At 35.5% G+C, this 115,343-nt stretch carries 104 protein-coding genes, 1 tRNA gene, 2 pseudogenes and 1 CRISPR repeat array (1 of these 108 running past the window's edge); of the genes and pseudogenes, 52 read left to right on the plus strand and 55 right to left on the minus strand.

The genetic code is table 11. The features are described from left to right. Positions 1-158 precede the first annotated feature (158 nt). Complete coding sequence (locus tag J2T59_RS03210) at positions 159-566, plus strand: DUF8426 domain-containing protein (protein ID WP_259133887.1); 408 nt, start codon at positions 159-161, stop codon at positions 564-566. A 73-nt stretch (positions 567-639) separates the two neighbouring features. Here J2T59_RS03210 and J2T59_RS03215 read toward each other — a convergent pair whose 3' ends face one another. Further along, complete coding sequence (locus J2T59_RS03215; RefSeq protein ID WP_259133890.1) at positions 640-1,380, minus strand: phospholipase D family protein; 741 nt, start codon at positions 1,378-1,380, stop codon at positions 640-642. 191 nt (positions 1,381-1,571) lie between these two features. On the opposite strand from J2T59_RS03215, the gene J2T59_RS03220 reads away from it, so the two are divergent. Beyond that, on the plus strand, positions 1,572-2,156 hold the full coding sequence (locus J2T59_RS03220) for a flavodoxin family protein (protein ID WP_259133893.1): 585 nt from the start codon (positions 1,572-1,574) through the stop codon (positions 2,154-2,156). Between the two features lie 18 nt (positions 2,157-2,174). Then, on the plus strand, positions 2,175-2,300 hold the full coding sequence (locus J2T59_RS03225; RefSeq protein WP_259133895.1) for a hypothetical protein: 126 nt from the start codon (positions 2,175-2,177) through the stop codon (positions 2,298-2,300). Between the two features lie 988 nt (positions 2,301-3,288). Continuing rightward, a CRISPR array of direct repeats spans positions 3,289-6,308; the repeat unit is 29 nt; unit sequence CGGTTCATCCCCACGTGTGTGGGGAACTC. A 90-nt stretch (positions 6,309-6,398) separates the two neighbouring features. Here J2T59_RS03225 and cas2e read toward each other — a convergent pair. From cas2e to cas3, 8 genes are read right to left on the minus strand one after another with little or no spacing between them, the layout of a single operon-like run. Next, entirely contained in the window at positions 6,399-6,713 is a 315-nt protein-coding gene (gene cas2e / locus J2T59_RS03230; RefSeq protein ID WP_259133898.1) for a type I-E CRISPR-associated endoribonuclease Cas2e, read from the minus strand. After that, positions 6,694-7,605, minus strand: a complete 912-nt coding sequence (gene cas1e / locus J2T59_RS03235; protein WP_259133901.1) for a type I-E CRISPR-associated endonuclease Cas1e — start codon at positions 7,603-7,605, stop codon at positions 6,694-6,696. Before cas1e ends, cas2e begins: the two co-directional genes overlap by 20 nt. Positions 7,606-7,615: 10 nt before the next feature. Beyond that, positions 7,616-8,302, minus strand: coding sequence for a type I-E CRISPR-associated protein Cas6/Cse3/CasE (cas6e, locus tag J2T59_RS03240; protein WP_259133904.1), 687 nt, complete (start codon positions 8,300-8,302; stop codon positions 7,616-7,618). Between the two features lie 2 nt (positions 8,303-8,304). Then, positions 8,305-9,027, minus strand: coding sequence for a type I-E CRISPR-associated protein Cas5/CasD (gene cas5e / locus J2T59_RS03245; RefSeq protein ID WP_259133905.1), 723 nt, complete (start codon positions 9,025-9,027; stop codon positions 8,305-8,307). Between the two features lie 21 nt (positions 9,028-9,048). Continuing rightward, the gene (cas7e, locus tag J2T59_RS03250) at positions 9,049-10,167 is read right to left on the minus strand and encodes a type I-E CRISPR-associated protein Cas7/Cse4/CasC (RefSeq protein ID WP_259133906.1); all 1,119 of its coding nucleotides are present in this window, start codon (positions 10,165-10,167) and stop codon (positions 9,049-9,051) included. Between the two features lie 22 nt (positions 10,168-10,189). Beyond that, positions 10,190-10,681: a type I-E CRISPR-associated protein Cse2/CasB gene (gene casB, locus J2T59_RS03255; RefSeq protein ID WP_259133908.1), complete on the minus strand. Its 492-nt coding sequence runs from the start codon at positions 10,679-10,681 to the stop codon at positions 10,190-10,192. Positions 10,682-10,712: 31 nt separating this feature from the next. Beyond that, positions 10,713-12,290 carry a type I-E CRISPR-associated protein Cse1/CasA gene (gene casA, locus J2T59_RS03260; protein WP_259133909.1) on the minus strand — a complete coding sequence of 526 codons (1,578 nt, stop codon included), beginning with the start codon at positions 12,288-12,290 and terminating at the stop codon, positions 10,713-10,715. A 14-nt stretch (positions 12,291-12,304) separates the two neighbouring features. Then, positions 12,305-15,064 (minus strand): CRISPR-associated helicase Cas3', encoded by a 2,760-nt coding sequence (cas3, locus tag J2T59_RS03265; RefSeq protein WP_259133910.1) that lies wholly within the window; start codon positions 15,062-15,064, stop codon positions 12,305-12,307. A gap of 196 nt (positions 15,065-15,260) precedes the next feature. Between cas3 and J2T59_RS03270 the strand changes: the two genes are divergently transcribed. From J2T59_RS03270 to J2T59_RS03285, 4 genes are read left to right on the plus strand one after another with little or no spacing between them, the layout of a single operon-like run. Continuing rightward, positions 15,261-15,434 (plus strand): carbamoyltransferase C-terminal domain-containing protein, encoded by a 174-nt coding sequence (locus tag J2T59_RS03270; RefSeq protein ID WP_259133911.1) that lies wholly within the window; start codon positions 15,261-15,263, stop codon positions 15,432-15,434. Next, positions 15,412-15,915, plus strand: a complete 504-nt coding sequence (locus tag J2T59_RS03275) for a hypothetical protein (protein WP_259133913.1) — start codon at positions 15,412-15,414, stop codon at positions 15,913-15,915. The genes J2T59_RS03270 and J2T59_RS03275 overlap by 23 nt, the downstream gene beginning before the upstream one ends. Beyond that, a complete protein-coding gene (locus J2T59_RS03280; RefSeq protein ID WP_259133916.1) occupies positions 15,912-16,175 on the plus strand; it encodes a hypothetical protein in 264 nt (87 codons plus the stop codon). The genes J2T59_RS03275 and J2T59_RS03280 overlap by 4 nt, the downstream gene beginning before the upstream one ends. Beyond that, positions 16,172-16,816, plus strand: a complete 645-nt coding sequence (locus J2T59_RS03285) for a radical SAM/SPASM domain-containing protein (protein WP_259133920.1) — start codon at positions 16,172-16,174, stop codon at positions 16,814-16,816. Before J2T59_RS03280 ends, J2T59_RS03285 begins: the two co-directional genes overlap by 4 nt. Before the next feature lie 169 nt (positions 16,817-16,985). Here the strand turns inward: J2T59_RS03285 and J2T59_RS03290 are convergent, their stop codons facing one another. From J2T59_RS03290 to J2T59_RS03300, 3 genes are all read right to left on the minus strand, one after another. Beyond that, on the minus strand, positions 16,986-18,860 hold the full coding sequence (locus J2T59_RS03290) for a DUF2075 domain-containing protein (RefSeq protein ID WP_259133922.1): 1,875 nt from the start codon (positions 18,858-18,860) through the stop codon (positions 16,986-16,988). 171 nt (positions 18,861-19,031) lie between these two features. Next, positions 19,032-19,247, minus strand: coding sequence for a plasmid pRiA4b ORF-3 family protein (locus tag J2T59_RS03295; RefSeq protein ID WP_259133923.1), 216 nt, complete (start codon positions 19,245-19,247; stop codon positions 19,032-19,034). 422 nt (positions 19,248-19,669) lie between these two features. Then, a complete protein-coding gene (locus tag J2T59_RS03300) occupies positions 19,670-20,176 on the minus strand; it encodes a PGF-CTERM sorting domain-containing protein (RefSeq protein ID WP_259133924.1) in 507 nt (168 codons plus the stop codon). A 487-nt stretch (positions 20,177-20,663) separates the two neighbouring features. Between J2T59_RS03300 and J2T59_RS03305 the strand changes: the two genes are divergently transcribed. Together J2T59_RS03305 and J2T59_RS03310 are read left to right on the plus strand one after the other, a co-directional pair. After that, positions 20,664-21,680: a ComEC/Rec2 family competence protein gene (locus J2T59_RS03305; RefSeq protein WP_259133925.1), complete on the plus strand. Its 1,017-nt coding sequence runs from the start codon at positions 20,664-20,666 to the stop codon at positions 21,678-21,680. Positions 21,681-21,688: 8 nt separating this feature from the next. Continuing rightward, positions 21,689-21,910, plus strand: coding sequence for a DUF3006 domain-containing protein (locus J2T59_RS03310; protein ID WP_259133926.1), 222 nt, complete (start codon positions 21,689-21,691; stop codon positions 21,908-21,910). Between the two features lie 305 nt (positions 21,911-22,215). On the opposite strand, the gene J2T59_RS03315 is transcribed toward J2T59_RS03310, so the two are convergent. From J2T59_RS03315 to J2T59_RS03340, 7 genes are all read right to left on the minus strand, one after another. After that, positions 22,216-24,336 carry a DUF790 family protein gene (locus J2T59_RS03315; protein ID WP_259133927.1) on the minus strand — a complete coding sequence of 707 codons (2,121 nt, stop codon included), beginning with the start codon at positions 24,334-24,336 and terminating at the stop codon, positions 22,216-22,218. Continuing rightward, entirely contained in the window at positions 24,337-25,677 is a 1,341-nt protein-coding gene (locus J2T59_RS03320; RefSeq protein WP_259133929.1) for a DEAD/DEAH box helicase family protein, read from the minus strand. Positions 25,678-25,870: 193 nt separating this feature from the next. Continuing rightward, positions 25,871-25,945 carry a Fic family protein gene (locus J2T59_RS10215; RefSeq protein ID WP_374761071.1) on the minus strand — a complete coding sequence of 25 codons (75 nt, stop codon included), beginning with the start codon at positions 25,943-25,945 and terminating at the stop codon, positions 25,871-25,873. 10 nt (positions 25,946-25,955) lie between these two features. Further along, positions 25,956-26,132 carry a hypothetical protein gene (locus J2T59_RS03325; RefSeq protein WP_259133931.1) on the minus strand — a complete coding sequence of 59 codons (177 nt, stop codon included), beginning with the start codon at positions 26,130-26,132 and terminating at the stop codon, positions 25,956-25,958. A gap of 178 nt (positions 26,133-26,310) precedes the next feature. Then, positions 26,311-27,156, minus strand: coding sequence for a LamG-like jellyroll fold domain-containing protein (locus J2T59_RS03330; protein ID WP_259133933.1), 846 nt, complete (start codon positions 27,154-27,156; stop codon positions 26,311-26,313). Between the two features lie 714 nt (positions 27,157-27,870). Next, positions 27,871-28,077: a helix-turn-helix transcriptional regulator gene (locus J2T59_RS03335; RefSeq protein ID WP_259133935.1), complete on the minus strand. Its 207-nt coding sequence runs from the start codon at positions 28,075-28,077 to the stop codon at positions 27,871-27,873. 3 nt (positions 28,078-28,080) lie between these two features. Continuing rightward, on the minus strand, positions 28,081-28,428 hold the full coding sequence (locus tag J2T59_RS03340) for a DUF3796 domain-containing protein (RefSeq protein WP_259133936.1): 348 nt from the start codon (positions 28,426-28,428) through the stop codon (positions 28,081-28,083). Positions 28,429-28,617: 189 nt separating this feature from the next. Here J2T59_RS03340 and J2T59_RS03345 point away from each other — a divergent pair, with 189 nt between their 5' ends. Beyond that, on the plus strand, positions 28,618-28,827 hold the full coding sequence (locus J2T59_RS03345; RefSeq protein ID WP_259133937.1) for a hypothetical protein: 210 nt from the start codon (positions 28,618-28,620) through the stop codon (positions 28,825-28,827). Positions 28,828-29,291: 464 nt separating this feature from the next. Next, positions 29,292-32,300, plus strand: a complete 3,009-nt coding sequence (locus J2T59_RS03350) for a DEAD/DEAH box helicase family protein (protein WP_259133938.1) — start codon at positions 29,292-29,294, stop codon at positions 32,298-32,300. Positions 32,301-32,392: 92 nt separating this feature from the next. Here the strand turns inward: J2T59_RS03350 and mcrC are convergent, their stop codons facing one another. After that, positions 32,393-33,445 carry a 5-methylcytosine-specific restriction endonuclease system specificity protein McrC gene (gene mcrC / locus J2T59_RS03355; RefSeq protein WP_259133939.1) on the minus strand — a complete coding sequence of 351 codons (1,053 nt, stop codon included), beginning with the start codon at positions 33,443-33,445 and terminating at the stop codon, positions 32,393-32,395. Continuing rightward, positions 33,442-35,553: an AAA family ATPase gene (locus J2T59_RS03360; protein ID WP_259133940.1), complete on the minus strand. Its 2,112-nt coding sequence runs from the start codon at positions 35,551-35,553 to the stop codon at positions 33,442-33,444. The genes mcrC and J2T59_RS03360 overlap by 4 nt, the downstream gene beginning before the upstream one ends. 308 nt (positions 35,554-35,861) lie before the next feature. Between J2T59_RS03360 and J2T59_RS03365 the strand changes: the two genes are divergently transcribed. After that, positions 35,862-36,503 carry a hypothetical protein gene (locus tag J2T59_RS03365; RefSeq protein WP_259133942.1) on the plus strand — a complete coding sequence of 214 codons (642 nt, stop codon included), beginning with the start codon at positions 35,862-35,864 and terminating at the stop codon, positions 36,501-36,503. Positions 36,504-36,634: 131 nt separating this feature from the next. On the opposite strand, the gene hgcB is transcribed toward J2T59_RS03365, so the two are convergent. Together hgcB and hgcA are read right to left on the minus strand one after the other, a co-directional pair. Beyond that, positions 36,635-36,934 (minus strand): mercury methylation ferredoxin HgcB, encoded by a 300-nt coding sequence (gene hgcB, locus J2T59_RS03370; RefSeq protein WP_259133944.1) that lies wholly within the window; start codon positions 36,932-36,934, stop codon positions 36,635-36,637. Beyond that, positions 36,934-38,004, minus strand: a complete 1,071-nt coding sequence (gene hgcA / locus J2T59_RS03375; RefSeq protein WP_259133946.1) for a mercury methylation corrinoid protein HgcA — start codon at positions 38,002-38,004, stop codon at positions 36,934-36,936. The genes hgcB and hgcA overlap by 1 nt, the downstream gene beginning before the upstream one ends. Positions 38,005-38,323: 319 nt before the next feature. Here hgcA and J2T59_RS03380 point away from each other — a divergent pair, with 319 nt between their 5' ends. Continuing rightward, positions 38,324-42,313, plus strand: a complete 3,990-nt coding sequence (locus J2T59_RS03380) for a PGF-pre-PGF domain-containing protein (RefSeq protein ID WP_259133948.1) — start codon at positions 38,324-38,326, stop codon at positions 42,311-42,313. Between the two features lie 93 nt (positions 42,314-42,406). Here J2T59_RS03380 and J2T59_RS03385 read toward each other — a convergent pair whose 3' ends face one another. Beyond that, entirely contained in the window at positions 42,407-44,383 is a 1,977-nt protein-coding gene (locus tag J2T59_RS03385) for a PAS domain-containing sensor histidine kinase (protein ID WP_259133949.1), read from the minus strand. A 113-nt stretch (positions 44,384-44,496) separates the two neighbouring features. Between J2T59_RS03385 and J2T59_RS03390 the strand changes: the two genes are divergently transcribed. The 8 genes from J2T59_RS03390 (at position 44,497) to comE (ending at position 52,818) form a co-directional block, all read left to right on the plus strand. Continuing rightward, entirely contained in the window at positions 44,497-45,030 is a 534-nt protein-coding gene (locus tag J2T59_RS03390; RefSeq protein ID WP_259133950.1) for a hypothetical protein, read from the plus strand. A gap of 346 nt (positions 45,031-45,376) precedes the next feature. Beyond that, a complete protein-coding gene (locus J2T59_RS03395; protein WP_259133951.1) occupies positions 45,377-47,992 on the plus strand; it encodes an MA0829/MM1976 family S-layer protein in 2,616 nt (871 codons plus the stop codon). 329 nt (positions 47,993-48,321) lie between these two features. Next, on the plus strand, positions 48,322-49,593 hold the full coding sequence (locus tag J2T59_RS03400; protein ID WP_259133952.1) for a cysteate synthase: 1,272 nt from the start codon (positions 48,322-48,324) through the stop codon (positions 49,591-49,593). Then, on the plus strand, positions 49,593-50,363 hold the full coding sequence (locus J2T59_RS03405) for an ATP-binding cassette domain-containing protein (protein ID WP_259133953.1): 771 nt from the start codon (positions 49,593-49,595) through the stop codon (positions 50,361-50,363). Before J2T59_RS03400 ends, J2T59_RS03405 begins: the two co-directional genes overlap by 1 nt. Then, on the plus strand, positions 50,360-51,058 hold the full coding sequence (locus J2T59_RS03410; RefSeq protein ID WP_259133954.1) for a GTP-binding protein: 699 nt from the start codon (positions 50,360-50,362) through the stop codon (positions 51,056-51,058). Before J2T59_RS03405 ends, J2T59_RS03410 begins: the two co-directional genes overlap by 4 nt. 23 nt (positions 51,059-51,081) lie before the next feature. Then, positions 51,082-51,717: a (Fe-S)-binding protein gene (locus J2T59_RS03415; RefSeq protein ID WP_259133956.1), complete on the plus strand. Its 636-nt coding sequence runs from the start codon at positions 51,082-51,084 to the stop codon at positions 51,715-51,717. Positions 51,718-51,721: 4 nt separating this feature from the next. Then, positions 51,722-52,246 (plus strand): sulfopyruvate decarboxylase subunit alpha, encoded by a 525-nt coding sequence (gene comD, locus J2T59_RS03420; RefSeq protein WP_259133957.1) that lies wholly within the window; start codon positions 51,722-51,724, stop codon positions 52,244-52,246. Beyond that, positions 52,246-52,818, plus strand: a complete 573-nt coding sequence (gene comE / locus J2T59_RS03425; RefSeq protein ID WP_259133959.1) for a sulfopyruvate decarboxylase subunit beta — start codon at positions 52,246-52,248, stop codon at positions 52,816-52,818. The genes comD and comE overlap by 1 nt, the downstream gene beginning before the upstream one ends. Here the strand turns inward: comE and J2T59_RS03430 are convergent. Both J2T59_RS03430 and J2T59_RS03435 read right to left on the minus strand, forming a co-directional pair. Then, a complete protein-coding gene (locus J2T59_RS03430; protein WP_259133961.1) occupies positions 52,778-54,064 on the minus strand; it encodes a methanogenesis marker 16 metalloprotein in 1,287 nt (428 codons plus the stop codon). The genes comE and J2T59_RS03430 overlap by 41 nt on opposite strands. Positions 54,065-54,182: 118 nt before the next feature. Beyond that, positions 54,183-54,593 carry a threonyl-tRNA synthetase editing domain-containing protein gene (locus tag J2T59_RS03435; protein ID WP_259133962.1) on the minus strand — a complete coding sequence of 137 codons (411 nt, stop codon included), beginning with the start codon at positions 54,591-54,593 and terminating at the stop codon, positions 54,183-54,185. 356 nt (positions 54,594-54,949) lie between these two features. Here J2T59_RS03435 and J2T59_RS03440 point away from each other — a divergent pair, with 356 nt between their 5' ends. Both J2T59_RS03440 and J2T59_RS03445 read left to right on the plus strand, forming a co-directional pair. After that, the gene (locus tag J2T59_RS03440; RefSeq protein WP_259133963.1) at positions 54,950-56,107 is read left to right on the plus strand and encodes a double-cubane-cluster-containing anaerobic reductase; all 1,158 of its coding nucleotides are present in this window, start codon (positions 54,950-54,952) and stop codon (positions 56,105-56,107) included. After that, positions 56,104-56,871, plus strand: a complete 768-nt coding sequence (locus J2T59_RS03445; RefSeq protein ID WP_259133965.1) for an acyl-CoA dehydratase activase — start codon at positions 56,104-56,106, stop codon at positions 56,869-56,871. Before J2T59_RS03440 ends, J2T59_RS03445 begins: the two co-directional genes overlap by 4 nt. A gap of 62 nt (positions 56,872-56,933) precedes the next feature. Here J2T59_RS03445 and J2T59_RS03450 read toward each other — a convergent pair. The 4 genes and pseudogenes from J2T59_RS03450 to J2T59_RS03465 all read right to left on the minus strand — a co-directional run. After that, positions 56,934-57,074, minus strand: a pseudogene (locus J2T59_RS03450) (DUF427 domain-containing protein); the annotation flags it as partial. Positions 57,075-57,098: 24 nt separating this feature from the next. Then, positions 57,099-57,230: a hypothetical protein gene (locus J2T59_RS03455; RefSeq protein ID WP_259133967.1), complete on the minus strand. Its 132-nt coding sequence runs from the start codon at positions 57,228-57,230 to the stop codon at positions 57,099-57,101. A gap of 270 nt (positions 57,231-57,500) precedes the next feature. Continuing rightward, positions 57,501-60,125, minus strand: coding sequence for a PAS domain S-box protein (locus J2T59_RS03460; RefSeq protein WP_259133969.1), 2,625 nt, complete (start codon positions 60,123-60,125; stop codon positions 57,501-57,503). A 251-nt stretch (positions 60,126-60,376) separates the two neighbouring features. Then, entirely contained in the window at positions 60,377-61,570 is a 1,194-nt protein-coding gene (locus J2T59_RS03465; protein ID WP_259133973.1) for an FprA family A-type flavoprotein, read from the minus strand. Between the two features lie 335 nt (positions 61,571-61,905). Between J2T59_RS03465 and J2T59_RS03470 the strand changes: the two genes are divergently transcribed. Then, the gene (locus J2T59_RS03470) at positions 61,906-62,427 is read left to right on the plus strand and encodes a hypothetical protein (protein ID WP_259133975.1); all 522 of its coding nucleotides are present in this window, start codon (positions 61,906-61,908) and stop codon (positions 62,425-62,427) included. Next, positions 62,375-62,704, plus strand: a complete 330-nt coding sequence (locus tag J2T59_RS03475) for a hypothetical protein (RefSeq protein ID WP_259133978.1) — start codon at positions 62,375-62,377, stop codon at positions 62,702-62,704. Before J2T59_RS03470 ends, J2T59_RS03475 begins: the two co-directional genes overlap by 53 nt. Before the next feature lie 112 nt (positions 62,705-62,816). On the opposite strand, the gene tes is transcribed toward J2T59_RS03475, so the two are convergent. Next, positions 62,817-64,406: a tetraether lipid synthase Tes gene (tes, locus tag J2T59_RS03480; protein WP_310572650.1), complete on the minus strand. Its 1,590-nt coding sequence runs from the start codon at positions 64,404-64,406 to the stop codon at positions 62,817-62,819. A 464-nt stretch (positions 64,407-64,870) separates the two neighbouring features. On the opposite strand from tes, the gene J2T59_RS03485 reads away from it, so the two are divergent. Continuing rightward, complete coding sequence (locus J2T59_RS03485) at positions 64,871-65,941, plus strand: (Fe-S)-binding protein (protein WP_259134089.1); 1,071 nt, start codon at positions 64,871-64,873, stop codon at positions 65,939-65,941. A 122-nt stretch (positions 65,942-66,063) separates the two neighbouring features. Here J2T59_RS03485 and cbiM read toward each other — a convergent pair whose 3' ends face one another. Continuing rightward, positions 66,064-66,690: a cobalt transporter CbiM gene (cbiM, locus tag J2T59_RS03490; protein ID WP_259133980.1), complete on the minus strand. Its 627-nt coding sequence runs from the start codon at positions 66,688-66,690 to the stop codon at positions 66,064-66,066. Between the two features lie 408 nt (positions 66,691-67,098). On the opposite strand from cbiM, the gene J2T59_RS03495 reads away from it, so the two are divergent. The 7 genes from J2T59_RS03495 (at position 67,099) to purE (ending at position 74,018) form a co-directional block, all read left to right on the plus strand. After that, positions 67,099-67,599, plus strand: coding sequence for a small multi-drug export protein (locus J2T59_RS03495; protein ID WP_259133983.1), 501 nt, complete (start codon positions 67,099-67,101; stop codon positions 67,597-67,599). A 99-nt stretch (positions 67,600-67,698) separates the two neighbouring features. After that, entirely contained in the window at positions 67,699-69,132 is a 1,434-nt protein-coding gene (locus tag J2T59_RS03500) for a potassium/proton antiporter (RefSeq protein ID WP_259133985.1), read from the plus strand. A gap of 132 nt (positions 69,133-69,264) precedes the next feature. Continuing rightward, complete coding sequence (locus J2T59_RS03505; protein WP_259133987.1) at positions 69,265-69,672, plus strand: hypothetical protein; 408 nt, start codon at positions 69,265-69,267, stop codon at positions 69,670-69,672. A 285-nt stretch (positions 69,673-69,957) separates the two neighbouring features. Beyond that, complete coding sequence (locus J2T59_RS03510; protein ID WP_259133989.1) at positions 69,958-70,875, plus strand: helix-turn-helix transcriptional regulator; 918 nt, start codon at positions 69,958-69,960, stop codon at positions 70,873-70,875. A 127-nt stretch (positions 70,876-71,002) separates the two neighbouring features. Then, complete coding sequence (locus tag J2T59_RS03515; RefSeq protein ID WP_259133990.1) at positions 71,003-72,244, plus strand: cation:proton antiporter; 1,242 nt, start codon at positions 71,003-71,005, stop codon at positions 72,242-72,244. Between the two features lie 141 nt (positions 72,245-72,385). Then, positions 72,386-73,132, plus strand: coding sequence for a DUF166 domain-containing protein (locus tag J2T59_RS03520; RefSeq protein WP_259134090.1), 747 nt, complete (start codon positions 72,386-72,388; stop codon positions 73,130-73,132). A gap of 406 nt (positions 73,133-73,538) precedes the next feature. Further along, positions 73,539-74,018: a 5-(carboxyamino)imidazole ribonucleotide mutase gene (gene purE, locus J2T59_RS03525; protein WP_259133992.1), complete on the plus strand. Its 480-nt coding sequence runs from the start codon at positions 73,539-73,541 to the stop codon at positions 74,016-74,018. A 55-nt stretch (positions 74,019-74,073) separates the two neighbouring features. On the opposite strand, the gene J2T59_RS03530 is transcribed toward purE, so the two are convergent. Beyond that, a complete protein-coding gene (locus tag J2T59_RS03530; RefSeq protein ID WP_310572651.1) occupies positions 74,074-74,364 on the minus strand; it encodes a winged helix-turn-helix transcriptional regulator in 291 nt (96 codons plus the stop codon). Between the two features lie 38 nt (positions 74,365-74,402). After that, entirely contained in the window at positions 74,403-75,170 is a 768-nt protein-coding gene (purC, locus tag J2T59_RS03535; protein ID WP_259133993.1) for a phosphoribosylaminoimidazolesuccinocarboxamide synthase, read from the minus strand. Positions 75,171-75,602: 432 nt separating this feature from the next. Here purC and J2T59_RS03540 point away from each other — a divergent pair, with 432 nt between their 5' ends. The 5 genes from J2T59_RS03540 to J2T59_RS03560 all read left to right on the plus strand — a co-directional run bounded on the left by J2T59_RS03540 (position 75,603) and on the right by J2T59_RS03560 (position 81,010). Next, complete coding sequence (locus tag J2T59_RS03540) at positions 75,603-77,738, plus strand: type 1 glutamine amidotransferase family protein (RefSeq protein WP_259133995.1); 2,136 nt, start codon at positions 75,603-75,605, stop codon at positions 77,736-77,738. Between the two features lie 528 nt (positions 77,739-78,266). Then, positions 78,267-79,958: a hydroxylamine reductase gene (gene hcp / locus J2T59_RS03545; RefSeq protein WP_259133997.1), complete on the plus strand. Its 1,692-nt coding sequence runs from the start codon at positions 78,267-78,269 to the stop codon at positions 79,956-79,958. A gap of 109 nt (positions 79,959-80,067) precedes the next feature. Further along, positions 80,068-80,391, plus strand: a complete 324-nt coding sequence (locus J2T59_RS03550) for a CGGC domain-containing protein (RefSeq protein WP_259134093.1) — start codon at positions 80,068-80,070, stop codon at positions 80,389-80,391. Positions 80,392-80,413: 22 nt separating this feature from the next. Continuing rightward, on the plus strand, positions 80,414-80,779 hold the full coding sequence (locus J2T59_RS03555; protein ID WP_259133999.1) for an ATP-binding protein: 366 nt from the start codon (positions 80,414-80,416) through the stop codon (positions 80,777-80,779). 39 nt (positions 80,780-80,818) lie between these two features. Continuing rightward, positions 80,819-81,010, plus strand: a complete 192-nt coding sequence (locus J2T59_RS03560; RefSeq protein WP_259134095.1) for a dodecin family protein — start codon at positions 80,819-80,821, stop codon at positions 81,008-81,010. Positions 81,011-81,052: 42 nt separating this feature from the next. Here the strand turns inward: J2T59_RS03560 and J2T59_RS03565 are convergent, their stop codons facing one another. From J2T59_RS03565 to J2T59_RS03575, 3 genes are all read right to left on the minus strand, one after another. Further along, the gene (locus J2T59_RS03565; RefSeq protein WP_259134002.1) at positions 81,053-81,370 is read right to left on the minus strand and encodes a cupin domain-containing protein; all 318 of its coding nucleotides are present in this window, start codon (positions 81,368-81,370) and stop codon (positions 81,053-81,055) included. 84 nt (positions 81,371-81,454) lie between these two features. After that, positions 81,455-84,217, minus strand: coding sequence for a PAS domain S-box protein (locus tag J2T59_RS03570; RefSeq protein ID WP_259134004.1), 2,763 nt, complete (start codon positions 84,215-84,217; stop codon positions 81,455-81,457). Between the two features lie 142 nt (positions 84,218-84,359). After that, on the minus strand, positions 84,360-85,418 hold the full coding sequence (locus tag J2T59_RS03575) for a GTP-binding protein (RefSeq protein WP_259134006.1): 1,059 nt from the start codon (positions 85,416-85,418) through the stop codon (positions 84,360-84,362). Between the two features lie 800 nt (positions 85,419-86,218). Here J2T59_RS03575 and J2T59_RS03580 point away from each other — a divergent pair. Next, complete coding sequence (locus J2T59_RS03580; protein ID WP_259134008.1) at positions 86,219-87,241, plus strand: PGF-CTERM sorting domain-containing protein; 1,023 nt, start codon at positions 86,219-86,221, stop codon at positions 87,239-87,241. Positions 87,242-87,447: 206 nt separating this feature from the next. Here the strand turns inward: J2T59_RS03580 and J2T59_RS03585 are convergent, their stop codons facing one another. Both J2T59_RS03585 and J2T59_RS03590 read right to left on the minus strand, forming a co-directional pair. Then, positions 87,448-87,813, minus strand: a complete 366-nt coding sequence (locus tag J2T59_RS03585) for a sensor histidine kinase (protein ID WP_259134010.1) — start codon at positions 87,811-87,813, stop codon at positions 87,448-87,450. Between the two features lie 6 nt (positions 87,814-87,819). Beyond that, complete coding sequence (locus J2T59_RS03590; RefSeq protein WP_259134013.1) at positions 87,820-89,295, minus strand: sensor histidine kinase; 1,476 nt, start codon at positions 89,293-89,295, stop codon at positions 87,820-87,822. A gap of 520 nt (positions 89,296-89,815) precedes the next feature. On the opposite strand from J2T59_RS03590, the gene J2T59_RS03595 reads away from it, so the two are divergent. Beyond that, positions 89,816-90,538: an AIM24 family protein gene (locus J2T59_RS03595; protein ID WP_259134015.1), complete on the plus strand. Its 723-nt coding sequence runs from the start codon at positions 89,816-89,818 to the stop codon at positions 90,536-90,538. A 64-nt stretch (positions 90,539-90,602) separates the two neighbouring features. On the opposite strand, the gene J2T59_RS03600 is transcribed toward J2T59_RS03595, so the two are convergent. Further along, complete coding sequence (locus tag J2T59_RS03600; RefSeq protein WP_259134018.1) at positions 90,603-90,953, minus strand: transcriptional regulator; 351 nt, start codon at positions 90,951-90,953, stop codon at positions 90,603-90,605. A 228-nt stretch (positions 90,954-91,181) separates the two neighbouring features. On the opposite strand from J2T59_RS03600, the gene J2T59_RS03605 reads away from it, so the two are divergent. The 5 genes from J2T59_RS03605 (at position 91,182) to J2T59_RS03625 (ending at position 95,560) form a co-directional block, all read left to right on the plus strand. Next, positions 91,182-91,254: transfer RNA gene (locus J2T59_RS03605), tRNA-Cys, on the plus strand. 30 nt (positions 91,255-91,284) lie between these two features. Continuing rightward, the gene (gene cysS / locus J2T59_RS03610; RefSeq protein WP_259134021.1) at positions 91,285-92,712 is read left to right on the plus strand and encodes a cysteine--tRNA ligase; all 1,428 of its coding nucleotides are present in this window, start codon (positions 91,285-91,287) and stop codon (positions 92,710-92,712) included. A 143-nt stretch (positions 92,713-92,855) separates the two neighbouring features. Continuing rightward, positions 92,856-93,785, plus strand: a complete 930-nt coding sequence (gene cysK / locus J2T59_RS03615; RefSeq protein WP_259134023.1) for a cysteine synthase A — start codon at positions 92,856-92,858, stop codon at positions 93,783-93,785. A 119-nt stretch (positions 93,786-93,904) separates the two neighbouring features. Further along, positions 93,905-94,612: a flavodoxin family protein gene (locus J2T59_RS03620; protein WP_259134025.1), complete on the plus strand. Its 708-nt coding sequence runs from the start codon at positions 93,905-93,907 to the stop codon at positions 94,610-94,612. Positions 94,613-94,636: 24 nt separating this feature from the next. Beyond that, the gene (locus J2T59_RS03625) at positions 94,637-95,560 is read left to right on the plus strand and encodes an ADP-ribosylglycohydrolase family protein (RefSeq protein WP_259134027.1); all 924 of its coding nucleotides are present in this window, start codon (positions 94,637-94,639) and stop codon (positions 95,558-95,560) included. A gap of 32 nt (positions 95,561-95,592) precedes the next feature. On the opposite strand, the gene J2T59_RS03630 is transcribed toward J2T59_RS03625, so the two are convergent. The 3 genes from J2T59_RS03630 to J2T59_RS03640 form a co-directional block, all read right to left on the minus strand. Then, positions 95,593-95,997, minus strand: coding sequence for a pyridoxamine 5'-phosphate oxidase family protein (locus J2T59_RS03630; RefSeq protein ID WP_259134030.1), 405 nt, complete (start codon positions 95,995-95,997; stop codon positions 95,593-95,595). 46 nt (positions 95,998-96,043) lie between these two features. Continuing rightward, positions 96,044-96,478 carry a flavodoxin domain-containing protein gene (locus J2T59_RS03635; protein ID WP_259134032.1) on the minus strand — a complete coding sequence of 145 codons (435 nt, stop codon included), beginning with the start codon at positions 96,476-96,478 and terminating at the stop codon, positions 96,044-96,046. Positions 96,479-96,557: 79 nt separating this feature from the next. Beyond that, entirely contained in the window at positions 96,558-96,944 is a 387-nt protein-coding gene (locus J2T59_RS03640; RefSeq protein ID WP_259134033.1) for a winged helix-turn-helix transcriptional regulator, read from the minus strand. Between the two features lie 84 nt (positions 96,945-97,028). Here J2T59_RS03640 and hcp (J2T59_RS03645) point away from each other — a divergent pair. After that, positions 97,029-98,665: pseudogene (gene hcp, locus J2T59_RS03645) on the plus strand (hydroxylamine reductase). A 29-nt stretch (positions 98,666-98,694) separates the two neighbouring features. Here the strand turns inward: hcp (J2T59_RS03645) and J2T59_RS03650 are convergent. The 5 genes from J2T59_RS03650 to J2T59_RS03670 form a co-directional block, all read right to left on the minus strand. After that, entirely contained in the window at positions 98,695-99,456 is a 762-nt protein-coding gene (locus tag J2T59_RS03650; RefSeq protein WP_259134035.1) for a succinate dehydrogenase/fumarate reductase iron-sulfur subunit, read from the minus strand. Then, a complete protein-coding gene (locus tag J2T59_RS03655; protein ID WP_259134036.1) occupies positions 99,456-101,180 on the minus strand; it encodes an FAD-dependent oxidoreductase in 1,725 nt (574 codons plus the stop codon). Before J2T59_RS03655 ends, J2T59_RS03650 begins: the two co-directional genes overlap by 1 nt. Continuing rightward, positions 101,167-102,567, minus strand: a complete 1,401-nt coding sequence (locus J2T59_RS03660; protein ID WP_259134038.1) for a class II fumarate hydratase — start codon at positions 102,565-102,567, stop codon at positions 101,167-101,169. Before J2T59_RS03660 ends, J2T59_RS03655 begins: the two co-directional genes overlap by 14 nt. A gap of 463 nt (positions 102,568-103,030) precedes the next feature. After that, complete coding sequence (locus J2T59_RS03665; protein ID WP_259134039.1) at positions 103,031-103,378, minus strand: hypothetical protein; 348 nt, start codon at positions 103,376-103,378, stop codon at positions 103,031-103,033. 31 nt (positions 103,379-103,409) lie between these two features. Beyond that, positions 103,410-103,913, minus strand: coding sequence for a type 1 glutamine amidotransferase domain-containing protein (locus J2T59_RS03670; protein WP_259134040.1), 504 nt, complete (start codon positions 103,911-103,913; stop codon positions 103,410-103,412). Positions 103,914-104,031: 118 nt separating this feature from the next. Between J2T59_RS03670 and J2T59_RS03675 the strand changes: the two genes are divergently transcribed. The 4 genes from J2T59_RS03675 (at position 104,032) to J2T59_RS03690 (ending at position 108,148) form a co-directional block, all read left to right on the plus strand. Continuing rightward, a complete protein-coding gene (locus J2T59_RS03675; RefSeq protein WP_259134096.1) occupies positions 104,032-105,309 on the plus strand; it encodes an anhydromevalonate phosphate decarboxylase in 1,278 nt (425 codons plus the stop codon). Between the two features lie 60 nt (positions 105,310-105,369). After that, the gene (locus J2T59_RS03680; protein ID WP_259134041.1) at positions 105,370-106,551 is read left to right on the plus strand and encodes a phosphomevalonate dehydratase large subunit; all 1,182 of its coding nucleotides are present in this window, start codon (positions 105,370-105,372) and stop codon (positions 106,549-106,551) included. Beyond that, positions 106,538-106,954, plus strand: coding sequence for a DUF126 domain-containing protein (locus J2T59_RS03685; RefSeq protein ID WP_259134098.1), 417 nt, complete (start codon positions 106,538-106,540; stop codon positions 106,952-106,954). The genes J2T59_RS03680 and J2T59_RS03685 overlap by 14 nt, the downstream gene beginning before the upstream one ends. Positions 106,955-107,020: 66 nt before the next feature. Further along, positions 107,021-108,148, plus strand: a complete 1,128-nt coding sequence (locus tag J2T59_RS03690; protein ID WP_259134042.1) for a TIGR04013 family B12-binding domain/radical SAM domain-containing protein — start codon at positions 107,021-107,023, stop codon at positions 108,146-108,148. A 28-nt stretch (positions 108,149-108,176) separates the two neighbouring features. On the opposite strand, the gene J2T59_RS03695 is transcribed toward J2T59_RS03690, so the two are convergent. Continuing rightward, the gene (locus J2T59_RS03695; protein ID WP_259134043.1) at positions 108,177-108,863 is read right to left on the minus strand and encodes a YkgJ family cysteine cluster protein; all 687 of its coding nucleotides are present in this window, start codon (positions 108,861-108,863) and stop codon (positions 108,177-108,179) included. Positions 108,864-109,097: 234 nt separating this feature from the next. Here J2T59_RS03695 and J2T59_RS03700 point away from each other — a divergent pair, with 234 nt between their 5' ends. Next, complete coding sequence (locus tag J2T59_RS03700) at positions 109,098-109,271, plus strand: DUF5350 domain-containing protein (RefSeq protein WP_259134045.1); 174 nt, start codon at positions 109,098-109,100, stop codon at positions 109,269-109,271. A gap of 318 nt (positions 109,272-109,589) precedes the next feature. Further along, positions 109,590-111,257, plus strand: a complete 1,668-nt coding sequence (gene thsA, locus J2T59_RS03705; RefSeq protein ID WP_259134047.1) for a thermosome subunit alpha — start codon at positions 109,590-109,592, stop codon at positions 111,255-111,257. A 154-nt stretch (positions 111,258-111,411) separates the two neighbouring features. Here the strand turns inward: thsA and J2T59_RS03710 are convergent, their stop codons facing one another. From J2T59_RS03710 to J2T59_RS03735, 6 genes are all read right to left on the minus strand, one after another. Beyond that, positions 111,412-112,533, minus strand: a complete 1,122-nt coding sequence (locus J2T59_RS03710; protein WP_259134049.1) for an ORC1-type DNA replication protein — start codon at positions 112,531-112,533, stop codon at positions 111,412-111,414. A 103-nt stretch (positions 112,534-112,636) separates the two neighbouring features. Further along, on the minus strand, positions 112,637-113,230 hold the full coding sequence (locus J2T59_RS03715) for an RNA-guided endonuclease TnpB family protein (RefSeq protein ID WP_259134052.1): 594 nt from the start codon (positions 113,228-113,230) through the stop codon (positions 112,637-112,639). A gap of 187 nt (positions 113,231-113,417) precedes the next feature. Beyond that, positions 113,418-113,591, minus strand: a complete 174-nt coding sequence (locus J2T59_RS03720; protein WP_259134055.1) for a hypothetical protein — start codon at positions 113,589-113,591, stop codon at positions 113,418-113,420. Beyond that, positions 113,588-113,989 (minus strand): IS200/IS605 family transposase, encoded by a 402-nt coding sequence (gene tnpA / locus J2T59_RS03725; protein ID WP_259134057.1) that lies wholly within the window; start codon positions 113,987-113,989, stop codon positions 113,588-113,590. Before tnpA ends, J2T59_RS03720 begins: the two co-directional genes overlap by 4 nt. Positions 113,990-114,089: 100 nt before the next feature. Beyond that, complete coding sequence (gene fdhD / locus J2T59_RS03730; RefSeq protein ID WP_259134060.1) at positions 114,090-114,872, minus strand: formate dehydrogenase accessory sulfurtransferase FdhD; 783 nt, start codon at positions 114,870-114,872, stop codon at positions 114,090-114,092. Positions 114,873-114,904: 32 nt separating this feature from the next. Beyond that, positions 114,905-115,343, minus strand: partial view of a cysteine desulfurase gene (locus J2T59_RS03735; RefSeq protein ID WP_259134062.1) — the 3' end only. Its footprint extends 743 nt past the window's final position; only the last 439 of its 1,182 coding nucleotides appear in the window; its start codon lies beyond the right edge, outside the window; its stop codon occupies positions 114,905-114,907.

Here is a 115,343-nt window from a genome sequence, read left to right on the forward strand (position 1 = left end):
TGTTCATGTCCTGTACCTTCCTTTTGAGGTTTTTCATCGAACTCTAATAAGGTACAGGACTAATTATAATTTTACAGCAATTTAGTGACGCTATCTTAATTTCAGCTAAAAATGGTGAAAATAGAGATTATTTAGAAGTAAATGGTGATATTATTCATTTGAATTGTTTGGGACAACTTCCTACTAACTTGTCTACTATCAAGAACAAGGACGAGCTGTATCATTTTTATAAAGAGAAAAATCCACACTTATCTGAAACAAGTTTGAAGGATAATACTGATCAGATATGGACATTCATTCGAGAAATGATCGTTGGGGATATGTTCTTGATTTCAATGGATCAAGGGTCTAGAATTGGGGTAGGTTGTATTGTAAGTAATTATATCTATAAAGATATGGCAGAAGAAAGTGAACAGCACATTAGGTATGTTAGATGGTTAAATACCATATCTAAATCGATGTTCGAACAGAGTTTTCCATCTAAACTAGATTGTTTAGAGAATATAAATAAAATATGCAGAATCCCATTAAATACGGGTGCAGAGAATATACTTAAATCTGCATGAATGTTAAGTTGTCAGTCTAACATTTTGCTAACAACTGATTATTCTCAGCATCTACCATAATTTTTTAGTAAAGTCAAATTGGGAAATCTAAACCTTTTTTGTGCTTCTTATAACAGCTGTAACAGCTTGGTTTCATTTTACTTGACTTAGCTTCATTTCCACATATATGGCAAACAACCTCTTGATATTCTTCATTACCATACTTGTTCCATGAGTTAAAGCATTCTTTGCAATATGGATATAATGGATCTAAAGTTACCGATTTTTTACAACGTATACAATATCCGGTATCCGAAGATTTTTCAGTATTCACTGATTTATCTTTATTGTTTTTCTTTTGTTTGTTCTGTTTGTTCTGTTTGTTTGTTACTTTTTCAACAGTTACTTTTACTTCTTCACTGATTCTAAATAGCCTTTTAGCTTCTTCATTTATGTTGCTATATAGTTCAGGATCTTTTTCTCTGGAGATGTATATGCCCATTTCATTATTGTTTTGTTGAGAAAATTCATAGAGGTTCATTGAAGTAACAAGGGCTTCTTTTTCGTTTAGGTAGCATTTAGCATGTAGGTTCTTGCAAAAACCGGTTCTAACATAACTTAAATTTCTGAGCCAATTGTTTTCATCTGGTTGGAGTTCATTTTTCCCATATATTATTTCAGTATTGATCTTAATTCGATTCTTATCTTCAATAAGTTCTCTTATACGATCATTTATCTTTAAAAAAGGGCTAATTAAAATTAATTTTTCATCTGCATTCTTGATGATCTCTTCTAGTTTGAAAGAAACTCCAGTAGTCGTTAAAAATTTAGCCATAATTAGAATTTAGATTACTAATATATAAAATATATGAAGGAGTGATATAAATAAATAGTAATTGTTCAGGTTGACTAGTGGATTAACTAACACACCTTTATTATCTATAAATTGCTTAACTTGAAATTGCTCGTAGATTAAAATATTGTTTAGATCTGAATAAGGGTAAACAATAAAAAAGGAGTGGAATCATGAAAGTAACTATTTTTAATGGGAGTCCTCGGGGTAGGAAAAGTAATAGTAATATCATTGCAGAATCCATACTTGAAGGTGCAAGGATGGCAGGGGCTGATACTGAACAGATATTCCTTGTTGAGAAGGATGTTAAACAATGTCGTGGTTGTTTTGACTGTTGGGAGAAAACACCGGGTACTTGTGTTATTGAAGATGATATGAAAGAGTTGATCGATATTTACCTGGATTCGGACTATATTGGGTTAGCAACACCTGTCTATAATATGTACATGACCGGTTTATTAAAGAATTTTACAGATAGGTTCTTGTCATTAGTAACTCCACATCTTAGAGTACAAGAAGATGGTAGTTTTTACCATGAAGGAAGAGTAAAAAAGTTTCCTCAGCAATTTTTTATAGCAAATTCAGGATTTCCGGGAGAAGCTAATTTTGATGTACTTAAGAACTTCTTTGAAAAACAGGACCTTGTGTTTGAGTTATATCGTGATTGTGGGGAAGCACTACAAGGTGGTACTGAGGATCCTGAAATTACTAAAAACATCAATGAGTTTCGTGAAAGTCTAAAAAGAGCGGGTTCATAGCTGGTAGAGTATGGGGAAGTGTGTGATGAGATTAAAGCTCAGATGCATAAAGCATTGATTGATCCTGATGAATATATGAAGGGAGCTAATATGGAATGGGATGAAATGCTTGAGAACATTGATACGAGTGATAATACTAAATAAAAGCGATTTTTTACAGAATCTGCAACATACACTACTTTTTTAATAACATTAAACTTTGCACACTTATTAAAAAGCAATAAGTGTGCATAATTAATACTTATTGCTTCTCTTCAAATTAGCTTATTATTTTATAATTTGTTTTATAATTTTGAATATCTTTTCTAGCAATTTCTCTATCAATAACAGCTTTAGATAAACAAGCTTGAACATGTTGAAAATTTTTAGCAGTTAAGATTTATTGAGGGATTTTACCTGTAATTATATTAATATAAATTGAATATACGACAATATAGTTTAAATCATTGTTTTTGAGATTCTCTTAATACTTATTTATATCTGGTTGTACAGTCGAAGCAACTTCTTGCAATAACTTATTAACCCTAACAAATTGCGCATTTTTTCCTAACCTAATTTTACCACTCATAAGAGATAAAAGTGTTCTTATCTCTGTAATATTTGATAAAAATCCAACACAGAATAAGAACAAATACAATAACACAAAAGAATAAAATGTACAATTTACGATTGGAACCAATCTAGCTGTTTTAGTTGTATTTGATAGGGAGGTAACATCTTTAATAATACTCAATTGATCATAGCTGACCATTTTCAGTATCTAACCGGAAAGCAACTAACAAAAGTGATGATTAGATCACAGTAATTTTCTGGAACCGGACAATTGAACTAGTAAATTCATTTTCCAACAAAAATTAGTAAAATTTAATCAAAAATAGTTCAAACTGGCAAACTTAGGTTAAAATAAATATGTGAGCCACTATTGTAAAATACAAATTTTTAATATCACTTCCAAAAAAATGAAGGTTACAGGGTGGTTAAAAAGTTGGGCTTTTATGGTCTTTTGTAAAAAATGCATTTTCTACAACATTAGGATAAACAATAGGTACTTTGTTAACTTTAAGATATCATATAATAGGTGAAGATTATCTGTATAAGTATTGATGCAAAAAATTTCAGTTAATTTTAATATATGTTCATCCCCACGTGTGTGGGGAACTCCCAAGTCTGGAAGGAAGTGCATTCAATGAAACCGGTTCATCCCCACGTGTGTGGGGAACTCCAACCATATAATAGAGCTACTGATCCGTATGACGGTTCATCCCCACGTGTGTGGGGAACTCTAGTTAACCTCCTCCTTGTGTTTTATTTGTGACGGTTCATCCCCACGTGTGTGGGGAACTCATTAAATAAACACATGTATCCGTAACCTGAACCGGTTCATCCCCACGTGTGTGGGGAACTCTACCCGATAGTATTCTCGTTGTCGACCCATTCCGGTTCATCCCCACGTGTGTGGGGAACTCAACAGCAAAAAAGGGCGAAATAATAAGCAAACCGGTTCATCCCCACGTGTGTGGGGAACTCAGCCCAGGGTTCATTTTAGATAGAACATTACACGGTTCATCCCCACGTGTGTGGGGAACTCGATTGCCATTTATAAACAAATTGTTCTTGTTCCGGTTCATCCCCACGTGTGTGGGGAACTCATTGTGGATAGGATAGACGATTGGGCAGAAGGCGGTTCATCCCCACGTGTGTGGGGAACTCTTATCAACAGGAGATCGAAGGAGATTTTGTTGCGGTTCATCCCCACGTGTGTGGGGAACTCTCGATATTGAAGTGATCGTTCTCTCGAACTACCGGTTCATCCCCACGTGTGTGGGGAACTCTACAACGTGATACTGAGATATTACACGAACAGCGGTTCATCCCCACGTGTGTGGGGAACTCCCTATCTCGACAGTACACTCGAACCACGTGAACGGTTCATCCCCACGTGTGTGGGGAACTCGTCTGGATAGAATAGATAGAATTGTGCTTAGACGGTTCATCCCCACGTGTGTGGGGAACTCATTTACAAGCAGGAACAAGGAGAGAGGACGTGCGGTTCATCCCCACGTGTGTGGGGAACTCTTTCGGCTCTGAATAGGAGACTCGACATTTTTCGGTTCATCCCCACGTGTGTGGGGAACTCGTCAGTTTATGACATTGTTATCCGCACGGGTCAGGTTCATCCCCACGTGTGTGGGGAACTCCGGTTACGTGCATAGTCATGGCTCGACCTCTCCGGTTCATCCCCACGTGTGTGGGGAACTCTGCAACGAGAGGTTAAACGGTGAGAACCATACCGGTTCATCCCCACGTGTGTGGGGAACTCGCCATGTTGTAACATAGCTAATGCTTCGTCTCCGGTTCATCCCCACGTGTGTGGGGAACTCGTTAGTAATGGTTGAAGGTGATTATTAATTTCCGGTTCATCCCCACGTGTGTGGGGAACTCGCAAATACGTAATCTTTCAGGTAATAAATTAGCGGTTCATCCCCACGTGTGTGGGGAACTCCTGAAGTTTGGAAATATAAAGGTTGAAACACCCGGTTCATCCCCACGTGTGTGGGGAACTCTGCAGGAATCGGAGCAATATTTAGTAGAAACACGGTTCATCCCCACGTGTGTGGGGAACTCCACAAGGCACTTCATACTCAGCCTTGACATCACGGTTCATCCCCACGTGTGTGGGGAACTCGATAATTTGTAAATCATTTTTATTTGTATTTTCGGTTCATCCCCACGTGTGTGGGGAACTCTTAGTTCGTACCGTACCCAGAGATGCCTGTCTCGGTTCATCCCCACGTGTGTGGGGAACTCTATCTTCATCTTTCGTTTTATTGGTGTTAAAACGGTTCATCCCCACGTGTGTGGGGAACTCTTCATTTATTAAATCCTGATACGAATTAATTACGGTTCATCCCCACGTGTGTGGGGAACTCCCGGCTACAGTCATTAGGTCGCCTAACGCTGTCGGTTCATCCCCACGTGTGTGGGGAACTCATCTTAAATACTCCTTAAGTCCGCCTGTTGCCCGGTTCATCCCCACGTGTGTGGGGAACTCTTAATTTCCTTATAGCCCTGTTTAATAATTTCCGGTTCATCCCCACGTGTGTGGGGAACTCATGATATTTTAAAGCTCTATAACTCCTTCTAGCGGTTCATCCCCACGTGTGTGGGGAACTCACTTTATCGATGTTTTTAGGTTCTGTTTTTCCCGGTTCATCCCCACGTGTGTGGGGAACTCAAGTATAAATTCTAATAAATTAACAAAAATGGCGGTTCATCCCCACGTGTGTGGGGAACTCGGACTTAGCCTGCTTCTAATACCTGAAGCCATAGGTTCATCCCCACGTGTGTGGGGAACTCAACAGCACCCACCACTAACCTACCTGCTAATCCGGTTCATCCCCACGTGTGTGGGGAACTCTATCCTAATGTTCAATGGATAGAAAACAAAAAAGGTTCATCCCCACGTGTGTGGGGAACTCTGTAAATAATCTTTCTTGTGTGCTGGTGTTCTCGGTTCATCCCCACGTGTGTGGGGAACTCTTTTCACTACCTGATGATACTATTGCTATAGTCGGTTCATCCCCACGTGTGTGGGGAACTCGTATCACAATAATAAACTTCAGCACCAATTTCGGTTCATCCCCACGTGTGTGGGGAACTCAACAGCACCCACCACTAACCTACCTGCTAATCCGGTTCATCCCCACGTGTGTGGGGAACTCTTTCTTGTTTGAAGTTTGAAGCAACCTCTTTTGCGGTTCATCCCCACGTGTGTGGGGAACTCTATCGAAGTTTATTATTTGAAGTTTCTGACCTACGGTTCATCCCCACGTGTGTGGGGAACTCAACAGCCAATCTGAAGGTAATAAAGGCACTAGACGGTTCATCCCCACGTGTGTGGGGAACTCACTCTTCCCTGTACTGCGACATATTCACCAGTCGGTTCATCCCCACGTGTGTGGGGAACTCTGAATGGTTGAGTGATTGCATCGAACCACTCTCGGTTCATCCCCACGTGTGTGGGGAACTCGCAGAAAAAGCCGAGCCAGCAATAATTGAGTTCGGTTCATCCCCACGTGTGTGGGGAACTCTGTTTCATATTTCATTACTCCTTTGTAGTTTACGGTTCATCCCCACGTGTGTGGGGAACTCTGTTTCTTATATATTGAATTAAGAAGGCTAAAGGCAAGTGGTTTCCTTTGGTAAAAACCTTTCTTTAACCATATGTATCACTTGTGATTGTTATATAAATTTTTCACTTATATCTTTTTCACATTTTGATTCAGGTAAAAATGATATTAGTTTTATTCCATCCATTTCCTTTGGAATACGTCGGTTTACTCCCATGGTAATAAAATCAAAACCCTGTTCATTTGGTGTATTCCAAGCAACAACTACATTCCCTTCTTCGATGCCTTCTTTGATATGTTCTAAAATCATTGATCTTACCTTTACAGAATAATCACCAATATATACACCTGCCCTTATTTCAAGCAACCAGACTGCTAATCTACCTCTTAATCTATCTGGTATATTTTCAGTTACGATGACCAGCATCTCCGATCCCTCTATCATTTGGAATGGCAGGAGGTACTGACTCTGAGGGTGCTTCTGGAATATTAATATCTCCAGCTGCAAGTACTTCCTCTATTTTAGGGATTATTTTTTTTAGGAGTCGATTTTTCCTAAACGAGTCCCTACATTCCAATCTAACCGCTCTTTCATAATTTGTGTGTTTTTCTGAAGCAACTCTGAATGCAATTGGTACAACAGTTTCGAACTTGAAGAGATCAGCAATATCATAAACAAATGAGCGTGGTTTACCAGTATGTATAAATCCAACTGCTGGAGAGTAACCTGCAGCAAGGACTGCAGCTTCTGTAACTCCATATATACAAGAAGTCGCTGAGCTTAAACACTTATTTTGGATATCACCACTATCCCAATTCTTAGGGTCATATTTACGTCCTTTCCATTCAATTCCATATTGTTTTGCTAGTATTTGATAAAGCTTTTTTACACGTGCAGCTTCCATACCTCTCATTTGCTCTATTGTGTAATCTTCAGGAAGTTCTTCATTGAACCGCATAGCATACATTTTTCTAATTACCTTTTTTCTAAGTTGTTCATCTAGTGCCAACTGTGCTTGGTATAATAAACGATCAGCCCTAGCACCACCCGGCTGTCCTGCAGAATAAAGACGAACACCAGCCTCTCCAACCCATATAAGTAAACAACCTACATCTGAAGCAAGTGCAGCTGCTTTATGTGAAACACGAGTACCAGGCTCTAGCATCAAACATGCTATACCTCCTATAGGTATTTGTATACGTGTTCCAGTTTTATCTACTAGGACAAATGCTCCATCAATTACATCAAGTTCACCTTTTTCCAAGAAAAGCAAAGAGAACCTTTCTTTTATGGACAAAGGTTTTGGCTTAGATAACATATTAGTATCACTATTGTTTAACAGGTTTTATCAGCATAAGTCCACATCCAAAAGATTTCGACGGGCCAATTCCGTCATATAGTGCCTTTGTAAATGCATCAATATCAGTGACCTTAATCATACCGTCAAAATCGATTGTACTTATCCTTATTTGACCTTTTCTTTTAGGCTTTTTAAATTCATGTGTCTCATAACCATCAGCTCTAACATTGTTCCAATCGAACATAAAGCCATTTTTTAGACCTTTTTGATCTAACCACTCTAAACCCTTTTCGTGTACTATCTCTGAAATAGAAGGAAAATTTTGAGGATTGGGATTAGACTTTTTTAGTCTAAATTTTTCATCCATTACAACATCATGTCTTTTATGCTTTCCATTTACATCTTTTCTTGTAACAACAGGATTAGCCCTTAGTGAAAAAAGAAAATATTGTCCCTCTTTGACCTTTGGGGTATATGACTTTACATCGACATTGAAATAGGAGTTATCAATAGAAGGTTTTTCTTTTGAAACCACGTAAAAAGTGGGTACCTTACCATTTATTTCATAGCGATATAAAAAATCCCTTTTTTTATCAGGATTCTTTGAAAATAAAGACCAGATAAGTTGGTGGATACTATAGGTACTTTGAAGCTTGTTCCAAACTTCACTGTCAAAGACCTTCTCTGGAAGAATTTCTGCCTTTGTCATATACATATTTAATTCTCCATATTTATCATTGCATAATATTCGTTCCTTCTAGAGAACTGCCACCTTTTACGACTCAAAATTTCATCATATTTGGATATAACTTGATCTGATCCTATGTTTTCATCTGTATCTTCCCAATAAAATCTACAAAATTTTGATGTTGGTAGTTCTGATATAAAACCATCATCTTTAAAGGTGGCAGTTAATAATGCTTCTTTGATATTGTTTGCCGAAATAATCTTGGGATCTAGCGGTAAAGCCAATGGGCATGACTTTCTCCCAATAAACAAATTATAACTCGGGTTGTTCAATTTGTCTATCAGCTCAGAGAATGAATATGGTGCTTCATCAGCTTTTTTTGAAATGATAATTGTATACAAGCAATCATTATAATAGTCCCTTGTAGAAATAATTGTATTCAAATTATTATCATCCACGCTTAATTCTTCTTTTCTCGAAGAATACTTTCTCTTACTTCTCCCAGGCACTTGAGATGTATGGTAATCTCTCAACATTGTACCATGGGAGTTTACTAAAACAGCATAGTTATAAGATGAACTCAATTGTAAATGAGCTTCGTCATCATCCCTATCTATACCTAAAGCAGCTGCTAATAAACCAAAGATAGCAGATTTTGAAGGATGGTCAAACGTTGGTCTGTGAGTACCTATAGCTATATCCCCCCAAGATACCATTGGAGCATATATCCGGAAAATCAAGTAATCTTTCATTTGACCCAACTCCATTTAATATCATTGATTTAAAAAATCAAGTAATTCTGACAAACTACCTTCCCCAGTAGCAACATTCATTGTTTTAACTTCATCTGAACATGGTCCATATACTTGTTCCATTTTCATTCTAGTATTTTCTAATGAATCAATTGCTTCACTTAACATATCTGAGCTCGTGATAGGTTTCAAATAGGATACTGCCAAGCTCCTTGGCTGTTGATTACCTTTTTCTATCATTACATAAGATGCATAGGACCTTGAGGCAAAGCTGTTTTGTTTACCTGTTGGTGAAACTTTTGAAGCTGCTTCAACCAGTGCCTTTAATGATTTCGTCACTAGAACTTTTTCACCATTTAAGTTCGATTCCAACAAATCCGTATCAATACATATATATGTATAAAACAGTCCAGAACCAAACTCAGTTTCTCCAAGGTGACCTGATCCCATATTTTCTTCACCTTTGTTAAGGTCATCAACTGCAGTGAAATAATCGTCTTCAACAGCTACTTTGTTGACCGTGATAGCATGTGATACCTGAACTGCAGCATCTGTGTTATACATTGTATCCGATGCAAGCATTCGACCAAACATCGCAATATCAACTGCAGTATGTTTTTGTTTCAAAAGTCCCATCTTTTTGATGTCTTCCTTAGATGGCTTTTTCGGATCCTGAGCTATCTCCGACATAAGTTTATCAATTGCATCTATTTCTTCTGGACTAAAATGTGCAAGTTGTTCAATCTCTAAATCAGCAAGAATGTCATCTTTATTTTCTTTTTTAATTTTACCAAACGTATCGGCAATTGCTTTAGACCACTCTTTAGCAACATCTTCTTTTACAGGTGTATTAATCTGCTCACTTTCAAACCCGTTTTTTAAGAAATCTTTTAATTTATGGCCATTTGTTAGTGATTTGAATACACTAACACCCATACTTTTGGTTCTAATACCTATATTTCCATCAAGATTTTCTTTAAAAATGTCTGATGTTCTCCATGCTCTCTTTAAACTTTGAGATGATATCCTTAATCGTTGAGATCCGCCCATTATAGCTGTTTTTGGTCTTCCAAGATCATCTCTATTCAAGTTTGAAGGAGGATACGATACTAAAGTGTGTATTTGTACAAATTTTGACATTTATTGATCACCTATTTTCCTTTTAATTTGATAAATTTTCATAGTATTCAAAAGCCCAGTTCTTTTTCGTAATATCATTCCACCAATAAACACTGTTAGCAAGATTGCATATATTGATACTACCGTTCATGAGCTTAATTAACCTGACAAGATATATGAAAAGGTCATTTCTTTCATCTATAGTTAGTACTTTTCTAAACCTCAATTCACTTACTGTTGGCTTTGAACCCTCTTTTGGTTTTGCCATTTGGCCAGCGAATGTTGAGGTTGTATTATTTTCTTTCACATGAGCCAAAATGCCAGCAAGAAGTGCTATTGCTGTTTTGTTTCTGAACCCAAGACCTTTTAATTGATGCCACAAGTAATGATATGATGGTGTAAAAATCACTTCATTTAGATTATGGCATCTACGAAGATTTGCACGATCTGCTTTTCTGTGTTCCAGATCTTTCCACCATTGTAATATCACTTTACAAGCTTCTTCATTTTCTAATGACCTTTTAGTATATGTCAAATGTTATCACCTCACAAGCGAATTTAATATTTCAAGTTGTTAGACCCAAAGCACTAATGACTTTTTTACTCTTTTGCGAATTGTAAGCTTTGAGTTTACGTCGTGCAACAGCCACTTTTTTGGGATTTACTATACTCTGTTGAGCTGGATTCGTGTATTCGTCAAAAAGCAGCAGCGATTGTTTCGATAAGTATTTTAGCCATTCCAGCTTGGATTCATGTATCAGAGACATATCTTCCTTGCTTTCTTTTGCTATCTTATCAATGAATGAATAGAACTCTGATTCCGTTCTATACCAGAACTGGGATTCTATATGTGAAAGTCCAGTTGTACTGCTAGTACCTGGAACAATTGCATTTTTAATGCAACTTCTTGTATTGTAAAGTATGACCTCAGCACACCGTACGAGCCGTTCGACTGTCCTTTCGTACTCATATTTTATACTTTCATCTACAGAGATAAGTGGCATAGTACTTTCATACCAACTACGTACTTTCATATTATCAAAATCAAAACCAAATGCCCAGAGTCTAGGAGAATGTTGGAATATCTCGTCCAAGTCACTTTGTATTTTAAAGAATTCATTTACTACTAATGCAGGATGAGATGAACCTCCACTATCACTTTGAATAAGTCCTACCCAATATCGATATGTAATGCCACCCGGCCGAGGGTGTATTGGAATTAACTGTGATTTATTTTCACGATGTGGTGATAGAGTATGGGCCCAGTTCCCTTCATAGTTGACCCCATAGTTCTTAGTAACATATTTTGATATTAGGCTATCACAATGTTCACTGCATACATCGCATTCACCAGTTTCTCTATCTTCAAAATCGATCTTTATTCTTCGTGGCATTCCCCAATACATTTGTTTTGGATTTACGTCCAGAGGTGTAGTGGTCACACCTGTTTTGGGTTCACTTGTCCTTGTAGGTCCCATCCAAGGGAAAATGTCAGAAACATCTGATTTATCGGAATCTCCTAGTTTAGCAATTTCCTCTTCAAGGACAACATTAAGCCAAATATGGTGCCATAGGTTTTTACCAAGTATTAGAGTAGTTAGGGGGCCACCACCCCTTAATGATGTACGATGCCCAACACCACCCGATGGAGCGTTTAGCTGCAAATTAAAAAGAGCCATAGCACAACAAGATGGACACATCTTGGTTACACTATCACGTTTTAGGAAATGGTCTGCATTGTTCTTTAAAGTATTACTTCCAGGCATTTCCATCAATAGAGAGTCTACTCTCAATTTATTCAACTCAAGGTTTAAATTATTGTCTTGCATGAACAAACCCGACGAATCTCCATCAAAATCAAAAAATGGAGATACTGACGACAAAGACTCTTTCAATTCATCAGGTTTAGGTGGCCTTAAAAAATATTTTCTCCATGTTCTATTATCTTTCGGAGCAATGCTTGTTTGAAATAATCCAATTAAAAACTGTATCATGGAACCATTGAAATCGGGTCTTGGGGTGTTCATTGAGATTATAGGATTTGTCTCGATATCACTTGTAACCTCCCAAGGTGCAATTTTTTCTGTGGAACCATCGGACCTTTTTACACCGATCCATTTATCATAAATCAAATTAAGTGCCATGCTTTTATATTCCTTCAATTTTTACTCGCGGTTAGCCCTGTTTTGTGATCATATATTATCTTCATTCTTTGATTGTTCTGATTTTCACCATAACCTGTCCAAGTACCATTATCTTGCATTTCCATTAGAATAAGTAAACTCCATTTTCCCCTATCTTTCATATTTTTTTTAGTATTAACAATTAATTCGTTAATTTCATCAGAATAGTTACTGTATTTTATTCGATTTACATTGACATTGACCTGACTCATTTCCCAAGGATGGGTTGTTGAGTTGTTGAATGGAACTATCTCACCATCAATTAATTTACCTAATCTCAAGGTAATAGAATCACCTAGTCTGGTAGGTACTATTGTATCATCTAACCACTGGGTTCCTGTACGATCATACCCCTTGGAAACATCAAGAGATCTCCATGCAGCAATTGATCTTTCAGCCATGGTTTCTCCATAGGCCTGTCTGTCTACATTAAGTAAGGGTTCAGGTATACTTTTATCTGCATCATTTCCAAACACAGTTTCTATCAAATATCGACTATCTCGCGGAATATGCATCTCTTTCATATCAGAGAGTATCTTCGATGTAAGCCACAGTCTACCATGTGTTTGGTATACATAGCAACCTCTTGGAAACATATCAGAGTACCACTTCTCTGATACATTTTCGGTAGGTTCTGGAGCAAGTATACCTAATACAGGGGATGATCTACAATCTATAGTAGAAATATTGCCATCCACATCACGTTTGTGTCTATGTAACCGACCTGATCTTTGAACAATAAGATCTATCGGACATAGGTCAGTTACCATATAATCAAAATCAAGATCAAGTGATTGCTCAACTACTTGTGTAGCTACTAATATCTTGCCAGCCCTTTGTTGAAACCCACTATCTTTACCAAAGGATTTAATGACAGTATCTTCAATTTCCAGCCTATCTCCCATCGTATATCTCGCATGGAATAAAATAATTTTGTCTGAACCAATCTGATCAACCAGGGAATGATATGAGTCAATAGCGTCATCAACAGTATTCCGGATCCAGCAGCAACAAAGACCTTTTTGTGCTAAGTCGATTATCCTTTTTTGTACATTATCTTCATTCTGAAAGAATTCACATGAGACTTTACGTTCGTTTTGAGGTAAATGATTAACCTGTTCTTCATTTGTTCCTTTATTAGTGATATGTGAAACAAGAGGATAGTGCTGCTCAGATACCGGTACAAAATCATAATCTGCACCGCTACAAAAAGATTTGATCATTTTATTTTTTTGATTTATAGGTAATGTAGCTGATAAGAGGATTGAACTACCACCTAGAGACGCATGGAATTGAAGTAATTTAGACAACAGCTCATTCATATAAGGATCATATGCGTGAACTTCATCAACTACTAAAATATTTCTAGACAATCCTAATAACCTTAAAGATTGGTGTTTTGATGGAAGGACACTTAGCATTGCCTGATCGATTGTACCTACACCAACATCAGCTAACAAAGCCTTTTTTCTATTATCTGCTATCCACGAAGAACATTGTGCTGAAATAGTTGGTTCACTTGAACCTTTTAAATTATAGGAATCACTCTCAGTTTTAAGTGGACCTATAGTACTCCTAAATCTATCAGAAAGATGACTTTGACCATGTGCAAGTACTAAAGAAGGGGTAGATTTAGGCTCAAAAAGCTTTGAATAGCATGAAAATAGCCTTTCATACATAGCATTAGATGTGGCCATTGTAGGTAATCCAAAAAATAAACCGTACAGTCCCGCCTTGTTCATTAGTCGATGTGTTAATCTAATTGCTGCCTCAGTTTTACCACTTCCCGTAGTATCTTCTATAATTATTAGTTGAGGACCATGTTCAAGTTTCATTTCTGAAACTGTTTTTTGCATCGGTGTTGGTATGTTAATATAATGAAATAGATTCTTAATTTCACAATCATCAGATGTTTTTGAAGGACATATCCCCGAATCCTTTAATGCATATATTGAGTTAGGAAGTGCAATGTCTTTCCAGTATTGTTCTAAACTCATTTTAGATGAATTATAATTGAAATAGATATCTGAAGACCCAATCCAATCGCAAAGAACTACAAGGCCTGAGAGCAGCCATGATGTCTTTTTAAAATAAGCTTCTAATTCCTCAAAGATATCATCATCATCTTGACCATTATTATCCAATGAAAGAAAACCATCTGTTAGCAAAAATTGTGATACATCCTTAATATACGAATAAACCATCTCTTTATCGTCATTATAGAACAGTTCATCATAGTGAATCTTCGATCCACTATCACTATAAACTGGAGGTGCTCCATGATGACCAGTAGTTGCACGAAGCCAAGGTATAATCAAATCTCTCCAGTCGAACTTGTCGTAGACCGACTTATCAAGTGATAATATATTTGTCTGCCAAATATAATCCCATAAACTGTCCCAAAGATGATAACCTAAGCTATCGTGTCGGACATTATAACTATTTCCCGGACTATAACCTCTCAATTTTTCCATAATAGGCGGCTGAAGAGATTGAAAACTGTTAGAGAACTTACCAATATCGTGGATAGCAACATAAAATGTTATAAGACTTAACAAGCCTTTATTTTCTATAGGAATATCACTCCTAAATTTTTTCAAATATAGTTCATCTTTTTGCAATAACGTGTAGGCAGTTGCAGCTACGTCTAGGCAATGATAAGGTAATAAATGATAATCAAGTGCATTTTTAGATTCATTTACTTTACATTTTCCCCAATTATTATAATATTCCAATGCTATAACCCGCTATGTAACTAAGTAACTGTTCTATAATTTTCATATTATATCAATATTATTATCTAAGCTAATTTTTTTATATTTGGCTAGTTGAAAATTGAACTAGTATATTATACATCCACGCATTAAATTAACATGAAACAATCTATTAAGAGCACAGGTTATCAGTTCAGATGACAGAGATAACCAGTGGATGTATTGTTTACTATCCGAATTGTGGGAAGAACATGGTATTCCTGGTCTGATCAATACGTCCTTCAACCAAAAAGGTGAGCCGATAGTACACAACCCTTCAGAAGCTCTCAGAGTTGGTGCAAGAATGGGACTTGATGGAGTTGTTATTGATGGATTCTTACATTTGTACTGAAGTCCTTAATCGGGAGAACCGGCACTATTCTGTGAAAATGGAAAATCTGATTTGTTTAAATTACCACTATGATTCAAGGAGTGAAACCTTGAATGTATATCCTGCAAAGATAATAGTACAGACCACAGATGAATGTAATCTTTCATGGTATGAGTACTGGCTAAATACAAATGAAACTGTTTATCCAGATTACCCAAGCACTGTCCTTGCTATCGTAAATATGCTAGAAAACAAGTTTTATGATATATGGAATTGGCAGCTTTACAAGCAAATAAGAAAGGGTATTGGAAAAGGAATGCTTATATGGAATTGTAGAGGATTCGGTATGCTTTATGAGAAGGTCGAAGACCACCAAAGAGTCCCCGAAGGTCCTGAAAATTTTCTAAGTAAAAATTATAGAAAGAATAATGTAAATATATCGGAAATATGGTGGAGTGCAAGGATGAAGCAGTTCGATATAAATAGGGGCTGGAATAGATGATTGATTTTGACAAAATCAGAGAAGATGTTATGGAGTGGCCATGTTCTCAAGTTCTGGAGGCACAGATTTCTTTAATGGATGGTTCCCCATTATTCGATATCGAAGCTTCAAGTATTTGCAATCTTGAATGTAACTTTTGTCCACGTAGCAAGATTATTAGAAAAAATAATTTTCTTGACCCTGATCTATTTAAAGTACTGTGCAATTGGCTCCCAGAAAATGCAGTAGTTATGTTCAGTGGGTTGGGGAACCCCTTTTGAACAAAAATCTAAGCTCATACATAAAAAAACTGAAGGAAAGAGATATTTCATCTTGCATAATCACAAACGGAGTTCTGCTAACTCCAGAAAAGCAGAAAGATTTGATAGAAAGCGGGCTTGATCAAATTCAGATCAGCTACCTTACAACAAATAAAAATAGATACTCTGAAATTGTTGGGAATAAAGGGAATTTTGAAACTTTAAATTGTAATCTTCAACATCTTTTTGAGATAAGACCATCAGGTTTGAGGGTTAGACTTAACTTTCTCGATACAGATTTTAATACAAGAGATTTCCATAAAGTAAAAGAGATTGCAGATAACTGGGGTTTTGATACTTTTTATCGGAGAGAACATTCCCGTGGTGGGTCTAACCTTAAATTGGGCTACTATCATGATTCTTTTGACTCCTGCTTGAGGTGTGGTACATTTCCATCTGTTCATTTTATTACAACAGATGGAAACGTAGTTCCTTGCTGCAATGATACAAGGGCTGAGAATATCTTAGGCAACATCACATATTTTGATTACGAATCAGTAGTAAAAAATAAACTAAAAGTTATGTTGGACAAATATGAATTAAATATATGCAAAAACTGTACGGATGATTATAGATGGTATACTTTATTGAAAGTGAAGTAAGGAAACAGCTTAACTTATTTTGTTAAAAGTAGGTATACCAAAGTCCAAATCAAGTAAAACACAACTAAATAGCACTAATATAGAAAATTCAAACCATAAATTCGACTAAACTAAAGATTTACTAAATGATTATTGAAAATGTAGTAGTTAATAGCAATTCTTGAAATACTTAATCTTTAAACATGTGCAATCTTCTTTTAAAGTATTCTTGGAGTCCTTTGTCACAACAATATATATAGCAACCCTTTTGACCCCTAGTCATTAAAGTCCTATATGTGTTTTTGATGATCTCATCTGCTATTTCTTGTGCTTTCAAAGGATTCTCTTTTGCAATGGTTTTTATTCCTCTTAGTGAATAATCGGTTTTTGCTCTCATATTATAATCGGTTATAACTTGACCATCTTCATATCTTAAATCGGGACCTATAATGACACCCACATAATCAAATTCCAGTCCTTGGCATGTATGGATACACCCGGCTTCATTTATTGATTCTTTATCTATGGCCCAAGTAGAAGTATTACCCAAATTCCAACTTATATTGAAATCTCCTATATTTATATCATTAATATTAGGATCGTTTTTACTTTCTTGAACCCAATTCCAACAATAACCTGCTACTAATCTAGATTTGTTATTTTCTTTATTTTTTTCCTCGATAATATTTTTCAACTCTACTGGATCATCAAATATTAGAAAATCAAAATCAAAATCAAAACCATCATAATTTGCAGTTTTCTTAATATCAATGACATCATCTAGCCAAGCCAAGTATCCATCTGAGCCATTGCATCTAAACTGAGATTCTAATTTATAGTAATATATTTCAGCACCAGAGTTTTGTGCATGCTTCTCAATTTCACTTTTTGAACCAATATCTGTGATATACACTTTTTGATTTTCATCAATGAAAAAAACACTCAATTGAGAGGCATTTATTATTTCTTTAACCTGATTTTCACCTATATTTCTGAAAAGACCTGATTTTTCATTTAATCTATGTGCTTCATCCACCAAAAGGACAGACAAGTCATTTTCTTTTGAATTTACATATGAACCTGATCCTTTAAACAAATGATTTATTTGTCTACTATTATACCCCTCCTTTAATTTGGTAGAGTAAACATTTCGAGGAGCAGAGTTTTTTGATACATATTGAGTTACCATACCTTTGGAAATAAATTGGACTAAAAGATTTATGGCTAGTACAGACTTTCCAGTTCCTGGTCCTCCTTCTACAATCATCACTCTTTTCTTACAATCAACGTCAGATTTTTTTCCATAGAAAAGTACATCCTCATATATTACTTTTTGAGAATCAATCATAAAGAATTCTTCTTTACCTTTTAACATCTGTAATAGAACATCTTGAAGTGATTTTGAAGGACGGATTTTTCCGTTGTTTATCTCATATAGATTCTTTTTATTATCTCCTATGTTGATGTACTTTTGAATAAATTCTCTTAATTTTATTGCACCTCCTTTAAGATAAAGAGGAGCCTCTTTTACATAGTTGCAGTATGGTTCGTCTGAAATTTCTTTCTCACATTTTGTAATGAAGTTATGCAAATAAGCACATGGATAAATTGAAACTTTTCCAGTTTGAACACTCTCATTAAAATCATATATTAAATTATAATAACTAAAAATTTGGTAGCAAGGATGGGTTGTTTCGACTATACTTTTATTTATGAAAGTTTTAACAATCCCGTCTTTTTCTGCTACTTTTGTTGCACATTCCCACTGTTTTAATTCAATTATTACAACAGAACCTTCTCCATAAGAATCGTAACCTGAAATCATGAAATCAATTCTATTTGATGTAAGTGGTATCTTAAACTCAATAGCAATTCCTGCATCATCGGGAATGGTGTTTGTATCCAGAACTTTGTACATATGCTGCATAGAATTATTCCAAGCCATGTATTCTGAATAATTAATCCCACCAACTTTTAACTTATACTGGTCGTGAATTTTATCCGCGATTGAATCATTTAATACATCTTCAACAAAATCTTTTTTTATAGCTTCATAGATTATCAATGTAGTACCTCGATGCTTTAATACCTAATCTAATCATTCATAAGAGATTAAAATGTTATTAGATCTATGTTAGCATTTCATGTTATCAATTTTTTAGCATAATGGTATTCATTTTCTTTATCCATACATAAAAGCATTTGTGTGCGATTTCCTCTGTGCAATCAATGCAGATCAATGTAGCAAGTGACTCGATTTGTATCTTCTTACAGCATAAGCAATATCTGTTACTTTTTTTGTTCCTAGAAATAATGCGTGATATTTATCACCGGGAAAAGGTTCTACCATTTTTTCTAACTTGATAATATGTTTGATATCATCACCAAATTCATAAATATATTCTATGATGCTTCCTTCCAGAAGCTGAAATTCTTCTCTCTTCTTTACCACTCAAATCAGATTCAGTTGCATCCAAGCTATTTGGCTTTGAAACATTGCCTGTAAAGACATCGCTACGGTCATAATCATCATGGTTAAATGCCTCTCATATAACAATGCTATTGAAAGCTGGATTCCATATTTCCATTTTGTATCAAGATTTATATTTGGAATTTTATTCCAATCAGAATTGTGGAACTATAACCTAATTCGATAGTCTTTTGATACAAAAAATATAAAAATATCAAGACTTAGCAGGACAACTCTGTTAAAAAGCAATTAGCTGTTAAAATCTGCTAAAAATAGAAAAATATTGAAACTTCTAAGCAAGCTAAAAAAAATATCCCTCAAAAATATTATGAGGGACTTGTACGTTGATATAATATCTTACCACTCAGGCTTCATGCACCAATACACTTTCTGTATTCTTGAACTTAATGTTCACGGTTTCTCAGTAAGCAAATTGCTGAGAGTATTCCTGCAATTGCAAAAACTGCTCCAAACCCAGGTGCTTCCTCCTCTGGTGCTGGATCAACTATCGGTTCCTCTACGGGCTCCTCTTCTGGAATGTCATTTTCCCTGGTATCTTCTTCCGGTGGAAGCTCTTCAGTGGCTTCTGGATAATCGTCAGGGTCTCCAGGGAATGTCAGGGCATTGATATTTTCTATATTTGTGAATCCATCTCCATCAGAATCTAGATCTTCAATTGCTGCAAAGTCCATACCACTGTCTTGATATGCTTCACCATATGGATTCCTGGGACCTCCACCACCAGGATTGAAGTGACAGGTAATGCATGCATCAAGCTTTGTATCCTCTGTACCATAACGTTCATTGAAAGCATCCAGATATGGAGGTCTAGCTGTTGCGATAGGTGACAACAATGACGCTAAAAGCACCAATAATACTAGGACAGTTAAGTAGCTGTTAATCTTGCTCATATTAGTATCTCCATTTTATCCTAAGTTTAGCAGTTGTAAGAAATAAAATTGATCTTAGTGCTGTATTATTCGATACAAATGCAAAAAAAACTAAGAACAAATATAATTTCTCAAAAAAGAATATATAACTTCCGATTGGAGTTAATTTAGTTGTTCAAACAAATTTAAAGGTCAAATTTAACCAGGTGTGACCTCGACTAGAATAAGGTTATTTAGTTTTATTTGATAGAGGAGCTAACAATCGAACTACTACTCAATTGATCTTAGCTGAATATTTTAATTATTGGATCGAAAAGCAGCTTAATAATAGCAATTATAAGACCATATCTAATTTCTGGAACAACCCAATTGAACTGTAAAATTCATTTTCTGATAAAAATAAGTCAAATCTCAATCAAAAAGAGTGATACAACTAAATTCAGTTAATTGATATTTCAAACTCTGACATTAATACAAACAAACATAAAGGAAAGAGGACAAAACCATATTGTTCCAAGGGGATGATAAAATAAAAACAAATCAATTATTTACACTTGCGATCATTGTATTAACAGTGATCTTTGTCTCAGGTTGTGTATCTCCTGACTCAATTTCAGATTACATGGAAGAGATACAACCTTACGTTGAAGATATAGTTACAGATAATATTCATGAAGAAACACATCCTGACACCACAGTACCAACAATAAACGGGGATCTCTTAACAGTACATTTCATTGATGTTGGTCAAGGTGATTCTATCCTGATTCAAATAAATGACAAGAACATGCTGATAGATGCAGGGGATAATTGGTCTGGGGACACAGTTGTATCTTACCTAAAAGACAATGATGTTGAAGATCTGGACTTTGTAATCGCTACCCATCCACACGCTGATCACATTGGAGGTATGGTAGATGTAATTGATAATTTCAATGTCATGAGATTCATTGACTCTGGAAATCCTCATACAACAAGAACATATGAAAATATTCTCATTGCTATTGATGAGAATGATATACCTTTCAGTCTTGCAGAATCTGGCCAGACCATAGACCTTGATCCTTCAGTTACAATTGAAGTCTTGAATCCAGTAGAACCAACAGGAAACCTTAATGACGATTCAATTGTTTTGAAATTGACATATGGCGAAGTATCGTTCTTATTCACAGGTGATGCTGAGGAACGTGCAGAGAACAGAATGATCGATGAAGGATATGATATTGATAGTGACATTCTCAAAGTTGGACATCATGGTAGTAGATCGTCAACGATCCAGGAGTTTCTTGACAGTGTAAGTCCTGAAGTTTGTATTATTATGGTTGGAACAGATAACCGTTATGGACACCCTCATGAGGAGGTCATTGATAGGCTCAATCTTTTTGGATGTGAGATATATAGGACCGACCTTGATGGAAATATTATTGTCAAGACCGATGGTAGAGATTATAGTGTAGAGACACAAAACAGTGGATTAGTAATCCCAATGACAGCTATGACCTTTGCATTGACAGCAGAAGCATAGGAGGAGTTATGACACGTTTTAAGGTTTCATTTGATAGAGTGGAAGAGGATATTGCAGTACTTCTTGTGAGGGATGACGAGTCTATAAAGATCGACATTCCTTTATCTCTCCTTCCTCCGAATTCAAAAGAAGGTGATATCCTGGACATTAATATTGATAAGGATGAAAAGGAAACCGAAGATGCAAAAGAGAGAGTATCTTATTTAATAGAGAAACTTAAGAACAAATGAAGTGAAATTGTTGATTATTCAACATTCTCACATTCAGGACACGGATAATCGACCAGCTCTTCAATTAGTTCTCATTAGTTATCATTCTGTAAGACATAATTCCTTTTATTTCCTGCAAATCCGTGTTTTAAACGCAGGTTAATTATCTCTCCCTTGATGTCGAATATATATTTATAATAGGGTAGCAGCCCGAATCCCATCTCATGTTTCTTATTTGCATTTATGATTACATGTAAGCAGCATTTGTTGTATTTCTTTCCACTGCCATATTGAAATGTTATGTTGTGCTATGCTATGTTATCATTTCATGGTATCAATTTGTTAACATAATGGTCTTCATGTTCTTCATCCATACAGTACTGACATAAAAACATCTGTTTGCGTTTTTCCTCTGTGCAATCAATGCAGATCAATGTCGCAAGTGACTTGATTTGTATCTCCTTACAGGATACACAATATCGGTTATTTTTCTTGTTCCTAGAAATAATACGTGGATATTTAATATTGGGGATAGGTCTTACAATTTTCTCCAACTTGATAAAATGCTCAATATCATCACCAAATCCATAAATATATTTTAGGGTGCTGCCTTCCATAAGTTCAAGTTCTTCTATTTTCTTCGTAACACCTGTACCACTCCCATCAGGTTCAATTATACCCATGCTATTTACTTTCAAAAACGTGCCTGAAAAGAATTCGCCAACTTCCTGATCATCATAGTTAAAACCCTCTCTTATTGCACCATCAAAATCCTCAAGCGTCTGGTCACCCTGTACCTCAATACGGCGCCATGTTCCCTTTAAATACTTTAAAGCTACCTTGAAAACGTATACTTTACTTTTATTTGTGTTATAATTCAACTCATTCCTTGTATTAAACGCAATTAATTCTGCATTATCCGGATCTAGTCCGTTCCATTTAACCTTATATCCGAGCATATCAAAGATCTGTTGACCTTTAATACCATATTTCTCAATAATAATAAGAGCTTCATTATACAGATTCACCCCATTCAACTCTTCTTCAACAGCTTTTAGGGTTTTATTATTAACAAGCTGGTTTCCAATACGCAGATGATCATTGTTTTTGATTTTGGTTTTGCTATTGTTATTGAGGTTAAGAGCACTCGATAAAGCATCTAGGGTAACATTATATTTCTCAGCGATCTCATCGAGATCGATAACATTACCTTCAAAGTTAATATCAATACTTTTAAGCCTTTCAATATCCTCTGCAACCATCTTTTCTTCGAATTTTCTCAGTATATTGATAATTTCAAGGTATGGAACTTTACGGTCATAGAAAATAACATTATCCATACTGAAATCCGAACCGGAGCAGGCAAGTTTTTTATTTACAAGAAGTATTAGATCATCTTTTTCATCTTTTTCCAGCAGGTTTATCTTATGTATCTTTTTCTTCAGATATTCAGGTGTCCAGAAACCGATTATTTCAAGATAGACCTTCTTATCGTTTTTCTCCAGGGAAAAGTCAGGAATAAAAGCGTATTGTCCTGCTTTTAATACTTCAGATTCTCTTCTGACATTCCAGTCGTTAAAATTTAGTAAAGAGAACTCTTTTTCAATTGCACTATCAAAGCTCTCCATATCAGTATCCATACCAGATTTCATATCATGTTCAATCTCAAATATTGGATGACCGGAATCAAGAGTGAAATCATATATCCGATTGCCATTCATTGTCTTCTTCAAGACGCTTGCTTTTATGCTCCACTTCTTGGATCTCATGATCGTTGGTAACAGTTTTGCTAGAGAATTGCCATACCTCTCAGTCATCTTGAATAAGGAAGCAGCTCCATCAAGGTATATCGTATCATCTTCAATGGAGTACATCAATCCAAACTTCTTGATATTCCAGAAAATCTCCTGAAAATTATCATTTATCTGAATTTCCATACCAGTTGCTTTAAAAAGAAGTGTTTGTGTCAATGACATGTTATATTGTTTAAGCAGATCTTCAGGTGAAATGACATGAAAATCCTTAACTATCAGATTCTCCTCCATATCTGCCCACATATCCTTTTCGAGTTCATTTGGATCAAGGGACACCTTTTCAGAAACTCTGTTTATGACCTTCTCCCTCTCTGCAATATCAAGAACAGAACCACCACATTCCTCAAAGACCATTTTCCTGGCAATTGATGGCTCTATACTTGCATCCATTTCAATAACACATTTTCTTTTAAGTATTTGAGAAAGGCCTCTAATAAAGCGGAAATCTATCTCTTCGATCCCATCGATCTCTTCAGCTAGTTCTCCGTATGTTCTACCAATATGTTTCTGAAATATATTTATAAGAGAATCTGCTACCTCAAGTTTATTCTTATCATTCGTGGCATAAACAGGTTCGATCTTTCCTTTGTAGATTTTTGTAACAAGAAGGTCACTGGTGAGCATATTGATCATTTACCTCAGAGCTTTCTTTCTTCTGTTTGCTGTGTTCATCTCACTGGTTTCTGCAGATACTATTTCATACAGTACAGCTTTCTTTCCTTCCTTCTTTCGAAGTATCCTTCCAAGACGCTGGATAAAAGCTCTTCCACTTCCAGTTCCGCTCAGGATCACACCTACATCTGCTTCAGGGACATCTATACCTTCATCCAGAACCTTTGATGTAACAACTGTCCTATATGCTCCGGACCTGAACCTGTCAAGGATCTCATTCCGTTCCTTACTTGATGTTTTGTAGGTTATGGCCGGAATTAGGAATTCTTTTGATATTCTATATACAAGTTTGTTGTGTTCAGTGAAAACAAATAATCTGCTATATTTATGCTTTTTCAGGATATCCCGGAAATGTTCAATTTTAGATGTACTGTTAAGGGCAATATCCCGTGCTTTGTTTCTTGCAAGGAGTGCTTGCCTTGCTTTTGGATCTCTTCCACTTCGCATAACGATCTTCTGAAAATCTGATGGGCTTCTGATAATGATATTGTTTTTCTTGAGATAGTCTGCAAAAATTCCCTGATTATGCTCGTATTCCATCTGTTCTGTTTCAGTAAGATCTACTACTATCTTTTGAAGTTTAAAAGAAGATAAATGGTTCCCAGCAAGCTCTTTTACCTGTTTCTCAAATACCTTTCCGCCAATAAGCCTATTAAGCTCACTGTGGGCTCCGTCCTCTCTCTCATATGTGGCGGTAAGACCCATTCTAAAAGGTGAAGCAAACATTTCAGCTATTTGCCTGTAACCTTCTGCAGGAAGATGATGCACTTCATCAAAGATCATAAGACCGAACTTGTTTCCCAGCCTTCCAGCATGGATATACGCAGAGTCGTATGTGGAGACAGTTAATGCTTTTATTTCCTGCTTTCCACCACCAAGCATCCCTACATCTAAATTGAATTCCTCTTGTAATTTAGAACGCCACTGTTCAAGCAGATCAAGGGTTGGCACGATAATTATCGTTGGTGTGTTCAATAACGAAATTGCGTTGATACCCACGACAGTTTTACCACTCCCTGTTGGTAGTACAATAACACCACGTTTGTTATTGCGTATCCACGCATCAAGAGACTTTTTTTGATAACCTCGCAATTCCATTGTGCTATTAAGTTCAGGACATGGTACAAGGTCAAGTACATTATCGCTATAATGGATACCTGAACTATTAAGATGATCAATGATATCCTGGTAGTACAATGCCATGGCACGGAACGATCCTGAACGCTCATCCCACGAAGAGTTCGGGACCCTGGCGTTTCCCTGAATGACAATTGTACCGTGATTAAAAGAAAGATCCATCATGATTTAAAAAGAATTGGAGACTAATAAACATTGGGTATGTATCGTAAAGTAAGGGATATCGTTAGAATATAACTAAAAAACAACATCATTTGAGATGGCAGTTTGAATATAAATTCAGAAGATTTGATTCTTTCTGAGCCACTCCTCTATTTCTTTTACACCAAACTTGTAGTTTCCCATCAGCTCGTATCTCTTAGCCATGGCTTCTTAGTATCACGTCTGCAAGGGTAAGGCCGGTTCTCTTATTACCATCAAAGAATGGGTGCATTGTAACTACATTATGTAAGGCTACATCTGTGTTGACAATTATATCGTTCTTCCTTCCTGTTGCACTCGAACGCGATGTGGTTCAGAGTATCTACATTTAGCACACCGGAAGAACCACCGGTTTCTTCAATGATCTTGTCATGGAGATATCTTATTGCACCAGATGTTAGTAGATACATGGTTCTCAATTATGTTCATTTAATCTCCATGAATAGGTAGGGACTAATAAGACGCGGATATTTAGGTAACAAGAGACATATAATGCAGGTAACAGACACTTGTGCAGATTTTTGAGTAGATAGGTATCAAAAACTTTCATTTACAAGCACTTAACCTATGCTTATGGAGTTGTTGTGAACTATTCTATTAAATTAAACCAATATCCCGTATCTCATCTTGTGAGAGTGCACGATCATATAATTGAATATCATCTATAAGACCCACAAAATTTCGGCTATTAGAGCCGCTTCTATACCCTCCTATAAGTATTGGATCATCTGATCGAACCAAATCACCATTAACGCCCCTTAAACTTATAAGTAGTCCATCAATATAGATCAACATATCAGAAGACTCATGGTCATATACACCACTGACCTGGTACCACTGGTTGTTCTCTAGTGTTAGGCCTTCAACAAAGTTATTACTTGTATTTTTGGTACCTAATGCAAACTCAGCCCGGTTCATATTAGATTCCGGTATGGCCGTTGCATGATGTAAACGGTAAGTTGGTGCATTAATATCATCACTTTTTGTGATTATACCTGCCCACCTATCTCTTTCTGCAATATCAATTTCCCATTTAACATAAGCAACTATCGTGAAGGATTCTGAAAAATTAAGAGATTCTGTAGGATTGTCGATTATCACACGACTACCATCATCACCATTGAATCTAGCAGCTTTCCCAAAAAGACCGGGAACAAACTCAACTTCTCCTTCTCCTACTGGATTACCATTATTGTCACCTACAGAATCTTTAAAATCACCATCAAATGACCATCTTGCAACCAATCCACTTTGAGGATTCAGGTCACGATCAGATGAATACAGGATATCCTGGAACCTTTCATAGTGATCGTAAGGCAATGAGATCGATGTAGAAAAAAGTGCGATTGATATAGCTAATATTATCGTTACAGAAGTAATAAGGACAATACCTATCGAGGGTGCAACGCCTGAGTTCTCTTTGAAAATTCCAAATATCTTCATGTATATTCTATTAAAGTTTATTATAACTTATTATATATATCAAGGGTGGTCAGATCATATTAATGACCTACATCTAAAGAGCAAGAACTTGTCTTCGTGAACTACACCACGCCTAAGCATGGTGTAGTTCACTGTTCGGTGTAAATATATACAAAGAAGCTGCAGCAACAATGAACAGTGGGATATGTGCAATATACTAAAGACTTGCAGTACCTAATAGAGCTCCAAAGAAAGCGAATATTAATAATACTGGGTTATTAGGATTGCACAAATCATTAATAAAATATATTAAATGAATCCAACCCGGAATCATTTAAATGCAAGTAAAGCTAAAATAAAAAGAACTAAGAGATAAAAACGTAATAGACTGTAACAATAGTTCCATCAATATGATTTAAAAGTGGTGAATATTTCTGTATTAATTTATACTAAAAGTATATACAGTTGATTTTTATCAATTAATTAATGTCAATACCGTTTTTCTTACCTTTCCCGAAAATTGATTGAAATATAATATCACATAGAAATATTGTAAAGCTCAATTGATGTAATTGTATTGGCTATTAGTCTATGTTGCATTGTTATCAATAATATAAAGGAAAGGTAAGAACACGTTCATCTCTTATGACTGGTAAATTTAGTCTAAAAAGAATTTCCATCTAATTTTGAACATATACGAAATTCACCAAAATGATTTCCCATTGTTGATGACACTTAATCATCAACAATGAAAACGTCTTCTATATTTTCATTTAGGGCTCTAGATATCTTAAACGCTAAACCAAGAGAAAGGTTATATTTCCCCTTCTCTATATGTCCAATAGTCTCTCTACGGACATTAACTTTATTTGCTAGGTCTTCCTGTGTTAAATCATTTTTTGCACGTAATTCTTTGATTCGATTACTGTATTGCACATCCATTTATTATTTCCCACCTCTATCATAGATGTAGAATGAAATGACAAATGTGAGCAATGGGAATACTAGTGTAGCTGCTAATGCTCCTGCAATAACTTCCATTGAATCTGTTATTGTCATTAGAACAACCGAGGCTCCAATACATACCATGGAAATAACAAATCCATTCAATCCTGCTCTTGCAACATTCATCATTAAGAACTCATCTGTTTTACCTGCTAATGCGAAGAAGAATGAAAAGAATCCAAAGAATCCATAGAATCCTGCATTGCCTGTAGTCAATCCTAACATACCTAAAAACCCTAGAAGGCCTAATAATGCTAATGGGTTTTTACTAATTTTTTTATCTGTCATGTTCTCTATACCTCACATAATGTTTTATTTATATAACTTTATGTTATGAATAGTTAACATAGTATATATATTTATTGGATAAATGGCTGTAAGTATAAATTAATTCAGTTTATCGAGAAAAGGTATGATACACTTAAATAAAATTGAATAACTATTTGTTATCAGAAAATAATATGATACTGCAGGGAGTTGATACATATATCAAACACAAAAGAAGAGGAAGCATTTTATTATCAAGAGAATCCCGAGTATGTTAAGAGTATAGATAAAAATAAGCTCAGGTTCGTAGCACTTGCAGATGATGGTGTTTTCGATAATGCAAAACCAGTGACTGAAGAAGAGAACAAGAAAGCAAACCGTATCTGGGCCGAAATAACAGGTCAGGATGAGGATAAATAAACTCATAAGGACATTTTTAATAGAAATGGTTACCTATTTTTAAATAACAATACCGTTCCACAGAGTTTGAAAACAATATCATTGCTCAAAATAGATGTTATTCTTGAGATTAATTTATTATATTTAGATGAATGGATAGTTTATTCAACAATTGACTTAAATAAGCCCTATTTTTCTGATTAGAAATAAGGATCTTTTTTTTAGTAACAGCTCTTAGGTATTGTACCAAAAACTCTCATTTTTACTTCACCTTAATATTTCACATATTGTGGATATTGTAATAAAAAGCGATTTAAGATTACTGAAATGAAGAATTCAACTTAACCTGAATTTATTCATCTGAGTTAGAACATTTAGCTCCCTAAAACATTTTCATAATATTTATATTCTATAAGCATATAAATTTTATTTTGGTTATTAAAAAAATATTGTGTAACTTCAAATGGAATTATGGAGTTGGGGTATTGAAGTTAAACCTTGATTATGATTCTGGGGTAAATGAAAGTGAATACAGATATCAGCAGCAACTAAAAAGTCAATCAACTGATGAAAAAAGTGGTGCTGTGAATTATTCCAATGAAAAGAAAATACTTCAGAGAATTGAAGATTTATTGACCGCTATCATGGAAAAGAAAACTGATATGCAGTTTGATACTTTTTTTAATCATTTAAATGATGAACATGAGAGTTACTATAATTACGGTCTTGGTTTATTTTATTTAAAGCAAAATGACAAGAAGAGATCATTAAAACATTTTTCATTCTCATACGAACAGTTCAAAGCTATTGATAAATATGTCAGTGCATCAATTGCATGCTCGAAGAGCATTGAACAAAATCCTAAAAATGGTGAACTCCATAGGAGGATTGCAGAGATGCATCATAAATATGGTGCTAAGAAAGAAGCACTTGACTCGTATCTTGAAGCTATAGAAATATACAAGGAAAAAAGAGATTGGTCAAAAGTAAAAAATCTATGTAATATCGCAGAATCGATTGATCCAAATAATCCTCTAATTAGTGAGATGTATGGGTATGCCTACCAGAACACTGCCGGAAAAAAGGCTGAAGCTATAAACTACTATGAAAAAGCAAAGCAGATATATCTTAAATGTGGACAGAAAAAAGAGTCTGAAAGGTGTAACAAAACAATAGATGAGATGATGTCAAGTTCGCAGGTTCAAGAACTTGATATTCCATATTTCACATCATATAAGAGAGATAATATTAATACAGTAGCTATAAGTGACGGCATACCTGTTGATGAATGGATAAACAGTAATCATACCAGTTCAAATGTATTAAAATTAGCCGAATCTGATGATATGCTGTTGGATTATGATATTTATAAAGTGGATAGATCTATATGTCTGACCTTGGAAAGGACCAATGGAAGTTATAAACAATCATATTCAAAACTTGAGAATTTTTTCTTAAACCTCTTTTTCGAGATGCTTAGTCTAAGGCAAGAGTCCTTTAATGATAGTAACAAGGATTTCAAGCATGATGAATACTGTACCGTGAAATCAGAATTTCTTGAGTTTAAGCGAATAATAAATCAGGCGTTAGGTCAAGCTTACATGGACCAGAACTCTAGCTCTATTGGCACTATCTATACCACACCTGCACTCTCTTTATTGAAGAAACTGCTCAAATCAATTGATCCTGACCTTAATGAGGTACAGTTGGAATATATTGAACAAGCTAAACACATTGCTGTTCCAGGGAGTGCCTTATTTTTCTTAGAACTGTTCACTCAACTAAAAAGAAAGGATATTATTTTAAAGCTACAGAGGTACACCAATGATTATGGTTATGATGAGATATCAGGTTTGATTGATATACCCTTACTCCTTCTCAAGCCATGGGACCATCAGTTTGAAGCTTTCAAAGCATGGAAGAACAATCGATCAACAGGAATAGTTGAAATGGCTACTGCAACTGGTAAGACTGTAGTAGGGTTCATGGCAATAGAACACTTAGTGAACACAAACCAAACTAATAGAAAAATAATTGTCCGGATAATAGCAAGTTCTACAGCTATACTGAACCAATGGAGACGTGAACTCATAGAGAAGATGGGACTAATGGCAGACCCGAAATTAGATTACAATTCCAGTATAATCTGCAAAGGTGCTCATATTTATTTCCAAACAGTTCATATTGTTATGAAAAGACCTGAGAGTTATGGTTGTGATCTTTTGATAGTGGATGAAGTACACCATTTTGCTGCGGAATCTTTCAGAAACGCTTTAAAGGTCCCTACACCAAGGAAAATGGGTCTTTCAGCTACAATTGAAGGTAAAACTAAACTAGATTATCTGGTTAAATATCTGGGCCCCATAATTTACAGGTTTGATCTCGAAAGTGCAATTCGAGCTGATATACTCCCCAAGTTCGAGTGGAAATTGAATGTGGTATACCTTTCAGTAACAGAAGAAGAGGAATTCGAACAAATCTCAAAAAAGATATTATTATTATTCAACCATGTTTCAACGGATTATGCTACTATCAGGAAAATAAGTAAATCTGAGGTCACTATCACTAATTTATATCATTTTGTAAGATTAACTGAAATTGCTAGATATAAGAAAATAGGATTGCCAGATGAATGGAAGGCACTACAGGCTAAATTACAGGAAAGAAGGTGGATCATCCATAGGTCACAACCTAAGATCAACAAGGCAATTGAACTTGCTTCTTATTATCTGGAACTAAAAAAGAAAATCATCCTTTTTGTCATGGACATTAATACTTGTGATCTGGTGGCCAGTGAACTAGAAAAGAAATACTCGAATGTTTATGTAGCTCATTCCAAAATGAAGGATGCTAATAGAAGCATACTAGAGTTCAAAAGGTCAGCATCTGGGATACTCATTGGTGCTAAGATGCTTGATGAAGGTATTGATATACCCGATGCAGAGATTGGGATAAATGTATCCTCTACTGAATCCAAACTACAGCTTGTGCAGAGGCTAGGCAGAGTATTAAGGAAAAAAGATAATAAAAATCCGATATTCCATCATTTCATAGGATTACCTTCAACTGGTTCTTATGTGAATTATGAGGATAATATCAAGTTTATGGAAGAACTCTCTAATATCCAAGATATCGCTCTTCATTTAGGTGTTGAGACGGAGATGAATTACGAGACTGACCAGCTCCTGGATGTTCATAACAGTGCAGAAACAATGGTTCATGAAAATAATTTTGGTGAGAAGGTAGGTACTTTATATTTAGGCAATATTCTAAAACAATTTAATGAAAAAGTAGTTCATGAAACTATACTGAGACGGTTAGAACTTCTTGATCCAAATAAAAAGATATCAGATGAGAAGTGGAGACAAATCGTTCGAGAAGCGTTTGGAATCAAAGATGAACTGTATTTGAACGTGCCGGGGTACTGGTGGATACTTGTCATTGGAGATAGGAACGCTAAAAAGATATCACAGTTGTTAAAAAGTAAGTGTTAGTTGATGAAGAATAGTTAGAACCAACAATCGATTTGATTGGTATTTGGAATAGGTGATTTCTTGCTCGTTACCAAACAAGTAACTCCAAAAATTTAGTTATTATCAATCACTTCAGGAAAAAACGATTTGATCAATGAATGGAGTTGTGTTTCAATATTTGTAAAATCCGTGTTCAGATCAATTGTTTTAACACTTATCCTGTTTCCACCTAACATATAATCATTATCAGGTGTTATGTCTTCATCGGTTTTAGCATAAAGTAGTACTCCACTTACATTTCCCGAACCCAGACTATCCTTATTCTTCACATAAGTATATATTTGATACAGGTTGGATGAATGATGTCTACGCGTATTATACATACTATGGACCTGCATAGTGTTCGAATAATATTTAGTATCGATTATCAATATTTTGTCATTATACTCTACCATAATATCCGATCTCATTGCAGGTAGGAGTTCGACTATACCATCATCAGTATCCCACTCAATATTTGAAGCGGTAACAGAGAGCTTTGAGTAATGTTTACGGTAATATTCACGTACAAACTTCTCAAACAATCTATGCATTGCTTGATCATCTATGTAATGTTGTGATTCTAATTCACCACTCTTTTCACTCATGATCATTGTTTTTATCACAAGAAAACAAATATTTATCAACATCCTATATGTGGAATTATTGCGATGATAAGTTAGACCTGACCACCGGATCCTATACGGATCAAGTTCATCAACGTCGTTGAAATAGATGAGTACTTTTTTTAATAGATATTTTCTTGATGAATCTACGTCATTAGACCTTAATAACAAGTGAGTTGTGGTCTTTAGTATTTGGTTCATGTACGTATTCTTGGTGAACTCATCGAATTCACAGACTAGTTTCTTTTTAACCAATGTCTGAGCTTTAATGGATCCTGTAACATCGATCCTTCCTATAGGCACACCACGCTCTTCTGACCTAGATATATACTCTCGTCCTAATCCACGTCGAACCTGATTGAATATACCTTTACCTAATATTGCAGCAAGTAGGTCATTTGAGTTATGGAACTCTTCTGCTGCTACTTGTGCATAACTATCTTGATTTAGTACCTGGAACGCGTAAGAAAGCATATAATAGATGTTTTGGACCTTTATCATCTAATACTTCCAAAAAGCTTGTTCTTCCACTGTTCAACTTTATTTTTCTCATCAAACCAGTATTCTTCGAGTAATGGCACAATCTCATATTCAATTATGGATCTTAGGACCGAATCAGTAACATTCCCTTCCAAACAAAAGAAACTATGTCCTATCCTAAACCCTTCACCCAACGATTCATCCTGGGCAATAAATTCATTCAATAATTTCACTTGCTCTATTAATTTCCTAAAATTGGGATTATTCGAATTTCTTACAATCGTTTCAAATCCATCAGAATCAAATGCGGGATGTAAATCAAAGAATGCAAACCTTCTCCTTAATGCATAATCTATTATAGCTAAACTTCGATCAGCAGTGTTCATGAGACCAATTATGTGAACATTGGGTGGTACTGAAAAGAGTTCATCGGAATAGATTATACGCAACTGTTGACCACGTTTATCATTCTCGATCAACATCATCAATTCACCAAATATCTTGCTAAGATTACCGCGGTTAAGCTCATCTATAATGAAAAAATAATCGTTATTCTGGTCATCCTCTTGAGCTCTTTTACAAAATTCATAGAATGGACCATGATTTAACTCGAACCCAGTTTCTGTGGGTCTATACCCCATAATAAAATCTTCATAACTGTAACTCTGATGAAACTGGACCATCATGACCCGATTAGTATCCTGTTCTCCCATGATAGAGTATGCGAGCCTTTTAGCAACAAATGTCTTACCCACCCCAGGTGCACCTTGCAAAATAATATTCTTTTTATTTTTCACGAGATTTATGAGGGAATGATACGTACTAGAATTCATGAAAACTTCGCCAAGAAAATCTTCTTCAGTATACTTTGGATAAATGTAATCTTTTTCTTCGAATTCTTCTTCCTCCTCCTCTTCAAAGAACAATTTTTCCAATTTCTTATAATATGAAGTATAAGGTGTAATGTCTGTAAGCATTTTAGTTACAGCGTTCCCAGGATGGGGCCATTCTCCTTTATGTGTCCATTTAACTTTACGAATGTTCTTATATTCGTCATTTCTACCAGGATCAAAAATATATTCTGATTCAACTATACCTCTTCCAATTACCTTAGATTGACCTTTTTTTGCATAAATAATATCTCCAGGTTTCATTTCGTTAGTAAATTGCCAGGTTGCATGTGCAGCATCCCTATAAGTATAATCTTCACCGTAAAGCTCTTTCATTTTAGCTTTCATGGCAGATTTTGAAGGATATTGCCTTAAATCTTCCAATTCACCTCTTCTGATACCCATAATCCCATTTTGGTAAAACTCACCCCATTTTTTAGCTTGTATACCAGGAGAATATATCCAGTACTTGATCTCGGGTGAAGGATCAGGTTCGATTGAACTACTATTACTTCCACTAGGGTTTTTTTGTGACCATGCAGCATAAGATAGTTCAGGAAAACTTTTGATTGAAGAATCTTCATGTTCAAAAAAGGATTTACACTTATCTATTAGTTTCAGATATTCTTCTGCACTTGGAATTCGAAGATCTGATAGTTCTTCAATTTCTTCACCAAAGGAGTTACTATTTTCTCTTAAATAATCTCGGTTAGTTCTATCAAGGTTAAGGTAAGAATAAGGTCTAATCCAGTACAGGCCCATAGTAATGTTCCATTTAATGCCAGCCTGTTCTTTTACAATATTGAATATGTGCTTGAACTCATTACGGTTAGACTCAGTTGGATTATCAGCATACTTTATTGCAATATCGAACAATTCCCATAAATTGTTGATTAGATCTAATATATTTTCTGAGTTACCCGAATAGAACCAGGTTCTCATGTTGTTCAGTAAAGGTACACCTTCAAGGTCAGTTGGTGGTTCGGCTTCTACTCTCAATTTATTTCCAATTCCCTTCATAAGATTTATTCGATTCTCATCGGTCAAACCTCTATTAAAGCAACCAAAGACCGTGAACGGTCCAATGTCATTGAAAGGATCATCATTTTGGATGAAATTGTATTGGAAACCTAATTTATCATATTCCTCTTTTAATATGTTTAGTAGGTCATCTCTGTTATTTTTGTACAACAAAAGCTTATCAGCAAATTCTATAAAGAATCGTGTCCATGTGAACATATTATCTCAGTCCCATATTTTTTAATCTATTCCTAATTATTTTAGTACAGATATAACTTGCATATTATATCATTTTTATTCTATATATGGGAAACAATCAATTTTGTTTCATATTCCTAAAACATGAATTTCTGCGTTTCATAAGATAATCGTGATAATTTCGAGCATACCTTGACAAAAGGTACTGGTAAATTCAATATCAATTCAATATCATATAATTTGGAGTAGACTCATAAAAATATACTTTTTAAGAGGTAGATTTAAATTATTGTCTACAAATCTCAATATTATATATAAAAAGGGTTTTCATGGTTGTTAGATGTCAGTTAAAAGACTCATTATCAGGCACAACCCCGGTAATTGGGATACTATTTTTAGCAGTTATAGTTATAGGATTATCTTTTGTTGTAGTAAATGCATTAATGTCGATAGATACACCTGAGGAGCATTACCAGCGTTTCCTTGACCAGATCCATAACTTAGAGTCCGAAAATGACGTTCAAGATACAGTTGTTGAAAATCTTTTTTCGAATTCGGCTTTTGATGACTGGGAAGCTAGTGTTGAATGGGGATCTAGTGCCAAACTGACAAATAAGTCTGAAAATGGCAATAGTGTGATTCAAGATAACTCTTCCTCAGGAGGATATTTAAGACAAAAATTTTATGATTTCGATTCGGATAAAGATTATCGTGTCTCTTTTTATGCAAAAAAAGAAGGAACTATAAATGATGTTAATACTAGAGCACTACTTTATGAAGATGGGAATAATTTTACAGTAGCTTACTCTGACAATTTCACAAGTGAATTAACAGATGAATGGCAACTTTTTGAATATGAAATAACGTACATTCCTGAAGATACTGAATATATTAGAGTTGAGATATATAGAGGATTAGAAGTTGAAGAAGGATATATCTTTGTACATAGCCCAAAACTCAAAGAAATTTAATTGTAATGAAAAAAATTAACTCGATGATGGATCAATATGTACCGATTCATGGAGAATTAAGTTATAGTTATTACAAGATAAAAGTTCACTAAATTCTCTAAATACATGAATATTATGCCTAGAAAAACAGCTCAGCAGCATGATTTACCATCATCATCACATCCACATTCACCACTATCCATTTCTTTTCCTTTTAGTGCTGCACGTATCATTGCCCATGCACATCCAACACCAGCTTCAACTTTAATAGCTTCATTTGGACAATTCTGAGCACATGCTCCACATTCTATACATGATGTAGGGTTTGTGAGTTTAACATGATCATTTCCTTCAGTAAAGACATTGTGTGGACAAACCTGAATACATCGATGACAATTGATACAGTTTTCTGGATAATATTCAAGTGTGTTTTCAAGATATGAGTTAAACATTAGATCACCTCCAAAAAACTAAGTGTTCCTAGTAGAAGTAAAAGTATTATTCCAGCTCCACCCATGAAAGCTAGTATTGGGATGTATCTGTATATCTCTTTTTTTACTCCTGACTTTGATGTTAATGGAGTAGCACCAGTAAAATTGAGTGTAATATATGCAGTTACTGAAGGTATGATCAAAAGCGGTATTATTGATCCAAGGATACTTGCACCTGGTGAAGTATTAGGGTCAGTCAGGTATAAGATTGAAAATGGAATTGCAACTATTATACCAAGAATGAATCCTTTTGTAGTAAAATCTGATGTTGGTATGAAAGGAAGTAAGGTAGGAAATAAAACAGTTCCTGCAAGTACTGTTGTGATCACTGCAAGAGATGCAAGTGGACCTGCAAAAAAATAAAGGATGAGTGTAAGAACAATTGTTGGTAATAATAGATGAGATAGTTCAATTGGTATAAGGATCAATCTATCTTTTAATGGAAATTTGACTTTACGCATTTCTGGTGTTGTTTTACGCTCATTTAGATATTCTGGTAGATCACTAGCCTTTATGGGTCCATATTCTACCTTGAAGCCAGAACGGTTAAATACCTCATGTGCTGAAATACCGGGTGCACCAAGCTGTGGCACTATTAATCTGCGATGTTCTACTCTTTTAGTAAGTTCTGCTAGTCTTATACGTTTCACAAGTTCATCAGTACCAAACGTACCCTTACCAGCAGCACACCATACATTGATTCCTTTTGTGTCCAGGACAAGAATATAACAGTCAATATGTTGAAGTGAATCACGAACAGAATCAAAACTCAATTTGTAATTAGCTGAAACGATAATATCTGAGGTTTTATCAGGATCACCAAGTTTGTAGAGTCCCGGTTTTACAACATGATTCATACGATCAATTCCCATTCTAGCTAGAAAATGATCAAACCTATCTCTGAACTCGAGTTTACCAGTTGTACTAAATATATCCGAACTTGGATAACTGTGCGAGAAATTCATTAAAGGGAATGCTTGAAACTTAGTATCGCATGAACAAAACTTGCTGTTATCCTTGTTATTATCCATTCAAGAAATACCTCGGTTCCAAATACTATTTATTCATAATAAATACCTTTTTGTGTTGACATTTTTTTGACCTTGTAAAAAACATTTTATGTCCTAATAATGCGGTTTGTGCAAGTCTATCTCAAAATAAATCAAATATAGTTCTAAATTTTTAAATACATTGAATGAAAAAATTTTAATGACAAAATTGTTCATTGACAAATGTTTTTATTCTTAAAAGATGATTATATAATAAGGAATGAAAAAAAGCAAGCAAAAACGGCTCTTAATTAAAATAAGTTTATTTTTAATTTTAACTTTATTGTTCAGTTTTAGTACCGTGTCATATGGTAGTGAAGATGTTAGCGTAGATGACGAAGATACGATTATTCTTCATAACCAGATAATCCATACTACTGATGATGGACCACAAGTATTTCATTCAGAACCCCTAGCAATGGACCAAGACGAGGATAAGGATATTGATGCCTTCAAATACTATATAGTACAATTCAAGGGCCCAATCCATTCTGAATATAAATCCAAGGTTGAGGCACAGGGTGCACAAGTCCATGGATATCTTCCAAATAATGCTTTTATTATTGGAATGAACGAGTCTGTTAAACAGAAGATTGAAGGTAAGGACATAATTAATTGGATTGGAGAATATTTACCTGAATATAAAATATCTTCAGAACTGTTGTACTATACCAGTTCTAATAATGATGAAAATGAATTGATAGTTGATATTACAGTTTTCGATTCAAAAACAATCTCTGAAACTGTAGATGAATTAAATGAACTTGGAGTTACAGTACTCAGTTACAATGGATACAAAATAAGAGCCATTCCTTCTAATATTAACTTATTGAACATTGCTGATATTGATAATGTGGAATGGATAGAAAAAAAGCATGAACTTATACTGTTTAATGACGTAGCTGCAAATATTTCAAAGATCGATATTGTCAGGTCTAATTTTAACTTGACAGGTGAAGGTCAGATTGTAGCAGTTGCAGATACTGGCCTTGATACCGGAAATATTGAGAATTTGCATGCCGATTTCTTTGGAAGGGTCATTGGACTCACTACTGTTAAAGCTGAATCAGTTGCAGACGATCCTGCATTAGGTCATGGTACTCATGTAGCTGGTACAGTTTTGGGTGATGGTAATCTTTCTGATGGTAAGTATCAGGGAATGGCACCGGGCTCTAAACTTTTCTTCCAGGCAATTGGAGATGAATATGGTGATATAACTGTCCCTTTTTATTTGTATTCTTTATTTGAGGAACCTTATGGTGAGGGTGCACGAATACATAGTAATAGTTGGGGTTTTCTTAATACTAAAGGAATTTATACTAGCCACTCCAAACAAGTTGATGAATTTATGTGGGACCACCCTGAGATGCTTATTGTGTTCTCAGCAGGGAATAAAGGACCTGGGCCCCAAACTATAGGCGCTCCGGGTACTGCTAAGAATGTGCTCACAGTTGGTGCATCCCAAAGTTCTAAGAATTCAGGTGACCCTTCCTCACTCGCGTCTTTTAGTAGCCGTGGACCTATTGTAGATGGTAGGATAAAACCTGATATTGTTGCACCAGGTACTTCTATATTATCAACAAGGTCAAGTGTAGCTCAAAGTGATATGTGGGGTTCATATGAAAACTCGAATTATACTTATGCAGGTGGTACTAGTATGTCTGCACCGGTAGTAGCAGGTTCTGCAGCTATTACAAGACAATATTACAATGATACATTAGATCATTCAAATCCAAGTGCTGCACTTATCAAGGCTACTCTTATCAATGGAGCTTATACATTACCTGAATACGATAGGTATGAACAGGGCTGGGGTCGGCTTGACCTGCACACCTCATTATCAGATTTTGAATACTTTGATAGTTATTCGAACTCTGTTAATTTGAGTACAGGTGATTCATGGAATGTGACGTATACTATACCAGATAAAACACATTTCCTAAATGCGACCTTGGTATGGACAGATTATCCACGGACAGATTCCGCGGGTAAGGATTTGGTCAATGACCTTGACCTAAAATTAGTATGTCCCCAAGGAAACACTTACTTGGGAAATGATTTCGATAATTCTGGGAATATTGATACTGTTAATAATGTTGAACAGGTTATCTTTGAACCTTGTGTTGGTGGTAGTTATAAGATCTATGTTAATGCAAGCAATGTTCCTGAAGGTCCTCAGAACTTTGCTTTAGTGATGAGTGCGAAAGAAAGGGAAAAACCTTCGGTTGTTATGGATTATTCTCCTGATAGACCAGTGAACTCTTCAGAGGAATTAAACATTACAGCAAACTTTGATCATTATATGGAATCACCAGTGAACATCACTATTGAACTTGATGATTATTTAGATGTCAACAACCAGACAATGAGTGGTAGTGGGAATACATGGCATTATGATTATAAGGTTAATTCGACATTCAATGGTACAGCTAATGTATCCATAGCTGGTCAAGATAATTTTGGTCTTAAGAATAAACCTGCTATAAATGCTCAGTTCATAATAGATTCTGAACAGCCTAAGATTGAATTGAATGCACCCTTAGTAGAGAACATAAAAGGGCCAGGTATCATTTTCGAGTTTAATGTAACTGATAATCTTGATGAGGATGTAGAATGGATATTGTTCATTAACGAGACCAAACATCTCACAGGTACCGGAACTGGTGATATTCAGAAAGGTGTGACTGACCTGGATACAGGGAACTATGAATGGAATGTGGTTGTAGTGGATCATGCTAAGAACAGGAATGTAAGCAATTCTCACCACTTCTATTTTGAGAAAGATCCTTTAACATGTTCATTTACAGTAAATAAGACAAGAGGTATTGCTCCACTAACAGTTGAATTCAATGATACCTCAAATCATTCAATAGCTAATGAATGGGATTTTGATGACGGTACGATCTTGAAGAATGAAACTAAGTTAAATCACACATTCACAAAACCAGGAAAATATCAAGTAAAACTCACAGTCTTTGATGCATTCAATAACATAGAACAAAAATCTCTGTACATACATGCAGAATACGGGTCAGCTAAAAAACTTTCAAGCATATCACCAAATCAATCTTATACCAATACTAGTATGTTTAAAGGATCACCCGATTCTAAACGCTTGATCGAGAGTACAGGCATTGATGGTTTTGGATATAAGTTCAGGTCAAGTGAAAATAAAACAATACAAGTAAATATCACAACACTTATCTCGACAACAACTGAGCTTGAAAATGATATTTCTGAGTTGGGTGCAGGTGTATTACCAAACTTTTACTATAATATCAGTGTTGATGATAATGAGTGGTATGATAATGTATCAAATGTTGAACTGATTGTATATTATAATAGTACAAAGACTGGTAATCTGGATATTGATGAGAGTACACTGAAATTGTATAGGTACACAAACAATACCTGGACTGAATTGGATCACACTAAAATAACTCAACTAGACGATGATCTTGGAACTGTACTATATTCATCCGGTATAAACACGTCAGGTTCTTACGTTTGGGCTAATCTCAGTCATTTCTCAACTTATGGTATAAAAGGTGAACTAAAACCAGAAGATGAAGATGATGAAGATGATAATGGCTCTCAAGATACATCCACAGGGGGTAGTAGTGGTGGTGGTGGTGGTGGCGGTGCTGGTAGTTCACGAGAACATTATGAGAATATTGATCTTGTTGAGGTTATCTCTAGGTCAATAACCTCCGGGGTACCTGCAGAATATACATTCGGGGAAGCCAGATTACCCTTAACTAAAATAAGATTTGATCCGTTACAGAACTTAGGATCACTTGAGGTCAGGGTAGAAATGTTACATGAGCGTTCACAGTTTGTTGATAGCGATCCTGAAGGAACTGTTTATAAATATTTGAATGTATGGATTAATAGGCCAGGTTTTACTCAAGGTCAACATTTTGAGAATGCATTATTAGAGTTTAGAGTACCTAACACGTGGTTAGATGAACATGGTATTCATGAAAATGAAGTAAATATGTATCGATTTGTTAATGGTGAGTGGCAAGTTCTACCTACAAACGTTGAGAGTTCTGATAATGATTGGCATTATTATATTTCTGAAACGCCAGGATTCTCACAGTTTGCAATAACTGGTATTCAGCCAGAACAGATCAGTGATGATGATAAATTAGATGATATTGATGCTAAGCATGACACAATAGATGAAGAAAATGAACAAGTTGAAGAAGAAATACCAGGATTTGGTTTGATAGTAGCTATACTTATATTGTTCATAACAGCTTTATTAATAAAAAAGGGTAGATTATAATCAGTTTAAGAATCTATAAATTTCATAAAACTTGAGAGTGTGACAGAAAAAAAGTTAACCTACAGTATACAATAAAATATCTCATCCCAAATCTTAGGTTGGAATTAGTATTTTATAACAAGTACCGTGAGATGTATCGATATCAATTTTCCCTGATAATTGGGTTACTAACAGATCAATTATCTTAAATCCAAGTGAATCAAGAGTTTCAATATCAAGATTAGCTGGTATTCCGGGCCCATTATCTCTCACGATCAATTGATAGTTATCATTTATTGTTTTAAACTTAACTGTAAGTTTACAATCATCTCTGCCAGTAAAAGCATGTTTAAATGAATTTGTCACTATTTCATTGATAATAAGACCAAGTGGAATTGTATAGTCCATGTTCAAATAGATCTCATCAGAATCAAGGTTTAGTTCAATATCCTTTTCTTCGTTGTTATAATGTCTTAGTACCGAATTAACTATATCATGTATATATTTTGATATCTCAACACTTGCAAGGTCTTGTGCACCATATAATTGTTCATGAGCTATTGACATAGAACGTATCCGTGTCTGACTGTCTTTGAATGCATTGAGCACTCGCTCATCATCAAATGATCTGGCTTGCATGTTAAGTAGACTATTGATCACCTGTAAATTATTCTTAACACGGTGATGAACCTCTTGAACAATCAAATGTTTCTTTTCTAACTCTCGCACTTTATTCTCAAATTCAATTGACTTTATTTGTTCAGTAATATCTCGGGCAAGTACCATCATGTAAGGTTCATTATCAATCTTGATTTTCCGTACATTTATTTCAACTGGAAACGTATTTCCTGAAGCTGTACGATGTGTTGATGTGAATGTTTGCAACTTCCCATATTCCCACGTATTCCACATGGAAACTACTTCTTCGAAACTAAAATTTGCATCAATATCCATCACATTCATTTGTAACAATTCGTCTTTAGAATATCCCGTATTTTCAACAGATGCACGATTTACCTCAATAAAATTACCTGACATGTCATGTAAATATAACATTTCAACGGACTGTTCAACTAAAGAACGGTACTTATTCTCTCGTTTCTGTAATCTTTTCTCATATTCTTTTTGAGCAGTTACGTCAATATGTGTCCCAAGAACGATTTTATTTTCATTGAGATCATTATTGTTATTGTCGATATTTGCCACATTATCAATAGCACTTCCACGTGACCATACCCAGACAGTTGATCCGTTCTTATGTTTCATCCTGAAATAATTTTCATATATTCCAACCATGCCTCCATCAATAAACTCCTGAAATTTAGATGAAGCTTCTGCACGGTCTTCTGGATGAATAAGGTTTATCCAAGTTTGATTTAAATTATTTTCAGTAAAATGACTAAATTCATTGATATCGTATCCTAACATGGAAAAATATTCGGGACTACAAAGAAGATACTCATTTTCTGGATAATAATGCCAGACACCAGTATTAGAGATAGTGGATAGAATACGAAATCGTTCATTTTCTTCTTTGATCCTATTGTGCATCATTTTAGTTTCAGTAATATCGCTGGCAATACCTATAAAGTAAGAAACATTCTTTTTGTCATCATAATAGGCTGAACCCGTTGAAGTATGCCAATACCAATTCCCGTCCTTATGTTGTACTCGATATTCGGGCTTAGGTTCAGATTTTTTACCATCAGCTATCTCTTTTAAATATTCAAAACAAACAGGTACATCTTCAGTATGAACAAATTCAGCGAATGGATGACCAATGACTTCATCGGTTTCATGTCCCAATAACTGGGTCCACTGTGGAGAAACGTACGTGAAAATGCCAGTAGGAGATAATGTATATATGATATCACTAGATTCTTCTACTAATATACGATATATATGTTCACTTTCTTTCAAGTCTCTATATTCTTTTTCTCCTTCATAGTTTGATATGAATTCGGATAAAGCTAGGTTTAAAATAGTAGATAGTGAACTAAACTTACCTTGTGAAACCATATCATCGATTTTTTTCTTGAGATATGGATCGACATTAGAGGTCATGACAGGTTCATTGTTCTCATTTGACATATAAAGTTAAATTTGATCGAAGGTGTATAAATATGTACCTTAAACTATAATATTTATTTTTTCTAAATACAAAATAGGAACTTTAAATTAACTGTAAACCAAATATAATATTGATGGTAGATCACATAAACGACAGTTCAACAAATAAAACTGAATGCTTTAGGGATGGGAGAAAAGTAACGTTTGGGCAATTACAACAAATATTCATAACAAACCCTGAATTATCTTTAATTGAATGCAGATTCTCTAAACCCTTTATAGTGCATGGATATAAGGCACATGGGTTTGGGTTATTCGAATATGTTGAAGAACCTGCAGAAGAAGTGGGGGTTATAGATAAAAATTCATCGCTGAAATATTATGGGAATATGACTGGCAATCTCCTAGTTAATGCACAGGTAGATAAAAATGAACAATATGTTTCAGGACTCTATATAGTTATAGAAAATGAACAAAAAGTATACCTATTATTTAAGAACAATGTGCCAAATTCTCTGATAGAAGTGTTCAATGATAATGATATCAAGTTAGTTGAATTTTCATTTCGAGATCCTAGACAGAAAAAGCTGATTAATCTGTATAATAAGGAAAAAGGTATCGATTATTTGGATATATTGATATCAGATTCAAGACTAGCTTTTAAGTGATAGAGATATTTCCTAAAACGATAAACTATCCTTAATTTTTTTTAGAATAATTTATCTCAAATTTAAATTAGTCCAGAATCATATTCAGGTTAATTAATTAATAATTTTATAGCCACTGATACTAATTTTTCAGAGAATCAAAAGCTGTATATGGAAATTAATAGAATTATAATCGATCAAAGTTAATTTTATTCTATATTATAAGTTATTAATATAATTGGAAATTCATTAAACCTGAAAAAGTCAATCTAGGTGATATATGCATAAGTATATATCTGTAAAAGTCTTATTATCTACTTGTACAAATATTAATGACGAGGGTTATTTTACTCTGGGAGTATATATTATGATAAAAAATAATTTGATTAGGTTAGCTGCTGTATTAGCACTGATAGGATTTTTGTGCGGGACTGCAGTAGCTTCAAGCGTATATGATACAGGTAACAGGATTTGGGATGCAGGCGAGAATCTCTCTTTGACCTACACATGGACTCCTGAAAGTTTTTCAGGATTCTATTATGACCTCGATTCAGGTGAAGGTTCTGAGAACCTTACAATAAAACTTGATAGTGACAGTGATAGGTCAATTGGTGCTGGGGATATTGAGTATGTAACAAGACCGATATCCACATCATTTGAATATAATGATTGGGGTTCATACCATGTTATTGGTTTTATGGCAGAACGATATTTTGCGGGGTATACTGCAGATTCTAATTTTGCTGACAGTGAGATCAGTATGATGGCTGATGGACAATTAGCTAAAGTGCTAATTGATACCAATGATAGGAAATCCTATTTTCCCGGTTCATCAATTACATTGAATGAAGGATATGTTTTAACTATTGTGGAGATCGATCTTGCAGGTAATAATGTTCTATTATCTTTGAAGAAAGATGGTGTTCAAGTAGATCAAGCAATAGTAGCTGCAGGAAGTACTTACGTATATGAAACTGATATTGGCAGCACTGATGATGTTCCTATGATAGCGGTCAATATCCAGCAAGTGTTCAGGGGTACTAAGACAGATGCAGTGTTTGTTGATGGTATATTCCAGATATCTGAGGATTATGTAAGTATCGAAACTGGTGATAGGTTTGGTCGTATGGAGATCAAGTCGGTTACTGAGGATGAGATCTTAATGGAAAACCGTGCTACGGTCTCCTTTAGTCGTGGTAGTACTATCAATCTAATGGGTCAGCTCAATATTGGTGTTGCAGATGATACAATTCTCAGATTTGCACCTTTTGTTGATATGAGCCAACCTGGTACTTATGAACTAAGAGGTACGGTTACAGATCAGCCATCTGTTTGGACACCATTCAACTTTGAAGGATTTTACTATAATCTAGATGAAGGTATTGGTACCGAATCACTTGAAGTGGAACATATATCTACTCGAACAATCCCCGATGAAAGATTGGTTTATACCAGTAGTGCAGAAGAGGTAAGTTTTGAGCGATCAGCTTGGGGTAAGTTTGAGGTTATAGGATTCATGGCTGAGAAATACTTTGCCGGATATCCTGCGAATGTTCTTACTGATACAAGAGTAAGTCTTCTTGATAATGGTCAACTTTCAAAGGTACTAATCGATGATGATACTAGAAGGTCAGTGTTCATAGGTTCCACGGTTGTGCTTGAGGATGGTTATTCTCTAAGAATCTCACAAATTGATCTTGCAGGTAATAATGTACTTATATCACTTCGAAAAGATGGTACTCAGATAGAACAGGCAATAGTTTCTGCAGGAAGTACTTACGTATATGAAACTGATATAGGAGGTACTGATGATGTGCCAGTGATCGCTGTTAGGTTCGATCAGGTGTTCAGGGGTACTGAATTGGATGCAGTTTTCATAGGTGGTGTGTTCCAGATATCTGAGGATTATGTTACAGTAGATGTTGGTGACAGATTTGGTAAAATGAGAGTTTCTTCCATATCGCCAGATGAGATCGTGCTAAAGAACGATGGGTCAATGAGACTTGCACCAGGTAGTACGGTCAGTATCATGGGCGATGTTAAATTTAGAGTAGCTGATGACTCTAATGATGTACGCTATTATCCATTTGTGGAAGTTGTTACATTACCAGGTGATACACTTGAAATAGATATACCTGAGATTCTTGCTGAAGGATCTTCTGTTGATATTGTAGTGAAATCTAGAGGAACAGCTGTCGAGGACGTTTCAATTTCATTTGCAGGTGAGGTAATAGGTAAGACGAATGAAGAAGGTCTTCTCAGATACACGCCACGTGAAACTGGGACAATCGAGGTAAAAGCTGAAAAAGCTGGATTTGTTAGTACTAGCAAGCCTGTACAAGTAGTCTCAGCTGATGATATGCAGTTTGCTGTAGCAATTGATGTAGAACCTGATGTGGTCTATGATGGTGATACTATCACTATAACAGTCACAACAGCAATCGATGGAGAACCAATGGAAGATGTTGAGGTATTCTATAGTGAAGTATCTATAGGCAATACTGATGGTGATGGACAATTGTCCTTTACTGTAGAAGATCCTGGTGTACACAGAATATCAGTGGAACCTGAAGGATATCTTGAAGCACAGTATAACTTAGAAGTACTTGAAAAAGATATGATGTTCGAACTATCTAACCTTGTAGTATCACCTCGTGAAGTTCAGCCGGATGAAACCGTGACTATCAATGTAGATGTAGAAAATATCGGAACCACAACACATGAAACTGAGATTGAATTATTGGTAAATGATGTGGTAGTAGATACTAAAACAGTTACGTTGAATCCAGGTGAGGTCAGAACACTGGAATTCACTCACTCCGAAGCTGATCCAGGTGAGTATACTGTACAAGTTGGCGAGGAAAACGTGATATTTACTGTAGAGGAACCTGAAAGACGTATACCATTTGTTGGAATAATAGGTTCAATAGCTGCCTTATTGGTTGCTGTAAAACTCCTTCGATGGAATAACCAAGAAAAATAAGTTGTTACATTGCCATAACCTACAATAGGTCATGGCAATCTTTTTTTTATTCATATTGTTCTTTTTGTTTTAGTTATGTTGTAAATACGCATTTTCAATGGAATATTAGGGATTTGCCTGACTAAAAGTTGAATATCTCATTTTCAAATAAAATAAAGTTAGTTACCATGTGAACTATTTTTCTTTAGATTGTAATTCAGTTTAGGATATGTATTAATATGTAAGAATATGTCCGTTTAGTACAATTTAAGTTTAATTATGTCCTAAAGAGGATAAAAAAACAGACAAGATGGGAATATATATAAACCTTAGTTTTTCTTTCAATTATCATGGGAAAATATTCAGTTGCTTTTCTTGCTTGCAATAGAACTCAAAACAAGTACGATCAAATCTGTGAGTGTAACCCTAATTCGTTACTTCGAACCTTTTATGAGAATGATAAGATATTTGTGAAAGACTTGCCTGGGATGTGGAGGTATTATGATTGGCTTCCAGTTGAAGGTATAATTGATGAATGTAAAGGTAGGACGATAAGCTATAAAAGTGAAAAATTAGCGTCTTATCTCGGTCTTTCGAGGTTATGGATTGCTTTTAATGGATACTGGCCTGAAAGAGATGCATATATGATGACATCTACTTTTAAAGACCTGGAATCTTTTCCTACAATGCAACGAGTGAAGGAACAAAATAATGATGATATTATGGTAGTTGCTTCTGCAGGTAATACTGCTCGTGCTTTTGCTCATGTTTGCTCATTAACGGGTCAACCACTTTTATTGGTCGTACCTGAAAAAAGTGTACATAGGTTATGGACCATAAATGAATCAACAGATTCTATATTCCTTCTGTCTGTGGATGGTGATTACACGGATGCTATTACCTTAGCTAACAAGATCGCTGAAATGGATGGGTTCATTAACGAAGGTGGAGCTAAAAACGTTGCTAGACGTGACGGTATGGGTACTGTGATGTTGGATGCAGTAATGGAGAGCGGGGAGTTACCTGAGCATTATTTTCAGGCTGTAGGTAGTGGTACTGGTGGTATTGCTGTATGGGAAGCATCAATGAGATTGATTGGAGATGGTAGGTTTGGTGATAAGTTACCTAAATTACATTTAGCACAGAACATGCCATGTGCACCTCTGTATAAGCTATGGAGTGGTAATGGGGATATTACTTCAACTTGTCCTAATGAAATGTATGATGATGTTCTTTTTAATAGAAAACCTCCATTTGATATTACAGGGGGAGTTAGGGATGCACTTGAGTCAACAAATGGTCTGATATATCCTATCGAGAACTATCAGGCACAAAAAGGTCAACATCTCTTTGAAGAATTGGAAGGTATTGATATTAATCCTGCATCTGCTGTTGCTGTAGCTTCATTGATACAAGCTGTGAAATTGGGTCATGTGGGTTCAGATGAAACTATTCTATTAAACATAACTGGTGGGGGAAAAGAACGATTGAAACGTGATATGAATTTGAGGCCATTAGAAGTATCTCACTCGATCTCAGTAGGTGAGGAGGACATTGAAATGAAGATTATAGATAAAGTATCAGAAGTATTGAGACTTAAAAGACAACAAGGTGAACTTTGATGACAATAAACCCGATATCCAGTCTTACTATAATGGGTGGGGTAGATAAAGACGGGAAAGATGAACCTGTTAGGTATGTAGAAATTGTTGCTGGAGAGATTGTAGGTATAGTAGGTCCAACAGGTTCAGGAAAAAGTACATTGATCGATGATATTGAACAACTTGCACAAGCTGATACTCCAACTGGAAGAACTATTCTGCTCAATGGCCAAAGACCGGATGAAAGTATACGCGCGGATCCTCGAAGAAAACTTGTGGCACAGTTATCTCAAAAGATGCATTTTCTTGCTGACATGACCGTTGAAGAGTTTCTGTGTATGCATGCAAGGAGTAGGGGTAAAGATGAGTCTTTATTTTCAAAGATAGTTGAGCTTGGTAATACACTTACAGGAGAACCAATATATCCTAAAGACCATTTAACTTCACTTAGTGGTGGTCAATCACGTGCACTTATGACAGCAGATATTGCTGTGATCAGCGACTCTCCAGTGGTCTTAATTGATGAAGTGGAAAACGCAGGGATAAAAAAGCAGGAAGCTTTGAAATTACTTGCGGGGGAAGGTAAAATAGTTGTTGTTGTCACTCATGATCCTGTACTTGCACTCATGTCTTCACGCAGGATTGTTATCAGAAATGGAGCAATGGTAAATCTCATTGATACAAGTCATCAAGAACAGGAAATATGCACTAAGATAACCAATGTGGATAATTGGATGTTATCTTTGCGTGAAACTATTAGGCGTGGCGATATCGTGGAGGATAAGATATGAAACTTGTGGTCCTTGCCGGTACTCCAGGAGCAGGAAAAACATCTGTTTTATTGCATACAATTAAGTCCCTTATTAGTGATGACAAAAAGCCTGCTGTGGTCAAGGTCGATTGTCTGTGGACAGATGATGACCGTAGATTCAAAAAATTTGATATTCCAGTACACGTTGGCCTTGCTAAAGATATGTGCCCAGATCACTTTACGATCTATAATACTGAAGAAATGATGAATTGGGCGGATGAAAAGGGAGCTGATATTCTATTAAATGAAACTGCCGGATTGTGTCTAAGATGTGCACCGTATCCTGACAGTTGTCTTGCTATATGTGTTATTGATGTTACCACTGGTCCAAATACACCTCTTAAAGTGGGACCACTTCTGACAACCGCTGATATTGTGGTAATGACAAAATCCGATCTTGTTTCACAGGCAGAAAGGGAGGTTTTTAGAGAAAGAGTGCTGGAAGTAAATCCTGGGTGCAAGATAGTAGAGGCTAACGGGCTAACCGGGAAAGGATCTTTTGAGCTTGCAGATATTATCTCTAAATGGCCAGATGTGGGTGATGATATGGTTTTAAGGTATAGTCCGCCTCTAGCTATTTGTTCTCTATGTACAGGTGAGAACAGAGTAGCACGAAAACATCATATGGGTGTTTTGAGGAACTTGGATGGGTTCATGGAGTATAAAGGTGAATAAAATGTATGTGGAGTTAAGTATCAATGAAAGATATAGAGTCGCTCTTACCTGGTTATAATTGTGGAAGTTGTGGTTATAGTCAGTGTAGGGAATTTGTTGTTGAATTGGAAAGTAGTGATGATCTGAAACTATGTCCGTTTTTGGTACAAGATAGGTTCAGTGATAATTTAGATGAGATACTGGATCTAATGGGTGAAAAGGTTACTGAACAAGATATAATAATAGGGGTTATTGACGGGTTAGAAGCTGATTTCACCTTAGCTCCTTTAAGAGATGAGTGTTCTTGTAGAGAGGATATTCACCCATTTGATACGTCTGTTGATATAGGGATAGATGATATTTTGAGGTATAGGCCATTAGGCTGTCCAGTGACACACTTTGCCAAGGTTATTGATATTGTGCCTGGTGGGATATATACTGTACATATGGTTGGACCAATGCATAGATTAGGAGTTGACGATTTTACATATAAGGATGTAGGACTTTCCATGATATTAGCATTCGATGGCATTATTTCCAGAGGCAAGATTCCAAAGATGGGTCAGACAGTTAAATTTGTGCCTGAATATTGTATGATGCAAAAGGTTCATTCTGGTATGGTTGTAAGTGTTGAGGGAAAGAAAGTTCGTATTGAAGCTATTGATCTTAAGGTATGGTAATTGAATGTCCGGTTATGTAAATAGGGGAACTAAGCCTTATGATGCAGTTTTTAAGGGTATACTGGATTCAAAGATCGATCTTGTTACCAGTGTACCGTGTATTAACCTGAAAGAGCTCATACATATGGTTGAAACTAGTAATGATATTATACATGTGCCTGTGAGTAGGGAAGAAGAAGGTGTTGGTATATGTGCGGGTGCATATATGGGTTTTAAACGTACAGCTATTCTAATGCAGAATTCAGGTCTTGGTAATTCTATTAATGCATTGGCATCTTTGAACTTACTTTATGGCATACCTCTATTGATGATAGTTAGTCATAGAGGTACTGATGAAGAAACCATATCCGCACAAATACCTATGGGTGACCTTACACCAAAGTTATTGGATACTATCGGAATTCCATATTTCATCACAGATAGTGTAATTGAAGTTCATGATATTATTGTTGATGCATGGGAGAAAGCAGAGCTTATGAGGAAACCAGTAGCTGTTTTACTTCCAATCTCATTCTGGAGGTCAATCTAATGAGACGCATTGATGCTATCAAAGAAATAGCTTCTTTTGCTAAAAAGGAGAATGCATTACTTATATCAAATATTGGGGTACCATCTAAGGAACTATATTATGTTTCTGATACTCCACAGAACTTTTACATGCTCGGTTCGATGGGGTTAGTTTCATCTATAGGACTTGGACTGTCACTCGCAAAACCAGATAGAAAAGTGATTTCAATAGATGGTGACGGTTCAATTTTAATGAACTTAGGTTCACTGACAACTATAGCTTCAACTCAACCATCTAATTATGTTCTAGTGATCATTGATAATGGGTCTTATGGTTCAACTGGTGATCAGCCGACCGCTACTTCACATTATTCTAATATTGCAACGATTGCTAAAGGTGCTGGGAACCGTAGAGTTGATGAGGTGAATGAAAAGCATGAACTTAGAGCAGCACTCGAAAATATGTCCAGTGGTATTCTTATAGTTAAAGCTGAACCCGGGAATGCCAATGGTAAAGTGATCGAATTAACACCCAAACAAATAATAGGTAGGTTCATGGATCATATATCTTCTCGACCATATGACTTAGTTTGAAATTTCCTTTAATGACCTGATATTTTAAATCCTGTGCAATTTTTTCTGCTCTTTTCCTATCAGATTGTCTTAATACAATGGGTACATTATGTTGATTCCCATCCATTTCAAAATTAACTTGGCCTAAATTTGCAATAAAAACGTCATTTTCACACAGTGTGGAACAAAGACCACAATTGAAACATAAGTATCTATCTAAAGATAATTTACTATTTTTGTAATAAATAGCTTTCATTGGACATTCATTAATCGGTTCACATTCGTTACAATCAGTACATTCGTCGGGACAAAATTGAACTGTAAGGTCAGTATCAGTCCACGCATCAGCATAAGTAGAACTACTGATCATAATTCTGTCATGGACATCGTTGATTACCATAGGGATATCACTATCAGTTTTAAGGATTGCATCAAGTACTGATGTTGTTATCACAGGGATTGCGATACCCCAAGATGCTATGCATTCAGGCCCAGCACTTGTCTTAAATCCTCCCATAAGCGCTGGGTTCATATGATGGATATCAGCAACACATGCAAGATTAGGTTTTTCAGGTGTACTTCGAGTTCCATCTCCGATGATAAACCCTTCTGCACCATTGATTAGAACACGTGTTCCAATTCCTATAGTATCCATAAGAGGATCGTTTTGAAGCGGATTAATTGAACCACAACCAGATAATGTGCTGGCTTTCATATTAGGTTCGAATTGGGTAGTATGGAATATTGAAGATACTGGGGTGTTAGAGCAATTTACAAAAGCAGCATAGTTCTTGAACGCGTGACGTGTAGAATACAGTTTAGCATAAGGTATATCTTGTAGCTTAATATTTGTATTAAATGAATAGTTAGTATCAGTTGTTATCGATACCTGTATGTCCTTTCCTTCTACCAAATCCCTGAAAAGGTGACCAGCACCATATTGTTTATTCTCTATAGAATGTACTGTTCCAAAAATCATGATGTCAATGACACCAAGACTTTCGTTAGGACATGGTCCAACATATGCAGGAACTCCGTTCATAGTTACCTTCAATGCTTTCCTGAAACTAATAGGAGTATCAATAGGAAATGACATGACTGCATAAGTACCACTCATAATAGCTCTAGTGGCAGTTGTTATAACATCAATATCTTTTAATTGAACATTTTCTCCTTTTTTGACTAGGTCTTTAACTTCATTAGCTGTCAGAACCACAGCTTCATTATTTTTGAGTTTTTCATTTATAGTTTGAAATGACTTATTCATCGAAATCCTCTAATTCCAAACATATTAATAATTCATATCTAGATACGAACATACTTGGATGTTATATGATATCTTTATATTAATTATAGTGGATTGTTAGTAGAATCAGCAATTAACTTCAAAAATCCTTGAATACCTTTGCAAGTGATTCACCGTTCACATTAATAGAGAACTGTGAAAAGTAGCCAAAAGGTGTGACACTAACGTTGTAACCCCTACTCACTAATTTATCCTTAAGTTCTGAAATGAGAAGTGAAGCGAATTCTGGTGATGATTTACTAGTAGCAAGATGTGCAAATGAATGGAGTACGATTCTATCTTTACCTATCTTGTTCAAGTACCATTTTAAATTATTGTAACTTTTTTTGAGTACCTTGTTTTTACGGTCCTCATCTTCAGCTTCAACATGAAGAAATATTACTACAGGGTCAGTTATGGTTTCACATTCTTCAATATCCTCGACATCGTCAAGGGTTTTGCTATGTGTTTTGTACTCAAATCCACTGGTATCGAACATTAACATTTTCATTTGAAGTTACCTTCTTGATAAAGAATATTTTATGAGTGTGGGATTAGCTTAATATGACTTGATCTTAGATATATTTTGAGTTAATGGTAGTGGCAATAATCGTTTTAGAACATTATATTTTAATGATTGGCGGGATTGTGATGAAACAATAAAAACAATATAAACTCGAGTAAAATGAAGGTTTACAAAAAGAAAACATTTGGTTATATGAGAATCTTTATAGTATTTTATACCAATAATTGTGCATGTAGGATGGATGTGATAAGTGACCTTTTAATCTACTCTGAGCTAACTCGTTTAAAAGAGGTTAGTTAGGATTCGAGCAAAATTAAAATTATATTGTAGGACTTGATACTATGCCTGAACTCAAGACAATGGAATACTTAAAGAAAATATACAAAAAACGTGTAAATGAACTTCAGGAACTTCGAAATAATGGGGTAAAGGTCATAGGTACTTTTTGTATATTTGTTCCCGATGAACTCATTTTTGCTGCTGGTGCTGATAGAACCATATTATGTGGTGGTAAGAACGAGACCATACCTCTAGCAGAACAATATCTACCACGAAATATCTGTCCTTTAATAAAATCATCATTAGGCTCGATTGTAAATGATGGTTGTTCAGGTATAGATTCATGTGCACATTTTGGGTTAGTTGATATGATAATTGCAGAGAATACATGTGATGGTAAAAAGAAAATGTATGAGATACTAGATGATTTCATTCCTACATATGTCATAGATCTGCCACAAAGACCGGATACTGATATAGCACTACAATATTTTTTACAAGAACTTGAATCACTGAAAACAGAACTTGAACACTTTACTGGTAATGAGATTACATCAACTAAACTATTGGATAGAATTAAAGAAAGTAACGAGATCAGAAAACTCTTGCATCAGCTTTATTGTGAAAGGAAAAGGGACCCCTCACCGATAAGTGGAGTTGATGTACTTAAAATAATACAAAAACAGTTCTTTCTATCTCCCACAGAGTTCAAGCATATACTAAAAATGGTCATTGAAGAGATTGAACATATCCAACCAGAACAAGAAAGTAACACAAAACCCCGGGTAATGATTGCAGGCTGTCCACTTTCTGGCGGTAATACAAAAGTACCCAAGATTATAGAAGAAAGAGGTGGAGTGATAGTGTGTGAGGAAAGTTGTACAGGCACACGTTCTTTCTGGGACTTGGTAGATGAGGATGAGAATAAGGATCCGATGTTATCACTTTCACAAAGATACATCAATATACCTTGTTCCTGTATGAGTCCAAATAAGAAACGACTTGAATCAGTAGTAGACCTTGCACAAGAATTCAATGTTGATGGAGTTATTTATTATACACTTCAGTTCTGTCACGGGTATAACATAGAAGCTTATAATGTTCAAAAGGAACTAAAAAAAGCTGGTATTCCCATGCTTTCTATAGAAACAGATTATAGCGATTCAGATATTGAACAACTTGGTGTTAGAATTGATGCATTTCTGGAGATGATAAGTTGATCACTGTAGGCATAGATTCGGGTTCATCCACCACAAAAGCAGTATTGTTGGAAGACTCGAAACAACTCGCGTACACTATAATACCAACAGAATTCGATTTCGTAAAAGCATCAGAGAAAGCTTATTTTGATGTAATTTCACAGTCTGATGTTCAAGAAGGTGATATTGGTCACGTTTATTCAACTGGGTATGGTAGAAAGAACATTGGTCTAGCAGAGCGTTCTATAAGTGAGATAACTGCACATGCACTGGGCACTTCTTATTTATTTCCAGAAATAAAAGGTATTATTGATATTGGTGGTCAAGACAATAAAGTTATTTCTGTAGAGCATGGGAAGGTCCTTGACTTTCTAATGAACGATAAATGTGCGGCTGGTACTGGTAAGTTCTTGGAATATACTGCACGTGCTCTTAATATTGATATCAACGATCTTGGAGACCTTTGGTTCATGTCAAAGGAACCCGCACTGATAACCAGTATGTGTACAGTTTTTGCCGAATCTGAAGTGATATCACTTCGAACACAAGGTATTTTAAAAGAAGATATTGCAGCCGGTCTTATAAAGAGTATTGCTAACAAGGTAGCTATCATGGCAAAAAAGATCAACCTCCACAACTCTCATGGCCCAATTGCATTTGTAGGTGGTGTTGCAAAAAATAGGGGTATCCATGCTGCACTTGAACAAGAAATATCAACAACATTACTCATTCCCCCTGAACCTCAAATCACGGGTGCATTAGGAGCAGCGCTTTATGAAAGTTAAAGGGGAAAAGGGTTAAGTTCAAGTTTTTTTATTTATAAAAAGAGGTTTTGTTCTGATATCAATTAACCTACAGATAGCTCAACGTCTTCATCAAAACCTACATAGTTCTTGAAATCACGGGCACGTGTTTGATAATCAGTATAATACCATGCACCGTTTTTATACGTTTCACCATTCACTACAATATCATAATATTTGATAGGACCTTTATCATCTTCTGTTTGATGTCAATTTTCTTTCAAATACTCCATATTCAGGTCATCTCTAAAGAAATATTTAAGTCCATCTATACAAACAAAATCCTTTGATCGTCCAATTTTCTCTCCATTCCATTTAATTGTCCAGTATACTCTTACCATTTAAACACCGTTGAAATTGATCATGTTTAAGATTTGCATTAAGACTAAATCAGACTATAATATAACATTATCTAGGAAATAAATATAATACAATAGGATTACTGAACATAATCAGTTTAACTAACACAACCCTAGATAATCACGAAATTGATTTTATCAATACCAATGATATAATCATCAGCGATTATTGAAAGCAATAAAAACTGTAGAAATTGAAGTAGTCATAACATCCACACGTCATTGCAAAACATAACATGGTTAAGAACTGTTTTATTTTTTAATAGTTATAGTATAGGATGTTCCTTTTGAACTATCAACTTCTATTTCAGCAAATAATTGTTTACTTAGTAAATTGATTATTCTAAAACCAAGACTATTGGAATTTTCCGGATCAATATTTTCAGGAAAACCAGTTCCATCATCTTGAACAACGAGTTGATATTCCTGTTCCATTTTTTTAAATGAAATCGAGATTGTACCCTTATCTTTACCCACAAAAGCGTGCTTATACGAGTTGGTTATTATTTCATTCAAGAGCAAGCTCAGAGGAATAGCTGTATCCATATCAAAATAGATAGTATCGGTATTGAGTTTGGTTAAAATCGTTTTATTTATTGGCTTATAAAGTTGGCTTATATAATCTACAAGACTTTTGATATAATCCGCCATTTCGATTTGACCAGCTTTATCAGTGCTGTATAGTTTCTCATGTGCAAGTGACATTGATCTGATACGGTTCTGGCTATCAAGGAATGCATCTCTTACATCCTCATCTTCAAAGAGTTTGGATTGCATGTTGAGTAAACTTGAGATCACTTGCAAATTGTTCTTCACACGATGATGTATCTCATGCACGATTAACTGGTTCTTTTCAAACTCTTCAATTTTTTTAAGGTCAGTTATATCCTCTCCGATTACTCCCAAACTCGAAATATTCTTAGTTTCATCAAAAAGAGGGAAAATTACTGTTTTAATCATTCTTTCAGTATCATCTAAGCGTAAAGTATGTTCAAATGATACATAGGATGATGATTTTAACACATCTTCAATATGTTCAGTGATTAAAGCAGAAGTGTTCTCAGGTAATACATTTTGAACAGATTTACCGATGATCTCTTCACGTGTTTTCCCCAAAATATCACAGATTATTTTATTCACACGTTTATATTTGCCAGAAATAGTGAGTTCTGAGATTAAAAGTGGACTATGGTCATGGAAAGCTTCAAGTCTTTCATACATCTGATTCAACTTTGATTCCATTTGTTTGCGTTGAAGTGCTTGCCCAATACTTGCAGCAATGTCTTCAAGCAGATTCACAGTACTGAGATCGAACATATCTTTTTCATAACAATTGACCTGCAATATCCCAATGATATCATCCTCGATCTTGATTGGCACAAGTGCAATTGATGCATATCCTTCATGGATACATTTATTTCTAGGATTGGTACGAGGATCTTCATCTTCAGGTAGGTCCAAAAATGGGAATGAATTATTTGAATATGCACTACCATAAGGTGTGAATAAAGGGTTTGAAGGGTCAGTGTTGCCGGTGATCACAAGGCCACAAGTACACTCTAAACTGATTGAACCATCTTTGTTCCTGCATATATCGCCATGTTCATTTAAGCTTAATAACGAATTTTCTTTCAATAAGAACTCAGTAGAAAACCCGGTCTGGAAATAGTAAGGGTAATCCCCATTTTCTTTTAAACGGATCCCAACTGCATCCGCACCAATATAATCTTTTATTTCAGATAGGATCTTTGATATGGATTGCTGCATATCAATAGGTTCGTTTAGGATAGAGAGGATTGTACTGTAAAGGTACCTCTGTTCTTGTGATCGAACTTGGTCAGAGATATCGCGTGCTGCAGCATAGATGAATTTACCATAAGGATGTGATCTCCATTCAATATGCTTGTACGATTCGTCCTTACACTTATATCTATTAACAAAATTGAAGACATTTTTTTGTGATGCAAGTTTTTCAACTTCTTTTATGGTATTCTCAATATCATCAGGATGTATAAAGTCGAAAAAGTTACGGTTCTCAAGATCCTCCACAGAGTAACCTAAGATCTCTGACCATGCGGTATTAACTCGATGAAAATTACCTTCAATATCCGCGATACATAAAAGATCGAGATTAACTGTAAAAAACCTGTCAAGTTCTTCTTTTTTAGATAATATTTCCAGTTCAGACCTTTTTTGGTCAGTAATGTCACTTATACTAACAATGTATTTGCTCTTATCCTTAATATTAAAATGTTTTACTTCAGTTCTAAACCATTTTTGATCAGTGGAACTAAAGAAAGGATATTCAAATGAATGTAACTTATTTGTCATAACCGATTTATTGCATGCCGAAATAATAGTGTCCTCAATGTCTGGCATGATAGATCTAAGGTTTTTACCTACAATTTCTTCTCTTGGTATTGAAAGAACTTTTTCATCGAAAGTTATGGTTTTAATTACTGTATAGTATTCATCTAATTCAAGTATAATATCTTTTTTTGAATTACTCTTTTCAACAAAAAATGTAATGAAATAACCTTTTTTCGGAGATGTAACTGTACCATGGTACCAGATTCCAAAATATTTGTGGAAGAACTCGAAATCCTTATTAATTCCATTAAGTGCAACATCACCAAATATTTGGGGCCAGTCAATGGTTCCATTTATCAGGTCAGAGAATACAATAGATGCTCTCTGATCAATTATTTCATTTCTTGAGAGTCCTATAATGTCTTCAAATCTAGAGTTTACATCAATAAACTTATAATCACAAGGACACCCAGATTCATCACATATTATTTTACAATAGGAATAAGCTTCCAATAAGTTTTCAGAGAATATATTTTCCATAGGCTCATCGTTTTTCTTTGATGGCATAGTTATCTCCATATGTATAAGAGTAATAAAGATATTAAATGTTGATTACTTTTCATTGAGAAAAGTTATTTTTTGACTATTTAAATATATGTAAATAAGTCTGAATTAGAATTACAGTGAACTATGGATGCTCAAATATAAATCATTTTACTTTGAATGTATTTGATATTAGTATATTTAGCTAAAAAATCATTTTAAAAAAGTGAATTTTATGGCATGCAAATAATAACTGACCACACAATTATTTGTTTTTACTTATCCGATTTTATCTTGGCTGCTAGATCTCGACCCAATTCTTTCACAGTATTAAGGTCATTTTCTTGGCTTGGTCCATTAACTGCTAGAGCTCCCACTATTTCTATTTTGGTAGGTTCAAGGGTTTCCTGGAGTTGTTTAAGTGCACCTCCACCCCAACCATAGGAACTAAGAGCAACTGCATATTTGGTGGGTGGGCGGAGTGCCTTGAATAAATTAGCAGCATAGATGGCAAGTGGATGCATACCATTGAGCACTGTTGGGGTTCCAACAACAATTCCACGAGAATCTACCAGGTCTCTTGCAATATCTCCAAGATCTGCAGTTGTCAGGTCATACATGCAAACTTCAATATTTTCAGATAGGAGTGTTTCAACGATGGTCTTTACCATAACCTCAGTTGAATTCCACATAGTTACATAAAGAACAATAACTTTTTCTTTAGTTTCACCAGCGGTCCATTTTTCATATACATCAAATATTTTCCCTGGATTCCTGTACATTGGTCCATGACTTGGAGCTATTAGTAGAGGATCTAACTCTTTTGCTTTTTCAAGACCTTTTTGTCCCATTTTTCTAAAAGGCATCATGATCTCGCCAAAATAACTTTTTGCAAGATAGAGTAGTTCACCAACATTATCGTCATCGTCATAGAATCCAAAAGCTGTATGTGCACCAAAGAAATCACATGAAAATAATATTCGGTCTTCTTCAAGGAAAGTGAACATAGTCTCGGGCCAATGTAGCCAAGGAGCCTTAATGAATCTAAGTGTCTTACCACCAAGATCAAGAGTATCTCCTTCCTCTACGACTTGAACTCGGTCTGCTGGAACATCGAAATAAATATCTGCCATTTTAGCACCTTTTTCACTTGTAACAAGGATTGAATCAGGTGCTAGTTCCATGAAATGTTTTATTGAAGCTGCATGGTCCGGTTCAGCATGGTTCATGATGATATAGTGAATATCACCTATATCAGTTAGTTCTTTTATCTTACTTTCCAATTCCTTTTCGAAACCAGGATTAACACTATCAATAAGTGCAACTTTTTTGGTTCCTTGAACAAGATAAGCATTATAACTAGTACCTTTAGGAAGTGGGATCAAGGCATCAAAAAGACGTCTATTCCAATCTTTAACACCAACCCAATGAACATTGTTGGCTAGTTCAGGTAAAGCATAATTGGTCATAATTTTCACCATATAATATATTTGATCAAATAATTTAATTGTATAGATATTGATAATATTCGTATAAAAACTTACAGAAACTTTAAGATTCCATTATACTCTATCTAAATTTTCTGTATAAGAAAAGGTAAAAAAAGCCCTTAAGTTTAATTCTTTAGATTTTGGAGATTAATTCACTTAATTTGAAGGATTAAATTTGGTAGGTACATAATCATTAAAATTCGAATCCAAAACCTTTAAGTAAATCTTATATATATATTTTTAACTGTAGAGTGGAACTATAATCTTTTTCATAATACTAGAAAAATATAATCTGAAAAGAATGGGGTGTAAAATTGAAATTTAACAAACTATTCCTAATAGTTCTTTTGACAATAATGTGTGGGATTGCATTAAGTGGGTGTTTAAATGGAGAACCAGCACTTAATGAAATTCCTGCTGATTATGAAGAAACTATGAGTATTAATTTAGGAGATGATATTACATTTACTCAGTATTTGATAGAAACACAGGATTCTTCCCAAGTATTAAATGACCTAAAACAAACTGCAGAAAATGAAGGTTGGGAATCAATAGCTGACTGGGAAGGAACATTTGTAGGATATGAAGTGGGAGTTGCACTTGAAAAAGATGATAATGTTATGATCATTAACACAGAGGTTGAGGATGAGTCTACGATTGCTACAATAATCACTGGTCCAAAAGAAGGAGTTGATATTGCTGGAATGAATGACGAGGTAACAACTCCACCCGCCAATGAAGACGAATATATTCCTGTGGACGAACCACCTACAACGGATGTAGATGGGCAAGACTTTACAGATGTGCCTAGGTATCCTAAACTCCGTAAGAATTAACTATCTTTCAGTTACCGTTGATTCTGATACTGATAAAGAGCAAGTAGACTATTTAACAGATCAAGAGTTGGAAAGTATCAAAGAATTCTACGAAAATGAGTTAGATGTACATGGTTGGGAAGTTGTTACGGCAATGATAGTAACTGAGAGAGATGATGCCCGGTTATTTATACAAGCTAATAAAGATAATAATAATCTAGAACTTGTTACACAGCCCAGCTCTGATTATGATGATATGAATGAAATTATGATATATGTTGAAACAAGGAATGATTAAAAATGAGTGAAACGAGTACAGGTTTAAGTGAAAATATTGCCAGTGCATTAACCTATGTTTTAGGTTTTCTGACAGGCATTATTTATTAACGATTAAAACCATGTTCCTGTTTCTAATTCTTTATTGGTTTTGAGAATTTGCGTTCTATCTCATCTCTGTATAATGGATTATAGGAACAAAACGGTATTAATTTTCCGTCAGGTGTTGCGTAATGTATTCCACAACGCTGTAATCTTCCCACATCAAAGTTGTAAAGGTCCTGGAAATGCATTGAGCCTAAGAATAGGGTTTTCCTATGAAACTCTTTGGTTGCATTAATGTCACCTTGAGTAAAGAAGTTCTTAAAAAGGTCATATACATTTACATTCTTTGGTGCTTTTTCTGGATCTATGAACGAAGTGATCTTATAGATCGATTTAGCTTTTAATAGATTATATTTGACACCAGAAGCATGTTCTAGTTCGGTTGAGACATTGTCGAGGTATTCTGTTAATCCTTCCACATCGACAAAATCAGTAATTGGTACAAGTTTATCTCCATCAACAAAGATGTAAGTACCACCACCACAATGAGGATGACACGTCAATTTAGGTATCTGGTATCCTTCTCGAACACTCGCTATAAAATTAGATATTGGAACAACAAAAGGGACTGGATACCAAGCATCTTTTCCTACCTGACCATCGGTTTGCTCTTCTACTAACTTAACCACGTCTGGAATGGTGATCCTATTTTCTTCACGAGTACTTTCATCAACTCTACCTGTGAAGGACATAGGTTGAAAATTAATACCTTTAACAACATCAAGGTTTTGAGTTGCAAACCTGATCATATCTCCAACTTGATCATCATTCACTCCTTTTGCAAGGGTTGGAACTAATGCAATACTTTTAATACCTACAGTCCTACAATTTTCTATTGCCTTTTCTTTAATTGGGAATGCATTGAAACCTCGTGTTTTTTCATAAGTTTCTTTTTTAATTCCGTCGAACTGTAAATAGATAGTGGTAAGCCCTGCATTATAGAGTTCTCTTGTAAACTCTAGATCTTTAGCAAGTCTAATACCGTTACTAGCTATTTGTATTTGAATAAATCCCATATCATTAGCAAGTTTGATGATCTCCGGTAGATCATCACGAACTGTTGGTTCTCCACCTGAAAACTGGACTGAAAAACATCGTACAGGTCGTTGATCTCTTAATGTGGATAACATAAACCGTATCTGCTCGATACTAGGCTCGTATAAGTATCCTTTTGCGTTTGCGTTTGCAAAACAAATAGGACAATTCATATTACATCTATTAGTTACATCGATATTCGCAAGGATTGTACCAGTTGTATGGTCGTTGCATAAACCACAATCATCAGGACATTTGGAAGTACTAGTTGTATGTGGATTATCCAGACCCTTACCAATGAAATTATACTCATTGAATTTTTGGTACATGGCTGCATCTGACCAGTATATATCTTTATAGCTAGAGTGGTCTTGACATTCTTTTTGGATCATTACCTTCCCATTTTCTTCAAATAACTCTGCTTCAATTCGCTGCATGCATTCAGGACATAGTGACGTTAATTTATTGAAACTGTTTTTAGTTTTGGTTTCGCACCCAAGTCCTCCACTTTTTGAATTAACTATATCCTCTTTAGGTAATTCTTCCTGTCCGCGAAATTGTGGTAAATTCTTTTCAACAACCATCTCTACCTGCTCTCCCAAAAGCCAGTTATTTGAGTTTAGAATATTATTCAGTTTTAAATATTAAATGGAACTCAGTTTATTGATTAAAAGTCTAACTCTTTCTGTATTGATCTAGGATTATTCTAAATCAATCAAGTGCCTGAAAATCTTAACTTGTTCTTTTCTACATTCAAATTAGCTGTGACCTTATTAGAGTATATATTGTCATTCATTGATATTAAAAGTACTTCTTTATCATCTATTAGATGATTTTCTCCATTTAAGTGTTTTATGTCACAGGTTCATATACTCTCAGTTAAACCTCAGGAAATGTTTGAGCAAATTCTGCTATACTACTCTTAGTATCACCTACCATTTTGACTGCGATGCTCTTACTCGAAAAATGAATATTAATGTACTATTAATTAGTAAACATAAATTGAGGTGAAAATATCTATAAGTTCCAAGAAATAATTGAGTCATGTATTGATTGTGGGAAATGTCATGATGCTTGTTCAGTCTTTATGGTTACTGGTAATGAGGATTATACACCCCAAGCTAAAATCAATGTATTGTCGAAGATAGAAGCGGGTGAAGAATTATCACAACATGAACTTGATAATATTTATTTGTCTACACGATGTGGAGCTTGTGATGATATTTGTCCTGTAAATATTCCAATAACACAGATCATACAATATGAGCGTGAATTATTGGGAAAAAGGGATCTAGAGCCCACCAAAACAAGTCATATCAGTAATAATATCATGAATAAAGGGAGTCCTGGTGGGATGGATAGGTCTGCAAGGTTTGACTGGGTCACTGAAGACCTTGAGATCGCTGAAAATGCGGACTTGGCTTACATGGCTGGATGCTGGGTATCTTATAGTCAACCACAAATAGCTCAATGTACAATTAAACTTCTAAATCATGCGGGTATAGATGTACAGATATTAAAAGATGAAACGTGTTGTGGCTTATTTCTTATAGATAATGGGAATATTGAAAAGGCTACAGAAAATGCTAGCAAGTATCTTGAGTATTTAGAGACACAGAATATTAAGAGATTACTTACATCCTGTCCTGGTTGTTATCATGTAATTAAAAACGAATATAAGAAGTTAGGCTTAAATCCCAGTTTTGAGGTTGTATATGCTCTTGATCTCTTAAAAGAACTGATTGATGATAATATAATAGTTCCAAAAAGACCACTTGATTATAATGTATCTGTAAGGGATGCATGTCCAATTCGTGATAAAAAAGATGTACCAAGGAGTATTCTCAGATCAATTGGAGTCAATATTAAAGAAATGTTTAATGGTCAGCAGGTATGTTGTGGTGGACCAGCTGGCCTGAAACCAAACTTCCCCAAAATTGCAGGAGATATTGCATTACTATCCGTGAATGAGTATAAGAAAAAAGCAGATACATTAGTTTCATATTGTCCGTTCTGTTTACATCATATCTCAGATGTATGCAAGTCGAATGAAGGTGAAAATGAACTTGAAATGAAAGATGTTGTTGAATTAGTAGCAGAAAGTGTTTTGGATCAATGAAGCTCAATAAGGCAAGTAATGATTTAATATCGATAATATCGAATAATTGTGATCTTTCCACCTTATTTCGATCAAGATCAAAGTTGAACATTCAACAAAAGTTTAAAAAAACAGGGAATAAGTTAATCCCTATCTCTTAATTTAATTGGCAATAGTTCAGGTTTAACCTTTGAAATGTATACTATCACTGCACCTGTAATGATCGCTTCAATAACTATTAGAGGTAAATGTGCTACAGCAGTGACTTGTGCAAGTCCATAAAAGTCTGGACCCATTAGAGCTAGTACAAGTACTGTTAATAAAGCTGTAATACCAATTCCAATTCCACCACATATTATTGCAAGGCTCCTTATCGACATACCAGTATTATATCCTTTAGTGAAAATATAATAAGCAAGTATTGAGGGTAGACCTACAAGTGCTGTATTAACTCCTAATGTTGTTACACCACCGTGTTGAAATAGAAGTGTTTGAAGTGTGAGACCAATAAATATTGAGATATAGGCTATTGGTCCAAGTACAATTCCTAAAATAGCGTTGATCATTGGATGAGCAGAGGTGGGTCCCAGGGGAATATGTATCAAAGAAATGACAAAAAATGCTGCTGTCATTATAGAAAATTTGGGAACTACCTCGGCTAAATCTTGTTTTTTTAACGTGAATGAAAATACAATAATTATTGCTAGAATGGTTATTATCCAGCCAACTGTTACAATAGGTACTGATAAAATGCCATCTGATATATGCATGTATTAAATCATCTCCAGCTACTCTTTTCTAAATACGAAATTAACTTTACAATTGGCACTTAAAAAGGTTTCAAAAGGGCAAACAAATGTTAGCCTATATGTTAACTATGTTAACACGCATTTTGAAAATAGTGTTAATTGTTGCTTCGTGTGATCAATAAGGTAAGAAATTTAGATCAACTTGCATTTATGCGTATAAAATCTTGAGAATATCGAATACTAAAAACTACAGGGCACCCACATTCAAAATATTACTTTAAGTGAAAAACCAAATTATCAGAAGAGGTTTAGATAGTAAATAAGTAACTCTCAACTAGATCCTCAACCCAATAATTATTTATGTCAGCTGAAAACATTTTCAGGTAAAAGCAATAGTGATACAAAAATAAGGATTTGAATGGGACAAGAATGGAGTACCTTGATCAGTTTGTACTAGATCAACTCAATTTCGGCGATGGCATAATTGCATATATTGCTATATTTATCTTAGCTGCGGCTCCAATGATAAAAGTATTCATGATAATTCCTGTAGCTATTGCGGCGGGTTTAGATCCACTGGGTACAGCGATATCTTCGTTTCTTGGTACTTTGTTTCCATTATACATTTGTCTCTTGATCTACTCAAAAATACCTTCCTTAAGTGAAAAGTTGACATTGAACACTCTTCGAAATAGGTCTGGCTATATTAAAGAAGCTATTAATATCTGGAATAGTTATGGCGTTCCAGGAATTTCATTGGTGGCACCATTATTTCTAGGGACAAACACGGCAGCTATGTTAGCTTTAGGTTTTGGTGCACAAGCTAAGAATATTGCTGCATGGATGTGTTTAAGTTTAGTATTATGGATTTTGATTATCACAATATTGTCATGTTATGGTTGCGGTAAATTCCTTGGTTATCTCGGCTGATCAAGAACAGATAGACTATATATGCAAGAAGAAACGTTATTAGACCAAGAACTAAGCTAACTAAGTAATATCCAGATATGTTATTAATACCGTGAAACCATGTTACTTTCTATAGCCATACTCTTGATTATAGCAACCTTTTCTAGTAGAATTGCTGCAAGATTTGGTGTACCTGGATTGATAATATTCCTTGCATTAGGTATGTTATTTGGGAGTGAAGGTCTAAACCTGATCACACTGGAAGATTATATTACAGTTCAACAAATAGCAATTGCGGCTCTGGTAATTATCTTGTTTGAAGGTGGACTCACTACAAAAAGGAGTCAAATCGATATTGCTGCTGGTCCTTCAATATCTCTTGCTACTATTGGTGTTACTTTAACTGCTGTTATTCTAGGGATTATATCTCATGTTGTTCTCGGTTTTGATATATATTCAGCGATCCTTATTGGAACAATTGTAGCTTCAACTGATGCAGCCGCTGTGTTCACTATATTCAAGAACAGGAAAATCGATCCCAAAACGAGCTCTACTCTAGAGATTGAATCGGCTTCCAATGATCCAGTAGCAATAATACTCACAGTCACAATGATTGGACTTATTCTAGATACACTCGATTCAGCATCAATTCTAATACTGAATCTTCTCTGGCAAATACTGGCCGGGGTTTTGATTGGAGTGATAATAGGCTACTTAGCACCCTATCTCATAAATAGACTAAAGCTAGAAAGTGGCGGGTTTTATTATGTATTAGCTCTAAGTCTATGTTTTTTGAGTTATGGATTAGCTGATGAGATATATGCGAACGGTTTTCTTGCAGTGTTCATAACAGGCTTGATCATTGGGAATAGAGAGGTCATATATAAACAGGGTATACTTAGATTTCTTGATGGTACCTCTACGTTCAGTCAAGTACTTCTCTTTCTAATGCTTGGACTCCTTGTAACACCTTCTGAGCTGGTCGCTCTTTGGAAAGAAGGAGTGGTGGTTGCTATCATTTTGATATTCGTTGCTCGTCCACTAGCTGTACTATTATGCACAATATTTTGGAAGTATAGCATACAACAACGTTTGTTCTTAACTTGGGGTGGTATTAAGGGTGCTGTACCTATTGTCCTGGCAACATATCCATCAGCAGCTGGTATGGAAGACGGCACGTTCTATTTCCATATAGTTTTCTTTGTAGTTCTGTTCTCAGCATTAGTTCAAGGTTCTACTATTGATATAGTAGCTAAAAAACTTGGGTTGTTAACAGGAATGAAAAATCATCCATTGCATTCAATGGAACTATTATCACTTGAGAGATCCAAGTCAGAATTGTTAGAACTTGAGGTATTACCTGAAAATTCAATAATCGATCGAAAGATACAAGATTTAAATTTACCACCAAATTGTTTAATAACAGCTATTGTGAGGGAAAGTGAAATAACAACTCCACGTGGTCAGACTAAGATCAAATCTGGTGATATTTTGTTTGTATTAACAAGATATAAGGATAAGGATAAGTTGCTTGAAGTTTTGAACTTTGATTAAGCTTAACATGAACTCATATTATTGTGTCAAATCCCCCTCCTTTACGGAAGGGAACTCTTGCGTTTTCAGTTGAATACTTTCACCCTGCACATATAAAATTCATAAAGGTTCACGTGTAAAAAATAGGATAATATGATAACCATATCTGACAAAACTGAATTTGTTAAAGTACACGAAATGTCGTGTAAATGCACAAATTGGGCTGATAATACCTTTTTTAAAAATAAAGAGTATAAGGTATGTGAAGAGATGGTATGTCCGATCTGTAAATCGAGATACGTTTGGGAACTTTCTGAGGAGCACGAGTATTTTCAAGGTGAGGTTCGAGAAGAACTTTGGTTAAAATATATTGATTCACATACATCCAAGGATACTCAAAATGAAAGGATATCAATTAAATCCAAGGTACCTGAGTTTACTATACGCAAATCCAACGGGAATTTCTGGATAGCTGTAGATGGATACGGTGATACTGAACAGAAATCAAAAAATGAACTTATCGATAAATTGAATGAATGGCTAGCATACCATTCAAACTAATATTAGTGGTTAGAAATATATTTTCAATTTATTCCAGTTAAGAAAAATCTACTAGATGTGGATATATATGTAGATATAGTGAAAACTATACATATATTGTAGCTAAATTCGTTTTCAAGTACTATATTGTTACACTGAAATATATTTTCAGAAACTTAAATTAAGGTTTAATTGATATACTTATGACTTGAAGACTTAATATAATATATGTATATTGAGAACAGATAGAGGTCAGACGAAAGGATCTGTCTAGTTGCGTAGTATACTAAAATGATAATAGTAACAATGAAGTCATCAAGGTTTTCATCTCGGTATAATGGTCTAAATTATTTTAGTCATTATAAAAACTTGTATTATATCTCACTAATTGTAATCACAATACTTATTTTATCAGTACATGTCGTCAATGCAGGTTCGAATACAGCCACACTGCAAGGGACAGCTTATGAATGGCACAGTTTTGAACCTTTGAAGAATACAGTGATTGAAGTGAATTCGACTCCCACACAAGCTGTAGTAGCACGAGATGGTACATATTCATTGAACTTACCACCAGGTGAGTACAAAATCACTGCTCGATATTATGAGGATGGTGAACTCACATTATATGGAGAGGAAATAATAACTGTTCAGGATGAGGGAATGTATAATCTTGACCTTTTGTTATTACCTGCATTTGATGACGAACCACTCCTTGATCCAACAACAGGTGAAGAATTAGATCAACTCTTTGAAGAAGATCCCACATATACTGACTCACAAGAAGAAGAGCAAGAACAAGAGATAGAGGATACTCAAACACCTGATCCACTTGTTGATAGATATGCTGGAATCATTTTGATCGTGCTTTTCTTAATATTATTGATAGGATTGTATTTTATCAAAAAGAATCAACGGTCCTCAACTGAAGATACGAATATAAATGAAGATGATGAGATGCCTATTGACAGTGAATCTGAAATTGAACAGGAAAAACCAACCCTATCTCCAGAACTAAACGTGGTGATCAATGCAATATCAGAGAATGGTGGTCGTATCACTCAACGAGATCTAAGAAAAAAATTGAATTATTCTGAATCCAAAATGAGTCTGATTCTATCAGAACTTGAGTATCGTGGCCATATTGAAAAATTCAAGCATGGAAGAGGTAATGTAGTAATCCTTGTTGACCCTAATTCCACTCGAAGTGAACCTGGAGAATAATATCAAATATAATTGATTGACTGATATAGTTATTGTTTGTTTATTATCGAAACAAAATTGAATCATATAATTAAAGTATTAACAGAAATCTAATAATAAGAACAAAGTATATATCATCAATAAATCTATGAATGCTATTGGTCTGCTTGCTTCTGATACATATTACATTATATTAGTCTACTTAGGTTTAATTATTTTAATATCTGTACTTCTTCCCAAACTATTAGAGAGCCATAAACTAACATCCCCTATAGTATATTTAGTTCTTGCAATTATTGTATTCTCGTTCTTTTCTGAAAGTCCATTACCACATTTAAGTGACGATCCTATTATAGGTAAGAGAATTACTGAACTAGGGATTATTATATCACTGACTGCAGCCGGGTTGAAACTGAACTCACCATTTTCATGGGAGACTTGGAAATATCCTATAAGGTTATTATTGATCACAATGCCATTAACAGTAGTTGCAGTCATGCTATTTGGGTGGCAATATCTAGGGTTTGCTCCAGCAACTGCCCTATTGTTAGGTGCAGCTATTGCACCAACAGATTCAGTACTAGCACCGAATGTCCAATCATCTTCACCACACAAGGATAAAGCTGGTAGTTCTCGATTGATCCTTACAGGTGAATCGGGGTTCAATGATGGACTTGCATTTCCATTTATTAATATGGCAATAGCTATGGCTTTGATAGGTACTCATCCATCCCTTTGGATAAATGATTGGTTAATGATAGATATTCTATATAGGATATCAGTAGGTGCATTTATCGGATTAGTGTCAGGTTGGTTCTTATCAAAGTTCATATTCTCGTCACCTAAACCAAAAAGTCACAGTTCAGCTCTACTTGCATTAACTCTAACACTATTCCCTTACGGTTTAGCTGAACTTGCATTTTCTTACGGGTTTATAGCTGTCTTTGTTGCAGCTTGTGTATTTAGATATGAAGAAACTAAAAATGAATTCATAGTACCCCTAAATGATTTCTCAGAAGATATAGAAAAACCTTTATTAGCAATTCTGTTCACTTTGTTGGGAGTTTATATCTCACATGGTTTCATTCATGATTTTGAGCTATATATGATCCCTACAGCTCTTATTATACTTCTTGTTGTTAGACCTGTCACTGGCCTTATAGCCTTGAGCGGTACGAACATCAACCTATCCAGAAAATTCTTTATTTCTTTCTATGGAATAAGGGGTATAGGTTCGATATTTTATCTATTGTATGCATTTTCTCATGCAAGCTTTGAGCAAAGTAATGAGGCATTGGCGCTGGTGACCACAGTGATCATTTGTTCGATCTTTATTCATGGCTTGTCAGCAAAGTATCTTGTAGAACGATGTGAACCCGGATGTACATGATTGCTTTTAATTGTCAGAATAATTGAAGTATCAAGTAAGAAACTGTCATCCTTATAAACAGCGTTAACAATACATTATATAATAGGTACTTTTTACTAAAAGTATAAACAAAAACAAAGTAAAGGGGTAATATTTCTGCAAATCTTTGTATTTTATTCAGGTGATTTTGGTCAAAAGGTAATATCAAATTTAGTTAATTTGACCACTTTTTGCGTATCTTGCGGTGAACTCTGTGATAAATGTCGTATAAGACGACCATCACTTGCAGAAAATATTGTTGGAATACATGAATTCGATTCAAACTTACCAGAATTCATAGAAGATCCAGAATCGTATTATCCCCAAAACCTTCCTACATGTGATCTGATATTAGCTATTGACCTACATCCAGACCTTGTTTCTGCTTTACCCAAGATAGCTCAAAAGATGAATTCATCTGCTGTGATAGTTCCCGTTGAACAACATAAACTGGGCCCACCAGGTCTTCTTGATAAGGTTAAAGAGGAATTGGAGTCAATTGGGATAGAATATGAATCACCAAGACCGTTCTGTTCATTATCAGTATGTGGGAAACCCGTGATCGATGAGTTTGTGAGAATGGGATTTGGCCGACCTTCACTTCGTATAAAGCTTAACGAAACAGGTGACATTGTTACTGCTGTAGATGTCATGACAGATGCACCTTGTGGTTCTACATGTTATGTTGCCAGGAAACTTCGAGGTTCTTCAGTGTCCGATTATAAGGCTACAGTCTCAAGTGCACATCACGCATATCCGTGTACTGCTGGTATGGAGATCGATCCTGTTATAGGTGATACACTACTTCACTGGGCAGGTTATATTATAAGGGATAGTGTCGAGAAAGCTCTCAAGAAAACAAAGAGTTAATTCAACTATAAAAGCAGATTCCCTTCCGTAGGGGAGGGGTAGTTGACTAATCTGTGATGTGATCTGAACATTTTGATGATATGGTGTGATTTTCCTTCATAGTTAGACATGTATTCATCGCAGCCAAATTTTTTGATAGCTTCAACGGTTTCTAGAATTTCTCCCTGAGTAGAGATGTGCTTTGACCTGAATCAGGGTGCTGTGTACACATAACCTTTGGAAATTTGGCATTTGATTTCATATTTGAATCACAACTAGTATGAATAATTATGAGAAGTTATTTAAATTTATTGCAATATATGATGAGATAGAATAAATTATGATAAATGAGACAAAACCAATATGTTCAAATATTTTATCATATATTTGCATATCATTTCATATATAGTAATAGAAAGGTGAATTTATGACAGATGTAGTAATATTGCTTGGAAGTAAATCAGATAGGGAAATAGCAAGGAAAACGATCAAAATTTTAGATAAATTTGATATTGACTATAAGGTTACAGTCGCATCGGCACACAGAACACCAAAGAGGGTAACTGAACTGATTGAAGAAGCCCATAAAAATGATGTTAAGGTGTTCATAGCTGTTGCGGGCCTTGCAGCACATCTTCCAGGTGTTGTAGCAGCACATACGATAAAACCAGTTATTGGAGTTCCAGTAAATGCTCAACTTGAAGGGAATGATTCTCTACTCTCTATCGTTCAGATGCCTCCAGGCGTTCCAGTAGCATGTGTAGGGATTGGAAGAGGAGACAATGCAGCTATCCTTGCAGCTCAAATAATGGCAGTTGATAATAAAGAATTGGAACTAAAATTGCAAGATTATAGAAAAGAACTTAGTGAAAAAGTAGAAATGGATGCAATGAGCTTATTTGAATAAGTACAGCCAAATGTCCGCGTTTAAAGAACGTGGTTTTTTTTTCTTTTATTTACATTTAATCGTAGTATTCATCATCTATTTTTTTCATTACTTTTTTTCCTATGGATGTTAAAACATATTTTTTCCAAGTTGTCTTTTCGGGAGTTAAACATTTAATCAAACCTTTATTCTCAAACTCCCTCAAAGCACGGCTGATATTTTGTGTTGATCTATTTGTTTCATGAGCAATATCAGAAGCTTTTATGATAGTATGATTTTTCATAGCTTCCATTAGTAGAAGACGGCGGTCGACACTTACAACCCACACGCTAAGCTCATCTATAGAAGTTTCATTCATACTATCCATTTGTGATCTCCTCAAATATAGGTACCCAATACTACATTTTACATATTAGTTTTCTTTAGGTTATTATATAATTTCCTATAAGTAAGGGTCAAATCACCGCTATCTTTTCTGAACACATCTTTGTCAAGACTGGTTATAACTCCTTTTTCAAAATCATCCTTATTCCAAAAACGACATCCATCAGGTGTACCTACCTCATCTGCAAGAATTATTTCCCCATTAGAAGTTCTTCCATACTCGACCTTGAAATCTGCCAGTATTATATCACTATCTGCTAACTCTTGGCTAATTATTTGATTAATTCTTTTTGTAAGATCGGTTAAATATTTGATCTCTTCCTCATTTAGCCATTCTTTAGATATTATTTCGTCTGTGTTTACTGGCCGATCAACAGCTTCGAATTTAGTAGTAAATTCAATCATTCCCCCCGGGATTGGTGAACCTTCTTTTGGTTCTGCACCTTCTGGAAGTACTATATCTCCTGCTTCGTATCGCCGCAAAAGAGAACCTGCCACGTAATTTCTCCAAATAACCTCAACCGGTACTATATCCAACTTTTTTACAATCATACTTGTTGGAGTTGGACATTCAATGTAGTGTGTAGGTATACCATTATTTTCTAGGACTTTAAACCAGTATTCTGCTATTTCGCATGTAATTTTTCCTTTATCATGATACTCCGATTTTTTTTTACCATCAAAAGCAGTTACCCTATCTGTAAATTCAAAAATAAGGGTATCATTTGAGTTCTCATAAATATCCTTTGCTTTTCCTGAAGAAATATAGGTTCTTTTTTCTGTGCCCATATAATCTAAAGAGAATGCATTGTTTAAATATTTTATCATATATTTGAATATGTCTGAATCTAATAATATCAAATTGCAAAAATAAATGCTGAGCACTCCAATAAAATAAAGATTATTTTCAAATTTTAGTATGCTGAAACTCCATAATCGATGTGCGTGTGAGAATGGGATTTGCAATACTTTCATTTTGAGGTTGTTCAGTATGCGATTATAAAGCTACATTTTCAAGTGCACATCATTCATATCTGTGCACTTCTGGTATGGAGATTGATCCAGTTATAGGGGATACATTACTTCATTGAGCAGGTTACATAATAAGAAACAGTGTCGAGAAAGCTCTCAAAAAAACAAAAAAGTTAATTATATATCTATTTTAACACCACGATTGAATAAATACGAAACTGATATATATTCCGAATAAAATCTTCTTTTATGGGAAGTTCTATTAAAAGTTCGATTCTCATCATATCTGGCCTAGTTATTTTCTTAGTTGGGTCCGTAGGTCTAATGGCCCTGTTCCAAATATGTCCACCCCCTGGTCCGTGGCCGTCACCACCATGGTGTGAAGATCCACAATTCGAGTATTTACAAGTGGGTGCTGCAGAACACTATTTTGACTCACCTGTATTTCTAGTAACAATTGCACCTGATGATATTGACCAAAAAGCATTAAGTGACCTTGAACCGCATGCTACGGTATGGTCACCAGTAGTGCTTGACTCCTATTATATGCTGGGACATATGCGTAAAATGTCAATTTTAAGAGAACATGATATCCATTTCATAGGTGCAGGTGTAACACCAATGCATCCTATTCATCCGTCACCTCCTGTTGTTGAGGAATTTGCTACAGTTGATATTCATAACAACCCTATACATGTACAAAAACCTGGCATGACAGGTTTTCTAGTAGATAATTATTGGCGAAACATACTTCACCCGGGCTGGCAGGATGAACTGACAAGAACATCAAAACAATATATCGATCACGGAGTACAAGGGATCTCTATAGATGAGATCACATTTAATCAGCGTGTGATCTATGAGCAACGAGGTACATTCGATCCTTATTCAATATCAGGATTTAACACATATCTAAATGAAATGTATACTTCAGAAGAACTTGAACGAAATTATGGTATTGATGACATTTCAACCTTTGATATCCAACAATATATCCTGGATAATGACCTTGTAGAAGAACTTGATTCTGCAGAATTCAATCCACATCCTCTCATATATGAGTTCGGAAAGTTCCAGGTACTATCATCTATTGATTTCTGGGATGATTTAGCATTAGAGAGTAAACAGTATGCTAGTGATGAATATGATCGTGAGTTCTTTTATACTTTCAGTTCAAATCCTTCAATACCCACTTGGTTCTTACCAATGGATAATACGGATTATTTGATGGGTGAACATTTCTATTTCATAGGTACTGCTGATGCCCAGACAATTGCACTCACAAACAAGGTCTCTGAAGGTCTGGTAGATACTTATGTACCTCTGATCGAAGTATGCTATGATAGGGGAGCTATTCCTCACTATACTGAAAATCTTTTCAAGTACATCTTCTCAGATGTATATTCTTCTGGGAATGGAATGATCATACACGTTCCATATATATTAACACTCGAAGATTATGTTTATTTTGATCGAGATGATTATGTTCGCTACAATACTGAAATAGGGGGTCCGTATGTCCAGTTCTTAAAAGAGAATCCTTCACTTTTCTCTCGTGAAGAACCCGCGGATGTTAGTGTAATACATTCACTAGCATCCAGAAGAGGTGCATATTTACCATTGAATCTCTGTGGAACGTCTAATTTAGATTTCCTGGGCACTGTTGATATGCTGCTTAACATGAACATCCCCGTGAATATGGTAATATCGGGTGACGACATTGTTGATAAAAGCATAACTTATGATGACCTCTATAAGTATGACGTGGTTTTAGTTCCTTCAGTTACAATCATCTCAGAGGATGAGATCGATGTATTATTAGAATACGTGGACCATGGTGGTATTATCATTCAAACAGGTGACTTTGGATTATTTAACAAAGAATTCCAAGAAAATGAACATCCAAAACTAAACGAATTAAACAAACCTGGTGTTCATTCTATTGGTAACGGTATATGGCACACTATATATGATCCTATTGCACCAGAATATTATCTAGATGATGAAGGCATGTCCAGGTTACCAATCCAGAAAAGTAACAATGACCCATCTTTAATTGCGTTCAAAGAAATTCTTTTGAATTACTATGAACCTGAGATCAAAACGGATGCATCATCTACTGTTAATATCAGAAGATACGTATCTTCGGACAATATTCTGTTACATGTAGTAAACTATGATTATGACCATACCAGTGACAAGTTCACAACACACAATGATATTAATATCAACTTAAGACTAAAAGATGATCAAGATATATCTCAGGTATTGGAACATAATTTGGATACAGGAACTACTAGACAAATTGGACATGAATATAATAATGGATACATTGAAATTACTATATCAGAACTTGAGACTTATATTATCCTGGAACTGATCTAATATAACGGATAATATATTGATCTTAAGTTTAGTTTATAATTAAAGCGTAAAACCATTATGTCTTTAGCATAGTGGATGTAAGCGTCAACTATATTATAAATAAGTCTCAATATGTATGTAATTAACCGATGGCGAGAACCAAGCCAAAAGGAATTAAAACTGGACACCCATGGGATAGGGGTCTTCGTAAAGGGTTCCCATAGTTCGTTGCCTTTCCAGTTGGGTATGAACTGTGATATCAGATTCCTCAAGGAATCGGTCGAAGGAAGCACCTGTGTCTTTAGTTCAGGAGTAGTTCACTTTAGTTAGAGTAAAAGCCATAAGATCCCACATTCATGTTATGGTCACTTTCTTTTTTTCTTGATAGCTTTTAGTGTTGAATTGAAATTTTGGGTACTATATTCAATCCTACCTAAGTAAAAATCAGTTTCAAGTAAGTTACCTGATATCAAGGTCGAAACTACCACTTATTTAAGGATATAAATATAATACTTAGTATATTAAATATACTTAAATTGGAGGAATTGAATGTATTGTTATCAATGTGAAGAAACAGCTAAAGGTGAAGCATGTACAAAGACCGCAGTTTGCGGGAAAACAGATGAAGTTGCACAATTACAGGATCAGTTGATCTATGTTCTAAAAGGACTTGCAGCTGTAAATCAAAAGGCAAGGCAAGGTATTCCTGAGAATCCTGGGTTGAAAGACCAGATCATGAAGTTCTTGAAAGGTAGTAAGAGTGCCAGTAAAGAAGACCTTGATCAGTACATCAACTCAAAGTTCATGGAAGATTGCTTGTTCGCTACAGTGACAAATGTTAATTTCAGTTCAGATTATTTCAAGCAGAAAATAGATGAAGCTATTGGGTTAAGGGATGGAATATTAGTTGCCTTGAAGGAAAATGGAGTGAATACCGATGATCTACCAAAGGCCAGTAGTGTCAAGGTAAGTGAGCTCAGCAACAATGAAAGTGTAGGAGTGTTGGGAACAAAGGATGAAGATGTACGGTCATTAAGGGAATTATTGACATATGGTATAAAAGGTATTTCAGCATATGCACATCATGCTAGAATATTAGGTTATACTGATAAGGAGATAGATGCATTTATTGAAAAGGGATTAGTGGCAACTGTTGATGATACTCTTTCAGCAGATGAACTTACATCACTTGTATTGGAATGTGGTGGTATTGGCGTCCAGACGATGGCCTTATTAGATAAAGCTAATACTGAGACATACGGTCATCCCGAACCCACGGAGATAAAACTGGGTGTTGGAGATAAACCAGGTATTCTTGTGAGTGGCCATGATCTCAAGGATATTGAGAGTTTACTGAAACAAACACAAGGGACTGGAGTAGATGTGTATACTCATTGTGAGATGCTTCCCACACATACGTACCCTGAACTGAAAAAATATTCTCACCTGATGGGTAACTATGGTGGGTCATGGTGGGAACAAAAGACGGAATTTGATAAATTCAATGGTCCTATTCTAATGACCACAAACTGTTTAGTTCCACCTAGTGATTCGTATACTGACAGGTTGTTCACAACCTCAATGGTAGGTTATGATGGAGTAGGACACATAGCTGAAAAAAAGGATGGTACTAAGGACTTTTCAGAAATGATTGAAATGGCTAAAACATGTGAACCACCAGAACAACTAGAGGATGGTACTATAACTGCAGGGTTTGCACATACTTCAGCATTATCTGTTGCAGATAAGATCATTGATGCTGTAAAGGATGGACATATATCTAAATTCATTGTCATGGCAGGTTGTGATGGTCGACATAAAGATAGGCAATATTATACTGAGTTTGCACAACAGCTACCTGACGATACAGTTATCTTGACTGCGGGTTGTGCTAAGTATAGGTATAATAAACTTGATCTTGGAGATATTGGCGGAATTCCACGAGTACTTGATGCAGGACAATGTAACGATTCTTACTCTTTAGTAGTGATCGCACAAAAACTTGCAGAAGCGTTTGGTCTGGATGATATTAATGATCTTCCAGTTTCATATAATATTGCTTGGTATGAACAAAAGGCTGTATTGGTACTGTTAGCATTACTGAACCTTGGTGTTAAGGGTATTGTGCTGGGCCCAAAACTCCCGGCATTCGTAGCACCCAATGTTCTTAATATCCTAGTAGAAAAATTCAATGTCAGTAAGAATACTAATGTTGAGGATGATATCAAAAGACTGGTATGATCAAGAACATAAGATGTATCCTACAGCAAAATGTCTGTAGGACAATTCTTTTTTTCAATAAAAAACAAAATTGCATGAATGAAATATGGTGTATTTGTAATTGATCAACATGACTAAAATAGCAGTTATCAGATGCGAGACAGTATCTGAAGTTTGCCCGGGTACGGGTTGTTTTAAAGCATTCAATAACAGAACAGTTCAGTTTAAAGACTATGGCCAACAAACAGAAATGATTGGTTTTTTTACATGTGGTGGTTGTTCTGGTAGGAGAGTGTATAGACTTGCAAAGAAATTGAAGACGAACGGAGCAGATAAAGTTCATATTAGTTCATGTATGCTGACAAAGAAATATCCATCTTGTCCTAACATAGATTCAATTAAAATATCAATAGAAGCTGCTGGGTTGGATGTTGTTGAAGGTACTCATCACTAATTAATATTAATGGAGAAGTTAAATGGTAGAAAGATCAATTGTTAAGATAGATGAAGAAAAATGTAATGGGTGTGGTAAATGCATTGCACCTTGTGCTGAAGGTGCCATTGAGATAATCGATGGGAAAGCAAAGATAGTATCAGAAGATCTCTGTGATGGTATGGGATTTTGTGTAGGGGTTTGTCCTACCGGTGCACTAAGTGTGGAAAGCAGACAAACGTTGCAATTTAATTCAGAGAAAGCTGCCCAGACACCAAAAAGAAGTGATTCATCAATATACTGTAATATATGTGAACGGGATGAACTCGAACGTTACCTGATTCCGGTTAGACACGATAATGATAGTATTTGGATATGTACGAAATGTTTACCATCGTTGATACATTGATAGATAATTGGAAGTGATACCATATCTTTTATTAAAATAATTGAAACTGTAGGTACATCTCCTGATAGCTGGGAGGATGCTGTCCGCAATGCTGTAAAAGAGGCTACTGAGTTACCAATATTCAAGTCGATGAATAAAATAAGGTCTGTTAATATCAAGGAATTTGATGTTGAAGTGAATGACAGTAATGTTACAGAGTTTTTGTGTAGAGTTGAGATCCTTTTAGAATAATGCTCATCAAAAATAATCTATCATTCACTTTTTTGTTTTCACTCACTCAGTTAAACATAACAATATAGCAAGGTCCTCAGAAGCTTTCAATGAATGTGGTGCATTTGCTGGCATGAATATGAATACACCAGGCTTCATCTCAATTTCCTGGTCAAACAGCTTAAATGTACCACTTCCTCTTAATACCTGTACCACTCCATTTTTCGTGGAAGTGTGGGTATCAATATCCGAACCTTTAGCTAAACACATTAATGTATAGTTATAGGTATCAGACTTTGCAAGCACTGTACTAAATATACCTTCTGTGGGGAATTGCATTAGTTCAAACAAATCTTTATAAAATCCTTTTTCATTTACCATATTGATCAATCCTTGTATGCAAAATAACTTAGGTCAACTATTTTAATTGAATAGTATCTTGCAATATACTTAGTTGGATATGAATCACTGATTACAGTTAAATGTGAGATGGTATTTCACTCCACCTGATCGTTCCATATCTATATCACCACCAAGCTGAGCGACTAACATATCAATTATTTTTACCCCCAGACTATTAGAACTCTCTAAGTCAAAGTCGTGTGAGATACCTATACCATTATCCTCTATTTCCAAATGATACTTGTCATCTATCTGATAGAAAGAAATATTGATTGTTCCTTCTTCCATATTATAAAATGCATGTTTTAATGAGTTTGTTATGATCTCATTTAAAATAAGTCCAAGAGGTACAACAATATCCATACTTGCATAAATGGTATCTGAATCTATGTTGAGTTTTATTTTAATATGGTTTCTATTATGCGATTGTATCAAATAGGATGATAGGGACTGAATATAATCTGAAATCTCAACACTTGCTAAATTGTCGGCACCATACAATTTCTCGTGAGCTAATGCCATTGAACGAATTCGATTCTGACTATCTTGGAATACATGTTTAATGTGTTCATTTTCTAGTTTTCTTGACTCCATATTTAATAAACTCGAGATCACTTGAAGGTTGTTCTTGACTCTATGGTGAACTTCCTGTACAATTAATCTGTTTTTCTTCATCTCCTCAAGTTTTTTATGTTCAGTCATATCGATTTGAGTTGCTATGAACTTTAAAGGTTCGCCAATATCACTATATTCCTCGACCTTCCCTTTTAATTGCACCCAAACAAGTTCTCCTGATTTATGGACGGCACGATACTCTACATTGAAATCACCCCTCTTGCCTGAGATGTATTCTTTAAACCTTTTCTCGACCCGATCAATATCTCTAGGATTTATGGCTTTCATCCATGCCTGGTAACTCGGCTCAAATTCATTTGGCTCGTACCCCAACATTTGATAATAACGATCACTGAAATATGCCTTATTGTTAACTAGATCAAGCTCTATAATACCGTCAGATATAGATTCTACAACGTTTCGAAACCGTTCTTCACTCAGTTTCAATTTGTTTGTGTAGCTCAACCTTTCCTCTTCAGCAGCTATAGCAGACGCTAGTATTCCTATAAGTTTTTCATCATCTTCACTAACTATTGTCTCTTCAGTGAATACAACACATAAGATTCCGAAGACTTCATCTTCAGCTTTAACTAAATGTCCTAAGTAGGATCTGAGATCATATTTCTGGACATTTGGGTCACTGGTAGCATACTTTGTTTTTAAGAGATCAGGAATATATTGTACTTCTGGACCGCTAATTATAGTTTCATAGCAGACGTGGCCGTATGGTGAATCTTCTTTCTTAAAGTCTGGTGGAGCATTCCACTGAGACTTAGATATTAATAAATCTCTGGTATCATCGAACTTATTATAAAATGCGGCAGCACCGTCAAGTAACTTTCCTGCTAGGGATGTAATTGAGTTTATATTCTCATTAAAGTCACTACCTAAATTCAACAGACATTTGTTTACCTTTGATAATCTTAACTCTTTCATTTTTTCGGTAGTAATATCTTGATTGATGACAATAGCGCCTTCCACATTATCTTCATTATCAAAGACAGGAAATGTATGGTTAAGTATGATCTTGTTCTTTCCATCAAATGCTTCAATTTCCAGGAGTTCGTTAGTTATGGCTATACCTTTGTTGATAGTATGCGCGAGAGCCCAGTCATCAGGTTGTATTATCTCTCTTGATGGTAATCGCCTTGCTTTAAATACATCATATTTTTTAGGACCAACTTTAGGTTCAGCACCCCATATTTCAATTCCTGCAGGATTTCCCATGACCAGTTTCCCATTTTCATCTGCGAACCAGACACCTATGGGCATGATATTGAATATTTGTTCAAGTTTGTCTTGACGACTTTTTACTTCTTTCTGTAACCGCAACCTCTCTTTCTCAATAGCTAATTTGTCTAAAGTGAATCCCAGGTTTTGTGATATATCAGTTAACATTTCATGTTCTTCTTTATTGCTAATATATTCAGGTGGAATTGAGACTGATAAAAACCCGTATAAGGTATCACGATATTTTATTGGGGTACACATTCCAGCATATTCTTGAAATTGTTCTTTTAATGGACAGCTCTCACAATCACTTGAATGTTTACTGACAGTGATGACCTGATTGGAATCAATAGCTTTTTTCATACATGCAGGAAAGCCATCAATATCTAACTGTGAGGTTAATCGATCAAAACCATTTGAAATGGCTGAAGAATAGGTAAATTCAACATTTCCATCCTGATTCAACAAAATAATCCATGCATTGATATAACCCGTAGTTTCTGTTAAAATATCACATGATCCTTTAACGATGATCTCAGGCTGAGTCTCATTTTTAATCAACTGATCGATATTTTTTGTTGCGAGTAAGACATTTTTTGTATGCTGTTCCTTTTCATTATATTTTTTTGTTAAAGTGATATCTCGAGCTATACCATTAAGGGCAGTAATTGACATGCTATTATCGAAAACTGGACTTATATTAACTTCAACCCATTTAATGCTATTTTCTTTTGTTTTTACTCTTAACTCAATGGTATCAATTGAAGTTTCAATGTTATTGACAAACTCAGCTAATTTAGAGGTGTCATCTGGATGAATTAGTTTGCCTAGTATATCCTCAGTATTTAATATTTCAGCAGATGTGATTCCAAGAATGTCGAAAACTGCTTGGTTTATGTATGTGAATCTATTGTCTGGTTGTACTTGATAATGAAAGATAATATCTTTTAGGTTATCAGCTATATCGGAAAAATGATTCATATTGCTCACATAATATCATTGATAATGAAATGCTTTTAATTTTTATTTTATAATTTGATATTGAATTGATAGAATGGTCACATAAATATGTTGCTTTTTACTTTAGTATAATATAACATGAATGAAAAACACGTTATAAATGTTAAACTAGATCTATCATATCATTATGTATCTTTGACTCGACTTTGTAGACTCCTATATTTTCGGAATCAAATACTCCAGTAACTGTTTCATCCACTATAGCTTGTATTTCATCATTTTCGATCCCAGTAACAGCGGTTAATATCTTTAACCCTGTTTTATCTTTATCTTCTATCTCATATCTACTCGAATCTGGTGACTCTTCAAAAGAAGTTATACTTGTCTTGACCATATGACCAGATAAATATAAAATTGCTTTCAAGTGTCCAATAAAATAAGAGCTTTTTTTAAGAACTTTCATTTTCACTTCATTCACAATTCTCTCAGAAATAGCTTGATATGTGCTCAAATCAATGTTCTCCATATCAAGTGAATATTCGGCAGAATAAGTTGAAACTGTTGACATCTCAACAGAGTTCATTTCCTTCTTGATACGTTGATCTACCATTTTAATTTCATTAGTAGTATTGTATATTTGATCGAACAGTGCATAGAAGTTCTCATCTTTTTCCTTTGCAGAGTACTTAATATAAGTTGCAGTTTCATTAATTTCACTTAATCTTGTTACCACTTCTGGTAACCTATCACTTGGAGTGATATCTATCTTATTGATACCAATTACCTCAGCTTCTGCAACCTGGTTAACAACGAATCTTGGGATCTGATCAAATTCGTTTAAGAATCTTTTACCGTCAATTAAACAAATTATCGGTGCAAAGCTTAATTTATCGATGGACATATCTTTAATATTATCTTTGATCTGAGCAGGAAATGCTATCCCCGTTGGCTCTATTAGAACGATATCTGGATCAAAATCTTGTTTTATAGCTTTCAGGGTTTGCTGCAATCCCGTTGAAATGGAACAACATACACAACCACTAGTGAGCTCTTTTGTGATCAGACCTGAGCTTGAGATAGTATCGCCATCAACTCCTATCTGCCCCACTTCATTTACTAATATGGCCACTTTTTGATCTTTTTTGCTAAGCTCTTCACTTAATTTTAGAATAGTTGTAGTTTTACCACTACCAAGGAAACCACCGATTATAACTATTTTCATGAAAACACCTACTATGCCTTAATTTTACTTTATAAGGCTATGATAAAATGTAATAGACTCAAAATCAAATTCAAAGCAGAATAAGCTTTTAATTTGACCTTATTGCGCTTGATTAGCTAATGCACTAACTTTTCACAACAGCTTTTATTTTATTGATATTTAAAAGCTCTGTAGAAATCTATCAATCTATTTTAACAGCATATTGAATCGAACTCTAACATTGTTATATTATTCATGGTGAAAATATATATCTCAATGTTATTGATTCATGTGATTTTATATGAGGATATTCTAGATACTGTTACTCATGAGAATTGGAAATAAAAAAAAACAATACTATCTAAAAAAATATAATAATTGATTTGGTGGTGCCTTTTGTTACCGTTATTGTTATTAATACATCAATCATTCATTTAATTTTTTTGGTATAAATAAAAAAATATAGTGGAAATTGTGTCAAGTTATATATTAGTCTTTAGCTCTATTTGTATCTTTTTTGTACAATTTTAGATATATTTTAAAATTTATCTCTTAACTAAGTATATGTGAAAACAGTGTGCTATGGTTTATTTTAATGAATTTAATTATTTGGGCATTATACAAACTCTTATATATTGCATATAGTAATAATAAATTGGGTATAAACTCAAAATTGGAATATAGAGTTCAACAAATCTATAATTCTATGCTATGTGTTAGTATGAGAAGTTTAACTCATAAAAATTGGAATCAAAATTCATATAATATGATTATTCCAAAGAACCTATGGATTTGTCATGCAAGAAATGAGGTGTAACTAAATGAAAATTGGAAATATATTGATATTTACTTTTATTTTTATAGTCTTGGTGGCTACCCCATCAATGGCACATTCGCACGATGATAATATTGAAAGTGTTGCTGGAAATATTCATGAACTAGCTCATTTGGCTGATAGAGCTGCTCATGATATGAGACACGATATTGAAGATGAAAATGATTTCAATAAAGCTGAAGAAAGAATGGAAAGTCTAAGAGGATACATCATTGACCTAGGTGATCCAGTACATGTTCTTTACAGTGATGTACCTGCATCACATGCTGCAACTGCAGATGAAATCCATGACGATCTACACGATTTGCAAGATGAATTCCAGAACTTTGAGGCTGCATTCCAAGCATATAAGGAAAATCCTGATGATGAGACCTTGAGGGATGAGTGGATGGATTCAAGAAGTGATCTGCGTAACCTTGCACAGAATATAAGAGATAACGCAGAGACAATTAAAGATGAACTTGGACACGAAACAAGCCATTCAGATGATGGAGACATTAAATCAGTTGCTGCAAACATTCACGAACTAGCTCATTTGGCTGATAGAGCTGCTCATGATATGAGACACGATATTGAAGATGAAAATGATTTCAATAAAGCTGAAGAAAGAATGGAAAGTCTAAGAGGATACATCATTGACCTAGGTGATCCAATACATGTTCTTTACAGTGATGTACCTGCGTCACATGCTGCAACAGCAGATGAAATCCATGATGACCTGCACGACATGCAAGATGAATTCCAGAACTTTGAGGCTGCATTCCAAGCATATAAGGAAAATCCTGATGATGAAACCTTAAGTGATGAGTGGATGGATTCAAGAAGTGATTTGCGTAACTTTGCACAGAATATAAGAGATAATGCAGAGACAATTAAAGATGAACTGGAATCTGAACCCGCTCCTGAGCCTGAACCTGAGTTTGAGGATATAGAGGAGTCTCCAGGGTTTGAAACTATTTTTGCTCTAGCTGGTGTTCTAGCCGTTGCATTATTTGCAAGAAGAAAATAAAAGCAATCCTATAAATTCAAGCATTACCTTCTAAGGTAATGCTTGCTTATTTTTATGTCTTGTTGAAATCATATTTTTAATAGTAGTAAATATGTTAAGAGATAATAATCAAACTTAGAGTAGATTTTGTGAATTAAACGATATCTAACATCATAAGCAAGAACAAAAGTTACTTCCAATGTGTAGGCTACGATTTTAACTAACTATTATTCATTAAAGGTCAATTTAAAAGAAGTACCATCCGAACCATTCATCTCCAAAACCCCGTTGAGTTGTCGTGTAAGCATTTCCACTACCATCAGGCCAATGGATCCCGAAGAATCCTTTTTATCACTCTTCGACATACCAACACCATCATCTGATACCTCTAAAACATATTTATTATCAATATACTTGAATTTGATAGAGATTCCACCTTTCTTTCTACCTCTAAATGCATGTTTTAGTGAGTTGGTTATAAGTTCACTTAATATTAGTCCTAAAGGAACTGTTGTTTCTATATCTAAGTAAATATTATCAAGATCGTTCTTGAACTCAATCTCAGTTTCATAGTCTCGGTACATCTGAAGCATATGATTTTATAAAGTTTTGATATAATCAGCTATTTCTATACTTGACAAGTTTGTGGAACCATATAATTTCTCGTGAGCTATTGACATTGACCTTACACGAGTCTGACTATCTAAAAAAGCATTTTTAATAGCATCATCATTAAAATTTCTAGCTTGCATGTTCAACAAACTTGAAATCACCTGTAAATTGTTTTTTACACGATGGTGTATTTCTCGTAACAATATCTCTTTTCTTCGAAGATCTTCTATCTGTTTCTTATCAGTGACCTCATCGATCAAGATCTGAGCACCACTAACTTTATTTTCATTAAATATAGGGAGAATGTTAATTTTGGCAATAAGTTCTTTTCCCCAGAATGTATGGTACCTTATCTCCTTTGGACCAACTTTTTCTCTTTTCATAATAGCGTTTTTAAGATGAGTTGAGAAACCGGAATTGACGAGTGGTTCAAAAGTAAGTAAATTGATTTTCTTAGTTTCTTCTTCACTAGGAGACTCTAATATTTCTAGTACCCTTGGGTTAAGATACTTGATGTTCCCCTCAAGATCACAAGTTATTACTCCAATCATTGAAGTTTCAACTAACTGCTGGTAATCCACATTGCTTTGAGCCAATCTATTTTCAGCGTCAATACGAGTTATGGATAATCCGATCAATGATGAATAGATATCCAAAAGATCCATATTTTGTATTTGTGTCCCTTTTCCCATCATGATAGTGAAATCGCCAATCATTGTACCATTATACTCGATCTTAGCAACATGTACCGTCCCAACACCGAATATAGTTTCAATGAGCTGAATACTCACTTTTGGGATTGAATCTCCAACTAACTCTCTCAAACTAGAAAAATTGGTAATTTTCTTATCTTTCAACTTATCATGGCGACCATTATCATGTGCCCACCACTTGTTCTTCACATCAAATGATAATATAGATGCAGCCTTTTTGAGATGACTTTCAGGAGCATTTAATGCTACTGTTCTAAAGAATTTACCTTTCTCTTCATAGACATTTAATGCTACATACTTTGCACCAGTGATCGATTGGACCGTATTGACTATATCATTATGATCATGTTCCAATTTATTAGAAGCTTGTAAAAGCTTAGCTGCACTATCCAAAATTCTCTTTTTTGGTGTAATATTTTTCAATATTAACAAGATATCGGTATCATGAGGTCTAAGTACTATAATATTATACCAGTGTTGGTCACTTGTTGAATAATGTTCAAACTCTTTATATTCACTAACTTCAAGAACTCCATGAACAGTATTTTGGTCTAATACCTCTAAAAAGATTTCAGAAAAGAACTTCCCAACAAGGTACTCGCGTTTCAGACTAAACGCAGTTGCAAACTCATCGTTTAGATCGAGTATTTTGTAATCACGTGTACCTGTGTGTGTATTTTGAACTAATTTACCATGTAAGTATCCATGAAATAACTCTTTGAATGCATGTTTGTAGATATCATGGTTCATTATTGTATCCTATACCAACTCTTATAGCTATTATTATGAACAGATATTGATATGTTTGTATAATTGTTTAGTTAAGAACTATTTGAATCATTTCATTTAACTTTTTTTAGAGCTCGATCTAGACATTTGGTGATCCTTTATAATTATTGGATATTATTCAGTTTTTTTTCTAAATCTGAACTGGTGAATATTAGAGTAATACAAAAATCTAATAGTATCCTCAAAACCTAAATGTTAGTATAAGAACATCTCATCTAAGCATTTAAAATAACATATATTACCTAAAAAAACACAGTTATATTCAAGGAGATCATTTATTGGATTGCTATCCGAGCTGGCAATTCACTGAATGCTTGACAGTGAATTTATAATTCTCCAGAATTTCTTGGGAAAACTTTACCGGCTCTATAAATGAGCCGGTAGTGTCACTTCCTCCCTATTTTGCTTATACTAAGAATAATATGTTTTTAGCTTAGATCAGTACAATAATTCCATTAGTTTTATTGCACTTAAAATCAAATTGTTGCGGTTACGAGGTGATAATATTAATAAATATTCTATCGACCAATTTGTTAATGCTACTGAGAAGTCATCTAATGATGGTGAAAGGGTCAGACTTGAAAAAGAGCGGTTCCTGGAAATTGACCTTGAAGGTAGTATTTGGACCAAGATGGGGTCAATGGTCTGCTATTATGGTAATATCAAATTTACACGGGAAGGTGTGCTTGAACACGGTATTAGCAAACTTGTGAAAAAAACACTTACCGGTGAAGGAATGTCACTAACCAAGGCTGAAGGTACAGGAAAACTATTCTTAGCTGACGCAGGGAAGAAAGTATCTGTACTCTACCTAAAAGATGAATCAATAGTTGTTAATGGTAATGACCTGTTGGCATTTGATAATTCACTTTCATGGGATTTTAAAATGATGAAAAAGTTATCAGGTATGGTCTCAGGTGGCCTATTCAATGTTCGACTTGAGGGTACTGGTATGGTAGCTATAACCACACACTATGACCCCATGACATTAAAGCTTACAGGAGATGAGAGTGTTTACACTGACCCAACAGCAACCGTAGCTTGGTCTGGTGATTTAGTTCCTGACCTGAAAACTGACGTTTCCATGAAAACCTTGCTTGGAAGAGCGAGTGGAGAAACTATTCAAATGGCCTTTCAGGGCACTGGTTTTGTGGTGATCCAGCCATATGAAGAAGTTCCGTTCCAGATGTCATCTAGCAAGTAATAATAAGATCAGATTCAAGATTTAGTTAAAAGCTACTAGCTATTAACTACAAATCTATTTTTTTCTATTCATTTTTAGTGGAGGATAAAGAATCAATATTTAGTATAGTGTTGCAATTATTGTTATCTTCATCTCTTAATTGCCTGCACACATCACATATTCTCATTTCTAAGTTATCCACATTATCAGCTTTCATATCTTCAGCTATAGCTCGAATTGAGGTTCTGATATTGTCCTCAAAGACTATTCTGTATCCCCTTTTTTTTGAAATATATTGCGATATTGCTGAAGGTGTAGTATCCAGCTTTTTTGCAATTTCCTGTTGTGAGAATCCATTATTGACCAATTCTTCAACAATAGCTGCTTTTATGGCCGGTAGTACGTCCCAAACTACGGTCTGACATGGCATTTTCATATGTGAAACCTTATACTGATCTGTTGTATGTATATTATAGAATAAGTTTTAAAATAACAATTGTGAATATATGTATGGGAATAAAGATTTTTCTATTGGTGCAATAAATTGTCAATAGAGGTACAATTATATATTAACAATTGTTAATTTAGATTTCACGATTGTGAATTGGGTGTTGTATAACTCTGACAATGTATTCATAATCAAAGTTAAGTGTGATATATGTCAGCCGAGGTGACAGAGTGGCTAATGTGACCGACTGCAGATCGGTTTTCCGGGAGTTCGAATCTTCCCCTCGGCATTTTCAGCATCAAAGGAATGGAGGCACAATTTGGTATTACGGGTCTATAATACTCTTACAAGAGAGTTGGAAAATTTTGAGCCAATGGTTGGAGATCATGTTAATATGTATGTATGTGGGCCTACAGTCTATGATGATTGCCATCTTGGTCATGCCAGAAGTTATGTGGCCTTTGATGTGATTAGAAGGTATCTTCGATATAGTGGTTATGATGTGAAGTATATAATGAACATCACTGATATCGATGATAAGATTATTCAACGGGCAACCAGATCTCAAGAGGATCCTTTAAAACTAGCTGCCAAGTTTACTGATTCTTTTCTTGAAGATATGGAACGACTTAATATACATTCTCCAGATGTCCAGCCAAAGGTAACTGATCATATCAATGAGATAATAAATATCATATCAGGATTGATAGATGGTGGATTTGCTTATGTTACCAGTAAAGGTAACGTATATTTTAATCTTCTAAGTTCTCAAGATAAGATTGGTATTTTAAGTCATCAAACACTTCAAGGACTGTTGGAAGGGTCAGGTTATAGGGTAGGAGTTGAAGATGACAAGAGACATCAACTTGATTTTGCGCTATGGAAATCCTCTGATGAAACTGAGATTGGTTGGGAGAGTCCGTGGAGTAAAGGTCGACCAGGTTGGCATATTGAATGTACTGCAATGGCTGTGAAATATAGTGGTGGTCAATTAGATATTCATGGTGGTGGTATGGATCTAGTGTTCCCTCATCATGAAGCTGAGATTCTCCAATCAGAAGCATATACTGGTAGAGGCCCATTTAGTAAATATTGGATGCATAATGGTTTTTTGACAATAGATAAAGAAAAAATGTCAAAGTCACTTGATAATTTCTTTACAATAAAAGATGTTCTCAAGAGATATTCTCCAGAGACGATTAGGTTCTTTTTAGTGTATACGCATTATAGGAGCACTATTGATTTTAGTGACGATAATCTGCAGGAAGCTGAACAAGCTGTAAAAAGAGTTCAAACAGCTTTTGAAAACTCGAACTATGCACTAATAAATTCAAAAGAGGATGCCAAAGATCATGGACTCCTTGAACTTGTTAGTTGGACAAGGAATGCTATAAAAAGTGCTATGAATGAAGATTTCAATACCAGAGAAGCGTTAGGGCATTTGTTTGTATTCATACGTAAACTGAACCCCATTCTATCTAAAACCGACCTATCATATACTTCTATAGAGCATGTGGTACATTTCTTTGAAGAGATAGATGATATATTTGGTATTCTGGTAAAGAATAATGGGCAGGAACGAGATACTAAAATAAGCAGTGATGAAATTGAAAGTCTAATTTTGATCAGAGAACAAGCACGTGGAAATAAGGATTGGGCAACAGCTGATCAGATAAGAGATCAACTTCAGGAAAAAGGAGTTGTTATTGAAGATTCTAAAAACGGTACTCGTTGGAAATGGCAATAGGAATAGGTGTGATCATATGAGTTTTACATATACTTGTTGTTGATATTGAAGCTCTTGTTTGATATTTGATTTGATTTAATATATTGTATGGCACAGTAGAAGATAATCTAGTTTATTTATTTAGGGTATAGGATGTATTTGATATGGGAAAAATTTACAAAGATATTACATGGACTATAGGGAACACGCCTCTTGTCCGGCTTAACAGATTAACTAAAGGTTTGAATGCGGATGTTCTGGTAAAGCTTGAATCTTTTAATCCAATGGGTAGTGTGAAAGATAGGATTGCACTTGCAATGATAGAGGCAGCTGAAAGAGATGGGCTAATAGATAATAATACTGTTATAGTAGAACCAACGAGTGGAAATACTGGTATTGCACTTGCTGCAATATGTGCTGCACGTGGTTATAAACTTATTCTGGTCATGCCAGAAACGATGAGTGTTGAGAGAAGGAAGTTGTTAAAAGCATACGGTGCAGAGCTTGTTCTCACTCCTGGTACTAAAGGTATGAAAGGAGCCATAAGTAAAGCTGAACAGGTAGTCGCTGAAGATGAAAACAAGGTCTATATTCCACAACAGTTCAGAAATCCAGCAAATCCCGCAATTCATCGAATAACAACAGCTGAAGAGATATGGCGTGATACTGATGGTGAGGTAGATATTCTAGTGGCTGGAGTAGGTACTGGAGGTACAATAACTGGAACCTCACATACTCTAAAAAAGAGGAAACCTTCACTCAGATCGATTGCAGTTGAACCCGAAGAATCTCCGGTTATAAGTGGAGGAAAACCCGGTCCTCATAAAATACAGGGGATAGGTGCAGGTTTTATACCTGAGGTTCTGGATATTGATATCATTGATGAGGTGGTTAAGGTCAATGCAGGAAATGCAGCAGAGACTACTAGAAGACTTGCATTAGAAGAAGGAATTTTAGTAGGTATCTCAGCGGGCGCAGCTACATATGCAGCAGTTGAAATAGCGTCACGTGAAGAATCTAAAGGGAAAACCATTGTTGTTATGCTACCGGATACTGGTGAAAGGTATTTGAGTACGGAGACATTTGAGATATGAATTAAGAAATAGAGTTACCAATGAACTATATACAGTTAGGACTAATTAATTGAGAAAAACAACCCATTATGAATATGAATAAAATTCAGGATATATTTCCATAAATGAAAGGTGTTAATATGAACAATGATTTTAGTGACTTGAAAGCAGTTTTTTTGAACTGTACTCTAAAAAGATCACCTGAACTATCTCATACTGAGGGTTTGTTTAAGATATCTCGATCAATAATGGAAAGAAATCGAGTAAAAGTAGAATCAATAAGACCAGTTGATCATGAGATAGCTTATGGTGTATATCCTGATATGAAGGAAAAGGGTTGGGACGTTGATGACTGGCCGATGATATTTGAAAAGGTTATGGAATCTGATATATTGATCATTGGTACACCTATATGGCTTGGCGATAAGTCATCTATCTGTACTAAAGTTATAGAAAGATTATATTCGTCTTCAGGTGATCTTAATGAAGATGGCCAATATGCATATTATGGAAGAGTTGGTGGTACTCTGATTACCGGTAATGAAGATGGAGCAAAACATTGTGCTATGAATATCTTATACTCAATGCAACACCTCGGCTTTTTAATACCGCCACAAGCGGATGCTGGTTGGTTAGGTGAGATTGGTCCAGGTCCATCTTACCTTGATGAGGGGTCAGGTGGTCCCGAGAACGATTTCACTAACCGTAACACTACCTTCATGACATGGAACTTGATGCATATGGCAAGAGTGCTTAAAGATATTGGTGGAATACCAGCGTATGGAAATCAAAGATCAAAATGGGATGCAGGGTGTAGGTTTGATCACCCAAACCCTGAATATAGATAATAACTAAAAAAGGAATTTGTTGAAATGGTAATGTATGATAGGTATGAAGGATCTTTATTAGGACTTGCAATTGGTGACGCATTAGGTGCATCTATAGAATCAAAAAGTAGGGGTACGTTTGAACCAGTATCTGATATGATCGGCGGTGGACAGTTTGACCTTTTACCAGGGCAATGGACCGACGATACATCTCAGGCACTGTGTTTAGCAGAAAGTCTAGTGACTAAAAAAGAATTTGATCAGACGGATCAGTTAAATAGGTTACTTAAATGGTATCGCGAAGGATACTTGAGCAGTAAAGATGAAGCGTTTAGTATAGGTCCTACCACCTCTGAAAGCCTGGAACGGTTTGAACGAGATGGTACTGTAATCGGTCCATTAAAAAAGGAAGGTAAAGCTACTAACGGCTCATTGATGAGATTAGCACCTGTACCACTAGCTTTTGCCCTGAAACCGGAGTTAGCGATTGAATATGGTGGTAAGAGCTCGATATCAACTCATAACTCAACAGTAGCCATTGATGCGTGCAGGTACATGAGTTCTTTGATAGTAGGTGCATCAATGGGTGTAAGAAAAGATATTTTATTATCAGAATTCTATTGTCCATACGGTGATTATTGGAATTCTCATCGACTATGTCCCGAGATCGAAATGATTGCACGTGGTTCTTTTAAGAAAAAGAGTTCGTCTGAGATTAGAACAACAATGGATGTAACAAATACCCTTGAAGCTGCATTATGGGCATTTTACAATACTGATAATTTTGAAGATGGATGTTTATTGGTAGTTAACCTAGGTGATGATGCGGATACTTCAGGAGCTGTTTATGGTCAGTTGGCCGGTGCTTATTATGGGAGATCAGGTATTCCCTCGCATTGGCAGTCAAAATTGTTTGAACGTGAATTAATAGTATCTTATGCACGACAACTTACAGGGCTATTCAAGTGAATTTGACTTATAGACAAAGGCTCAAGATCATATTATATTATTTTTGAACCTGCTTTAGGACCTGGTTGCGAGTCGAATACTTCATCTACATGGATCATGACAGCTGCTTTCTTTGGCATATCAGGCATCAATGAATTGACCCATTCAACCATCTCATCATATTCAGGTCCACTAGTCTTGACCTCAGCAGTACCTTTGATCTGATATGACCTTTTAGTGTATCCATCATAGACAACAAAAGCAACTTTATTGTTTTCCTGCAAGTTCTGCTTAGTCTTGTTAAAGAAATTATCAGCGACCATAATTGTATCTTCATTAACTACTTTAAGAAATCCTACAAATGCTACGTTTGGTATACTATCTGCACTAGCGGTCGCGATGGGTACAGGATTCTGTTTTTCTATAGTTTGGATCATTTCAGGTGTCATTTTAGCCATATTAATTTCATCTCCTAGCTAACATTTTGTTTATCGTATTGTAGTATCACAACTTTTTAATTTTTTCTGCAATATCTTTACCAAGACGTATACATTCAGCCATATCTTTCTCTGTTGGTTTGTATTGTATCCGTAATACCGGATCAATTACCTGAACCCCTTCTTTTCTCATGATATCAGCAATCATTACAGGTGCTTCACCACTCCATCCATATGAACCAAATGCTGCACCCACTTTTCCTTTAATATCAAGCTCTACCAATTTATCAATGAACTTTTTAATAGGAGGATGCATTGAATAATTAAAAGTTGAAGACCCTATTGCAATACCATCAGCTAATGCTACATCTTCTGGATTCCAATCATAGAAGCTTTTAACCTCTACATCAACACTTCTTGAACTTGCACCTTCGGCAATACCTTCAGCCATCATCTTGGTGTTTCCTTGTGTACTTAGATACACTACAGCTAATTTTGGCATATTTAATTACTCCCACATTTATTACGGAATAGACTAAAAAGAACAGGTAAAGAAGAATTAGTTTAATTGTTCAAATAGTTTATTGTGTACTGCACTGTGGATCGGATATTTGTCGAATCCCACATTTTTGACAGTCAGATTCACTGCATATCTCGTTCTCAAACTTCCATTTGAGTCCCCATTTCTTGATATGACTTATTATCTCAATAAACTCTTCACCACTTTCAGTCAATGAATAATTGCAACGTACAGGTGTACTGTCAGATTCGACATCCCTTTTTATTAATCCATGGTCTTGCAGTTCTTTTAGACGGGTGGATAATGTTTTTGGTGTGATGCTGTGGAGCATATACTTGAGTTCATTGAAATGTTTTTTACCATTTCCTTTATGCAGTTCTAATAGAATACATAATGTCCATCGTTTTCCTATTATATCCATCGTTTTGTATAGGGTACAATCTTTCATAGTATCTTATATGAAACCATTTCTTATATAAATAGGTATCATTATAATATTAGGTATATACTGGATACTAAAAGGAGGAATTGTATGTTTTGTTTTCAATGTCAAGAAACATCTAAAGGAACAGGGTGCACAAAAGCAGGTGTGTGTGGTAAACAGGGAAATGTAGCAGACTTGCAAGATCGACTTATCTATGTTCTAAAAGGTATAGCTTACTATAATTCAATTGCAAGAAAACACGGGAGTGTCAAGAGTTCAACTGAGAGGTTCATGTTAGATTCATTATTCTCGACACTAACAAATACCAACTTCAGTGAATCAACGTTTGAGGAGCGTATAACTGAAGGAATTAAGATACGTGACAGTATCAGGACAGAACTTGAGAGTAAAGGTATTGATACTGGAACTAATACTAATGTTAATGTCCCCCATCCCGCAACAGTGACTCGAGATGAGCTCGATGTAAGTGAAAACGTGGGTGTTCTGGCTACTGATGATGAGGATATAAGGTCACTTCGAGAACTCCTGACATATGGGGTTTAAAAGGAATTTCCGCATATGCACATCATGCGGCTGTGTTGGGCTACACTGACGAAACGATATTCGATTTCTTTGAAAAAGGACTTTTAGCAACGGTTGATGACGAGCTATCAGTTGACGATTTAACTGGACTTGTGCTAGAATGTGGGGATGTGAGTTTAACTACTTTACAATTGTTGGATAAAGCTAATTCACAAGTATATGGTCATCAACAACCTACAGAGATAAATATTGGGACTAGAGAGAACCCTGGTATTTTGATAAGTGGTCATGACCTCAAGGACCTGGAACAATTACTTGAACAAAGTCAAGGTACTGGTGTTGATATTTATACTCATGGCGAAATGATACCAGCAAAAGCATATCCTAGTTTCAAGAAATATGATAATTTCATTGGAAATTATGGCAATGCCTGGTGGAAACAAAAAGAAGAGTTCGATAAGTTCAATGGTCCCATCCTAATGACAACTAATTGCCTGGTACTACCAAAAAAATCATACATTGACAGAATTTATACTACAAGTATTGTAGGATTTGACGGAGTACAACATATAGAAGTGAATGAAGATGGTTCCAAGGACTTCTCTAAGATCATTGAACATGCTAAAAAATGTGCAGCTCCTGAACAGATCGAGGATGGTACAGTATTAGCAGGTTTTGCTCATAATGCAGTACTTAATTTGGCAGATAAAGTTGTAGATGCTATCAAGCAAGGAAATATCTCTAAGTTTGTTGTCATGGCCGGTTGTGATGGTCGCCATAAAGAAAGACAATATTACACTGACTTTGCTCAACAATTACCTGATGATACAGTTATCTTGACTGCGGGTTGTGCTAAATACAGGTACAATAAACTTGGTCTGGGTGATATTGATGGAATTCCAAGAGTACTCGATGCAGGTCAATGTAATGATTCATATTCATTGATAGTGATTGCACAAAAACTTGCTGAAGTGTTTGAAGTAGATGACATCAACGAATTGCCTATAGCATATAATATAGCATGGTATGAGCAAAAATCAGTAGCTGTTTTACTAGCATTGCTGAGCCTTGGTGTAAGGAACATAAACCTGGGTCCAACATTACCTGCCTTTTTATCGCCTAATGTATTGAATGTGCTTGTGGATAAGTTCAATATTAGTCCCGCTGAAAATGTAGAGGCTGACATGAAGAGATTATTATGATGCTTTCATAATCTCTTTATTTATTTTCATTATTTTTTAATCACGTCTCTTAAATTAAGTATACCTTTTGTTGGTGGTACTTTTTTTGGGCATATTCCTACACATTTATATACCACATCACATCCCCAAACACCATTTTCTGTATTTATTGTATTCAATAGACCGTTTTTAGATTCCTGGTCATTACGCGGATCTAGATAATATCGCCATGCTTTTGCTAATGTAGCTGGTCCCATATATTGTTCGTCATGTTTAAATGCTGGACATATACTGTGGCAGAGTGAACACAGTATACAATTAGTGAACTGATCGATCTTTTCATGCATTGCAGGTTCTATCAGAGTATTAGGATCAGTATTATCATGACGACCTTCATCAATCCACGGTTTGATTGAATACACGAGGTCAAAGAATGGTTCCAGATCAACAACAAGGTCTTTAATAATATTGGAGTTAGGTAACGGTAAGGGTTCAATTAAGATCTCTTCTTTGAATTCATCCATTTCCTTGTTCTTCAACAAAACATCGTTTGAATTACTTTCATTTATGATCTCTTTTTTAATGGTTGATATCTGTGTTTTGCAGGCAAGTCTTGGAACTCTATTTATCAGCATAGCACAACTTCCACAAACTGCTCCTCTACACGAATAGCGGAAACATAAACTTCCATCGACCTTTTCCTGGATATGAAATAATGCATCAAGTACTGTCATCCCTTTCTTCTCTTTAATGTGGAACGTGTCGTACCATGAACTCGTATTATCATTTCGCTGAATAACTAATTTGGTCATTAGTATTCCCTCGTCTCAGGCATCACGTCTAGTATAACAGCATTTTTATAATCGATAGTTGGTGCACCATGCTCATCTTTAGTTACTAATGTATGTTTTAACCACTCATTATCGTCCCTTTTATTGTGATCAGTACGATAATGTGAACCACGACTTTCTGTCCGTGACAATGCGCTTAATGTTATTACATGTGCAAGATCTATCATTCCTTTAAGTTCAATGGTGTTTACTAACTCTAAGTTGTATTGCTTTGACATGTTAACTACATTTAGCCGTATACTCTTTTCTTTTAATTCCAGTATTTTACTAAGTGCTACTTTCAATCCTTTTTCATTTCGGAAAATACCAACATGCTCTTGCATTAGACTGCGAACCTCGTCTTTTAGATGAGCAAAACTCTCATTATTACTACTACTACTACCACTACCACTACCGCTACTATCAATATCCATATCCATAATATCTTGGATATCGTTTTTCACATCATTCAACACTTCTACAAGTTTTTGTTCAGTAGGTGAAAATGTGTTTTCATCAACGAATTTTGCAGCATCTATACCAGCTCTTTTCCCGAACACCACAGTTTCAAGTAAAGAATTACCACCAAGCCTATTTGCTCCATGGACACTTATACAGGCACATTCACCAACTGCATAAAGCCCCGGTACTTTAGTTTTCCCATTCACATCACAACAAATACCACCCATTGAATAATGTTGACCGGGTTGTACTGGTATAGGGTTCTCGATAGGATCGATATCTGCAAAGTTCCTAGAAATCTCTCTTATACCAGGTAATTTCTTATTGATCACATCTTTACCAAGGTGGGTAAGATCAAGGTATACATAATCTCCTTCAAATCCATGCCCTTCATTGATCTCTTGTTGAATTGCTCGTGCAACGATATCTCGAGGAGCTAATTCCATTGAATCCTTGGCATACTTTTCCATGAATCTTTTATTCTCAGAATTTAGAAGATATCCACCTTCGCCTCGTGCACCTTCTGTGATAAGTATATTAGTGTCCCAGAGTGTGGTTGGATGGAATTGCACGAATTCCATATCCTTTAATTCAGCTCCTGCATGGTATGCTAGACTTATACCAAAACCGGTATTGATCAATGCATTAGTAGACCTTGCATATATTCTTCCATATCCACCAGTAGCCATTATGGTAACTTTAGATTGAAATATTTCAAGTTCTGAATCTAATAAGTTCATAGCAATGCAACCAACGCATTGTCCATCTTCTATAACAAGCTTGGTCACCAACCATTCAGAATAGATCTTAATACCATACCTCATCACCTGTTCATAGAGTGTATGTAAGATATTATGTCCTGTCCGGTCTCCTGCATAACATGTTCTAGGATATGCGGCACCACCAAATGGTCGTTGTGCAAGATTTCCGTTAGAATCCCTTGAAAAGTTACAGCCCAATGTATCAAGTTCATTTATTGTATCAGGTGCATCTTTACAAAGAACTTGTACAGCATCCTGGTCAGCTAGATAATCACTTCCTTTAATGGTATCAAAAGCGTGTTTTTCCCAACTATCGTCTGATCCAATTGCTGCATTAATGCCACCCTGTGCGGCTCCAGAATGACTTCTAATAGGATATACTTTTGATATGATCGCAACACTTTTACCTGAACGCTGTGCTTCTAATGCTGCTCTGAGCCCTGAAAGACCTCCCCCAATGATTATAATATCATGTTGTATCATTCATAGACCTCGTGACCTTAAGCGGGTCTAAACTATCATCTAGCTCATCCTCTGACATAATTCCTAGCTCCATTACAATAGACTTAATACTTTTATTTTCTCTGTTTGCCTTTTGAACGATTTCAGCGACTCTATCATATCCAAGCTTTGGTGCAAGAACAGTAGCTATAGATAGACTATTGTTCATTAGTTCTTCACATCTTTTACTATTAGCCTTCAAACCACGAAGACAATTTATGTTAAATACTTTGATTGCATTGGATAATATTTCTAGTGAGCGAAGTATATTATGTGTTATTATTGGTGTAAATACATTTAGTTCAAGCTGACCCGCCTGTGATGCAACCACTGTAGCACCATCATTCCCAATCACTTGAAAACAGACCATGTTCATCATTTCAGGCATTGCAGGATTCACCTTACCCGGCATGATCGAGGAACCTGGCTGGACGGCTTTTAAGCTGAGTTCACCAATAGATGTTCGTGGATCACTTGCAAGTAATCTAATATCATTTGATATTTTTATCAGTTCTACAGCAAGTCCTCTTAAAGCTGCAGAGAAGGTAAGCGCTGAACCAGCCGTTTGAGTAGCTTCAAACCGGTTTTTAGTTAGCCTGAACTCGTGTCCCGTAATTAATCTTATCTCTTTTAGTGCAATTGAAGAAAAACCACGGGGAACATTTATTCCAGTACCTACAGCTGATCCTCCAAGGTTCAATTCAAGTAGGTCGGTTAATGCTGATTCTATTCTGTTCTTGGCGAGTTCGATAGATCTAAAGTATCCACTGAACTCCTGTCCAAGTGTTATCGGGACAGCTTCCTGTAAATGAGTTCGACCAGGTTTTACAATTGTATTATTTTCACTTATTATCTCATCCAAGATAGTTAACATCTCATCAATAACAGGTAATAACTTCAAATGAGTCAGTTCTACTATAGATACATGCATTGCTGAATGTATTGTATCATTTGATGACTGTGACATGTTAATATGGTCGTTTGGATGGATGATATCGTATCTACCCTTATCAAACCCCATACGTTCGAGTGCAAGATTAGCTATAACTTCGTTCATGTTCATGTTTTGAGAAGTACCTGCACCTGCCTGGAATACGTCCACTACGAATTGGTCAAGATATTTCCCGCTTCTGATCTCAAGTGCAGAATCAATTATTGATTTGGTTATCAATGGATCAAGAAGTACACCACATTCTCTATTAGCTTTTGCAGCAGCCAATTTAATTGCAGCCTGTGCTTTAATAAAACTGTGCGGTAACGTATCGCCACTTATAGGAAAGTTTTGTGTAGCTCTAACTGTCTGTGGTCCATAATATACGTTACTAGGTACTCGAACTTCTCCTAAACTATCTTTTTCAATTCTTACCAATCAACCACCAGGCTACCTTTAAAAAAACAATATGTAAAAAAGATTGTTTATACATATGATCTATTATAAATATTTAAATTTCAAGTTATAAATAAATGGCCTTTAATCCAATATTTGAAAGAATATTGGGCTATAGGACATAATCAAAGTACCAAGTATCATAGTTTCTACTTTAAAGACAGATACAATAAGCACCCAAAAAAGTACTATTATATATTATAGGGTCAATGTTTTAATGGAGTTTTAGTGATCATAGATGGTAAAAAAAAAACAGTGTCCGTTTCTAAGTCCTACAGAGAAGGATCTCGAAGGAGAATTTTGTCTTAAATCCAAATGTATATGGTACAGGGATAATAAATGCAAGATTGGTGAAGAGGGGGAGAACACTGATTAGCCTTCAAGCTGAGATTAATATGAAGATTTTGTAGTTGATTCGAGATTTAGTTCATTATAATTGAAAGGTTCAATCTCTATGTTTTCGTTCCTTTAAAAGCAATTCTTTCCAATCAGGATGTGTGGCACCTTTAAATTCATATCCTAATGTAACCCAGTCACCCCATAGATTGCAGTTATCTATATCGTTGCCTGTTGTAAGCAATCCTTTCACTTCATAGCTTTTTTCTGGTGCTGGGATCACTGCAAGGACAGAATCGTCATATGCAAGTTCAATCTCGGAATTTACACTGCTAAGACCCTGCCAGTCGTACTTTAAAGGCTGAATATGTATGTTATCTCTCCTTTGAATAACAACAAAACAGATAATTGGCTCTTTACTGATGTCCTTTTCACTTACTTTATCTTTATCTTTCATTTTCAATACACCGGCTGGTCAGTGCTAAAAGTCATTTTTTGATAAGACCTATCATTTCTTTACCAAAGGCAAAAAGGTCATTAGGATGTCTTGATGTAACTAGGTTCTTGTCGATTACAACTTCTTTATCTTCAAATACAGCGCCAGCTGCGATCAAGTCATCTCTTATACCAATATAGGAAGTGGCTCGTCGTCCCTTGATCACACCAGCGGAGATCAATAGCTGGGGTCCATGGCAGATTGCAGCAACAGGTTTGTTATTTTCAAAAAAGCTAGTAACTATTTTTAAAGCGTCTTGGTCAAGTCTCATTTTTTCTGGTCCTTTTCCTCCAGATATTACAAGGATATCATATTCTTCAGGTATCACTTCACTAAATGCAATATCTACATTAACTGGATATCCATGCTTACCAAAAACCTTTCCTTTTTCCATAGAAGCTATTTTTACATCAATACCTTCTTCTTTTAACCGGTGTAATGGATAGAATACTTCAAGGTCCTCGAATCCTTCTGCTGCAAATATTATTCCTTTCAAAATGATCACCTACAAATGCTTGTTATGTAGAATATTATGTTGGTACTAGATATATTTTTAGAAATGTTGTTATTATAAATGGTGGAATATATATTATGTGAGTTTAATATTGTGCACCATGAGTTACAGGAAGTTTATTGATAATCTTGATAGAGACGGTTTACTCATTGAGGTAAATGAGTCAGTTTCTCCAAAGTTCCAAGCCCCAGTGTTAGCGGGCAGGACTAATAAAGCTATTCTTTTCAATGATATTGATGGGAAACGGGCTATTATGAACTTGCTTGGATCACGTGAACAGCTTTCTAAGATGTTACAGGTACCAAAAGATCAAATTATAGATAAATTATCTAATGTGCAACCTGATGGTGAAGTTAAGCTAGTTAATAAGTCACCTACTATGGAAGTAGTAACTGAAGATGTTGATCTAAGAGACCTGCCCATCATGACACATTTTGAGAAAGATGGTGGAGCTTACATAACCGCTGGTATTGTAGTAACTGAACATGATGGTATCATGAACGCGGCTATACATAGGTTAATGGTTGCAGGAAAGAATAAATTGGCGGCAAGGTTAGTACCGCCTCGTCACACTTATCTCTTATACAAACAAGCAGCTGCTGAGAATAAACCGCTACCAGTATGTGTGGTAATTGGTGCTGATCCTGTAATCACCTACGCTACAACTACACGTGTACCACAAGGTAAAGAGTTCGAATATGCTGCATCACTTCGTGGTGAACCTGTTGAGGTGTTCAAGTGTGGTAATGGAATTAAGGTACCCCATGCTGAATATGTCTTGGAAGGTTATATCGAACCAACAGAAACTGTTGATGAAGGTCCCTTTGTTGATATAACAGGTACTTATGACCATGTTAGAAAAGAACCTGTGATTACCATTACACGTATACTGCATCGCAGAGATCCGATCTATCACGGTATTCTACCCGCAGGCCCTGAACACCTGTTAATGATGGGTGTACCATATGAACCTAGGATATACCGAGCTGTAGGTGAAGTGACTGCTGTGAAGAACGTGGTATTAACTGAAGGTGGTTGTTGTTATCTGCATGCGGTGGTACAAATAGATAAAAAAACGGAAGGTGATGGCAAAAATGCTATAATGGCATCTTTTGCAGCTCATACAAGCTTAAAACATGTAGTTATAGTAGACGAGGATATTGATATTTTCAGTCCAGAAGATATAGAGTTCGCTATTGCAACACGTGTACGTGGTGACCGTGATGTAATGGTGATAAGTGGAGTAAGGGGTAGTACACTTGACCCAATGGGCTCGCCTGATGGTACTACGTCTAAAATAGGTATTGATGCAACCAAGATATTAAGCAAATCTGAAATGTTTGAACGCGCTAGAATGCCAGAGATAGATGAACTCTAACCTAACTATGAATAGAAATGATACTAATATGATTGTGTAAGGGTGTACCGGTGTAAAAAAATGTACTTGACACGAGAAGAAGAAAATATACTTAATGGGGAATATGGTACAACATTACAAAAAGCAATTGAAATACTCGTTGCTTTAGGTGATATATATGGTGCAGATAGTTTAATTCCAATAAAAAGTGCACAGATCGCGGGTGTATCATATAAGACAATAGGGGATGCTGGTCTTGAATGGATATCTTCCCTGAAAGGTACTGTAAAGGTACCCTCAGTCCTTAACCCTGCGGGTATGGACCTAGAGGATTGGGCAGGGATGGGTATCCCCGAATCGTTTGCAATCAAGCAAAAAGAGATAATTAAAGCATACTCTGAACTTGGTATTAGGGTAGAATGTACTTGTACTCCATATTATTTACAGGGATTTGATCTGAGTTTGGGTGAACATATTGCATGGAGTGAATCTTCAGCAGTATCCTATGCAAATTCTGTGATAGGTGCACGGACCAATAGGGAAGGTGGGCCCTCAGCACTCTCTGCGGCCTTGATCGGGAAAACTGGGAATTATGGGTTCCATTTAGATCAAAACCGTGTTCCAACGATCTCAGTTAATGTTGAATGTGATATATCAAGTTCAGATTATGGTGCTTTAGGATACATTGTAGGTAAAATGATATCTAACAAAGTACCATTATTTAATCTCAAGAGTAATCCTAAAAAGGTGGATCTAAAATCTTTAGGTGCAGCAATGGCAGCTTCAGGGTCCGTTGCATTGTATCATGTGAAGAATGTTACGCCAGAACAATTGCATATGAACTTCGATACTCCTGAAGAAACGATCGTGATCGAGGAAGAACAGATAAGGGAAGTATATGAGAGTAAAGCATCATTTAAGAATAATTGTGATATTGTTGCTCTTGGTTGCCCCCATTGTTCAGTCGAGGAACTTGAAGAGATAGCTAGTTTGTTAGAGGGTAAGACTGTAAATAAAGAGTTCTGGGTATGCACTTCAAGAGAGGTTGCTAACAATTCAGGAGATATAATATCTCGAATTGAGAAAAGTGGTGCTAAAGTCCTCTGTGATACATGTATGGTAGTATCTCCTGCAAGCGAGAATTATAGATGTATGGCAGTTAATTCGGGGAAAGCGTTCAATTACATTCCTGGGATGTGTAAGATCGAATCGATGTATGCTACCCTTGAAGAATGTATTGATGAGGCAGGTGATAGAAATTAGAATTGAATGTCGATCAATATCAAAAGGGGAAGGAAAAGGTCCTGTACTCTCCACTAAAGACCCGATTTCATTTTTGGGCACTGTAGATCCCGAAACGGGTAATATAATTGATCCTAACCATGAACTTCATGGTAAATGTATAAAAGATTCAATCTTGATATTCCCTTACGGTAAAGGTTCAACAGTAGGTTCCTATGTATTATATCAACTAAAAAAGAACGGTTGTGCTCCATCAGGGATGATCAATATCGATTCTGAACCTATAGTAGCAGTTGGTGCAATTATATCGGATATACCTTTAGTTGACCGGCCAAACGTTGATATATTCAAGGTTATAGTCGAGGGCGATGAAGTGATAGTAAACGGGTCCGAAGGCTACCTTGAAATAACGGGTTCGAAATGATATTGGTATTAGTGTTGTATAGAATGTCCAAAAACCTTAAAATGATCAGTTCTTTTATTAATTTCAATGAAAACGTACCTTCGATGGAATAAGAAAAGTGCCTATAGTCTAGCAGCACTAGCTCCTTTGATCAATTTTGAAGGATTTACATCCGAGCCAAAAGAAGGTATTATGGTATATAGCTTCTCAACAAAACAGGCACAATTCTTCTATGATGAAGTACTCGAATTTGCGTCCAATTCCAAAAAAACTATTTTTATTGCAGGTGGACCACATCCCACAGGCTCCCCTGAAGAAACACTGGACTATTTCGATTATGTAGTGATCGGGGAAGGTGAAGAAACACTACCCGAACTAATAAACGCTATCCAAAACAATATTGATATCAATAAGATTGAAGGTATTGGATATCGATCGAATTCAGGTGAAAAGGTATACACCAACCCAAGATCGAATGTTGACCTTGATACGTATCCCTGTTTTGATCCAACTCATTTATACTCGCCAATAGAAATAAGCCGAGGATGTCCCTGGAAATGTAAATATTGTCAGACACCAGAACTGTTTGGGTCCAGGATGAGACATAGAAGTATTTCATCGATATTAAAGTTCAGTAAATATTATTCAGATATACGGTTCACAAGTTCTAATGCACTAGCTTATGGCAGTGATGGTATACATCCAAATCTGGATAAAGTGGAATTACTCCTCAGCTCCATTGCTGAGTTGGGTGAGAAGAACATTTTCTTTGGTACATTTCCTTCAGAGGTTAGACCAGAGTTTGTATCTGATAAAGCGCTTGAACTGGTACTGGAATATTGTACGAACACATCTATAAGTATGGGTGCACAAACCGGGAGTGATGCAATAATGCGTAGTATTAGTAGAGGTCATGATGTGAATGATGTGATAATTGCAGTAGAACGGTGCATTGATCATGGTATTGTACCAAATGTCGATTTCATAGTAGGCTTCCCGGGAGAAACTCCATCTGATCAAATGAAAAGTGTTGAATTAATGAAATGGATATGTAACAAAAAAGGGGGTAAGGTACATGCACATTATTTCACGCCATTACCAGGCACCCCATATTCGAACTCATTACCATCGTCTGTATCCAAAGATGTAAATAAGGAACTGGGAAAACTTGCACTTAAAGGTAAACTCACTGGCACCTGGCAAAGTTCCACATGACCCATTTTTTCTGGTTTACTAAACCTTGTCATTTTTGTTCAGAGAATGTTTCAAACTTACCCTTATGGTACACTAAAATGTCAATAGGCTGACCTTTATTATACTCTCTAATTTTTTGAGCTTGCATAGCAGGAATGTGTTTTAGTCCATTTGTCTGAAAGTGGGTTAAGATCGTTCTCATGAACATGATCATATGTTCTTGAAATCGAATTTCGTATTCTTTGGTTTGATGAATAATTGAGTTACATGTTTCATCATCTATATGGTTATGATAGTATCCGTGTTCATTTAATCCACTGATCATGTTCCAATCCACATTACCTTTCTTTTTTATTACGGGGAAGAGCATATAAGGATATACTCTGCATATAAGTGGTCTCTTGGAATATATGGTACAGAGTCCGTTTTGAAGGAATATGCATGTTTTATCACTATCATTCTTAGTTTTGATAGTATACCCACATGAATACAATTTCCCATATTGGTCACAGAACTCAAAACCAGGTGCAGGATATAATACAGTAGGATCAATATCTTTTATTCGTTCTACATCATCCTCTAATAGTAAAATATGGTCATTGAAACTTGCTGTACAGCATTTAGTACACATTTCGCAATTAAAACCGATATCTTGAATTACCTCTTTAAATTCATTATCGGGATAGTCCCTGATCAGCTGAACAATGTTCTCACGTGAATTTATATCATCTTTCACTTTCCTTTGTTTAACAGTAACCACCTTTTATTGCATTTTGTATCGTAAAACTTAATAATATGATATACATCTTACGTGCACAGATTATTTTGGTTTAATATCAAGCTAAATATAGAAAAATTAACAACTTTTCAGTTAATATTATAATTCGTTTGGAACTTATAATTAAATATACTGGAAAATTCAAATATATCAATTTACATATAAAATGCATATATATAACGAGGATTCAATATGGGTAAAACAGGAAGCATAGAATGGGTAAGAGTTAGAGGAAGAAAAGGTAAAACCATTAAGGTCAAAAAGGCCGCACAAAGTAAATCTCATCCAGGTCCAGGCCAAAGGTACACATCATCAGGCTCAAAAAGAAGGTTTAAACAACGGCCTGCAAGAGCTATTGTGAAATGAGTAAGGTTGAAAAGTACCTTACTAACACTTTTTTATATGCATGTATAGATAAAGCTTCTAAACTAAGTGAAACTTTTTTGTAGAAGCACAGTAACATCGATATTATTTCTAGTCAGCTTAGTCTGATATGTATGTGCATTCGTTCATCAATTTCCAGTGACTATTGTATCCGAATTCAATTGCATACCTTAGTAGGTGGTACTGTTTTCACATCTCAAAACCTCATAAAAAAACGTTAACTTTATATAGAACTACAAACATGTGAAAACCACCTATAAAGGAATAGTTATTACATATTAGTATAGGAGGATAATAATAATGGCAGGACAACAAATGAGTGGACAGCCTATTTTCATTTTGAATGAAGGTAGTAAGAGAACACGTGGAAGAGATGCTCAAAGTAACAATATAATGGCTGGAAAAGCTGTTGCAGAAGCTGTACGAACAACACTTGGTCCAAAAGGAATGGACAAAATGCTTGTAGATTCATTAGGAGATGTAGTTATCACCAATGACGGGGCAACTATCTTAAAAGAGATGGATATTGAACATCCAGCAGCAAAGATGATCGTTGAAGTTTCAAAGACCCAGGATGATGAAGTGGGTGACGGAACTACTACAGCAGCAGTAATTGCAGGAGAACTTCTTAAAAAAGCAGAAGATATGATCAATCAGGATGTCCATCCAACTATCATAGCCTCTGGGTTCAGAATGGCTGCAGAAAGATCAGGCGAAATTCTTGACAGCGTTGCAAAAGATATCACTTCAGCAGATGAAGATCAATTGATCAATATTGCAGGAACTGCAATGACCGGAAAAGGTGCTGAAGCAAATAAGGAAGTTTTAGGTAAGATCGCAGTAGATGCTGTACGCAGTGTTGTAGAGAAATCCGATGGTAATACTGTAGATATGGATAATATAAAGGTCGAAAAGAAAGTTGGTGGCCGTGTAGAAGAATCCGAACTTATCGAAGGTATGCTCATTGATAAGGAGCGAGTACACACAAACATGCCAAAGAAGGTCGACGATGCAAAGATTGCTCTACTCAACAGCGCAATTGAATTGAAAGAAACTGAAGTTGATGCAGAGATCTCAATCACTTCACCAGATCAGTTACAATCTTTCCTTGACCAAGAAGAAAAGATGCTAAAAGACCTTGTATCCAAGATCACTTCAAGTGGTGCAAATGTCGTATTCTGCCAGAAAGGTATAGATGACATGGCACAACATTTCCTTGCAAAAGAAGGCATCTTTGCAGTTAGACGTGTTAAAAAGAGTGACATGGAAAAACTTGCTCGTGCAACAGGTGGCAGTTTGATCACTAACTTAGATGAAATTAGCGAATCAGATCTAGGCCACTCTCAAGCTGTAGAAGAACGCAAAGTTGGTGGCGATAGCATGATCTTCGTTACCGGCTGCGACAATCCAAAAGCAGTGTCAATATTGCTCCGTGGAGGTACAGAACATGTAGTTGACAGTGTGGAAAGAGCACTTGATGATGCACTAAGAGTTGTTGGAGTTGCGATCGAGGATGAAAAACTTGTAGCAGGTGGAGGTTCACCTGAGGTACAGGTAGCTCTTGAACTACATGACTATGCATCCTCTCTAAGTGGCAGAGAACAGCTTGCTGTTAGAGCATTTGCAGAAGCTCTTGAAGTAATCCCAAGAACACTTGCAGAAAATGCAGGTTTAGACCCAATCGATACATTAGTGGAATTACGTTCACATCACGAAAATGGTGAAAAGACAGCTGGACTTGATGTGTACACTGGTGATGTTGTTGATATGTGGGCAAGAGGAGTTGTCGAACCTCTTAGAATCAAGACACAAGCAATAAATGCAGCAGCAGAAGCAGCTATCATGATACTCAGAATCGATGACGTGATTGCATCCAACAAAGCTCCAGAACCACCAGCAGGCGCCGAAGGTATGGGCGGCATGGGTGGAATGGGAGGAATGGGTGGCGGAATGCCTCCTATGATGTAATCCCATAACATCGAACACAGAAAAAGTAAGAATGATAACTTTGTGCAGGTCATCCATGTTTCAGTGATGACCTGTGATCCCCTCTTTTTTTTATTTTTTTTACAAACCTAACATAGCTTCTTAAATAGCAGGTATGATTTTTCTAAAAAATAGTTTAGACACTTTGTTCTAAACATTTGATTATATCAGATGAAGGATAATTCAATTTAATATGTCTTGTTCGACCACGCCTACCTTTACCTGTGAAATTAGTAGTTAAATAATGGAACGATTCTAATTTTGTGACAATTTCATAGAAACGGGTATACCCTAAACCGGTAATATCATGGAACAGTGAATAGAGTTCACCTGCATGGACGGTATTCTGATTTACAACTAAACTGAGTAAACTCTTTTCGTCTTTAGTTAACGACCTTAAGTTCCTGCAAAGGTGGAGTAAACGCGACTTTTCGTACGCATTATCTACATCTTCGATTATGATCTTCCTGTCAGCTCTTCTTTCCGCATTTAATCCAGCACGTTTTAATAGATCAATACCGACCCGAAGGTCTCCAGTACTATCAATATATTCAACAATTCTTTTCTTCACATCTTCAGAAACAACATTTTCAAAGAAAGCGTGCTCAACTCTTGTTGTTACTATGTCATAGAGTTCATCGTAATTGTATCTTGGGAAATATATTTCTTCAGGTAAGAATACAGAACTTACTTTTTGGTCGAAGTTGTACAGTTTACCAGTTTCACTTATGATCACTACAACACCGATCTTGACACCAGGATATTGTTCGTGTGCTCTTAAAAGAGAATACATTATTTTATCTGCATGTCCGTCATGGAAAAGATAATTTATATCATCTAAAGAAACAATTAATGCCTTTTCTTCTTCAATCAATTTTTCCATAAGGTTTTCGAATACTCTCAGGAATGAGATGCCTGAGCTAGGCGGTTTCAATTTTAAAACCTCTTTATAGATCCTTGAAACTACAGCAAACCTGGTTGAATCTATTTGACAGTTAACTTTCACTGTATGAACTTTATTAGAATTTTCATAAATTTCATTGAAAATTTTAAGTACAGCTGTTGTTTTACCAGTTCCAGGAGGACCGCTAACTAGACAATTAACTGGTCTCATGTTCCTTGTGGCTGGTATTAAACTGTATCCAATGCCTTTTAATTGAGTTTCACGATGTTCAAACTTTTCTGGGATGTGATCCAATTCAAGTATTTCTGGATTCCTGAATATAGTTTCGTCCCAGAGAAGTATATCTTTGTTCATCTAACCAAACTCCAAATTATGAGTTAATATAATTTTTGAGTTGTATATGTATATATGGTATCAATTACTCTTATCCTTTGATCTCACTGACATGCTCCCACGACTAAAGTGCTTGGGGTTCTACGGTTGATTGCTTTCTAATCATTGCCGCTTTGGGGATGCCAGTATTCCCCTTCGCATCATCACTTTCTGTTGCGAATCGAACTATGTTTGGAGATAATGCGATATTGAAAGCCGCATTAACGTCCGCATGTTCAACGTGTCCATAAGAGGGACACTGGAAGCTCTTAATATTTCTATTCCCTATATGACCGCATCTGCTACATGATCGAGAAGTGTATGCGGGGTCGATATAAGCGATAGGGACTCCAAGTAGTTTGGCTTTGTACTCTATCATCATCTGGAGTTGATAGAAAGACCAACTATTCAAGGAATAACGGAATAAATTTGCTTGTTTCTTGTTCTTACGGATACCTTTGAGATCTTCGAGCTTGATCCCGTAGCCATCTCTCTTTTGTAGATTTTTGCGGATATGTTTGTATTTTCCATGAATATGCTGTCCTGATTTAGCGAGTTTCATAATCTTCCCGGTATTAGGAGATGCTACTACTGCTACATGTCCTGTGGTGTTACGGTCTACTCCTAACCACTCGGTAGCTTCGTATTCGGAATTTTCAGTGTGGGTTAACAGAGACATAGAGATATTCGTTGTCTACTTCAATCTGATTGATAGTGTCGAAGTGGGTAGGGATTTCATGTCTAAGTTCAAGTTTTTTTAATGATGTTATTTTGATAATCTGTATTGAAGGGTCATACTGGATTCCCTGATTAGGGATTGTTAATTTGACCTTGTTAATGCGCTTTAGTTTTCGATTGCGTCCATATTAACGAATAATCTGGTTGCTCATTACTGACTTTAACCCAAATTGTTTTACATCTTTGGAACTGAATTTAGCTGAATATGGATGATGCTCTAATACATATTGGGCTACATTTTCAGCCCTCTTTATTTCATCGGAATAATCTCGATGATGTTTGATCTTGTATGTGAGTATCATTTGTTTTTCTGTTCCTCAATATATTCTTTAATTGTTGCTTCTGAAATATGACCAACAGATTCACAGTAGTAGTTTCGAGTCCATAATGTAGGTATTCTGGTTCTCAATTCTGAATATTCCTGTCTTAGAATACGAGATGTATAACCCTTAAATTGTTGAACAATCCAATGAGGACTCATTGTAGGGTTTGCTTTCACGAATAAATGAACTTGGTCAGGCATTACTTCCATTTTTTCTATGGTTACTCCGATTTCCTCTGCTTTCTCATGAAGAAGTTCCTTTAAACGTTCTTCAATCTCATTTTTTAAAACATTACGCCTATATTTAGGACACCATATTAGATGAAAACCGATATTATACACTGTTGTATTGCTAAGTTTCCATCGTTCTGTTGCCATAATAATATATTATATTTCTGACAGCTATACATAATTTGTGGTTAGCTAACAGGTGGGGTACGATTCATCCCACCACTAAAGTAGTGGGCTTTCTCTACCCCTACACCCCGTTAGTCGTAAAGCTTATCCTATCTTCGTTTGCAAAGATTGTCATTTTATCGGTGGATAAGAAACCTATTAAACACAGTCCAGTTCTAATAGCAGCATCTATCCCAGTATCCAGTGGTGCGGATTTAGTTACTAAAAGAGGAATTCCGGCACGTGCAACCTTTAATACCATTCCCGCAGACTGTCTTCCGGTGGATAGAAGATAACTACTTGAGAGTTCGATCTTATTTAGAATAGCTTCACCTACGACTTTATCTATTGCATTATGTCTCCCAATATCTACACAGCTTGAAATGAGGTTACCTCTAGAATCTATCAGAGCAGCAAGATGAGTACCTCTGGTGACACTATGTATACCTGATTTCAGGTACGTTGTGGTATTGAACACATTGTAATAATGGAAAAGAGTATTAGAATCAATTGTTATTTCCTCGCTATTTTCCCACCTAAAACCAATACATCCTGAAGACCTCAATTCTTGCCATAACTCAACATCATCACTGTTCTCAACCTGGGCATTGATAGATGTACCTTCTAACTCAATACTTTTGATCTCATGTGCTTTAGCAATACCTTCACATACGATATACCCAATACCAAGTTCTTTTATTTTTGAAGGTGATGTTAGGATAGATGCAATTTTAATGTCATTGATTATAAGGTCAAAAGTAGCTTCTTTTGCAACATTATATTCTTTGTACACCTGATCTCCATTATTTGAGATTTCCAAAGCTTTATATGTTGAGATATAATCGTTATTATTGTGCTTATTCATCTGACTCACACACATTCAGGGTTAGTTTAAGTTTAACTTACCAGATTAGATATCTGGAACAAGGTATCAGCGAAAATCTCTACTTCTTCCATAGTATTGTATAAAGCAAAAGAAGCCCTTATGACCCCATCTACTTTCAACTGACTTATAGTTGGCATTGCACAGTGGAACCCACTCCTGACACAAATGTTTTTAGTTTCGTTCATGATCATAGCAACATCATGTGAGTTCATGCCAATCACATTAAATGGAACTACACTTGCTCTCTTCTTTGGACCGTATATTTCAAGTGATGGAATTTCAGAAATCAAAGATATTGCATATTTGCTTAATTTGTGTTCATGTTCCTTTATGTTCTTGATATCAATGGCTTCAATATAATCTATTGCACGACCAAGCCCAATTATGCCAGGTATGTTCGGTGTACCAGCTTCGAATTTAGCTGGACTTGGTTCCAAACTGTAATTACTG

Origin of the sequence: Methanosalsum natronophilum (genome assembly GCF_024808815.1) — an archaeon.
In the GTDB taxonomy this organism is placed as follows: domain Archaea; phylum Halobacteriota; class Methanosarcinia; order Methanosarcinales; family Methanosarcinaceae; genus Methanosalsum; species Methanosalsum natronophilum.

Coding starts and splice junctions, on each gene's coding strand:
- J2T59_RS03690 (WP_259134042.1), top strand. CDS start 107,021: ATGAAAACGTACCTTCGATGGAATAAGAAAAGTGCCTATAGTCTAGCA.
- J2T59_RS03400 (WP_259133952.1), top strand. CDS start 48,322: ATGGGAAAATATTCAGTTGCTTTTCTTGCTTGCAATAGAACTCAAAAC.
- J2T59_RS03580 (WP_259134008.1), top strand. CDS start 86,219: ATGAAAATTGGAAATATATTGATATTTACTTTTATTTTTATAGTCTTG.
- cas6e (WP_259133904.1), bottom strand. CDS start 8,302: ATGTATATGACAAAGGCAGAAATTCTTCCAGAGAAGGTCTTTGACAGT.
- J2T59_RS03320 (WP_259133929.1), bottom strand. CDS start 25,677: ATGATGGATCTTTCTTTTAATCACGGTACAATTGTCATTCAGGGAAAC.
- J2T59_RS03510 (WP_259133989.1), top strand. CDS start 69,958: ATGAAGTCATCAAGGTTTTCATCTCGGTATAATGGTCTAAATTATTTT.
- fdhD (WP_259134060.1), bottom strand. CDS start 114,872: ATGAATAAGCACAATAATAACGATTATATCTCAACATATAAAGCTTTG.
- J2T59_RS03310 (WP_259133926.1), top strand. CDS start 21,689: ATGACACGTTTTAAGGTTTCATTTGATAGAGTGGAAGAGGATATTGCA.
- J2T59_RS03640 (WP_259134033.1), bottom strand. CDS start 96,944: ATGAAAGATTGTACCCTATACAAAACGATGGATATAATAGGAAAACGA.
- J2T59_RS03465 (WP_259133973.1), bottom strand. CDS start 61,570: ATGACCAATTATGCTTTACCTGAACTAGCCAACAATGTTCATTGGGTT.
- J2T59_RS03395 (WP_259133951.1), top strand. CDS start 45,377: ATGATAAAAAATAATTTGATTAGGTTAGCTGCTGTATTAGCACTGATA.
- casA (WP_259133909.1), bottom strand. CDS start 12,290: ATGGCACTTAATTTGATTTATGATAAATGGATCGGTGTAAAAAGGTCC.
- J2T59_RS03330 (WP_259133933.1), bottom strand. CDS start 27,156: ATGAAGATATTTGGAATTTTCAAAGAGAACTCAGGCGTTGCACCCTCG.
- J2T59_RS03570 (WP_259134004.1), bottom strand. CDS start 84,217: ATGAATCATTTTTCCGATATAGCTGATAACCTAAAAGATATTATCTTT.
- hgcB (WP_259133944.1), bottom strand. CDS start 36,934: ATGTTTAACTCATATCTTGAAAACACACTTGAATATTATCCAGAAAAC.
- mcrC (WP_259133939.1), bottom strand. CDS start 33,445: ATGATAAAGGTCCAAAACATCTATTATATGCTTTCTTACGCGTTCCAG.
- J2T59_RS03625 (WP_259134027.1), top strand. CDS start 94,637: ATGGTAATGTATGATAGGTATGAAGGATCTTTATTAGGACTTGCAATT.
- J2T59_RS03505 (WP_259133987.1), top strand. CDS start 69,265: ATGATAACCATATCTGACAAAACTGAATTTGTTAAAGTACACGAAATG.
- J2T59_RS03300 (WP_259133924.1), bottom strand. CDS start 20,176: ATGAGCAAGATTAACAGCTACTTAACTGTCCTAGTATTATTGGTGCTT.
- J2T59_RS03440 (WP_259133963.1), top strand. CDS start 54,950: ATGCCTGAACTCAAGACAATGGAATACTTAAAGAAAATATACAAAAAA.
- J2T59_RS03665 (WP_259134039.1), bottom strand. CDS start 103,378: ATGAAAGATAAAGATAAAGTAAGTGAAAAGGACATCAGTAAAGAGCCA.
- J2T59_RS03600 (WP_259134018.1), bottom strand. CDS start 90,953: ATGAAAATGCCATGTCAGACCGTAGTTTGGGACGTACTACCGGCCATA.
- J2T59_RS03575 (WP_259134006.1), bottom strand. CDS start 85,418: ATGAAAATAGTTATAATCGGTGGTTTCCTTGGTAGTGGTAAAACTACA.
- tes (WP_310572650.1), bottom strand. CDS start 64,406: ATGGTTGTTGAAAAGAATTTACCACAATTTCGCGGACAGGAAGAATTA.
- J2T59_RS03495 (WP_259133983.1), top strand. CDS start 67,099: ATGGAGTACCTTGATCAGTTTGTACTAGATCAACTCAATTTCGGCGAT.
- J2T59_RS03680 (WP_259134041.1), top strand. CDS start 105,370: ATGTACTTGACACGAGAAGAAGAAAATATACTTAATGGGGAATATGGT.
- cas7e (WP_259133906.1), bottom strand. CDS start 10,167: ATGTCAAAATTTGTACAAATACACACTTTAGTATCGTATCCTCCTTCA.
- J2T59_RS03530 (WP_310572651.1), bottom strand. CDS start 74,364: ATGGATAGTATGAATGAAACTTCTATAGATGAGCTTAGCGTGTGGGTT.
- cas5e (WP_259133905.1), bottom strand. CDS start 9,027: ATGAAAGATTACTTGATTTTCCGGATATATGCTCCAATGGTATCTTGG.
- J2T59_RS03620 (WP_259134025.1), top strand. CDS start 93,905: ATGAACAATGATTTTAGTGACTTGAAAGCAGTTTTTTTGAACTGTACT.
- J2T59_RS03500 (WP_259133985.1), top strand. CDS start 67,699: ATGTTACTTTCTATAGCCATACTCTTGATTATAGCAACCTTTTCTAGT.
- J2T59_RS03220 (WP_259133893.1), top strand. CDS start 1,572: ATGAAAGTAACTATTTTTAATGGGAGTCCTCGGGGTAGGAAAAGTAAT.
- J2T59_RS03700 (WP_259134045.1), top strand. CDS start 109,098: ATGGGTAAAACAGGAAGCATAGAATGGGTAAGAGTTAGAGGAAGAAAA.
- J2T59_RS03315 (WP_259133927.1), bottom strand. CDS start 24,336: ATGATCAATATGCTCACCAGTGACCTTCTTGTTACAAAAATCTACAAA.
- cysK (WP_259134023.1), top strand. CDS start 92,856: ATGGGAAAAATTTACAAAGATATTACATGGACTATAGGGAACACGCCT.
- J2T59_RS03720 (WP_259134055.1), bottom strand. CDS start 113,591: ATGATACTCACATACAAGATCAAACATCATCGAGATTATTCCGATGAA.
- J2T59_RS03655 (WP_259134036.1), bottom strand. CDS start 101,180: ATGATACAACATGATATTATAATCATTGGGGGAGGTCTTTCAGGGCTC.
- J2T59_RS03515 (WP_259133990.1), top strand. CDS start 71,003: ATGAATGCTATTGGTCTGCTTGCTTCTGATACATATTACATTATATTA.
- comD (WP_259133957.1), top strand. CDS start 51,722: ATGTCCGGTTATGTAAATAGGGGAACTAAGCCTTATGATGCAGTTTTT.
- J2T59_RS03435 (WP_259133962.1), bottom strand. CDS start 54,593: ATGAAAATGTTAATGTTCGATACCAGTGGATTTGAGTACAAAACACAT.
- J2T59_RS03215 (WP_259133890.1), bottom strand. CDS start 1,380: ATGGCTAAATTTTTAACGACTACTGGAGTTTCTTTCAAACTAGAAGAG.
- J2T59_RS03550 (WP_259134093.1), top strand. CDS start 80,068: ATGACTAAAATAGCAGTTATCAGATGCGAGACAGTATCTGAAGTTTGC.
- hcp (WP_259133997.1), top strand. CDS start 78,267: ATGTATTGTTATCAATGTGAAGAAACAGCTAAAGGTGAAGCATGTACA.
- J2T59_RS03340 (WP_259133936.1), bottom strand. CDS start 28,428: ATGACAGATAAAAAAATTAGTAAAAACCCATTAGCATTATTAGGCCTT.
- J2T59_RS03280 (WP_259133916.1), top strand. CDS start 15,912: ATGATTGATTTTGACAAAATCAGAGAAGATGTTATGGAGTGGCCATGT.
- J2T59_RS03475 (WP_259133978.1), top strand. CDS start 62,375: ATGGGCAAGACTTTACAGATGTGCCTAGGTATCCTAAACTCCGTAAGA.
- J2T59_RS03555 (WP_259133999.1), top strand. CDS start 80,414: ATGGTAGAAAGATCAATTGTTAAGATAGATGAAGAAAAATGTAATGGG.
- cas1e (WP_259133901.1), bottom strand. CDS start 7,605: ATGTTATCTAAGCCAAAACCTTTGTCCATAAAAGAAAGGTTCTCTTTG.
- J2T59_RS03710 (WP_259134049.1), bottom strand. CDS start 112,533: ATGAACAAAGATATACTTCTCTGGGACGAAACTATATTCAGGAATCCA.
- J2T59_RS03410 (WP_259133954.1), top strand. CDS start 50,360: ATGAAACTTGTGGTCCTTGCCGGTACTCCAGGAGCAGGAAAAACATCT.
- J2T59_RS03675 (WP_259134096.1), top strand. CDS start 104,032: ATGAGTTACAGGAAGTTTATTGATAATCTTGATAGAGACGGTTTACTC.
- cbiM (WP_259133980.1), bottom strand. CDS start 66,690: ATGCATATATCAGATGGCATTTTATCAGTACCTATTGTAACAGTTGGC.
- J2T59_RS03405 (WP_259133953.1), top strand. CDS start 49,593: ATGACAATAAACCCGATATCCAGTCTTACTATAATGGGTGGGGTAGAT.
- J2T59_RS03715 (WP_259134052.1), bottom strand. CDS start 113,230: ATGTCTCTGTTAACCCACACTGAAAATTCCGAATACGAAGCTACCGAG.
- J2T59_RS03390 (WP_259133950.1), top strand. CDS start 44,497: ATGGTAGATCACATAAACGACAGTTCAACAAATAAAACTGAATGCTTT.
- J2T59_RS03335 (WP_259133935.1), bottom strand. CDS start 28,077: ATGGATGTGCAATACAGTAATCGAATCAAAGAATTACGTGCAAAAAAT.
- thsA (WP_259134047.1), top strand. CDS start 109,590: ATGGCAGGACAACAAATGAGTGGACAGCCTATTTTCATTTTGAATGAA.
- J2T59_RS03460 (WP_259133969.1), bottom strand. CDS start 60,125: ATGCCATCAAAGAAAAACGATGAGCCTATGGAAAATATATTCTCTGAA.
- tnpA (WP_259134057.1), bottom strand. CDS start 113,989: ATGGCAACAGAACGATGGAAACTTAGCAATACAACAGTGTATAATATC.
- J2T59_RS03385 (WP_259133949.1), bottom strand. CDS start 44,383: ATGTCAAATGAGAACAATGAACCTGTCATGACCTCTAATGTCGATCCA.
- J2T59_RS03275 (WP_259133913.1), top strand. CDS start 15,412: ATGGATTCTTACATTTGTACTGAAGTCCTTAATCGGGAGAACCGGCAC.
- J2T59_RS03635 (WP_259134032.1), bottom strand. CDS start 96,478: ATGCCAAAATTAGCTGTAGTGTATCTAAGTACACAAGGAAACACCAAG.
- J2T59_RS03650 (WP_259134035.1), bottom strand. CDS start 99,456: ATGACCAAATTAGTTATTCAGCGAAATGATAATACGAGTTCATGGTAC.
- J2T59_RS03565 (WP_259134002.1), bottom strand. CDS start 81,370: ATGGTAAATGAAAAAGGATTTTATAAAGATTTGTTTGAACTAATGCAA.
- J2T59_RS03430 (WP_259133961.1), bottom strand. CDS start 54,064: ATGAATAAGTCATTTCAAACTATAAATGAAAAACTCAAAAATAATGAA.
- hgcA (WP_259133946.1), bottom strand. CDS start 38,004: ATGGATAATAACAAGGATAACAGCAAGTTTTGTTCATGCGATACTAAG.
- J2T59_RS03415 (WP_259133956.1), top strand. CDS start 51,082: ATGAAAGATATAGAGTCGCTCTTACCTGGTTATAATTGTGGAAGTTGT.
- J2T59_RS03455 (WP_259133967.1), bottom strand. CDS start 57,230: ATGGTAAGAGTATACTGGACAATTAAATGGAATGGAGAGAAAATTGGA.
- J2T59_RS03360 (WP_259133940.1), bottom strand. CDS start 35,553: ATGTTCACATGGACACGATTCTTTATAGAATTTGCTGATAAGCTTTTG.
- purE (WP_259133992.1), top strand. CDS start 73,539: ATGACAGATGTAGTAATATTGCTTGGAAGTAAATCAGATAGGGAAATA.
- J2T59_RS03365 (WP_259133942.1), top strand. CDS start 35,862: ATGGTTGTTAGATGTCAGTTAAAAGACTCATTATCAGGCACAACCCCG.
- cas2e (WP_259133898.1), bottom strand. CDS start 6,713: ATGCTGGTCATCGTAACTGAAAATATACCAGATAGATTAAGAGGTAGA.
- J2T59_RS03630 (WP_259134030.1), bottom strand. CDS start 95,997: ATGGCTAAAATGACACCTGAAATGATCCAAACTATAGAAAAACAGAAT.
- J2T59_RS03585 (WP_259134010.1), bottom strand. CDS start 87,813: ATGCTTCAGATGTACCGAGACTATGAAACTGAGATTGAGTTCAAGAAC.
- comE (WP_259133959.1), top strand. CDS start 52,246: ATGAGACGCATTGATGCTATCAAAGAAATAGCTTCTTTTGCTAAAAAG.
- J2T59_RS03540 (WP_259133995.1), top strand. CDS start 75,603: ATGGGAAGTTCTATTAAAAGTTCGATTCTCATCATATCTGGCCTAGTT.
- J2T59_RS03270 (WP_259133911.1), top strand. CDS start 15,261: ATGTATTGTTTACTATCCGAATTGTGGGAAGAACATGGTATTCCTGGT.
- J2T59_RS03590 (WP_259134013.1), bottom strand. CDS start 89,295: ATGAACCATGATATCTACAAACATGCATTCAAAGAGTTATTTCATGGA.
- purC (WP_259133993.1), bottom strand. CDS start 75,170: ATGGGCACAGAAAAAAGAACCTATATTTCTTCAGGAAAAGCAAAGGAT.